At 73.2% G+C, this 110,160-nt stretch carries 112 protein-coding genes and 1 riboswitch (2 of these 113 cut by a window edge); of the genes, 51 read left to right on the forward strand and 61 right to left on the reverse strand.

Annotation, left to right across the window (positions count from 1 at the left end):
* A protein-coding gene (locus ACIGO6_RS07480; RefSeq protein ID WP_399872634.1) for a GlxA family transcriptional regulator crosses the window boundary here: on the reverse strand, positions 1-905 show its 5' portion. The gene continues 64 nt to the left of window position 1, outside the view; the window shows 905 of its 969 coding nt (coding positions 1-905); its start codon is at positions 903-905; its stop codon lies beyond the left edge, outside the window.
* Positions 906-1,111: 206 nt separating this feature from the next.
* Here ACIGO6_RS07480 and ACIGO6_RS07485 point away from each other — a divergent pair, with 206 nt between their 5' ends.
* Together ACIGO6_RS07485 and ACIGO6_RS07490 are read left to right on the forward strand one after the other, a co-directional pair.
* Positions 1,112-1,573 carry a DUF2269 family protein gene (locus ACIGO6_RS07485; RefSeq protein WP_399872637.1) on the forward strand — a complete coding sequence of 154 codons (462 nt, stop codon included), beginning with the start codon at positions 1,112-1,114 and terminating at the stop codon, positions 1,571-1,573.
* 109 nt (positions 1,574-1,682) lie between these two features.
* Complete coding sequence (locus ACIGO6_RS07490; RefSeq protein ID WP_399872640.1) at positions 1,683-1,898, forward strand: hypothetical protein; 216 nt, start codon at positions 1,683-1,685, stop codon at positions 1,896-1,898.
* Positions 1,899-1,917: 19 nt separating this feature from the next.
* Here the strand turns inward: ACIGO6_RS07490 and tgmB are convergent, their stop codons facing one another.
* From tgmB to ACIGO6_RS07505, 3 genes are all read right to left on the reverse strand, one after another.
* On the reverse strand, positions 1,918-2,892 hold the full coding sequence (tgmB, locus tag ACIGO6_RS07495; RefSeq protein ID WP_399872642.1) for an ATP-grasp ribosomal peptide maturase: 975 nt from the start codon (positions 2,890-2,892) through the stop codon (positions 1,918-1,920).
* 16 nt (positions 2,893-2,908) lie between these two features.
* Entirely contained in the window at positions 2,909-3,100 is a 192-nt protein-coding gene (gene tgmA / locus ACIGO6_RS07500) for a putative ATP-grasp-modified RiPP (protein ID WP_003978169.1), read from the reverse strand.
* A gap of 119 nt (positions 3,101-3,219) precedes the next feature.
* Positions 3,220-3,540, reverse strand: coding sequence for a DUF1232 domain-containing protein (locus ACIGO6_RS07505; RefSeq protein WP_399872645.1), 321 nt, complete (start codon positions 3,538-3,540; stop codon positions 3,220-3,222).
* Between the two features lie 200 nt (positions 3,541-3,740).
* Between ACIGO6_RS07505 and ACIGO6_RS07510 the strand changes: the two genes are divergently transcribed.
* On the forward strand, positions 3,741-4,895 hold the full coding sequence (locus ACIGO6_RS07510; RefSeq protein ID WP_399872647.1) for a hypothetical protein: 1,155 nt from the start codon (positions 3,741-3,743) through the stop codon (positions 4,893-4,895).
* A gap of 75 nt (positions 4,896-4,970) precedes the next feature.
* Here ACIGO6_RS07510 and ACIGO6_RS07515 read toward each other — a convergent pair whose 3' ends face one another.
* The 5 genes from ACIGO6_RS07515 to ACIGO6_RS07535 form a co-directional block, all read right to left on the reverse strand.
* Positions 4,971-7,100 carry a xanthine dehydrogenase family protein molybdopterin-binding subunit gene (locus ACIGO6_RS07515; RefSeq protein WP_399872648.1) on the reverse strand — a complete coding sequence of 710 codons (2,130 nt, stop codon included), beginning with the start codon at positions 7,098-7,100 and terminating at the stop codon, positions 4,971-4,973.
* A 32-nt stretch (positions 7,101-7,132) separates the two neighbouring features.
* Positions 7,133-8,125, reverse strand: coding sequence for an FAD binding domain-containing protein (locus tag ACIGO6_RS07520; protein ID WP_399872651.1), 993 nt, complete (start codon positions 8,123-8,125; stop codon positions 7,133-7,135).
* Positions 8,122-8,688, reverse strand: a complete 567-nt coding sequence (locus ACIGO6_RS07525) for a (2Fe-2S)-binding protein (RefSeq protein WP_399872654.1) — start codon at positions 8,686-8,688, stop codon at positions 8,122-8,124. The genes ACIGO6_RS07520 and ACIGO6_RS07525 overlap by 4 nt, the downstream gene beginning before the upstream one ends.
* Before the next feature lie 109 nt (positions 8,689-8,797).
* Complete coding sequence (locus ACIGO6_RS07530) at positions 8,798-9,955, reverse strand: hypothetical protein (protein ID WP_399872657.1); 1,158 nt, start codon at positions 9,953-9,955, stop codon at positions 8,798-8,800.
* Between the two features lie 109 nt (positions 9,956-10,064).
* The gene (locus ACIGO6_RS07535; RefSeq protein WP_399872660.1) at positions 10,065-11,147 is read right to left on the reverse strand and encodes a YihY/virulence factor BrkB family protein; all 1,083 of its coding nucleotides are present in this window, start codon (positions 11,145-11,147) and stop codon (positions 10,065-10,067) included.
* 192 nt (positions 11,148-11,339) lie between these two features.
* Here ACIGO6_RS07535 and ACIGO6_RS07540 point away from each other — a divergent pair, with 192 nt between their 5' ends.
* The 4 genes from ACIGO6_RS07540 to ACIGO6_RS07555 are packed head-to-tail and all read left to right on the forward strand — an operon-like array spanning position 11,340 to position 13,528.
* On the forward strand, positions 11,340-11,765 hold the full coding sequence (locus ACIGO6_RS07540) for a hypothetical protein (RefSeq protein ID WP_399872662.1): 426 nt from the start codon (positions 11,340-11,342) through the stop codon (positions 11,763-11,765).
* On the forward strand, positions 11,762-12,547 hold the full coding sequence (locus tag ACIGO6_RS07545; RefSeq protein ID WP_399872664.1) for a hypothetical protein: 786 nt from the start codon (positions 11,762-11,764) through the stop codon (positions 12,545-12,547). Before ACIGO6_RS07540 ends, ACIGO6_RS07545 begins: the two co-directional genes overlap by 4 nt.
* A gap of 38 nt (positions 12,548-12,585) precedes the next feature.
* Positions 12,586-13,110 carry a roadblock/LC7 domain-containing protein gene (locus ACIGO6_RS07550; protein ID WP_399872666.1) on the forward strand — a complete coding sequence of 175 codons (525 nt, stop codon included), beginning with the start codon at positions 12,586-12,588 and terminating at the stop codon, positions 13,108-13,110.
* Positions 13,111-13,153: 43 nt separating this feature from the next.
* On the forward strand, positions 13,154-13,528 hold the full coding sequence (locus ACIGO6_RS07555) for a hypothetical protein (protein ID WP_399872669.1): 375 nt from the start codon (positions 13,154-13,156) through the stop codon (positions 13,526-13,528).
* Between the two features lie 124 nt (positions 13,529-13,652).
* Here ACIGO6_RS07555 and ACIGO6_RS07560 read toward each other — a convergent pair whose 3' ends face one another.
* Positions 13,653-15,017 (reverse strand): FAD-dependent oxidoreductase, encoded by a 1,365-nt coding sequence (locus ACIGO6_RS07560; protein WP_399872672.1) that lies wholly within the window; start codon positions 15,015-15,017, stop codon positions 13,653-13,655.
* Between the two features lie 245 nt (positions 15,018-15,262).
* Between ACIGO6_RS07560 and ACIGO6_RS07565 the strand changes: the two genes are divergently transcribed.
* The gene (locus tag ACIGO6_RS07565; RefSeq protein WP_399872675.1) at positions 15,263-16,732 is read left to right on the forward strand and encodes an MFS transporter; all 1,470 of its coding nucleotides are present in this window, start codon (positions 15,263-15,265) and stop codon (positions 16,730-16,732) included.
* 36 nt (positions 16,733-16,768) lie between these two features.
* Here ACIGO6_RS07565 and ACIGO6_RS07570 read toward each other — a convergent pair whose 3' ends face one another.
* Entirely contained in the window at positions 16,769-16,915 is a 147-nt protein-coding gene (locus ACIGO6_RS07570; protein ID WP_399872678.1) for a hypothetical protein, read from the reverse strand.
* Positions 16,916-17,089: 174 nt separating this feature from the next.
* Between ACIGO6_RS07570 and ACIGO6_RS07575 the strand changes: the two genes are divergently transcribed.
* Entirely contained in the window at positions 17,090-17,263 is a 174-nt protein-coding gene (locus ACIGO6_RS07575; RefSeq protein WP_399872681.1) for a CsbD family protein, read from the forward strand.
* A gap of 71 nt (positions 17,264-17,334) precedes the next feature.
* On the opposite strand, the gene ACIGO6_RS07580 is transcribed toward ACIGO6_RS07575, so the two are convergent.
* The 3 genes from ACIGO6_RS07580 to ACIGO6_RS07590 form a co-directional block, all read right to left on the reverse strand.
* Positions 17,335-18,114 (reverse strand): chitosanase, encoded by a 780-nt coding sequence (locus ACIGO6_RS07580; RefSeq protein WP_399872684.1) that lies wholly within the window; start codon positions 18,112-18,114, stop codon positions 17,335-17,337.
* A 140-nt stretch (positions 18,115-18,254) separates the two neighbouring features.
* Positions 18,255-21,005, reverse strand: a complete 2,751-nt coding sequence (locus tag ACIGO6_RS07585; RefSeq protein ID WP_399872686.1) for a SpoIIE family protein phosphatase — start codon at positions 21,003-21,005, stop codon at positions 18,255-18,257.
* Between the two features lie 88 nt (positions 21,006-21,093).
* Complete coding sequence (locus ACIGO6_RS07590) at positions 21,094-23,646, reverse strand: SpoIIE family protein phosphatase (RefSeq protein ID WP_399872689.1); 2,553 nt, start codon at positions 23,644-23,646, stop codon at positions 21,094-21,096.
* Between the two features lie 291 nt (positions 23,647-23,937).
* On the opposite strand from ACIGO6_RS07590, the gene ACIGO6_RS07595 reads away from it, so the two are divergent.
* From ACIGO6_RS07595 to ACIGO6_RS07605, 3 genes are all read left to right on the forward strand, one after another.
* Positions 23,938-25,317: an endo-1,4-beta-xylanase gene (locus ACIGO6_RS07595; protein WP_399872692.1), complete on the forward strand. Its 1,380-nt coding sequence runs from the start codon at positions 23,938-23,940 to the stop codon at positions 25,315-25,317.
* A 167-nt stretch (positions 25,318-25,484) separates the two neighbouring features.
* Entirely contained in the window at positions 25,485-25,898 is a 414-nt protein-coding gene (locus tag ACIGO6_RS07600) for an ATP-binding protein (RefSeq protein WP_399872695.1), read from the forward strand.
* Between the two features lie 75 nt (positions 25,899-25,973).
* Positions 25,974-26,252, forward strand: coding sequence for a hypothetical protein (locus ACIGO6_RS07605; RefSeq protein ID WP_399873600.1), 279 nt, complete (start codon positions 25,974-25,976; stop codon positions 26,250-26,252).
* Positions 26,253-26,336: 84 nt separating this feature from the next.
* Here the strand turns inward: ACIGO6_RS07605 and ACIGO6_RS07610 are convergent, their stop codons facing one another.
* Positions 26,337-27,920, reverse strand: a complete 1,584-nt coding sequence (locus ACIGO6_RS07610; RefSeq protein WP_399872697.1) for a glycerol-3-phosphate dehydrogenase/oxidase — start codon at positions 27,918-27,920, stop codon at positions 26,337-26,339.
* Positions 27,917-28,534 carry a TetR/AcrR family transcriptional regulator gene (locus ACIGO6_RS07615; RefSeq protein WP_399872699.1) on the reverse strand — a complete coding sequence of 206 codons (618 nt, stop codon included), beginning with the start codon at positions 28,532-28,534 and terminating at the stop codon, positions 27,917-27,919. The genes ACIGO6_RS07610 and ACIGO6_RS07615 overlap by 4 nt, the downstream gene beginning before the upstream one ends.
* 69 nt (positions 28,535-28,603) lie before the next feature.
* Here ACIGO6_RS07615 and ACIGO6_RS07620 point away from each other — a divergent pair, with 69 nt between their 5' ends.
* Together ACIGO6_RS07620 and ACIGO6_RS07625 are read left to right on the forward strand one after the other, a co-directional pair.
* The gene (locus tag ACIGO6_RS07620) at positions 28,604-30,202 is read left to right on the forward strand and encodes an FAD-binding oxidoreductase (RefSeq protein WP_399872701.1); all 1,599 of its coding nucleotides are present in this window, start codon (positions 28,604-28,606) and stop codon (positions 30,200-30,202) included.
* Positions 30,203-30,279: 77 nt separating this feature from the next.
* Positions 30,280-31,161: a YegS/Rv2252/BmrU family lipid kinase gene (locus ACIGO6_RS07625; RefSeq protein ID WP_399872703.1), complete on the forward strand. Its 882-nt coding sequence runs from the start codon at positions 30,280-30,282 to the stop codon at positions 31,159-31,161.
* A 54-nt stretch (positions 31,162-31,215) separates the two neighbouring features.
* Here ACIGO6_RS07625 and ACIGO6_RS07630 read toward each other — a convergent pair whose 3' ends face one another.
* From ACIGO6_RS07630 to ACIGO6_RS07725, 20 genes are all read right to left on the reverse strand, one after another.
* Positions 31,216-33,495 (reverse strand): catalase, encoded by a 2,280-nt coding sequence (locus ACIGO6_RS07630; protein WP_399872705.1) that lies wholly within the window; start codon positions 33,493-33,495, stop codon positions 31,216-31,218.
* Positions 33,496-33,792: 297 nt separating this feature from the next.
* Positions 33,793-35,688 carry a DUF2264 domain-containing protein gene (locus ACIGO6_RS07635; RefSeq protein ID WP_399872708.1) on the reverse strand — a complete coding sequence of 632 codons (1,896 nt, stop codon included), beginning with the start codon at positions 35,686-35,688 and terminating at the stop codon, positions 33,793-33,795.
* Entirely contained in the window at positions 35,685-36,665 is a 981-nt protein-coding gene (locus ACIGO6_RS07640; RefSeq protein WP_399873603.1) for a hydroxyacid dehydrogenase, read from the reverse strand. Before ACIGO6_RS07640 ends, ACIGO6_RS07635 begins: the two co-directional genes overlap by 4 nt.
* A gap of 59 nt (positions 36,666-36,724) precedes the next feature.
* On the reverse strand, positions 36,725-37,588 hold the full coding sequence (locus ACIGO6_RS07645) for a carbohydrate ABC transporter permease (RefSeq protein ID WP_399872709.1): 864 nt from the start codon (positions 37,586-37,588) through the stop codon (positions 36,725-36,727).
* Positions 37,585-38,571 (reverse strand): carbohydrate ABC transporter permease, encoded by a 987-nt coding sequence (locus ACIGO6_RS07650; protein ID WP_399872711.1) that lies wholly within the window; start codon positions 38,569-38,571, stop codon positions 37,585-37,587. Before ACIGO6_RS07650 ends, ACIGO6_RS07645 begins: the two co-directional genes overlap by 4 nt.
* A 25-nt stretch (positions 38,572-38,596) precedes the next feature.
* Positions 38,597-39,928 carry an ABC transporter substrate-binding protein gene (locus tag ACIGO6_RS07655; protein WP_399872713.1) on the reverse strand — a complete coding sequence of 444 codons (1,332 nt, stop codon included), beginning with the start codon at positions 39,926-39,928 and terminating at the stop codon, positions 38,597-38,599.
* 126 nt (positions 39,929-40,054) lie between these two features.
* Entirely contained in the window at positions 40,055-41,161 is a 1,107-nt protein-coding gene (locus tag ACIGO6_RS07660) for a substrate-binding domain-containing protein (protein WP_399872715.1), read from the reverse strand.
* A gap of 113 nt (positions 41,162-41,274) precedes the next feature.
* The gene (locus tag ACIGO6_RS07665) at positions 41,275-41,568 is read right to left on the reverse strand and encodes a gas vesicle protein K (protein ID WP_399872717.1); all 294 of its coding nucleotides are present in this window, start codon (positions 41,566-41,568) and stop codon (positions 41,275-41,277) included.
* Positions 41,565-41,774 (reverse strand): gas vesicle protein, encoded by a 210-nt coding sequence (locus tag ACIGO6_RS07670; RefSeq protein ID WP_399873606.1) that lies wholly within the window; start codon positions 41,772-41,774, stop codon positions 41,565-41,567. Before ACIGO6_RS07670 ends, ACIGO6_RS07665 begins: the two co-directional genes overlap by 4 nt.
* A 47-nt stretch (positions 41,775-41,821) precedes the next feature.
* Positions 41,822-42,688, reverse strand: a complete 867-nt coding sequence (locus tag ACIGO6_RS07675; RefSeq protein WP_399872719.1) for a GvpL/GvpF family gas vesicle protein — start codon at positions 42,686-42,688, stop codon at positions 41,822-41,824.
* A complete protein-coding gene (locus ACIGO6_RS07680) occupies positions 42,685-43,029 on the reverse strand; it encodes a gas vesicle protein (RefSeq protein ID WP_399872721.1) in 345 nt (114 codons plus the stop codon). Before ACIGO6_RS07680 ends, ACIGO6_RS07675 begins: the two co-directional genes overlap by 4 nt.
* Before the next feature lie 18 nt (positions 43,030-43,047).
* A complete protein-coding gene (locus tag ACIGO6_RS07685; protein ID WP_399872723.1) occupies positions 43,048-43,908 on the reverse strand; it encodes an SRPBCC family protein in 861 nt (286 codons plus the stop codon).
* A complete protein-coding gene (locus ACIGO6_RS07690) occupies positions 43,905-44,480 on the reverse strand; it encodes a hypothetical protein (protein ID WP_399872725.1) in 576 nt (191 codons plus the stop codon). The genes ACIGO6_RS07685 and ACIGO6_RS07690 overlap by 4 nt, the downstream gene beginning before the upstream one ends.
* Positions 44,477-44,755: a gas vesicle protein GvpG gene (locus tag ACIGO6_RS07695; RefSeq protein ID WP_399872728.1), complete on the reverse strand. Its 279-nt coding sequence runs from the start codon at positions 44,753-44,755 to the stop codon at positions 44,477-44,479. Before ACIGO6_RS07695 ends, ACIGO6_RS07690 begins: the two co-directional genes overlap by 4 nt.
* Positions 44,756-44,759: 4 nt before the next feature.
* On the reverse strand, positions 44,760-45,533 hold the full coding sequence (locus ACIGO6_RS07700) for a GvpL/GvpF family gas vesicle protein (RefSeq protein ID WP_399872730.1): 774 nt from the start codon (positions 45,531-45,533) through the stop codon (positions 44,760-44,762).
* Positions 45,530-46,036, reverse strand: coding sequence for a gas vesicle structural protein GvpA (locus ACIGO6_RS07705; RefSeq protein ID WP_399872732.1), 507 nt, complete (start codon positions 46,034-46,036; stop codon positions 45,530-45,532). The genes ACIGO6_RS07700 and ACIGO6_RS07705 overlap by 4 nt, the downstream gene beginning before the upstream one ends.
* 36 nt (positions 46,037-46,072) lie before the next feature.
* Positions 46,073-46,390 carry a gas vesicle protein gene (locus ACIGO6_RS07710; protein ID WP_399872734.1) on the reverse strand — a complete coding sequence of 106 codons (318 nt, stop codon included), beginning with the start codon at positions 46,388-46,390 and terminating at the stop codon, positions 46,073-46,075.
* A 42-nt stretch (positions 46,391-46,432) separates the two neighbouring features.
* Complete coding sequence (locus tag ACIGO6_RS07715; protein WP_399872737.1) at positions 46,433-47,089, reverse strand: class I SAM-dependent methyltransferase; 657 nt, start codon at positions 47,087-47,089, stop codon at positions 46,433-46,435.
* 189 nt (positions 47,090-47,278) lie between these two features.
* Complete coding sequence (locus ACIGO6_RS07720) at positions 47,279-47,728, reverse strand: hypothetical protein (protein ID WP_399872739.1); 450 nt, start codon at positions 47,726-47,728, stop codon at positions 47,279-47,281.
* Positions 47,729-47,887: 159 nt separating this feature from the next.
* The gene (locus tag ACIGO6_RS07725; RefSeq protein ID WP_399872741.1) at positions 47,888-48,478 is read right to left on the reverse strand and encodes a TetR/AcrR family transcriptional regulator; all 591 of its coding nucleotides are present in this window, start codon (positions 48,476-48,478) and stop codon (positions 47,888-47,890) included.
* A gap of 119 nt (positions 48,479-48,597) precedes the next feature.
* Between ACIGO6_RS07725 and ACIGO6_RS07730 the strand changes: the two genes are divergently transcribed.
* The 3 genes from ACIGO6_RS07730 (at position 48,598) to ACIGO6_RS07740 (ending at position 53,502) form a co-directional block, all read left to right on the forward strand.
* Positions 48,598-49,611, forward strand: a complete 1,014-nt coding sequence (locus ACIGO6_RS07730; protein WP_399872743.1) for a zinc-binding dehydrogenase — start codon at positions 48,598-48,600, stop codon at positions 49,609-49,611.
* 76 nt (positions 49,612-49,687) lie between these two features.
* Positions 49,688-51,685, forward strand: a complete 1,998-nt coding sequence (locus ACIGO6_RS07735; RefSeq protein ID WP_399872745.1) for a DUF1996 domain-containing protein — start codon at positions 49,688-49,690, stop codon at positions 51,683-51,685.
* Between the two features lie 125 nt (positions 51,686-51,810).
* The gene (locus ACIGO6_RS07740) at positions 51,811-53,502 is read left to right on the forward strand and encodes a tetratricopeptide repeat protein (protein ID WP_399872748.1); all 1,692 of its coding nucleotides are present in this window, start codon (positions 51,811-51,813) and stop codon (positions 53,500-53,502) included.
* Between the two features lie 30 nt (positions 53,503-53,532).
* Here the strand turns inward: ACIGO6_RS07740 and ACIGO6_RS07745 are convergent, their stop codons facing one another.
* Positions 53,533-54,849, reverse strand: coding sequence for a phytase (locus ACIGO6_RS07745; protein WP_399872749.1), 1,317 nt, complete (start codon positions 54,847-54,849; stop codon positions 53,533-53,535).
* 172 nt (positions 54,850-55,021) lie between these two features.
* Here ACIGO6_RS07745 and ACIGO6_RS07750 point away from each other — a divergent pair, with 172 nt between their 5' ends.
* From ACIGO6_RS07750 to ACIGO6_RS07770, 5 genes are all read left to right on the forward strand, one after another.
* Positions 55,022-55,408: a BlaI/MecI/CopY family transcriptional regulator gene (locus ACIGO6_RS07750; RefSeq protein ID WP_399872750.1), complete on the forward strand. Its 387-nt coding sequence runs from the start codon at positions 55,022-55,024 to the stop codon at positions 55,406-55,408.
* 6 nt (positions 55,409-55,414) lie between these two features.
* A complete protein-coding gene (locus ACIGO6_RS07755) occupies positions 55,415-56,347 on the forward strand; it encodes a M56 family metallopeptidase (RefSeq protein WP_399872752.1) in 933 nt (310 codons plus the stop codon).
* 28 nt (positions 56,348-56,375) lie between these two features.
* Positions 56,376-56,562: riboswitch (cobalamin riboswitch) on the forward strand.
* A gap of 62 nt (positions 56,563-56,624) precedes the next feature.
* Positions 56,625-57,707: an ABC transporter substrate-binding protein gene (locus ACIGO6_RS07760; protein WP_399872755.1), complete on the forward strand. Its 1,083-nt coding sequence runs from the start codon at positions 56,625-56,627 to the stop codon at positions 57,705-57,707.
* Positions 57,704-58,744 carry a FecCD family ABC transporter permease gene (locus ACIGO6_RS07765; RefSeq protein WP_399872758.1) on the forward strand — a complete coding sequence of 347 codons (1,041 nt, stop codon included), beginning with the start codon at positions 57,704-57,706 and terminating at the stop codon, positions 58,742-58,744. The genes ACIGO6_RS07760 and ACIGO6_RS07765 overlap by 4 nt, the downstream gene beginning before the upstream one ends.
* Positions 58,741-59,547, forward strand: a complete 807-nt coding sequence (locus ACIGO6_RS07770) for an ABC transporter ATP-binding protein (protein WP_399872761.1) — start codon at positions 58,741-58,743, stop codon at positions 59,545-59,547. Before ACIGO6_RS07765 ends, ACIGO6_RS07770 begins: the two co-directional genes overlap by 4 nt.
* A gap of 51 nt (positions 59,548-59,598) precedes the next feature.
* Here the strand turns inward: ACIGO6_RS07770 and ACIGO6_RS07775 are convergent, their stop codons facing one another.
* Positions 59,599-60,054: a flavodoxin family protein gene (locus ACIGO6_RS07775; RefSeq protein WP_399872764.1), complete on the reverse strand. Its 456-nt coding sequence runs from the start codon at positions 60,052-60,054 to the stop codon at positions 59,599-59,601.
* A gap of 230 nt (positions 60,055-60,284) precedes the next feature.
* Here ACIGO6_RS07775 and ACIGO6_RS07780 point away from each other — a divergent pair, with 230 nt between their 5' ends.
* Positions 60,285-60,797 (forward strand): GNAT family N-acetyltransferase, encoded by a 513-nt coding sequence (locus ACIGO6_RS07780; RefSeq protein ID WP_399872766.1) that lies wholly within the window; start codon positions 60,285-60,287, stop codon positions 60,795-60,797.
* 67 nt (positions 60,798-60,864) lie between these two features.
* Here ACIGO6_RS07780 and ACIGO6_RS07785 read toward each other — a convergent pair whose 3' ends face one another.
* The 3 genes from ACIGO6_RS07785 to ACIGO6_RS07795 form a co-directional block, all read right to left on the reverse strand.
* Positions 60,865-62,445 carry an MDR family MFS transporter gene (locus ACIGO6_RS07785; RefSeq protein WP_399873609.1) on the reverse strand — a complete coding sequence of 527 codons (1,581 nt, stop codon included), beginning with the start codon at positions 62,443-62,445 and terminating at the stop codon, positions 60,865-60,867.
* Between the two features lie 123 nt (positions 62,446-62,568).
* Positions 62,569-63,192, reverse strand: coding sequence for a TetR/AcrR family transcriptional regulator (locus ACIGO6_RS07790; RefSeq protein WP_399872768.1), 624 nt, complete (start codon positions 63,190-63,192; stop codon positions 62,569-62,571).
* Between the two features lie 85 nt (positions 63,193-63,277).
* Positions 63,278-63,862, reverse strand: coding sequence for a rhodanese-like domain-containing protein (locus ACIGO6_RS07795; protein WP_399872771.1), 585 nt, complete (start codon positions 63,860-63,862; stop codon positions 63,278-63,280).
* A 107-nt stretch (positions 63,863-63,969) separates the two neighbouring features.
* Here ACIGO6_RS07795 and ACIGO6_RS07800 point away from each other — a divergent pair, with 107 nt between their 5' ends.
* Entirely contained in the window at positions 63,970-64,248 is a 279-nt protein-coding gene (locus ACIGO6_RS07800) for a metal-sensitive transcriptional regulator (protein WP_003978241.1), read from the forward strand.
* Positions 64,249-64,270: 22 nt separating this feature from the next.
* On the opposite strand, the gene ACIGO6_RS07805 is transcribed toward ACIGO6_RS07800, so the two are convergent.
* Positions 64,271-65,014 carry a TSUP family transporter gene (locus ACIGO6_RS07805; protein ID WP_399872773.1) on the reverse strand — a complete coding sequence of 248 codons (744 nt, stop codon included), beginning with the start codon at positions 65,012-65,014 and terminating at the stop codon, positions 64,271-64,273.
* Positions 65,011-66,393, reverse strand: a complete 1,383-nt coding sequence (locus tag ACIGO6_RS07810; protein WP_399872776.1) for a rhodanese-like domain-containing protein — start codon at positions 66,391-66,393, stop codon at positions 65,011-65,013. The genes ACIGO6_RS07805 and ACIGO6_RS07810 overlap by 4 nt, the downstream gene beginning before the upstream one ends.
* Positions 66,394-66,628: 235 nt before the next feature.
* Here ACIGO6_RS07810 and ACIGO6_RS07815 point away from each other — a divergent pair, with 235 nt between their 5' ends.
* Together ACIGO6_RS07815 and ACIGO6_RS07820 are read left to right on the forward strand one after the other, a co-directional pair.
* Entirely contained in the window at positions 66,629-69,019 is a 2,391-nt protein-coding gene (locus ACIGO6_RS07815) for a phosphoketolase (protein ID WP_399872778.1), read from the forward strand.
* The gene (locus ACIGO6_RS07820) at positions 69,016-71,400 is read left to right on the forward strand and encodes a glycoside hydrolase family 65 protein (RefSeq protein WP_399872781.1); all 2,385 of its coding nucleotides are present in this window, start codon (positions 69,016-69,018) and stop codon (positions 71,398-71,400) included. Before ACIGO6_RS07815 ends, ACIGO6_RS07820 begins: the two co-directional genes overlap by 4 nt.
* A 27-nt stretch (positions 71,401-71,427) precedes the next feature.
* On the opposite strand, the gene ACIGO6_RS07825 is transcribed toward ACIGO6_RS07820, so the two are convergent.
* Complete coding sequence (locus ACIGO6_RS07825) at positions 71,428-71,868, reverse strand: hypothetical protein (protein WP_399872783.1); 441 nt, start codon at positions 71,866-71,868, stop codon at positions 71,428-71,430.
* Positions 71,869-72,085: 217 nt separating this feature from the next.
* Between ACIGO6_RS07825 and ACIGO6_RS07830 the strand changes: the two genes are divergently transcribed.
* Positions 72,086-72,364 carry a hypothetical protein gene (locus tag ACIGO6_RS07830; protein ID WP_399872785.1) on the forward strand — a complete coding sequence of 93 codons (279 nt, stop codon included), beginning with the start codon at positions 72,086-72,088 and terminating at the stop codon, positions 72,362-72,364.
* A gap of 7 nt (positions 72,365-72,371) precedes the next feature.
* Here ACIGO6_RS07830 and ACIGO6_RS07835 read toward each other — a convergent pair whose 3' ends face one another.
* Complete coding sequence (locus ACIGO6_RS07835) at positions 72,372-73,634, reverse strand: arginine deiminase (protein WP_399872787.1); 1,263 nt, start codon at positions 73,632-73,634, stop codon at positions 72,372-72,374.
* Positions 73,635-73,671: 37 nt separating this feature from the next.
* Entirely contained in the window at positions 73,672-75,126 is a 1,455-nt protein-coding gene (locus ACIGO6_RS07840) for a basic amino acid/polyamine antiporter (RefSeq protein WP_399872788.1), read from the reverse strand.
* Between the two features lie 188 nt (positions 75,127-75,314).
* Here ACIGO6_RS07840 and ACIGO6_RS07845 point away from each other — a divergent pair, with 188 nt between their 5' ends.
* Positions 75,315-75,941, forward strand: coding sequence for an FxLYD domain-containing protein (locus ACIGO6_RS07845; protein WP_399872789.1), 627 nt, complete (start codon positions 75,315-75,317; stop codon positions 75,939-75,941).
* 37 nt (positions 75,942-75,978) lie between these two features.
* Here the strand turns inward: ACIGO6_RS07845 and ACIGO6_RS07850 are convergent, their stop codons facing one another.
* From ACIGO6_RS07850 to ACIGO6_RS07860, 3 genes are all read right to left on the reverse strand, one after another.
* Positions 75,979-76,842, reverse strand: a complete 864-nt coding sequence (locus ACIGO6_RS07850; RefSeq protein WP_399872790.1) for a DMT family transporter — start codon at positions 76,840-76,842, stop codon at positions 75,979-75,981.
* Positions 76,843-76,885: 43 nt separating this feature from the next.
* Entirely contained in the window at positions 76,886-77,671 is a 786-nt protein-coding gene (locus ACIGO6_RS07855) for a hypothetical protein (RefSeq protein WP_399872792.1), read from the reverse strand.
* A 212-nt stretch (positions 77,672-77,883) separates the two neighbouring features.
* On the reverse strand, positions 77,884-78,849 hold the full coding sequence (locus ACIGO6_RS07860) for a hypothetical protein (protein WP_399872794.1): 966 nt from the start codon (positions 78,847-78,849) through the stop codon (positions 77,884-77,886).
* 184 nt (positions 78,850-79,033) lie between these two features.
* Between ACIGO6_RS07860 and ACIGO6_RS07865 the strand changes: the two genes are divergently transcribed.
* On the forward strand, positions 79,034-79,603 hold the full coding sequence (locus tag ACIGO6_RS07865) for a TetR/AcrR family transcriptional regulator (protein ID WP_399872797.1): 570 nt from the start codon (positions 79,034-79,036) through the stop codon (positions 79,601-79,603).
* Positions 79,604-79,694: 91 nt separating this feature from the next.
* A complete protein-coding gene (locus ACIGO6_RS07870; RefSeq protein ID WP_399872798.1) occupies positions 79,695-80,870 on the forward strand; it encodes a GDSL-type esterase/lipase family protein in 1,176 nt (391 codons plus the stop codon).
* 31 nt (positions 80,871-80,901) lie between these two features.
* Here ACIGO6_RS07870 and ACIGO6_RS07875 read toward each other — a convergent pair whose 3' ends face one another.
* A complete protein-coding gene (locus tag ACIGO6_RS07875; protein WP_399872801.1) occupies positions 80,902-81,600 on the reverse strand; it encodes a type 1 glutamine amidotransferase in 699 nt (232 codons plus the stop codon).
* Between the two features lie 109 nt (positions 81,601-81,709).
* Here ACIGO6_RS07875 and ACIGO6_RS07880 point away from each other — a divergent pair, with 109 nt between their 5' ends.
* Positions 81,710-82,450: a class I SAM-dependent DNA methyltransferase gene (locus tag ACIGO6_RS07880; protein WP_399872803.1), complete on the forward strand. Its 741-nt coding sequence runs from the start codon at positions 81,710-81,712 to the stop codon at positions 82,448-82,450.
* Positions 82,451-82,465: 15 nt separating this feature from the next.
* On the opposite strand, the gene ACIGO6_RS07885 is transcribed toward ACIGO6_RS07880, so the two are convergent.
* The gene (locus ACIGO6_RS07885) at positions 82,466-83,587 is read right to left on the reverse strand and encodes a lipid II:glycine glycyltransferase FemX (protein WP_399872805.1); all 1,122 of its coding nucleotides are present in this window, start codon (positions 83,585-83,587) and stop codon (positions 82,466-82,468) included.
* A 213-nt stretch (positions 83,588-83,800) separates the two neighbouring features.
* Between ACIGO6_RS07885 and ACIGO6_RS07890 the strand changes: the two genes are divergently transcribed.
* Entirely contained in the window at positions 83,801-84,760 is a 960-nt protein-coding gene (locus ACIGO6_RS07890) for a Ku protein (RefSeq protein WP_399872808.1), read from the forward strand.
* Positions 84,761-84,766: 6 nt separating this feature from the next.
* On the opposite strand, the gene ACIGO6_RS07895 is transcribed toward ACIGO6_RS07890, so the two are convergent.
* From ACIGO6_RS07895 to ACIGO6_RS07905, 3 genes are all read right to left on the reverse strand, one after another.
* Positions 84,767-85,609 carry an RNA polymerase sigma factor SigF gene (locus ACIGO6_RS07895; RefSeq protein WP_399872810.1) on the reverse strand — a complete coding sequence of 281 codons (843 nt, stop codon included), beginning with the start codon at positions 85,607-85,609 and terminating at the stop codon, positions 84,767-84,769.
* 133 nt (positions 85,610-85,742) lie between these two features.
* Positions 85,743-86,672 carry an anti-sigma factor RsbA family regulatory protein gene (locus tag ACIGO6_RS07900; RefSeq protein WP_399872811.1) on the reverse strand — a complete coding sequence of 310 codons (930 nt, stop codon included), beginning with the start codon at positions 86,670-86,672 and terminating at the stop codon, positions 85,743-85,745.
* Entirely contained in the window at positions 86,669-87,022 is a 354-nt protein-coding gene (locus tag ACIGO6_RS07905) for an STAS domain-containing protein (RefSeq protein ID WP_399872814.1), read from the reverse strand. Before ACIGO6_RS07905 ends, ACIGO6_RS07900 begins: the two co-directional genes overlap by 4 nt.
* A 210-nt stretch (positions 87,023-87,232) precedes the next feature.
* Here ACIGO6_RS07905 and ACIGO6_RS07910 point away from each other — a divergent pair, with 210 nt between their 5' ends.
* Positions 87,233-87,589: a PRC-barrel domain-containing protein gene (locus ACIGO6_RS07910; RefSeq protein ID WP_399872816.1), complete on the forward strand. Its 357-nt coding sequence runs from the start codon at positions 87,233-87,235 to the stop codon at positions 87,587-87,589.
* A gap of 159 nt (positions 87,590-87,748) precedes the next feature.
* Here ACIGO6_RS07910 and ACIGO6_RS07915 read toward each other — a convergent pair whose 3' ends face one another.
* Entirely contained in the window at positions 87,749-88,312 is a 564-nt protein-coding gene (locus ACIGO6_RS07915) for a Dps family protein (protein WP_399872818.1), read from the reverse strand.
* A 211-nt stretch (positions 88,313-88,523) separates the two neighbouring features.
* On the opposite strand from ACIGO6_RS07915, the gene ACIGO6_RS07920 reads away from it, so the two are divergent.
* The gene (locus tag ACIGO6_RS07920) at positions 88,524-89,057 is read left to right on the forward strand and encodes a hypothetical protein (protein ID WP_399872820.1); all 534 of its coding nucleotides are present in this window, start codon (positions 88,524-88,526) and stop codon (positions 89,055-89,057) included.
* Between the two features lie 2 nt (positions 89,058-89,059).
* Here ACIGO6_RS07920 and ACIGO6_RS07925 read toward each other — a convergent pair whose 3' ends face one another.
* Positions 89,060-89,665, reverse strand: a complete 606-nt coding sequence (locus tag ACIGO6_RS07925) for a flavodoxin family protein (RefSeq protein WP_399872823.1) — start codon at positions 89,663-89,665, stop codon at positions 89,060-89,062.
* A 135-nt stretch (positions 89,666-89,800) separates the two neighbouring features.
* Here ACIGO6_RS07925 and ACIGO6_RS07930 point away from each other — a divergent pair, with 135 nt between their 5' ends.
* The 4 genes from ACIGO6_RS07930 to ACIGO6_RS07945 all read left to right on the forward strand — a co-directional run bounded on the left by ACIGO6_RS07930 (position 89,801) and on the right by ACIGO6_RS07945 (position 93,181).
* Positions 89,801-90,547 carry a hypothetical protein gene (locus ACIGO6_RS07930; protein WP_399872826.1) on the forward strand — a complete coding sequence of 249 codons (747 nt, stop codon included), beginning with the start codon at positions 89,801-89,803 and terminating at the stop codon, positions 90,545-90,547.
* Between the two features lie 198 nt (positions 90,548-90,745).
* The gene (locus tag ACIGO6_RS07935; RefSeq protein WP_399872829.1) at positions 90,746-91,363 is read left to right on the forward strand and encodes a sigma-70 family RNA polymerase sigma factor; all 618 of its coding nucleotides are present in this window, start codon (positions 90,746-90,748) and stop codon (positions 91,361-91,363) included.
* Positions 91,364-91,476: 113 nt separating this feature from the next.
* Entirely contained in the window at positions 91,477-92,280 is an 804-nt protein-coding gene (locus ACIGO6_RS07940; protein WP_399872832.1) for an alpha/beta fold hydrolase, read from the forward strand.
* Positions 92,281-92,458: 178 nt separating this feature from the next.
* Positions 92,459-93,181 (forward strand): FAD binding domain-containing protein, encoded by a 723-nt coding sequence (locus ACIGO6_RS07945; protein ID WP_399872834.1) that lies wholly within the window; start codon positions 92,459-92,461, stop codon positions 93,179-93,181.
* Between the two features lie 46 nt (positions 93,182-93,227).
* On the opposite strand, the gene ACIGO6_RS07950 is transcribed toward ACIGO6_RS07945, so the two are convergent.
* The gene (locus ACIGO6_RS07950; RefSeq protein ID WP_399872837.1) at positions 93,228-94,067 is read right to left on the reverse strand and encodes a lysozyme; all 840 of its coding nucleotides are present in this window, start codon (positions 94,065-94,067) and stop codon (positions 93,228-93,230) included.
* Positions 94,068-94,262: 195 nt separating this feature from the next.
* Between ACIGO6_RS07950 and ACIGO6_RS07955 the strand changes: the two genes are divergently transcribed.
* Positions 94,263-95,285 (forward strand): TIGR01777 family oxidoreductase, encoded by a 1,023-nt coding sequence (locus ACIGO6_RS07955; RefSeq protein WP_399872840.1) that lies wholly within the window; start codon positions 94,263-94,265, stop codon positions 95,283-95,285.
* On the opposite strand, the gene ACIGO6_RS07960 is transcribed toward ACIGO6_RS07955, so the two are convergent.
* On the reverse strand, positions 95,254-96,159 hold the full coding sequence (locus tag ACIGO6_RS07960) for a PhzF family phenazine biosynthesis isomerase (RefSeq protein ID WP_399872842.1): 906 nt from the start codon (positions 96,157-96,159) through the stop codon (positions 95,254-95,256). The genes ACIGO6_RS07955 and ACIGO6_RS07960 overlap by 32 nt on opposite strands.
* Before the next feature lie 95 nt (positions 96,160-96,254).
* On the opposite strand from ACIGO6_RS07960, the gene ACIGO6_RS07965 reads away from it, so the two are divergent.
* The gene (locus tag ACIGO6_RS07965; protein WP_399872844.1) at positions 96,255-97,142 is read left to right on the forward strand and encodes a LysR family transcriptional regulator; all 888 of its coding nucleotides are present in this window, start codon (positions 96,255-96,257) and stop codon (positions 97,140-97,142) included.
* Between the two features lie 35 nt (positions 97,143-97,177).
* Here ACIGO6_RS07965 and ACIGO6_RS07970 read toward each other — a convergent pair whose 3' ends face one another.
* Entirely contained in the window at positions 97,178-97,939 is a 762-nt protein-coding gene (locus ACIGO6_RS07970) for a FadR/GntR family transcriptional regulator (protein WP_399872847.1), read from the reverse strand.
* Between the two features lie 235 nt (positions 97,940-98,174).
* Here ACIGO6_RS07970 and ACIGO6_RS07975 point away from each other — a divergent pair, with 235 nt between their 5' ends.
* The 6 genes from ACIGO6_RS07975 to ACIGO6_RS08000 are packed head-to-tail and all read left to right on the forward strand — an operon-like array spanning position 98,175 to position 104,247.
* Positions 98,175-99,542, forward strand: a complete 1,368-nt coding sequence (locus tag ACIGO6_RS07975; protein WP_399872849.1) for an MFS transporter — start codon at positions 98,175-98,177, stop codon at positions 99,540-99,542.
* Positions 99,539-101,290 (forward strand): dihydroxyacetone kinase family protein, encoded by a 1,752-nt coding sequence (locus tag ACIGO6_RS07980; RefSeq protein WP_399872851.1) that lies wholly within the window; start codon positions 99,539-99,541, stop codon positions 101,288-101,290. The genes ACIGO6_RS07975 and ACIGO6_RS07980 overlap by 4 nt, the downstream gene beginning before the upstream one ends.
* Before the next feature lie 11 nt (positions 101,291-101,301).
* Positions 101,302-101,784 (forward strand): ribose-5-phosphate isomerase, encoded by a 483-nt coding sequence (locus tag ACIGO6_RS07985; protein WP_399872853.1) that lies wholly within the window; start codon positions 101,302-101,304, stop codon positions 101,782-101,784.
* Positions 101,784-102,563, forward strand: a complete 780-nt coding sequence (locus ACIGO6_RS07990; RefSeq protein ID WP_399872857.1) for a triose-phosphate isomerase family protein — start codon at positions 101,784-101,786, stop codon at positions 102,561-102,563. Before ACIGO6_RS07985 ends, ACIGO6_RS07990 begins: the two co-directional genes overlap by 1 nt.
* Positions 102,563-103,372 (forward strand): sugar phosphate isomerase/epimerase family protein, encoded by an 810-nt coding sequence (locus tag ACIGO6_RS07995; protein ID WP_399872860.1) that lies wholly within the window; start codon positions 102,563-102,565, stop codon positions 103,370-103,372. The genes ACIGO6_RS07990 and ACIGO6_RS07995 overlap by 1 nt, the downstream gene beginning before the upstream one ends.
* Positions 103,372-104,247, forward strand: coding sequence for a phosphogluconate dehydrogenase C-terminal domain-containing protein (locus ACIGO6_RS08000; protein ID WP_399872863.1), 876 nt, complete (start codon positions 103,372-103,374; stop codon positions 104,245-104,247). Before ACIGO6_RS07995 ends, ACIGO6_RS08000 begins: the two co-directional genes overlap by 1 nt.
* Positions 104,248-104,309: 62 nt before the next feature.
* Here the strand turns inward: ACIGO6_RS08000 and pepE are convergent, their stop codons facing one another.
* Positions 104,310-105,035, reverse strand: coding sequence for a dipeptidase PepE (gene pepE / locus ACIGO6_RS08005; protein ID WP_399872866.1), 726 nt, complete (start codon positions 105,033-105,035; stop codon positions 104,310-104,312).
* Between the two features lie 43 nt (positions 105,036-105,078).
* Positions 105,079-105,912, reverse strand: coding sequence for an IclR family transcriptional regulator (locus ACIGO6_RS08010; protein ID WP_399872868.1), 834 nt, complete (start codon positions 105,910-105,912; stop codon positions 105,079-105,081).
* 151 nt (positions 105,913-106,063) lie between these two features.
* Here ACIGO6_RS08010 and ACIGO6_RS08015 point away from each other — a divergent pair, with 151 nt between their 5' ends.
* The 5 genes from ACIGO6_RS08015 to ykgO all read left to right on the forward strand — a co-directional run.
* Entirely contained in the window at positions 106,064-107,017 is a 954-nt protein-coding gene (locus tag ACIGO6_RS08015) for a DUF1177 domain-containing protein (protein ID WP_399872870.1), read from the forward strand.
* 2 nt (positions 107,018-107,019) lie between these two features.
* Positions 107,020-108,408, forward strand: a complete 1,389-nt coding sequence (locus ACIGO6_RS08020; RefSeq protein WP_399872872.1) for a cytosine permease — start codon at positions 107,020-107,022, stop codon at positions 108,406-108,408.
* Positions 108,408-109,763, forward strand: a complete 1,356-nt coding sequence (locus ACIGO6_RS08025; RefSeq protein WP_399872874.1) for a M20/M25/M40 family metallo-hydrolase — start codon at positions 108,408-108,410, stop codon at positions 109,761-109,763. Before ACIGO6_RS08020 ends, ACIGO6_RS08025 begins: the two co-directional genes overlap by 1 nt.
* 98 nt (positions 109,764-109,861) lie before the next feature.
* Positions 109,862-110,026 (forward strand): 50S ribosomal protein L33, encoded by a 165-nt coding sequence (gene rpmG, locus ACIGO6_RS08030; protein WP_188182870.1) that lies wholly within the window; start codon positions 109,862-109,864, stop codon positions 110,024-110,026.
* 26 nt (positions 110,027-110,052) lie between these two features.
* On the forward strand, positions 110,053-110,160 hold the 5' portion of the coding sequence (gene ykgO / locus ACIGO6_RS08035) for a type B 50S ribosomal protein L36 (protein ID WP_399872876.1). It continues 15 nt past the right edge of the window; 108 of the gene's 123 nt are visible here — the first part of the coding sequence; it begins with the start codon at positions 110,053-110,055; the stop codon falls past the right edge of the window.

Here is a 110,160-nt window from a genome sequence, read left to right on the forward strand (position 1 = left end):
GTACCGACCACCCGGCGGAACCGCTCCCGGAACGCCGTGGGGGAGCCGAACCCCGCCTGCCGCGCGATCCGTTCGACCGAGTGGTCGCCGTTCTCCAGCAGGTACTGGGCGCGCCGCACCCGCGCCCGCAGCAGCCACTGCAGCGGAGTGGTGCCCGTCTGCTCGCGGAACCGGCGGCTGAAGGTGCGCTCGCTCATCCCCGAGCGTGCCGCCATCGCCCCGAGGGTGATCTCGTCGGCCAGGTTGTCCTCGATCCACTCCAGGAGCGGTTCCAGGTCCGAGCCGCGCGGGACCGGAGGGTGCTCGTTCACGATGAACTGGGCCTGCCCGCCCTCCCGTTCCAGCGGGACGACACACATCCGGGCGGCGTGCGCGGCGACGGCCGAACCCAGGTCCCGGCGGATCATGTGCAGGCACATGTCCAGACCGGCGGCGGCGCCCGCCGAGGTGAGGATCTGCCCGTTGTCGACGTAGAGCACGTCCGGCTGCACCTCGATGAGCGGATAGCGGCGGGCCAGTTCCCCGGCGGCGATCCAGTGCGTGGTGGCGCGCAGCCCGTCCAGCAGCCCGGCCTCGGCGAGGACGAAGGCGCCCACGCACACCGATGCGATCCGCGTACCGGCACCGGCCGCCCGCCGCAAGGCCGCCAGGACGCGCTCGGAGGGCGGGCCGGACTCCTCGTTGCGCCCCGGCACGATGATCGTGTCGGCGGTTTCGAGAGCTTCCAGGCCCCGGTCGATACGGAGGGCGAGCCCGTCCGTGCGTACCTCGGGGGTCTCCGCGCACAGCCGGACCCGGTAGGGGCTGCGCCCGTCGGGCAGCCGCGTCCATTCGAACGTCTGCATGGGCGCCGCCATGTCGAACGGCACCACGTCGTCGAGGACCAGGATCGTCACGGAGTGCATGGCCGCCACGATAGGCGGGTTCCCGCCGGATGCAGAAGGGCCCGTACAACGCCGGTCCCGGCCCGCTGGACGCCGGGCAAGGCCTGGTGGGGGCGTTGGCGAGAACCCGTTGGAAGCTGTCGTTTCAGCCTCTGGGCGATCACCCGGCCGCTTCCTAGCGTGGCTCCCACCGCATCGACCGATCCTGCCTTCCGGAGTCCCGACCGATGACCAAGCTCCTGCTGTCCCTCCACGTCCTGGCCGCCATCATCGCCGTCGGGCCCGTCACCGTCGCCGCCAGCATGTTCCCGCCGGCCGCCCGCCGGGTGGGCCTTCCCGACGGGGCCGGGGACGTGGGGACGGTCCGGCTGCTGCACCGCATCTGCCGTGTCTACGCCGGGCTCGGAGTGGCGGTGCCGGTCCTCGGCTTCGCCACGGCGGTCGCGATGGGTGTGCTGTCGGACGCGTGGCTCATCGCGTCCATCGCCCTGACCGCGGCAGCCGCCGGCCTCCTGGTCGCCTTCGTCCTGCCCCGCCAGGAGGAACTCCTCGAGCAGCTGACCGAACGGCAGCCCGTCGCACGGGCCCGGACGGCGCGGCTCGCCATGCTCACCGGCGTGTTCAACCTGCTGTGGGCCACGGTCACCGTGCTCATGATCGTCCGTCCCGGGTCCACGACCGGGGCCTGAGCGGTCGGTCTCCTCCTGGACGGAAGGGAGACGAGGGGGTGGACGGGCGCCTAGACTGCTCAGTCGCGCCTCCGTACGGGGGCGGACGACACGAAAGGCACGTTGACGGGTGTTCCAGGATTCCCCCATCTACGACCGACTCGTCGCCGAATGCGGTGACGTCCCCGCGCAGGTGCGGCGGGAGGCAGAGCGCGTGAGCAGCGAGCTGGAGGTGGTCATGCGCCCGTTGCGTTCCCCCGGTCACCTGCCCGGACCCGAACGCAGGCCGTCCCCCGGCGCCGGCTGGCAGCGCACCGCCCTGCTGCCGGGCCCGCGCCCGCACTAGGCGTACCGACCCGCAGGGTTCACGCGGGTGAAGGGTGAGTGGCCGTCGGCTCCGCGGCGCCGGGCCGGGCCAGCCACTCGGCGATGGTGCGGGCGATCGGCTGGCCGGTGTCCACCTCGACGAAGCCGAACTGCCCCGACTGGTTGCACTCCAGGAACCACCAGGTGCCGTCACCGTCCTCGGCGAAGTCGAGGGCGCCGTAGGCCAGCCCCGCGGCACGGACGTAGGCGAGGACGGCCTCGGCGACGCGCGGCGGGACCTCGGCGGGCCGCCACGGCTCGGGCGACTCGGTGAAGCGGACGTCCACCTCGTCGGGGTCCAGGGCCGCGAGGGTCGTCTTCCGGGCGGCCAGCAACTCGTCGCCGACGACGGTGAGACGGATGTCGGCGCGCTTGGCGACCCTGCGTTGCAGCAGTGTCGGGCCGTGGGCGACGGCGGAGAAGTCCGCCTCCGGCGGGACCCTGCTGGTCGGCACCGCCAGCGGCGGATCCTGGGGATGCGCGCCGGAGACGGGCTTGACCACCAGGTCCGGGTACCGCTCGGCGAACTCGCGCGCCGCCCGGGGGAACGTCGTGATCAGCGTGGCCGGGACGGGCAGCCCGCACTGCTGGGCCAGACGCAGCTGCCAGGGCTTGTACCGGGCGCGGTGTGCCGCGTCGGGCTGGTTCATCCAGCGCGCCCCGCAGTCGCGGAGCATGCCGTAGAGCGCCTGTTCGGACTCCTCGGTCAGCCAACCGGAGGGCTCCGCGGCCCGCGTGGCGGCGCGGCCCGGCCGGCGCAGCCAGACGGAACGCAGCCCGCCGATGCTCACCAGGCGGCCCCCGGACGAGAGATGGCCCCGGAAGGAGCCGTGCACGAACTCGCCGGAGAGCGCGACGGAGTCCGTCAGATCGGCGGGGTCCAGGCGGACCACCGGTACTCCCGACGCGTTCAGGTGCACGACCACCATGTCGGCGGTGACGTCCTCTTCACTGGTCAGGATCAGCACGGTCATGGTCGACGGCCCGTGTTCAGTCGTCGAAGTGAGTCTTCGACCCCGCGGTGGAGGTCGTGGTCCCCAGTTCTCTCAGGAGCGCATGGTCACAGGCGGCCACCCGCCCGTCGAGAAGCACGTTCAACTGCAGTCCGGAGTCGTAGACGTAGGGAGTGGTGGCTTCCAACTCCACTGCGGGCCGTGCGTAGTTGAGCGCGAACGGTTGCATCGTCTCTCCCTGTCGGTGCTGCGCCGATCAGGCGGCGGCCGCTGTGCTGCCCCCACCCGGTCCGCCGACTTCCTTCGGCTTCCAGAGACTTATACGAGTCGAACGCGTGATTGGTTTCCTTACGCTGCGTAGTCACCGGGCGGGTGGGTGCCCTGCCGCCCGTCCGCGGCCCGCCGCGCGCCGCGACCGCCTCGCGCGGAGCGCAGGGCGAGGAGCAGGACACCGATGTCGTCCAGGTAGACCGGATCCGGAATCAGGTCCGCCGGCAGCACCAAGTAGAGGACGGCGCCCCAGAAGACCCACCGCGGGCCGGTGGGGAGCCCGGCGCGCCTCAGGTCCCGTCGAGTGCGGACCAGGCGCACCAGGACGCCGACCGCCGCGGCGAGGACGAGCGCCGCGAGCAGCAGCGCCACCGTGATCACCAGTGTCGTCGTATCCACCCTGTCCCTCCTTCCCGCTCCATGTCCCTTCCCGCTCCATGTCCCTTCCTCTGAGCCTTCCCTCTGAGCCCGGCTTTCTCATCCCTGTGGCCCTCTCGAGTGGCAGGGCGGGTCGGGCGTGCCTAGTAATGGTCAGCACACAGCGCGGGTCGCATGTCGGGGGACGCAGGGCGGCCGCACCCCCAGCACACGGAGAGATGATGACCACCGGCTCTTCAACAACCCGTTCGCCCGAGTACGCCATATCCGCCGTGGACCCGCCGCTCAGGGTGACGCTCACGGCCACCGGCACGCAGACGGTGTGCCCGGCGGGCACGGAGGCGTACGGCGACCCCGTCGGCGACCTGGTCCGTGCCGCCGTGGCCGACCGGCCGCTGGAGGAGGTCGTCGACCTGATCACGATGCTGGAGGAGTCGCCCCGGTTCGCGCAGGCCACGATCGACGCGCTCCGCGCGGTCGGTGTGAACCGGTCCGTGGAGGACGTCACCCGGCTGGTCGCCCTGCTCACCCGGCCGCCGCGCCACGCGGACAGCGCGGACGAGGCGATCCGCGCCGCGGCGGCGTGCCGTTCGGTGGAGGACGTCACCCTGCTGATGGAACTGCTGCACCGGACACCCCTGGAGCCGCACTGCGGGCAGGAGGCCGTGCGGGCCGCCGCCACCGGCCGGCCCGTCGAGGAACTCGTCGAACTCATCGGCCGGCTGGCCGAGGAGGGACGGCTGCGCCAGGACCGGCAGGACGCCCCGCACCAGCGGGCGGCCCTGGACGGGGCCGACCTGGCCGCGGCAGAGCTGGACATGGCGGGCCCGGACCTGGCCGGTCCGGAAGACGAGCCGTCAGCAGCCGGCCGTGAACGCCGCAGGGCTCCGCGCCCGGCCCGTCGGGTACGGGAACGCGCGTCGCGCGACCGTGACCGCGTGTCCGCCCGGGGCCCGGCCTGGCCGACCCGGCTCACCGTCGCCGTCCTCGCCGGGTGCGGTGTGGCGTACTTCCCGCTGCGTCAGGGCGACGCCTCCGCGGACCTCTACGGGATGGTCCTCGGCACCTCGGCGCTCTGCCTCGTACTGGCCCTGCTGCTGACCGTACGGCCCGCCGTACCGCTCCTGGTGGCGGCGGTCATGGGACCCTCGGCGCTCGCCGCGGTCACGCTCTACGGCAGCGCGACCCCCGCGGCGCAGGTGTCCCGGGCCGTGGACCTCACGCTGGCGCCCACCTGGGCCGCCGTCGCCGTCGCCGTACTGGCCTCGCTGGTCGCGCTGACGGCCCTGGGCGCGAGGATGGCGGCGCAGGCGCCCCGCCGGCGCTGGACGGCGACCGCTCCTCCGGTGGCCCGGTCGCGTCGCGTCGCCGACTGACCGCTTCGACGGTTCCCCCGGGCACGACGTGGTCCGCCCCGGACACCCCGGGCGCGGACCACGTGCCGCGTGCGCTCACACCCCCAACATGCCGGCCGGATGCGCGTGTTCGAGCAGGCCGGTGAGCACCCGGTCCGGGGTGAGCGGGAGTTCCCGGAAGCGAATGCCGGTGGCGTGGTGGACGGCGTTGCCGATGGCGGCGGCCGAGCCGACGATGCCGATCTCGCCGATCCCCTTGCTGCCCATGGGGTTGAGATGGTCGTCGTCCTCGTCCAGCCAGTGCGCCTCCACGTCGGCGACGTCGGCGTGCGCGGGCACGTGGTAGGACGCCAGGTCGCGCTCGACGAAGTCGCCGAAGGCCGGATCCATCGTGCTGTCCTCGGTCAGCGCCATGCCCAGACCCATCGTCATGCCCCCGATGAACTGCGAGCGGGCCGTTCGCGCGTTGAGGATGCGCCCGGCGGCGAACACCCCCAGCATCCGCGTCACGCGCACCTCACCGCTGACCGGGTCCACGGTGACCTCGGCGAAGTGCGCGCCGAAGGCGTGGCGCGCGTAGGGGCTCTCGGCGTCGGCCTGTCCGGAGGTGTCGGCGTCCGCCGTGATCCCCTCGTCGGGCAGCGGACCGGAACGGCCGGCCAGCCGTTCCGTCAGCCGGACGCACGCCTCGTGGACGGCCCAGCCCCAGGAGGCGGTGCCGCAGGAGCCGCCCGCCATCGGGGCGAAGCCGATGTCGCTGTCGGCGACCTCGACACGGACCCGGTCCAGCGGGGCGCCGAGGGCGTCGGCCGCGATCTGCGCGAGCACCGTCCGGGCGCCCGTGCCGATGTCGGTGGCGTTGACCCGCACCAGGAAACCGCCGTCGGGCAGGGCCCGCGCCGAAGCGGCACACGGCGCCACCAGGACCGGATACGTGGCCGCGGCCACCCCGCTGCCCACCAGCAGAGGCCCGGCGGTACGGGCCCCGGGCCGCGGATCACGGCCCTCCCACCCGAAGCGGCGGGCTCCCTCGCGCAGACACCCCACCAGGTTCCTGCTGCTGAAGGGCCTGCCGCTGTCGGGCTCGGTCTCCGGCTCGTTGCGGATCCGCAGCTCCACCGGGTCGACGCCGAGTTCGGCGGCCAGCTCGTCCATCGCCGACTCCAGCGCGTACATGCCGGGACACTCGCCCGGCGCGCGCATCCAGGACGGCGTGGGCACGTCCAGCCGGACCACGCGGTGCAGCGTGCGCAGGGCGGGAGTGGCGTACATGACGCGCGCGGGCACCGCCGCCTGCTCCACGAACTCCTTCACCCGGGAGGTCTGGGTGGTCACCTCGTGCACGAGCGAGGTGAGCCGGCCGTCGGCGTCGGCGCCGAGGCGCAGCCGGTGCAGGGTCGGGGCGCGGTGTCCGACCACGGCGGGCAGGTAGCGGCGCGGCAGCGCGACCGTGACGGGCCGTCCGGTCGCACGCGCCGCCATCACCGCCAGCACCACCTCGACGCGGGGCGTGCCCTTCGAACCGAAGCCGCCGCCCACGTGTTCCGCGCGCACCGTGATCCGGTCCTCCGGCAGCTCGAACATCCGGGCGAGTTCGGTGCGGACGGCGGTGCTGCCCTGGCTGGAGGAGTACACGGTCAGCCGGTCGCCGTCCCAGTGCGCGGTGCCGGCGTGCGGCTCCATGGGGTGGTTGTGGAGTGGGGGTATCCCGTACTCGACGTCGAGCCGGGTCGCTGACGCGTCGAACGCGGCGTCGGGATCGCCGTGCTCGGTGACGGCGGGGAACCCGCCGTTGGCCGTCTCGGGCACGTACGCCTCCGGGTGGGAGGCCGCCAGGGTCACGTCGTACCCCTCCGTCTCGTAGGTGACGCGGACGGCGCGGGCGCCGGCGCGGGCCGCCTCCAGCGTCTCGGCCACCACCAGGGCCACGAACCAGCCCCGGTGCGGGACGTGCGGGCTCTGCAGCACGGCGAGCGTGGCATCGTCCGGGGCGGCGAGGCGGGGCGCGTTCTCGTGCGTGAGCACCGCGAGGACGCCGGGCCGGGCGAGCGCGGCGGCGGTGTCGACGCCGGTCACCCGGCCCCGTACCACCGTCGCCGGCACGGGCCAGGCATGGGCGCGGCCGACGGCGTCGTACTCGGCGGCGTACCGGGCGGTGCCGGTGACCTTCTCCCGCCCCTCCCGGCGCTCGACGGGAGCGCCCAGGACGGTCTCGGTGCCGGTCATGGAGTCCTCCGTAAGTCGTGGGGCCGCCGGGTTCAGGTGGTGGCGGGCGGGGCGAGCCGGCCCAGTACGTCCATGGCGAGCCGACGGGCCAGCGGCACCTTGTAGGCGTTCTCCCCCAAGGGCTCGGCGGCGTCCAGCTCCAGGTCGACGGCGTGCTCGAACGCGGCCGTCGTGGGCGCCGCGCCCACCAGCGCGTCCTCGGCCCGCCGCGCCCGCCAGGGCCGGTGCGCCAGCGCGCCGAAGGCGATCCCGGCCCGGTCCACGACTCCGTCGCGCACGTGCAGGACGGCGGCGACGGAGGCCAGCGCGAACGCGTACGACGCCCGGTCGCGGGCCTTGCGGTACGCCGAGGGCAGCCCGGCCGTCGCGGCCGGCAGGACCACGCCGGTGATCAGCTCGCCGGGGTGGATCTCCGTGTCCCGCTCCGGATGCATGCCGGGCAGCCGGTGGAAGTCCGCGGCGGGCACGCTCCGGGTGCCCTCCGGGCCGTGCAGCTCCACGCGCGCGTCGAGGGCGGCGAGCGCCACCGCCATGTCCGAGGGGTTGGTGGCGATGCACTGGTCGGAGTGGCCGAGGACCGCGTGGTCGCGGTGGACGCCCTCCAGGGCGCCGCAGCCGGTGCCGGGCTGCCGTTTGTTGCAGGGCTTGGACACGTCCTGGAAGTACGGGCAGCGGGTGCGTTGCAGCAGGTTGCCGCCCGTGGTGGCGGCGTTGCGCAACTGCCCCGAGGCCCCCGCCAGCACCGCCTGGGACAGCGCGGGATAGCGGTCGCGGACGGCCGGGTGGGCCGCGAGGTCGCTGTTGCGGACCATCGCGCCGACCCGCAGCGCGCCGTCGGGCAGCTCCTCCACCGCGTCCAGCGGGAGCCGGGTGACGTCGACGAGGGCGGCGGGCGTCTCCACACCGAGCTTCATCAGGTCGACGAGGTTGGTGCCGCCGCCGAGATAGCGGGCGCCGGGGTGGGAGGCGAACGCCTCGGTGGCCTCCTCGACGCTGGCGGCCCGTACGTAGGCGAAGGACTTCACGGGATCACGTCCTCGACCGCGTCGGCGATGCGCGGATAGGCACCGCACCGGCACAGGTTGCCGCTCAGGCGCTCCCGGATCTCGTCCCGGTCCAGCGTGACGGGCTCGCCGGAGGGTGCCGCCGGGTCGGTGACGTGCGACGGGTGCCCGGCCGCGGCCTCGGCGAGCGCACCGACGGCGGAGCAGATCTGGCCCGGGGTGCAGTAGCCGCACTGGAAGGCGTCGCGTTCCAGGAACGCCCGCTGCAGCGGATGCAGTTCCTCGCCGTCCCCGCCGAGACCCTCGACGGTGGTGATCTCGCATCCCTCCAGGGCGACGGCGAACAGCAGGCAGCTGTTGACGCGCCGCCCGTCCACCAGGACCGTACAGGCGCCGCACTGTCCGTGGTCGCAGCCCTTTTTGGCGCCCGTCAGCCCCAGATCCTCCCTCAGGAGGTCCAGCAGGACGCGGCGGTGGTCGACGGTGAGGGTGTGCGGTTTGCCGTTGACGCGGAGCGTGGTGTCGGAGCGGGAGGAGTCCGGGGGGCGGGAAGCGGGGCTGGCGCTCTGGTGCTGGCTGTCCATGGCGTCGATGACCTTCCGGGACGGGCCGTGCAGCTGTGCAGTCCGCGTATCCAGGTTGCGGCGGCTGACACGTGCGGGTGCCCTCGGCCGACCGCACGGGGCCCGGTCGTCAGTCGCCGGGGTCGGGTGACGGGTGGGCGGTGTCGCGCCGGACGGCCTCGGGGCGCGGTGCGCGGGCGGTCCTGAAGCGGTCCAGGGTGCGGGTCAGGGCGCGCAGCGGGGTCGGTGCCTCAGTGGTGGACGGCGGCGGTCCGGCCGGGGCGGCCTCGGCGGACTCGCGGTACGCGGCCAGGGCCTCGGTCGCGCGTTCGGCCGCCTCCCGGTACAGGTCGCGGGACTGCGTCATGGCCTCCAGCGCCTCCGCGTACATGGCCACCAGCTTGCGCTCGCGGTCCAGTTCCTCCTCCAGGGTCAGCAGCCGCCAGTCCTCCCGCAGCGCGGTGAGGGCGTCCTCGGCGCCGTCCGGCAGCGGCCGGGGCAGCGCGGCGAAGGCCGTCACCGCCGCGATCAGGTCGGTGGGCACGGAGCCGTCCAGGAAGACGGAGCGGACGGAGTACTCGTCGGCGGCGTAATCGGGCGGTGCCGGTGTGCCGGGCAGGACCACGGCGCCGCCGCGCGGCACCTGGACGCCGAAGTCCTCCAGGGCCCAGTTCACCACCCGCAGTTGCTGCGGCGCGGCGCGGTGCTCGACCACGAGGTGCCGCAGGCCGGGCGGCAGCCGGTCGGCGAGGGGCATCCGGCCGCGGTGGTCGGGGGTCATCGCCTCGTGCACGACGACGTGGATGTTCCACGGGCTGCGGCCGGACTCCTTGAGCAGCCGGCGGACGGCCTTGTCGTCGTCCGGCAGGGTGTTGATGCCCCGCAGCCGCAGTCCCGTGGCGACGTCCCGGTCCCAGGTGACGTCCGGGTCGTCGGGCCAGAACATGGTGGCGGGGGAGGGCCAGGCGGCCTCCCAGGCCTCCTCGGCCTCCGCGAGCAGCGTCCACTCCTGCCCGCCGGCCGAGCCGGGCGCCAGGATCAGCCTGGCCCGGACGGTGACGGCCCCGGGGGCCTTCCAGCGCGCCTCGAAGATCCGGGGGCCGGGGCCGGCGGCCCGGTCGTCCGGGGCCTCCTCCGGCAGCTCCAGGAAGTCGTCGACGGCGTGGCTGTCCTTGAGCCGCTCGAGGGTGTGCCGGACGGTGTCCTCCGCCGCGGATCCGACGTGGCGGCCGCGAGCGGCCCACAGCGTGGGCGGAGTCGTGGGGCGGGCGGTGGAAGAGGTCGGCATGAGTCCATGGGGAAGCAGGGGCACGGGTACAGGCCAGTATCGTCGCCGCAGGTCAGCGGAGAGCACCCGGGGTCCGCCGTCCGCCCGATGGGCTCACCCGTCCGGTGTGTCACTCGTCCGGTGCCGCGCGCCGTCGGTCCGCCTCGTCCCAGGCACGGGTGTCGCGTGGCTCGACGTACGGCTCGTCGTCGGGTGGATGGCCGCCGTCGATGACCCGCTGCCGGGCCAGTTCGGCGTCGAACTCCAGACCGAGCAGAATGGCCAGGTTCGTCACCCACAGCCACACCAGGAAGATGATGACACCGGCCAGGGTGCCGTACGTCTTGTTGTACGAGCCGAAGTTCGCCACGTAGAAGGCGAACCCCGCGGAGGCGACCAGCCAGATCAGCAGGGCGAGGAAGCTGCCCGGTGAGACCCACTTGAAGCCCTTGACCCGGGCGTTCGGGGTGGCCCAGTAGAGGATCGCGATCATGAACGTGACGAGCAGGACCAGCACCGGCCACTTGGCGATCGACCACACCGTCAGCGCGGTGTCGCCGATGCCGAGCGCGGTGCCCGCCTGCCGGGCCAGCGTGCCGGTGAACACGACGATGAGCGCGCTGACCACGGCGAGCACCAGCAGGACCACGGTCAGGGCCACCCGCAGCGGCAGCACCTTCCACACCGGGCGTCCCTCGGGCACGTCGTAGACCGCGTTGGCCGTGCGGATGAACGCGGCCACGTAGCCGGACGCCGACCAGACGGCACCGACCAGGCCGACGACCGCCAGCACGGAGCCCAGACCGGCCTGGGCCTGCAACTGCTCGACCGCGTCGGTGATGACGTCCCGAGCGGCACCGGGAGCGAGCCGCTGGATGTTGTCCAGCACCTCCTGGGTGGCGGACTGCCCGGCGATGCCGAGCAGGGAGACCAGCACCAGCAGGGCCGGGAACAGCGACAGGATCCCGTAGTAGGTCAGGGCGGCGGCGCGGTCGGTGAGCTCGTCGTCCTTGAACTCGGCCATCACGCGCCGCAGCAGCGCGGACCACGAGCGCTTCGGCAGTTCCGTGGGGGAATCGGGGGCGGCACGCTCGGTGGCGTCCTGCGGGCCGTAGTCCTCGGGCGCCGTCCCGTCCGCGGTGCCGATCGCCGTGTCGTCCGCCGTGTCGTCCTTCGGGTGCTTCCCGCGATGGGGGAGGTGCAGTCGGGCCATGGACCCCGGGTTGCCCGTCCCGGCGTGCTCACGCACCCGTACGCGGGATGGGCGACGTGGCCGAAACGACGCAGTATGCCGGAGTGCGGGCACGTTCCTCTGGAAAATGCCAAAGCTCTCACCGGATGCGTGCACCTTCCGTAGTCTCGGCGTCACGTTCGCGGTACAGCCGTGCAGGGAGGGGGATCCGGCGTGCCCGGAATCGACGAGAGTCTGCTGGAGGCCATGCGACTGCCCGGCGCACGGGGCGCGTCGCTGGTCGACTGGATCAGCGGGCTCGCCCTGGGCGTCGTGGGCGACGCGCCGGGCGGGGACTGGGAGGCGACGGCCGCGGAGACCGCGGAACTCGCGCGGCACGTCGCGGAGAGCGGCTCCCTGGCCGCGGCCGGCGCCACGGGAGCCGCCGGCGGCACCGACGCCACCGTCGCACCGGACAAGGAACCGCCCGTCGAGGACGTCATCGCCACGACCCCCGACGCCTACCACCTGCTCAGGTTCGTCAGCACTCCCTTCGACAGCACCGTCTTCCTCCACCTGTGGCTGGGCCGCGACGACGGAAACCTCGCCCTGGCCCGCATCCGACTGGCCGAGACGGCGGATCGTCTGGTGCTCGGATGACGAGGGTCACGACCGCCTGGACCAGGCACGGGACGACCTCCGCGGCCCTCGGCGCCCTCGCGGCCGAAGGGGCGACCGGGGCCCTGTCGGGGGAGCGGGGCATCGTCTACCTCGCGGCGGGCCGGGTCGTGCACGTGGAGTCCGCCTTCACCCCTGATCTCGGCGCACTGCTCACCCGCAGCGGCGCCGTCGCACCGGACGGCTGGTGGGACGCGGTCGACCGGGGCGGGACGCAGCACCGGGTGGGGCACCGGCTGGTGGACAGCGGCCGGCTCGCCGCCGGCGCGCTGGAGCTCTGCCACCTCGGCGCGCTCTTCGACGCCGCGTACTTCGTCCTCGCCCAGGACACGCGCGCGCAGCGCTTCCGGCCCGGCGCCGCGCACTGGCTCGGCGCGGTCCGGTCCGTACCGGTGGACGTCGTTGTCCGCGAGTCCGGACGCCGCCGCGCCCTGCTGGACCGCATATGGCCGGACCCCGAGATCGACACCGTCCCCCTCACCAGGGTCCCCGACGCCGACACCGCCGATCTGCCGGTGCGGCGCAGCCGGACCCTGACACAGGTCGACGGCGTCCGCACCGCGGCGCAGATCGCCTCGGCGCTCGCCTGCCGCACGTACCACACCCTCGTCGAACTGCGCCGCCTGGCCGCCGATGGCCTCGTCACCGCCGCGCCGCCCGCGCCCACGCGCCCCGCGCCGGCCCCGGAGCCGTACGACGTCGTGTGGGACGACCCGGACACGGCCCTGCTGCGACGGCTTCGAGACGCCCTGGAGGCGCTGTGATCCGCGCACGTCGCCAGCGTGCCGAAAGGAGACTGCTGATGGCCGTCGAGAGCGACGTCCTGGAGGAACTGCACCGACTGCGAGGCCGCGTACCCCAGGTGACCGGATCGCTCGCGGCCACCGTCGACGGGCTCGTCCTCGCCCATGACGCGCCGGGCACCGAACCCGAGGGCCTCGCCGCGCTCACCGCCGCCGCACTCGGCGTCGCGCACCGCATGGCCGACGCCACCGCGCGCGGCGGGTTCCGGGAACTCCTGCTGCGCGGGGCCGACGGCTACGTCGCCACGTACGCCGCCGGTCCGGCCGCCGTTCTCACCCTGCTCGCCGACGGCCGGGTCAACGTGGGCCGGCTGCACCTGGAGGGGCGGCGCAGCGGCGCCCGGATCGGAGAGCTGGTCGTCGACCGACTCGGCCAGGAACGCGGCCGTCCCCCGGCCGGCGAACACGCCCCGGCGCCGCTCGCGGACCCGGCCCGCCCCATCGGCACCCTGCCCGTGCGCACCCCGCAGCGGCCCGCACACCAACCGATGACCCAGGCCGGCGGCGACCGCCGGCCGACCTGATCCACCGACAGCGCACTGATCACGTCCGGAAAGGAACCCACGCATGGCCAACCTGGAGACGTCCCTCAAGGAATGCCTGAGCGCCATCGACGGAGCGACCGCCGCCGCGCTGGTCGACTACACCAGCGGCATGGCCCTCGGCACGCTGGGCGGGACCAAGGACTTCAACCTCGAGGTCGCCGCCGCCGGCAACACCGACGTCGTACGGTCCAAGCTGCGCACCATGGAACACCTCGGTCTGAAGGAGGAGATCGAGGACATCCTGATCACCCTCAGCAGCCAGTACCACATGATCCGCCTGCTCAAGGGGCGTGGCGGCAACGGGCTGTTCCTCTACCTGGTGCTCGACGCGAGCCGCGCCAACCTGGCGATGGCCCGCCACCAGCTGCGCCGGATCGAGAGCGAGCTGGAGGTCTGAGCGGGAGCCGACCACCCACGGGGCGTGGGCCCGGGCCGGTCACCTCCCGCCCGGGCCCACGCCCGCGCGGGCCGACCGGCGCCGGCAGGCCTCCGCGAGGTCCGCCGGCGCCGGTCGCCGTGGCTCAGGCGCCGCTCTCCCGGAGCATGTCCTCGCGCTCGACCAGCTTCACGCGCTCGCGGCCCTGCGGCTCACCCAGCGCCTTCTCCGCGGCGTCCAGCTTGTACCAGCCCTCCCAGGTGGTGAAGCGGACGTCCCGCTCGGCGAGGAAGGCGTCCACGGCCTCCGGAGCGGGCGTGGCGGGCGTCTGGAGCCGGCCGTTCGCGAAGTCGTCCAGCAGGTTGGACACCGTCTCGTTGGCGTCGCCCTTGGTGTGGCCGATCAGGCCGACCGGGCCGCGCCGGATCCAGCCGGTGACGTACGTCGACTGCAGGTGCTCGCCGGACTCCTGGACGACCCGGCCGCCCTCGTCCGGGACCGTGCCCGAGTCGATGTCCCAGGGCAGCTTGGGCAGCTGGTCGGACAGGTAGCCGACGGCGCGGTAGACCGCCTGGACGTCCCAGTCCTTGAACTCGCCGGTGCCCTTGACGTTGCCCGTGCCGTCCAGCGCGGTGCGCTCGGTGCGCAGGCCGACGACCTTGCCGTCCTCGCCGAGGATCTCGGTCGGCGACTCGAAGAAGTGCAGGAACAGCTTGTGCGGCCGGTCGCCGACGTCGCGGATCGCCCAGTTCTCCAGGGTCTTGGCGACCATGTCTGCCTGCTTGTTGCCGCGCCGGGTCGCGATCGAACCGTCGTCGTAGTCGATGTCCTCGGGGTCGACGATGACCTCGATGTTGGGGGAGTGGTCCAGCTCCCGCAGCTCCATCGGGCTGAACTTCGCCTGCGCCGGGCCGCGGCGGCCGAAGACGTGGATCTCCAGCGCCTTGTTGGCCTTCAGACCCTCGTAGACGTTCGGCGGGATCTCGGTCGGCAGCAGCTCGTCGGCCGTCTTGGCCAGCACGCGGGCCACGTCGAGTGCGACGTTGCCGACGCCCAGGACGGCGACCTTCTCGGCCTCCAGGGGCCAGGTGCGCGGCACGTCCGGGTGGCCGTCGTACCAGGACACGAAGTCGGCGGCGCCGTAGGAGCCGTCGAGGTCGATCCCGGGAATGGGCAGCGCGCGGTCGGCCGTGGCGCCGGTGGCGAAGATCACACCGTCGTAGAAGGTGCGCAGGTCGTCCAGGCTGATGTCGGTGGGGTAGTCCACGTTGCCGAAGAGGCGGATCTGCGGCTTGTCGAGCACCTGGTGCAGCGCGGTGATGATGCCCTTGATCCGCGGGTGGTCGGGCGCCACGCCGTAACGGATCAGTCCGAACGGGGCGGGCATGCGCTCGAAGATGTCTATGGACACACCGGGGTCGGCGGCCACCTCGGACTTGAGCAGGGCGTCGGCGGCGTAGATCCCGGCCGGGCCGGATCCGACGATGGCTACCCGCAGAGGGCGGGGCATGTTCAGGTTCCCTTCGAGCGGTGACAGATCGACTCTCGGGGAAGCCTAAGCTAAGGCAAGCCTAAGTCGGTACGCGGGTCCGGTCTATGAGGACATAAGGGCGGCTTATGGGTTCTCATGGGATGACTTTGTGGCCCGGCTCCGGGGCCCGGCCGTGGGGCGCGGGTTTGAACCGCCGGTCACGGGTGACGTCGGCATGAGGCGCGACGACCGCGTCCCGCGTCCACCTCACGAGGGGAGTCCGCGTGCACCGTCCGGACGACCGCCCGGATCCCAACCGGTGGCGGGCCCTGTGGGTGACCCTGGTCGCCGGGTTCATGTCCCTGCTGGACGTGACGATCGTCGCCGTCGCCCTGCCGTCCATGCAGCGGGGACTGCACGCCTCGGTGGCGTCCGTGCAGTGGGTCGTGTCCGGCTACGCCCTCGCCTTCGCCCTGACCCTGGTGACGGCCGGCCGGATCGGCGACGCGTTCGGCAGACGCCGCGTCTTCCTCGTCGCGCTGGCCGCCTTCGTGGCCTGCAGCGCCGCGGCGGGGGCCGCGCCCGACATCGAGCTGCTGGTGATCGCCCGGCTCGCCCAGGGCGTCGCCGCGGGCAGCCTCGCGCCGCAGAACTCGGCACTGATCCAGCAGATGTTCCGGGGTGCGGAACGCGGGCGCGCCTTCGGGCTGTTCGGGGCCACCGTCGGGGTCTCCAGCGCCGTGGGACCCGTCGTCGGCGGCCTGATCCTGGCACTGGCCGGCGACGGTGGCTGGCGGTGGATCTTCTACGTCAACGTGCCGATCGGCGCGCTCGCGTTCCTGCTCGGGCTCCGTCTGCTGCCCCGGGTGGCCCCCGGCGGCCGGGGCAAGCTGGATCCGGTGGGGGTGGTGCTCCTCGGTGCCGGAATCCTGGCGCTGATGCTGCCGCTGGTACTCGCCGAGGGCGGCGGGCTCGGCAGGGTGTGGTGGCTGTTCCCGGCGGGGCTGCTCCTGCTGGTCGCCTTCGTACGGTGGGAGCGCCGCGTCGCCCGCCGCGCCGGGCAACCGCTGCTGGACCCCGGGCTGCTCACCGAGACCCGCGGCTACGCCACCGGCGCGGGCCTCGCGGCCCTGTACTTCGTCGGGTTCAGCGGGGTGTGGCTGGTGTTCGCGCTCTTCTTCCAGAACGGCGTGGGCTTCTCACCGCTCATGTCCGGGCTGGCGGTGACCCCGTTCGCCGTGGGCTCCGCCGCCGCGGCGGCCGTGGCGGGCCGGCTGGTCGACCGGCTCGGACGGCTGCTGACCGTCTGCGGACTCGTCGCGGTCATGCTCGGACTGGGGACCACCGCGCTGGTGCTCTGGCTCGTCCCCTCCGACCGTGCCGCCTGGATCGCGGCCCCGGCGCTGCTGGTCGGCGGGCTCGGCAGCGGCTGTGTGATCTCCCCGAACATCACGATGACGCTGCGGGAGGTCCCGGTGCGGATGGCGGGCGCCGCCGGAGGCGCCCTGCAGACGGGACAGCGACTGGGCGCCGCGGTGGGCACCGCGGCGCTGCCCGGGCTGTTCTACCTGACGCTCAACGCCACCCACGACGACTACCACCAGGCCGTGGCCCTGTCGGTCGGCACCGGGGTCGCCGCCATGCTGTGCGCGCTGGCCGTCGCCGTCCTCGACTGGCGACGCGACCGCTCGGGCAGTGCACGACGCTGCCCGCCGGAGACGTCCCACAGCCACACCCATGCGGGTCAGGGCTGAGACGGCGCTCCGGCGACGGCGGACGGCCCGGCAGGCTCAGCGGCGCTTGCCGAACTTCCGCAGCATCTCCTGGGCCTGCGCGCGGCGGCGGGGGTCCGCGGCGGCCCGCCGCACCTGCTCCGCCGCCCGGCGGCCCTGCGGGCTGCGCGCGAAGCTCTTGATGCGGTCCAGCATTCCGGCCATGACGTCCTCCAGGGCGACGACGGATCTCCTTGCCGGTCCTCCTACCCCGGGGTCGCCCGATCACCCCGTGTTCCCGGCGCTCCCCGCGGTGACCGCCTCCGGGTGGTTCGACCTCGCGGCGAGGGGCACCCGCAGGACTGGACAGCGCACGCCAACGCCGAGAGGTGAACCACTGTGGCCGGCAATCAGAAGTCCAAGGCCAAGATGGAACAGGCCAAGGGGAAGGCCAAGGAAACGGTCGGCCGGGCCGTCGGCAACGAGAAGATGACGGCCGAGGGCCGCGCCGAACAGTCGAAGGGCGACGCCCGGCAGGCCAAGGAGAAGGGCAAGGACACGTTCCGGCACTGACACCGCCACCGCCACGACACACAGGGGCCGCGGAACCCGGCACACGACCGGTTCCGCGGCCCGTGTCGCGGTCAGCCGATGCGGTAGCCGTCCCCGTACACCTGCCAGTCCAACGGCGGGTCGAGGTCCAGGTTGCCCTCGCGCAGGAAGACGCGCTGCGCCGTGTCGACCCGGCTGGTGTCGCTGTGCGCCTCCTCCTGCCGCATCGCCCACACCCGCGCGTCGAGGAAGGCGTGCAGGTAGGCCACCTCGTCCCCGCCCTCGGCCGGGGGCCGGGCCCGGCCGAGGGCCCGTGCGCGGATGCTGCCGAAGCTCGCGCGGTCGTCGCCGCCGCCGTGCATCACCAACGCGTCGTAGTACGCGAACTGCCCCAGCGTCCGCAGCCCGTCCGCCTTCGCCCGCCGTACGGCCGGGCCGAAGTAGACGCGGTCGCGCTCGTGGTCCTGCGCCCGCCGGAACTCCCGGTCACCGGTCGCCCGGCGCCAGGCGTCGGGGAAGCCGGGGTCGAGCCCCTCGTGCGAGTCGGAGCCGTCGACCGCGCGCAGTGCCGGCAGATAGGGCGCGAGCGCGTTGCCGGGCCTGCGGCCGGCGTAGAGCTCCACCAGGTCGAGCATGTCGCCGGTGCCGGAGCAGAAGCCGATGATGCCGGCGGTGTAGCCGCGCCCGTCACCGATGTCCTCGATGTACGCGTACTGCGCCTCCCAGTCGAGCGAGGAGTTCTCCGCGCTCGCCACCAGCCGCATGGCCAACTCCTTCTTCGCCGGATCGTCGAGCCCCGTCGCGTCCGCGGGCGCCGCCGCGGCTCGCACGGGGATGAGGCGGCGGACCGCCGCCAGGAATGCGCGTGCCATGGCGAGCACGGTACGGCGCTGGGGCCTGCCGTTCGGATCAGGTCGCAGGAAAAGGGGCGGTAGCGCGTCGACGCCGGTGCCCCCCGCGTCTGCGGCATGATCCAAACGACAGGCCCTGGATGCCCGCGGGGCGCGCCGGGTCAGGGGATGGGCTGCTCCGCCCAGATGACCTTGCCGGCCGGCGTGTAACGGGTGCCCCAGCGTTCGGCGAGCTGCGCGACCAGGAACAGTCCCCGCCCGCCCTCGTCCGTCATCGCCGCGTAGCGCAGATGCGGTGAGGTGCTGCTGCTGTCGAACACCTCGCAGACCAGACTGCGGTCGCGCAGCACCCGGACGTGGACGGTCTCACCGCCGTACCGGATCGCGTTGGTGACCAGCTCGCTCAGGATCAGCTCCGTCGTGAAAGCCAGCTCGTCCAGCCCCCACTCCGCCAGCCGCCGGGTGACCTGGGCGCGCACCTCGCCGACCGCCGCCGGGTCGGACGGCACCTGCCACTCGGCGACCCGGTCGGGACCGAGCGCATGGGTGCGGGCGACGAGCAGCGCGATGTCGTCGCCCGGGCGGTCCGGCAGCCGGGCGTCGAGGACGGACCGGCAGGTCTCCTCGGGCGACTCGCCGGCCGTCTCGAGGGCCCGGCGCAGGTGCTCCAGACCCACGTCGATGTCGTGCTGCCGGTCCTCCACCAGCCCGTCGGTGTACAGGACCAGTCGGCTGCCCTCCGCCAGGTGCAGCTCGGTCGTCTCGAAGGGGAGGCCGCCCAGACCCAGTGGGGGACCGGCGGGCACCTCGGGGAACTCCACACGGCCGTCGGGGTGGATCAGCGCCGGCGGCGGGTGACCGGCCCGGGCGACCACGCAGGTGGTGGAGACCGGGTCGTAGATCGCGTAGAGACAGGTCGCGCCGGTGACCGGGGCGCTGTCGTCGGCCACCTCGTCCTGGTCGATGCGGCCGACCAGCTCGTCCAGCAGGCCCAGCAGTTCGTCGGGCGGCAGGTCGAGGGCGGTGAAGTTGTGCACGGCCGTCCGCAGCCGTCCCATGGTGGCCGCGGCGTGCAGCCCGTGGCCGACGACGTCGCCGACCACGAGGGCGACGCGGGCCCCCGACAGCGGCAGCACGTCGAACCAGTCCCCGCCGACCCCCGCCTGGGCGGGCAGGTACCGGTAGGCGATGTCCAGCGCGTTCTGGTCCGGCATCCTGCGGGGGAGCAGACTGCGCTGGAGGGTCACCGCCATGCTGTGCTCGCGCGTGTAGCGGCGCGCGTTGTCGATGGAGACCGCGGCCCGCGCGACCAGCTCCTCGGCGAGGGCCAGATCGTCCTCGTCGAAGGGCTCCGGCTTCTCCGCACGCCAGAAGCTGACCACCCCGAGGACCAGGGTGCCCGCCCGCAGCGGCACGGTGATCAGCGAGTGGACCCCGTACTCCACCACCTGCGCGGAGCGTTCGAGGTCCTGCGCCTTCCAGCCCGGCGCCTCGCCGAGGCGGGGCTCCAGCACGGGCCGGCCGGTCTCCAGGGATCTGCCCTGCGGGGTGGAGGCCACGAAGCGGATCTGCCGGCCCACCGGGTAGAGCGGGACCTCCTTGCGGATGCCGCTGCGCGCGGTGCGCCGCAGCTGGGTCGCGCCCTCCGGCTGGCCGCCGGCCAGTACGGCGTCGAACAGGTCCACCGTGACGTAGTCCGCGAACCGGGGGACGGCCAGCTCCGCCAGCTCCTCGGCCGTACGCGTGACGTCCAGGCTGGTGCCGATGCCCACACCGGCGTCGTACAGCATGTCCAGGCGTTCCCGGGCGGTCTCGGCCCGTCCCGACAGGGCCCGCAGCTCCGTGGAGTCGCGCAGCGTGGCGACGCTGCCGGCCGGGCCGCCCCGTACGTCCGTCGGACGCTGGTTGACCGCCAGCAGCCGGTCCTTGACCAGGTGCACCTCGTCCGTCGCGACCCGTCCGGAGTCCAGCAGCTCCGCCGTGTCGGCGGGGAGCCCGAGGTCGAGGACGTGCCGGCCCTCGGCGTCGGCGGGCAGGTCGAGCAGGCGCTGCGCCTCGTCGTTGGCGAGCAGCAGCCTGCCCTCGGCGCCGACGATGAGCACGCCCTCCCGGACGGAGTGCAGCACCGCGTCGTGGTGTTCGTACATCCGGGTCATCTCGTGCGGCCCGAGGCCGTGCGTCTGCCGCAACAGCCGGCGGCTGACGAGCGCCGTGCCGCCCGTGGCCAGCGCGAGGCCGACGGCCGCCGCGATCAGCATCAGCGGGAGCTGCCGGTCGGCGGCGCCGCCCACGTTCTCCGTCGTGATGCCGGCCGAGACCAGCCCCACGACCGTGCCGTCGGGCGCCTTGACGGGGACGATCGCCTGGACCAGCGGGCCGATGGTCCCCTCGATCTCCTCGGTCACCGTCTCCCCGGCCAGCGCGGGGGCGATGTCCCCCACGAACTCCTTGCCGATGCGGTCGGGCTTGGGGTGGGTGTAGCGGACCCCGTCGGTGTTCATGACGACGACGAAGTCCACCCCCGTCGCCTCGCGCGTCGCCTCCGCCCGCGGCTGGAGGACCGCGGTGGGATCGGGACTGCGCAGCGCCTCGACGATACCGGGGGAGTTGGCGAAGGTCGCGGCCACGGCGACCGACCGGTTGCGCGCCTCCGTCTCGCTGTCGTGCCGCACCTGGAGCACCAGCGCGACCACCGCCGCCAGCACGAGCAGCAGCACGATGACCACGTTCAGGACGAAGACCTGACCGGCGACACTGCGGCCGGACAGCGCCGAGCGCAGAGCCGCGGCACGCCGCCGCCTTCCCTCGCCCGCACCCCGCCGCGACCGGTCCTCGTCCCGCCGGCGTCGGGCGGGCGTACCGCTGGGACGACGGGGTGACCGCTCTCCCGATCGACCCATCAGTCGGACCATGTGCCCATGTCTACACTGCCGCGCCGCGGGAGGCGAGGGGCACCCCCCGCCGCGGGGCGGCCGGCCGCACCCGGGTCCGGCGCCGCCCTCACCGGGGGCTCCTGGTGAGGGACCGGCGGGTGGCCAGCAGAAGGGCCACGTCGTCGGGGCGGTCCACGTCGTGCCGGGCCGTGACGGTGAGCCGGTCGGCGACGCCCGCCAGCGCATGGCTCCCCGGCCGTGCGGCGGGCGCGCCTGCCCGGGCCAGGGCCACCGCGAGGGCGGTGATGCCGTCGTCGATGTCGGTGCCGGGCCGCTCCACCAGCCCGTCCGTGTACAGGGCGAGGACGGCGCCGGGCTCGACCCGGAACTCCGTCAGCGGGTACGGGGCTCCGGGGTCCACGCCCAGTACCACCCCACCGGGCAGGTCCAGCGCCTCGGTGCGTCCGTCCGGGTGGCGCAGCAGCGGCGGCGGATGCCCGGCGCGGGCCGCGCAGGCCCGTCCGGTGACCGGGTCGAGGCGGATGTAGCAGCAGCTCGCGAACAGACCCGGATCGAGATCGATCAGGAGGTGGTTGGTGCCGCTCATCACCTCGTCCGGCGGCCGGTCGCCGAGGGCGAAGGCGCGTACCGCGCTGCGCAGTTGTCCCATCGTGGCCGCCGCCTGCACGCCGTGCCCCTGCACGTCGCCGATGACCAGGGCCATGCCCCGGCCCGAGGCGACGACGTCGTACCAGTCCCCGCCCACCTCCATGCCCTGGGTCCCCGGCAGATAGCGTCCCGCGGTCTCCAGCAGCGGGTGCGCCGGCAGACGCCGGGGCAGCAGGACCCGCTGCAGGCCGCGGGCGAGCGCGGTCTCGGACTCGTAGCGCCGGGCCTTCTCCATGGCGTGGGCGATCAGCCCGGCGAGGGCGGTGAGCACCGTGCGCTCCTCGGTGCTGAAGCCACGGGCGCGGTCGAAGCCGAGGATGCAGGAGCCGACCGGGCGCCCGGAGGCGATCAGCGGCAGGAAGGCGCGGGCGCCCTCCGTGGCGTCCAGCGGGATGCCCGGGTACGCGGCGGCCAGTTCCTGCATGGAGTCGAAGAAGAGGGGACGTCCGCTGGTCAGCGTCTCGACCCCGGGCAGCCGGGCGTCCAGCGCGACCCCCTCGAAGGGCGCGAGGAAGCCCGGCGGGAAGCCCGTCTCCCACGCCAGGTACAGATGCCGGTCCTGGAGCAGGTAGATGGCGAGCCGGCGCCCGCCGAAGGCCGGCAGCAGTTCCCGTACGACCACGGCGGAGACCTGGCGGGCGGTGACCGCCTCGGTCAGGGCCACGGCCAGGACGATGGGCCGGTACAGGGGCGACGCCGAGGCGACCGGCGGGTCGGCGGCGTCGGCCTCGGGCGCCGCCTCGGGTGTGCCGTGCCGGGACGGGGGACCGGCGGTCGCGTCGGCCACCGGGTTGGCCGGGCGGAGCGTGCCCGTCAGGAGGTCCGGACCGGGATGCACCGACACGGCGAGCCAGTCCCCCTCGTAGGGCTGCGGCGTCGTCCGGCGGCTGCCGTCGGGCGGGCGCCGGACGTGGAAGCGGACCGGCTCGGAGGACAGCAGGGCGGCGCGCAGATGGTCCTCGTACGCAGCCTGGTCGAGCCAGGGCACGGCCTCCCACAGGGAGTGGCCCAGCAGCGCGGCCCTCGGCCGGCCCAGCAACTGGGCGGCGCGCGGATTCACGTAGACGAACACGCCCAGCCGGTCCAGGCAGAACACGCCGTCCGGAAGCAGGTCGGCCGCGGCGTCGGCCACCGTGCCCGCGCCCGGATCGCGGACGACGCCGCGCACCGGGCCGCCGAGGGACGGTCCGGCCTGGGGTCTCCACAGCTCCACCAGGCGCAGCGCGCCGTGCGAGGCGCGCACGTACAGGGGGAGCGGCGGGGGCCGGCCGGCGGTCGTGTCCCGCAGCGCCGCCGCGATCCGGTGCCCGTCGTCGGGGGACAGGGCGCGGGTGAGCGCGTCGAGCGGGGTGGCCGGTCCGCGGGCCTCCCCCGTCATGTCGAGCAGGGTGCGCAGCGGGTCGTCGACGGTGACGGCGCCGGTGGCCGGGTCCCAGGCGAAGGTCCCGGCGCGTTGCGGGTGGCGCCGGGAGGCGGGGGGCCGGATGCACAGCGGCTCGCCCTCCCAGGCGACCGGCGGCGCGGCACGGTCCTCGTCCAGCCGCTCCAGGGCCGCACCGAGCTCCTGCGCCAGCCGTTGCATCCGGTCGATGCCCTCCGCCACCTCGGCGCCGTCGGAAGCGGGGGGACGCAGCACGGTGAGGACGCCGTACGTCCGTTCCGCCCCGACGACCGGCACGTACAGGGACCCGAACGGGAAGGGCAGGCCGGCCGCGAACTGCGGGTACCGGCGCATCGTCTCCGCCGCGTTGGGCAGCACCACCCGGACGCCCAGCCGGTAGGCGTCGGCGACCGGGAAGGGACTGTCGGCGTGCAGCCGCCACCAGGGGCGGAACAGCGGCCCGGGCAGTCCGGCGAGGACGGCGAGGCGCAGCAGGCCGGGCGTGGGGGAGCGCAGGTAGACCCCGCCCGCATGGCCACCGGCCGCGCCGATCGCCTCGGCCGAGGCGTCGATCAGCAGCGCCGTCAGCCGCCCGGGCGTCCGGTCTGCGTCCTCGGCGCCTGCACTCATCGGCCCCACCTCGTCCGTGCGCCGTCACGCGGGCGACACAGCAAGAATGCGCCACGACACCCCGGTCCCGCATGTGCTCGCGCCGCGAAGGGTGACGGGGCGGCATGCGGCGTCGAAAGTTTCGACTCCCCTTCGCTCGCGGAGCGCCTCGGCGAGGGTGCGGTGACGGGCGTTGACCGCAGGGACGGGAGTCCGTAATCTCCTCCGAGCGATTCGGATACTGGTCCGAAACATTCGACGAATCCTGCCCTTCCGTACGGCCCTCGTGTTCCGCTCAACGAAAGGGATGTCATGAGCATGACCCATCTGACCCTGTGTCGCCGTCTGCCGAGAACCATCGCCGTTCTCGTCGCCGCCGCGACGCTGCCCGTCTCGGCGGCGTCCGCCACGGCGCTGACCGCCACGGCCCATGCGGCCGAGGCCGCCGACACGCTCGGGTCCGCCGCTGCCGGAAAGGGCCGCTACTTCGGCACCGCCGTCGCGGCGAACCACCTCGGCGAGTCCGCCTACGCCGCCACCCTGGACCGTGAGTTCACCTCGGTGACGCCCGAGAACGAGATGAAGTGGGACGCCGTCGAAGGCAGCCGCGGCACCTTCACCTTCGGCGCCGCCGACCAGATCGTGAACCACGCCCGGTCCCAGGGCATGGACGTCCGCGGCCACACCCTCGTCTGGCACTCCCAACTGCCCTCCTGGGTGGGCGGCCTGGGCGCCGCCGACCTGCGCACGGCGATGAACAACCACATCAGCCGGGTGATGGACCACTACAAGGGGCAGGTCCACAGCTGGGACGTGGTGAACGAGGCCTTCCAGGACGGCGGCAGCGGCGCGCGCCGCAGCTCCCCCTTCCAGGACAAGCTGGGCAACGGCTTCATCGAGGAGGCGTTCCGCACCGCGCGCGCCGCCGACCCCGCCGCCAAGCTCTGCTACAACGACTACAACACCGACGGCGTCAACGCGAAGAGCAATGCCGTCTACGCCATGGTCAAGGACTTCAAGTCCCGCGGCGTGCCCATCGACTGCGTCGGCTTCCAGTCCCACTTCAACAGCGCCTCCCCGGTCCCCGCCGACTACCGGGCCAACCTCCAGCGCTTCGCCGACCTCGGCGTCGACGTGCAGATCACCGAGCTCGACATCGAGGGCTCGGGCACCGCCCAGGCCGACAGCTACGCCGACGTGGTCGACGCGTGCCTCGCCGTGGACCGCTGCACGGGCATCACCGTCTGGGGCGTCACCGACAAGTACTCGTGGCGCAGCGGCGGCACCCCGCTGCTGTTCGACGGCGACTACAACAAGAAGCCCGCCTACGACGCCGTCCTGACCTCCCTCGGCGGTGACGGCGGCGGCGAGCCGGGAGGCGGCACGGCGAGCTGCACCGCCACGTACACCAGGACCGCGGACTGGAGCGGCGGCTACAACGGCCAGGTCACCATCACCGCGGGCAGCGAGCCGATCAGCTCCTGGACCACGACCGTCACGGTGTCCTCGCCGCAGCGGGTCTCCGCCACCTGGAACACCACGGCCACCTGGGACGGCGGCGGCGACGTCATGACCGCGCGGCCGAGCTGGAACGGCTCCCTGGCGGCCGGCGCGTCGACCAGCTTCGGCTTCACGGTGACGAAGAACGGCAGCGACGCCGCGCCCGCGGTCGGGACCTGCACCGCCTCCTGACCCCGGTCGGCGGGGTTCGTTGCCGATCCGGTCAAAAACGGCGGGTGGGGCGGAAGTTGGGGCAACGGAGCCGTGAGAACCGTCCCGGTGCGTATCGTGAGGGACCGGGAGCCTTCGCTCCCCCCTCGGCCCCGGACCGGACGGTGAGGCTCTGTATGACTCCGGGTATGACTCCGGCGCACGGACCCGATGCCGCGGACGCGCCCGTCGAGTTCCGGGGCGGCTCGGCGATGATCCCCGCCTCCCGGGACATCGTGCGCGGCTTCGTCGCGCGACTCGGCGAGCGGGACGTGGAACTGGCCGACACCTTCCTCGACGCCGCCCGCCTGGTCGCCACTGAGCTGGTGACGAACGCGCTCCGGCACGCACCCGGGCCCTGCCGGCTGGAGCTGACCCTCGTGGACGACGCCGTGGAGATCGCGGTGTCGGACACGGGGGAGGGCTTCCCCACGTTTCTGCCCCGCGATCCCCTGCGGGTCGGCCGGCACGGCCTGGAGATCGTGACGCGCCTGTGCGACGAGGTGATCACCAGGCCCCATGCGACGGGCAAGACGGTGTACGCACGCCTGCCGCTGCGCTAGGGCCTGACCGGCGTCGGGCGGTCGGGGCCCGCTCGACGCGCGCGAGCGCGCCGCGCTGACTACCGTCGAGGTGTGGTGGCTCACACATTCGAGGAGCTCGTGCACAAGCGCCGCGCGGCGGACCTGGCGCAGCACCGGGTCGAGGAGCTGCGCGACTCGTACGGGCCTCCCACGCAGCATCAGTGGACCCGGCGGCAGTCGACCACATACGAGACCGCCGTACGGGCCTGGCGCGACCTGGACCGGGACGCGCAGACCGCGATGACGGAGTACGTCAAGGAAGGGGGCCAGTCCCGACACAAGATCGAGGCGAAGGTCCGCAAGGCCGTCCAGGACGACAGCCGGGGCACCTGACGCCGCCCGCCCCACCGGCCCCGGCAGGGTCCGTCGGTGCCCTGCCGGGAGTGGGGGTCCGGGCGGCCGCTCGTGCCGACGGCGTCAGGGCTGCGCGGCGCTGATCCCGGCGATCAGGGCGCGGGCGGTGTCCAGGGCCGCTGCGCGGTCGGCGGGGACCAGGCCGATGCGGGTGCGCCGGTCGAGGAGGTCGGCCTCGTCGAGGGCTCCCTCGTGGCGCAGGGCCCAGAGCAGTTCCGCCCGGGTGACGGGGTGGTCCGGCAGGACGCGCTCGCCGAGCCGCGGATCCCGGGCGGCGAGGGCGAGGACGGCCGGTGCCTCGGTGCCGTAGCGCCGGACCAGACGGCGCGGAGCCCGCAGCGCGGCCAGGGCGTGCGGTGCGGCGGCGCCGACCAGCGGCAGCGCGGCGGTGGGGGAGGGGCCGGCGGCCAGCCGGCGGGCGGCGACGGCGGCGTCCACCGCGTCCTCGGCCATGCGCCGGTACGTGGTGAGCTTGCCGCCGACCACGGTGATCACCCCCTCCGACGAGGTGAGCACGGCGTGCCGGCGGGAGACGTCCGCCGTACGGGGCCCGCTGCCGGGCCGGCCTGCGGAGGTGGTGTCCAGCAGGGGCCGCAGGCCCGCGAAGGCGCCGACCACGTCCTCGCGGTGGACGGGCGTGTCCAGCACCGAGCCGAGCACGTCGAGCAGGAAGCCGACGTCGGTCTCGGGCACCTCGGGAACGTCCGGGATCTCCCCGTCCACGGGCTCGTCGGTCAGTCCCACGTAGACGCGGCCGTCGCCCTGCGGCAGGACGAGGACGAAGCGGTTGGTCTCCCCGGGGATCGGCACGTGCAGCCCCGCCGGGAGCGGGCCGAGCCGGTCGGAGCGCAGGACCAGGTGGGTGCCCCGGGAGGGCCGGACACGGATGCCGTCCACGAGGTCGCCGGCCCACACACCGGAGGCGTTGATCACCGCGCGGGCGCGGATCACGCCCTCCTCACCGGTGACCTCGTCGCGTATCCGGGCGCCGGACGAGGTCAGCTCCAGGGCCCGGACGCGGGTCAGGACGCGGGCGCCCCGCGCGGCGGCGGTCCGGGCGAGCGCCGTCACCAGCCGGGCGTCGTCGGTGAGCCGGCCGTCCCAGGACAGCAGTCCGCCGCGCAGCCGGTCGGAGCGCAGCGCCGGGGCGAGATGACGGGTCTCCACCGCGGAGAGCCGGCGCGGAGCGGGCAGCGTGGCCCGCGCCGTGCGCGCGGCCAGCCGCAGGGTGTCACCGGCCCGGAAGCCCGCCCACGCGAGGGCCGCCTGACCGCGGGGGACCAGCGGGGTCAGCGGCAGTACGAACGGCTGCGCGCTCACCAGGTGGGGCGCGGTGCGCTCCATCAGCACCCCGCGCTCCACCGCGCTCTCGTGCGCGACGTCCAGCTGCGCGGAGGCGAGGTAGCGCAGTCCGCCGTGGATGAGCTTGGAGCTCCAGCGGGAGGTGCCGAAGGCCAGGTCGTGTGCGTCCACCGCGACGACGCTCAGTCCGCGCGCCGCGGCGTCCAGGGCCGCGCCGGCCCCGGTCGCGCCGAGCCCGACGACCAGGACGTCCACGACGGGGCCGCCGACGGCGTCGGTCAGTTCGCGCGAGCGCCGCGCGGCGGACAGCGAGGTCCCGGCGGCGGGGCCGCTGGTCGGGGTCATGGCGTGAGGGTCCTCTCCAGGATGGTGCGCAGCTCGGCGAGAAAGGCCGCGGGGGTCAGCTCGGCGTCGTCCTCGTCGGTCATGGTCCGCAGCGACAGGGCGAAGGACTGGACGATCAGCAGCACGGACCGGGCCTGCCGCTCGGGGTGCCCCGCGCGCACCGACCCGTCGGCGTGCCCCTCCCGCACGGACTCCGCCAGCAGCTCCAGCAGCGCCTCCTGGCTCGCCCCGCGGCGGTCCAGGACATAGGGGAGGAGCAGTTCGGGATCGACGTCGACGATCTTGCGGAAGAGCGGGTGGTCGCGGAAGGCCGCCACGCCCGCCACGAGCCCCTCGACCAGGCGCGTACGCGTGCCCAGGCCCGCCCGGGGTGCGGGGACGGACCCGGTGGCCACCGCGATCCACTCGCGGGTCATCAGGTCGCCGACCAGCGACCGCACATCGGGCCAGCGCCGGTAGAGCGTCATCCGGGAGACGCCGGCCCGGCGGGCCACGTCGGTCATGGTCGTGCGGCGGACTCCGACGGCCAGGACGCAGTCGCGCACGGCGTCGAGCACCGTGTCGTTGTCCGAGGGGCTCGGCCGGCTCGAGTGGTTGTGACGGTTGGGCGTCATGTGTAACAGTGTAACGCCCGTGGGGCCGCGTCGACGGCATCCCCGAACCGACCGTGAGGACGACAGGTCATGGACATGCTGTGGAACGGCTGGGGCGATCCGGCCAGGGCGACGCCCCTGCCCGACACGGTGACCGGGCTGCTGGGCGAACTGCTCGGCGTGAAGCCCCGCGACGCCGCATCCGTACCGCTGGAGCGGATCGACGTCCCCGACTCGCCGCTGGAGGCCGCCGCCCACCGCGCGCTGGCGGCCGCCGTCGGCGACCGCCCGGACCGCCTGCGCACGGACGCCGAGACCCGTGTCCGGCACACCCGCGGCAAGTCCACCCCCGACCTGCTGCGGATACGGGCCGGCGACACCACCGACACCCCGGCCGCCGTCGTCCTGCCGGACAGCCACGACGAAGTGCTCGCCGTACTGGCCGCCTGCGCCGAACACGGCCTCGCCCTCGTCCCGTTCGGCGGCGGCACCTCCGTCGTCGGCGGCCTCGCCCCCGCCCGCCGCCGGGACTTCGTCGCCCTGGACCTGCGGCACATGAACCGCCTGCTCGACCTCGACGAGGTCTCCCGCACCGCCACCCTGCAACCCGGCCTGCGCGCCCCCGAGGCCGAGGCCCTCCTTGCCGAACAGGGATACACCCTCGGCCACTTCCCCCAGTCCTACGAGTGGGCCACCATCGGCGGCTTCGCCGCGACCCGCTCCAGCGGACAGGCCTCCGCCGGCCACGGCCGCTTCGACGACATGGTGCTCGGCCTCACCCTCGCCACTCCCGCGGGCACCCTCGACACCGGCCGCGCCCCGCGCTCGGCGGCCGGCCCCGACCTGCGCCAGCTCGTGCTGGGCTCGGAGGGCGCCTTCGGCGTCATCACCTCCGTCACCGTACGCATCCGCCCCGTGCCCCGGGTCCGCCGCTACGAGGGGTGGCGCTTCGCCTCCTTCGACCAGGGCGCCGCCGCCCTGCGCCGCCTCGCCCAGGACGGCCCGCGCCCCACGGTGCTGCGCCTGTCCGACGAGACCGAGACCCTGATCGGCCTCGCCCAGCCCGACGCCATCGGCGACTCCCTCGCGCGCCAGGACGCCGGCTGCCTCGCCGTCGTCGGCTTCGAGGGCACCGAGGAGGACACCGCCCACCGCCGCGAGGGCGCCGCCGCCGTGCTGCGCGACAGCGGCGGCACCTTCGCCGGCGAGGAACCGGGGGAGCGCTGGGCCCACGGCCGCTACTCGGCGCCGTACCTGCGCGACTCCCTGCTCGACGCCGGGGCCCTCGCCGAGACCCTGGAGACAGCGGCCTACTGGTCGCGGCTGCCCGCCCTGTACGCCGCCGTCCGCGACGCGCTCACCGGCACCCTCACCGAGGCCGGCACCCCGCCGCTGGTCATGTGCCACATCTCGCACGTCTACGAGAACGGCGCCTCCCTGTACTTCACCGTCGTCTCCGCCCAGGGCGACGACGCCGTGGCGCACTGGACCAGGGCCAAGCACGCCGCCAACGAGGCGATCCTCGCCGCCGGCGGCACCATCACCCACCACCACGGGGTCGGCACCGACCACCGCGACTGGTACGTCCGGGAGGCCGGCCCCCTCGGCGTCGAGGCCCTGCGCGCCGTGAAGCGGAGCCTGGACCCGGCCGGGCTGCTCAACCCGGGCGTCCTGCTGCCCGCGGACTGAACCCACCCCGCCGACCGGCGCCCGCCCACCCCGTGAGACAACAGTCCGGCCCCACCCGTCAGTCCGGAGGCACATCGATGCGACAGTTCACCGCCGTCGTCAACCCCACCGCGGGCGGCGCCACCTCGGCCGCCGCGCTGCTCGGGGTGGCCCGGCTGCTGCGGGAGGCGGGCGCCGGGCTGGAGACCGAGTACAGCCGCAGCCTCGCGCACGCCCGGGAACTCGCCCGGCAGGCCGGACAGCGGGGCCGGGTGGTGCTCGCCGTCGGCGGTGACGGCATGGCCGGCGGCATCGGCGGCGCCCTCAGCGGCACCGGGGCGCTGCTCGGTCTCGTCCCGGCCGGCCGCGGCAACGACTTCGCCCGCGCCCTGGACCTGCCCACCGAGCCCGCCGCACTCGCCCGGGTGCTCCTGCACGGCGCACCCCGCCCGGTCGACACCATCGAGGTCACCTCGGCCGTCCACGACCGCACCGTCGTACTCGGCAGCGTGTACGCCGGTGTCGACGCGCTCGCCAACCACCACGCCAACCGCGCGCGCCTGCTGCGCGGCACCGCCTCCTACTACACGGGCGCGCTGCGCGCCGTCGCGAGCTGGCGTGCGACGCGCTACCGGGTCACCGTCGACGGCGAGGAGCACGCGTTCACCGGCTACACGGTGGTGGCCGCCAACTCCGGCTACTACGGCTCCAACCGGCTCATCGCCCCCTCCGCCCGCGTGGACGACGGCCTGCTGGAGGTCGTGATGATCCACGAGGCGCCGCGGCGGCTGTTCTTCGCCCTGATGAACGAGCTGGGGTCGGGCGCCCACGTCCACCGGCCCCAGGTCCGCGTCCTGCGCGGGCAGGAGATCCGCATCGAGGCGGACCGGGCCATACCGTACGGCGCCGACGGCGAGGTCGAGGCGGCCGTCCCCGTCACCGCCAGGGTGCTGCCCGGGGCCCTGCGCGTCCTGTGCTGAACACGCCGCCGGGCCGGTCACCGGGGGCGGTGACCGGCCCGGCGGGTGCGGCGCTCAGCCCCGGGGCGTGGTGAACCGTTCCCACACCCGGTGGGAGCCCAGCAGCTCCGTGACCCGCTCCAGCGCCGCCGTACCGGAGTCGGCGACCACCACACCGGGCGCGTCGACGGGCACCCCGGACGCCTCCAGCGCGACCTCGCCGCCCGCCCAGACGCCGATCGCCTTGCCGTGCCGGAACGCCTCCGACACCAGCAGGCTCACCCGCGGATCGGTCGTCCCCGGCCGCGCGGGCGCCGGGCCCGACTTGTAGTCGCGCGGCGTGTACGCGTCGCTGCCCATGTCCGGCGCCCCGGCGAGCAGCACGGCGTCGAACTCGACGGACCGCGCGGTGACATAGCTGCGCTGGACGGTCAGCGCCGCGTCGCCCGAGCCGAGGGTGCCGCCGGTCGGCGCCACGACCAACGGCACCATCCCGGCGTTCAGCACCGCCTCCCGCACGGCGTTCACGCCCTCCAGGTCGGCCCCGCCGGTCACGATGCCGACGACGCGCCCGTCGGTCGGCCAGGTCCGGCCGACCTGGGACAGCGCCGGGCTGGGCTCGACGTCGGCCAGCGGCACGGTCGGTTTCGGCGCGGGCAGGCCGAGGCCCTCGGCGACGCCGGCGCACAGCTCCGGGTCGATGTTGGCCAGGACCTGGAGCGTCCGCTCCCTGATGGCCTGTTCGTAGCACTTGCCCAGCTCGAAGGTGTAGGCGCCGATGATGTGCTCGCGCTCCACCGGGCTCATGCTCAGCCAGAACCGGCGCGGCTGGCTGAAGTGGTCCGCGAACGACTCCGGCGCGTCCCTCACCTTGGTCGACTCCGGGACCCGGGCCGGCGTCTCGACGTACGCCCCCTCGGCCGCTCCCGCCACGAACGGGCAGCCGCCGTCGAGGGAGTTGGGCCGGTACGGCGCCACCCCCCGGTGTACGGCCGTCTGGTGCATGCCGTCGCGCAGCATGTCGTTGACCGGGGCGTGCGGCCGGTTGATCGGCAGCTGCGGGAAGTTGGGACCGCCCAGCCGCGTGATCTGGGTGTCCAGGTACGAGAACAACCGCCCCGCCAGCAGCGGGTCGTCCGTGACGTCGATACCCGGCACGAGGTGGCCGACGTGGAAGGCGACCTGCTCGGTCTCGGCGAAGAAGTTGGACGGGTTGCGGTTGAGGGTCAGCAGCCCGACCGGCTGCACCGGGGCGAGCTCCTCGGGAACGAGGTTGGTCGGGTCGAGCAGGTCGATGCCCTCGAAGGTCTGCTCCGGGTTGTCCGGGAAGGTCTGGATGCCCAGCTCCCACTGCGGGTACGCGCCCGCCTCGATGGCGTCGGCGAGGTCCCGGCGGTGGAAGTCCGGGTCGACGCCGTTGATCAGCTGCGCCTCGTCCCAGACCAGGGAGTGCACGCCCAGCTTGGGCTTCCAGTGGAACTTCGCCAGCGTCGTGGCGCCCTCGGCGTTCACCAGCCGGAAGGTGTGGACGCCGAAGCCCTCCATCATCCGGAAGGAGCGCGGGATGCCCCGGTCGCCCATGAAGAAGATCGTGTGGTGGGTCGCCTCGGTGTGCAGGGAGACGAAGTCCCAGAAGGTGTCGTGCGCGCTCTGCGCCTGCGGGATCTCCCGGTCGGGGTGCGGCTTCGCGGCGTGCACGACGTCCGGGAACTTGATCGCGTCCTGGATGAAGAAGACCGGGATGTTGTTGCCGACCAGGTCGAAGACGCCCTCACTGGTGTAGAACTTCGTCGCGAAACCGCGGGTGTCGCGCACGGTGTCCGACGACCCCCGCGAGCCGACCACCGTGGAGAACCGCGTGAACACCGGCGTCTCCACGTCCGCGGCGAGGAACCCGGCCTTGGTCACGGAGGCCGCCGTGCCGTAGCTCTGGAAGACCCCGTGCGCACCGGCGCCGCGGGCGTGCACCACGCGCTCCGGGATGCGCTCGTGGTCGAAGTGCATGACCTTCTCGCGCAGGTGATGGTCCTGCAGCAGCACGGGCCCGCGCGGCCCGGCCTTGAGCGAGTGATCGGTGTCGTACAGCCGGGTGCCCTGAGCGTTCGTCAGATAGCTCCCCGACTGCGCCACCCGGGCCTGTTCCGCCCCGGTCGGCTGGCCGGTCGGCGACACGGTGTCCGGACCGCTCTGGTCCGGCTTCGCGTGCAACGGCTCCCTCGGCTCGGTGGGTTCGTCGACGGGGGGCGACTCGACACCCGGCTTGCCGGGAATCCCGTCGGCCGGCCCGCCACCGTCGCCCTGCAGGCTCTCGGTGACCTTGTGGGCTACCCGCTTGAGGGGGTTGGCCTCGCTCATCAGCCTTCTCTCCGTTCTGGGCGGGCCGCTGCACGCGGCCGGGCCGGTTCGAGTAACCCAGCGATCGGGACTCAAGGCATGGGCACGCGAAAACGCATCGGGGAGCTCCTTCACACCGGTGCCGTACCAGCGTCACCGGCGTGGCCGCGGCGCGCCACCGGAGGCGCGCGCACGAGGGAGGGCCCCGACCGGACCTGCCGACCGGAGCCCTCGAACCCCCGACTCGCGCCGGAGAGACCCGGCTTTCGTGCGACCTGATCCCGCGGTTCTCCTGCGACCCGATCCGCCGGACAGGCCCTAACCCTCCGTGTGCGTCACCCCCACCGGTTCGAAGGAGACCCGGGTGCGCGCGCCGTCGAGCGCCCAGACCACCTCGACGCCGGTGTCGTCGGCCACGACCTCCGTGACGGCCCGTGCCGGGGCGACGGGCCCCGGCTCACCGGTGAGCGCCGCCAGGCAGACGTGCAGGGAGGTGCCGCCCGCCTCGCCGGACAGCCGGGGCAGCTCGGCCCACGGCGTGTAGGCGGTGCCCTGAGGGGCGCGCACGGTCTCGGGCTCGGACGGCCAGCCGTGCAGACCGTGCAGCGTCGAGACCAGGGGCTCCTCAGGGCCGGTGGCCCACCCGGTGTGGGTGAGGCGTGCCCCGGCCGGGGCGCCGACCACCCGGTGCACCCGCAGCTCGTACGGCCCCCGCGCCACCGTCACGCTCTCCACCCGCAGCCCCGGCACCATCGGGGGCCCGCCGGCGAACACCGGCCGGTGCCAGGACGCCGCCCAGCCCCAGCCGTCGCCGTGTCCCGCGCCGAGCGGATGGATGCGGCGCCGCACGCTGCGCCGGCCGTTCACCTCCACCGACAGGTGGTTGTCGGCGACGTTGTCCGCCGCCGTGGGGCCGGTCCGGGTCGAGTAGGCCTGCCGCCCGTAGTGCGGGTCGTCCTCGGCGGCGGACTCGCCCTCGTGCGGCCGCACGTGGTCGCTGCCGTGGTTGTGCAGCCGTACGATCCCGTCGCCGCGCGTCGCCTGCACCAGCAGCCCCGGCGCGGTGAGCGCCACCACGCGGTCGGCCTCCTCCACCGGCGCGGGCTCCTCCGTGGCCGTCCACAGCGGGTGGCCGGCCGGTGCGAGGAGCGACACGAACGCCTTCGACGCCCAGTACGGCGAGGCGGGGCCGGAGTACGACTGCAGCGACGCCTCGTGCGGTCCGTGCCAGCCCAGGCTCAGCAGCCCCTCGTCGGTGAGCGAGCCGCGGTCGAGGAAGTACCGCAGACTGCCGCTCGCCAGCCGGCGCGAGACACCCGGCGTCAGCGGCGTGTGCCCGGTCACCGCGCCCAGGCTCACCGCCGAGGAGGCCGCGAAGCGGTACGCCAGCGACCGGCCGAAGTGCAGCGGCGCACCGTCGCCGCCGAACATCAGCGAGAAGCCCTCCAGGTGCGTGCGCAGCCGGTCGCCGTACCGGGCGCCCTGCTCGGCGTCACCGGACAGATGGGCGTCCAGCACCGGGTACAGGTGCAGGGCCCAGCCGTTGTAGTGGTCGAAGGCGCGGCCGTCGCCGTCGGCGTACCAGCCCTCGCCCCGGTACCAGCCCTCCATCAGCTCCAGCGCCCGCTCGCGGGCCGCGGCCGTCTCGGCGTCGCCGCGGCCGACCGACTCCAGGAAACCGGCGACCGTGTACGGGAACAGGTACCAGTTGTTCGGCGCCGGCACATGCCGCAGCGCCCCGCGCAGCCACTCCTCCACCCGGTCCTGCACCCCGGCGTCGAGGTTCTTCCACAGCCACGGCGCGGTCAGCCGGAGCCCGAGCGCGACCGACGCCGACTCGACCATCGGCTGGCCCTGGACGTCGTGGTCGAGGATCAGCGGCCAGGACTCGGTGTCCTCGCGGCCGGGGGTGAGGGTGCCCGCGGCGAGGCCCCGCGCGTACCGGTCCAGCCAGCCGTGCGGATCGTCGCCGTCGGCGCCCGCGACCCGGAAGGCCGCCGCGAGGAACGTCCGGGCGAAGCCCTCCAGCCCGTCGGAGCGCACGCCCGACCGCGAGGGCCGCCCCGGCAGGTCGAGCAGGGCGCAGCCAGGGGTGCTCCAGCGCCACGCCGCCCACAGCAGACCGTCCGCGACGGCCTCCCAGTGGGCCCGGGTGCAGCCGGTGTACGGGCTCAGCGCCCGGTCCTCGGTGGGCAGTTCGAACGGGATGCTCATGCCAGGAACGCCAGCCTTTCGCGTCGTACGGGGTGGAGGAAGCCGGCACCGGACGCCCAGCGGGCGCACTCGGCGAGGGCGAGGTCCGCGAGGCGGCGCCACTCGTTGCCCTCGGAGCCGGCGAGGTGCGGGGTGATCAGGGCGTTCTCGCAGTCCCACAGCGGGTGGTCGGCGGGCAGCACCTCGGGGTCGGTGACGTCGAGGACGGCCCGGATCCGGCCCGCGAGCACGGCGTCGGTGAGCGCCTCCTGGTCGACGACCGCCCCCCGGGAGGTGTTGATCAGTACGCCCTGTTCCGGCATCGAGTCGATCAGGGCGCGGGTGACCAGGCCCCGGGTGGTGGGCAGCAGCGGGGTGTGCACGCTGACGGTGTCGCAGCGCGCGAAGAGCTCGGGCAGCTCGACGCGTTCGACACCGAGTGCGGCGGCGTCCGCGGCACTGACGTAGGGGTCGTGCAGCAGGACGTCGACGTCGTGCGGGCGCAGCAGCTCGACGACCCGGCGGCCGATCAGCGAGGCCGACAGGATGCCGACCGTGCGGCGGTAGTTGCCGACGCTGCGCGGGGTGCGCAGCCAGTTGCCGCGGGACCGGGACACCCGGAAGTCGCGGGCCCGCTCCAGCACCCGCTTGCCGGTGAGCAGGATCATGCCGAGGGTGTACTCGGCCACCGGCACGGCGTTCGCCGCGGCGGCGGAGGAGACCTCGACGCCCCGCTCCCAGCACGCGTCGGTGACATGGCCGCGGACGCTGCCCGCCGTGTGCACCACCGCCCGCAGCCGCGGCGCCGCCCGCAGTACCTCGGCGTCCAGCGGCGGACACCCCCAGCCGGTGATCAGCAGCTCGGCGTCGGCCAGTACGGACCGGGCCCGCGGTGTCGTCAGGTCGTCCAGCACCGGGAGCGGCGCGAGGTCGCACACCCGGCGGAAGGCGTCGAGGGACTGCGGGTCGAGGACGGCCGCGGCGGCGTCCGGGGACATGGCCACGGCGGCCCGGGGCCGGTACCCGCCGTCGGGTGAGTCGGGGGCGTGCGGGTCGGTCACTTGACGGCTCCGGCGGTCAGGCCGCTGCGCCAGAAACGCTGGAGCAGCACGAAGGCGAGGATGAGCGGCAGTACGGCGAGCAGCGAACCCATGATCACCACGGGGTAGTACTCCGGCGAGACGGACGCCGAGCTGTTCCACTGGTACAGGCCGAGGCTGACGGGATACAGGTCCTGGTCGGACAGCATCACCATGGGCAGGAAGAAGTTGTTCCAGATCGCGGTCAGCTGGAAGAGGAAGACGGTGACCAGTCCGGGCCCGAGCATCCTGAGCGCCACCCGGGCGTACGTGGTCAGCTCGCCCGCCCCGTCCACCCGCGCCGCCTCCAGCACCTCGTCGGGCACATAACCCCGCGCGAAGATACGGCCGAGATAGACGCCGAACGGGTTGAACAGCACCGGGATGAACACGGCCCAGAAGGTGTTGACCAGGCCGGCCTCCGACGCCATCAGGTACAGCGGCAGCGCGAGGACGGTCTGCGGCACCATGACCGCTGCCAGCACCAGGCCGAACAGCTTCTCCTTGTGCCGGAAGCGGTACTTGTCGAAGGCGTAGCCGCAGGCGACGCTCACCAGCGCGCCGACTGCCGCGCCCAGCACCGCGTAGAGCAGGCTGTTGACGTACCAGCGGCTGTACAGCCCGCCGTCCATGGCGAACAGGTCCTCGAGGTTCTGCACGAAGGAGAAGTCGCTCAGGGACAGCAGGTCGCTGCTGAACAGCGCGTCCCGGGTCTTGGTGGAGGCGAGCACCAGCCACAGCACGGGCAGCAGCGTGTAGAGGACGGAGATCGCCACGACCACGTTGACCGTGGCCCGGCCCAGCAGCCTGGGGCGCAGCAGCGAGCTGTCGGTGGCGCTCATCGGGCCTCCTCGGTGTCGGCGCGGCTGGTGAAGCGGGTGACGCCGTAGGACAGGGCGATGGTGCAGACGAGCAGGACGACCGAGGCGGCCGCAGCCAGGCTGTAGTTGTTGCGGGTGAAGGCCGCGTCGTAGATGTACATGCTCGGCGAGAAACGGGAGTTGATCATCGGGGAGGACTGGCTGAGCAGCATCGGCTCGGTGAAGAGCTGCAGCGCCCAGATCAGGGTGAAGATGGCCACCATGACGATGGAGGGCCGCACCAGGGGCGTCTTGACCTGGAGTGCCGTGCGCACCGGTCCGGCACCGTCCACCACGGACGCCTCGATCACCTCGCGGGGCACGGCCTGGAGGGCGGCGTAGAAGACCACCATGTTGTAGCCGAGGTTGCTCCACAGTGCGATGTTCACGATGGACGGGATCACCGTGTGGATGCCGAGGAAGTCGATGGTGATGTCGCCCTGGGCGAAGAGTTCGATGACCGGGCTGATGCCCGGCGTGTACAGGTACAGCCAGATCAGCGCGGCGATGATGCCGGGCACCGCGTGCGGCAGGAACAGTCCGAGCTGGGCGAAGGCGCGCAGCCGCACCACCCCGGAGTCCAGCAGCAGGGCGAGGGCGAGCGCGCCGACGACCATCAGCGGGATGTAGATGAGGCAGTAGAGCGCGACCGTGCCGAGCCCGCCGAGGAAGGTCGGGTCGGTGAGCACGGCCGCGTAGGAGCGCAGTCCGACGAAGATCGTGCGCTCGGGGCCGAAGCCGAGGCCGGGCTGGTCGTCGCTGTAGAAGCTGAGGTAGACGGCGGTGCCGACGGGGATCAGGAAGACGGTGACCAGCAGGGCGAAGAAGGGCGTCATGAGGACGCCTGCGGCGGTCAGTTGGCGGCGCTTCGCCGCTCTGCGGGCGCGCAGCCCTGAGGCGGAGGGCGCCGGGGCTGTGGCGCGGGACGCACCGGTCGGCACCCGTGTGTGGGCGGTCGTGGTCATGGGGTGTCACCTGCCTTTCGTCGGCTCAGGTGCTGTGCTGGGTGGTGGACAGGCCGAGGGCCTTGAGGTCGGGCATGGTGCCCTCCTGCGCGGTGCGCAGCGACTCGACGAGGGAGCCCTGGCCGGCGCCGACACGGGCGAAGGAGTCCTGCATGACCTTCTGGGTGGCGCTCATCCGCGGACCCCACAGCCAGCCCTCGCCGATCCGCTCGGCCTCCTGTTCGAACAGGCCGTAGATGTCCTGCCCGCCGTAGTACGACCGGTCGAACGCCTCGCGGCCCACGGAGACGAGGCCGGGGGCGGCCGGGTACTGGCTGCTGGTGCCGCTGGAGAGGCGGGCGCGCAGGGCGTCGGGGTGCGAGACCTGCCACTCGATGAACTCCATGGCGGCCTCGGGACGGCGGCTGTCCTTGGTGATCGCGAAGGTCGAGCCGCCGTGCGTGCCGGCGGAGGGGTTGCCGGTGTCCCACTGCGGCAGCGGGGCGATCCGCCACTGGTTCTTCTGTCCCGGCCGTGCGTTCATCTGGGCGCCCGCGTCCCAGGCGCCGCTGAGCCGGGTGAGGACCAGGCCGTTGCCGATCTGGGCGTCCGCCTGCCTGCTCTCGACGGCGTTCATGAAGACGTCGTCCCGGTCGATGAGCCCCTGCCAGTAGTCCGCGACCCGCCGGGAGGGCGCGTCGGCGAGGGAGACGTTCCAGGCGCCCTTCGCGGTGTCGAACCACTGGGCGCCCGCCTGCCAGGCGTAGGCCGCGAACTGGGTCATGCCGTCGGTGGGGAACAGCACCAGCCGGCGGTCCGGGGCCTTGCGGCGCACGGTCGCGGCCTGCTCGGCGAACTCGTCCCAGGTGCGGGCGACCCTGAGGCCGTACTGCTCGAACAGGTCGGCCCGGTAGTGCATGACCATGGGCTCGACGTCCAGCGGCACGCTGAACACCCGGCCCTCGAAGGTGGTCAGCCCGAGCGCCTGGGGCAGCAGTTTGCGGCGCAGCCCGTCGCTGACGAGGTCGGTGATGTCACGGGCGACGCCGTCGATGGCGTACCCCGGCACCTGCGGATACTCGATGGTGGCGACGTCGGGCGCGTTGCCCGCCCGGGCGGCGTTGCTGAGCTTGGCGTAGCCGCCCTGCCCGCCGGAGGGGATCTGCTGGAACTCCACCTGGATGTTCCGGTGGGTGCGGTTGAACGCGTCGACCACCTCCTGGCTGCCGCGCAGGGCGGACCAGAAGGTGATGCGTGTGGTGGTGCTCGTGCGGGCCGACGAGGCGCCGTTCCCCCCGCTGCAGGCGCTCACGGCTCCTGTCAGGGGTACGGCGGCCATCGCGGCGAGCACGGAGCGACGGCTGGGTCGTCCGGGCATGGCGCCTCCCGCGGCTCCTGCGGGTCCGCGTCGGTGCGGGCCCGACTGTTCGGGACACGGGAATCCTGAAGGCTCCAGCACAAACGGTCAATAGATCGATCAGAAGAAAATGAAACGCTCAAACGCTCAAATGGCCGGACGGTCCAGCGAAGGGCGGTCCGTCGAACCCCGCACCGTCAGCCGCGGCAGCAGCTCCACGCGCCGGCCCGGCAGGCCGCCGGACGCGTCGGACAGCCGCTGGAGCAGCAGCTCCGCGGCCACGCGCCCGACCTCGGTCTTCGGCGGCGACACGGCCGTCAGCGGCGGCGAGCCGAGACCGGCCACGACATCGTCGTACGCCACGACCGAGCAGTCCTCCGGCACGCGCACCGCCTCCTCCGCCAGCCGCTGCACGATCATCAGCGCGTCCACGTCGCCGTGCAGCACCACGGCGGTCGCCTCCACCTTGCGCATCAGTGCCGGCAACTCGGCCGTCTCGTCCGCCGAGTACGGCCCGTCGGCCCCGGCCTCCGGCGCGACGAGCGCCCACGCCCACTGCTCCACCAGCGGATGCGCCTCGGCGATCTCGGCGAAGGCGGCACGCAGCGAACGCGCGGTGGGGCTGTCGTGGCGCGTGGCGAACACGATGCGCCGGTGACCGAGCCCCACCAGGTGCTCCACGGCCAGATGAGCGCCGTACCAGTGGTCCGAGCACACCGAGTCCAGGGCGTGCAGCGCGCTGCCGCGCCACGGGCGCCGCTCCATCAGCACCGTCGGCACCCCGAGCGCGGCCAGCCACTCGTGGTCGGCCTCCTCCTCGGCCCGGGCGCGCCAGCGGGGCGCGATCAGCAGCCCGTGCGCCCCGTCCGCCAGCGCCCGCTCCACCAGCGGACGTTCCGTACCGGGGGCCTGCGGCGCGAGGTGCAGGGCCAGCCGCAGCCCGGCCTCCTCCAGGACCGTACGGGCGCCGTGCAGGGCCTCGTTCAGATACGAGTGCCGCACGGGGACCACCACGGCCACCCGGTCCCCGGCCGCCGCGGCGGCATCGGGGGCCGCGTCCGGGACGGGCAGCGTCGACCGGACGACGCCGTGCCCGCGCCGCAGTCTGCCCTCCCGCGTCAGCTCCTCCACGTCCCGGCGCACCGTGACCACGGAGACCTGCAACTCGTCGGCCAGATCGCGCACCCGCGCGGTACCGCGCGCCTGGACCGCCGCCAGAATCCGCTGGCGCCTGAGATCGACCGGCTCCCGCATCAGGCCTCCTCACCCGGCAATGTTCGTTTGAGCGATTCGCGGTCATCATAGCGATCGCTCGTCCCGGCGCGGGAGGGCCCTGGAAGACCGGGCGCAGGAGGTCCGTGGGGCGACTACGGTTCGGGGTCAGCAAGGAGCGGGCCCAGAGGACCCAGGTCGAGGTTGAGATCGGCGCGGGTCAGCCCGTGCTGCGCGCACAGGTCGTCCATGCGCGCGTCGAGCAGCATGAGCGCCGTGCCGAGCCGGTCCTCCTGCTCCGCGCTCAGGGTGCCCTCGTCGAAACGGCGCACGGCCTGGCGCTCCATGAGCTGGCGCAACAGCTCCACGACGGTGAGGACCAGCGCGGCCAGGTCGTTCGTGACCCGCTCGGGGTCCAGGTCGAGGGCGTGGCTGCGGGGCGCGGTCACAACGGCCCGCTGTCCGGCCAGGGCGCGGGCATCCGCTCGTTCACCGACGACAGCAGGGCGTGCAGCGAGATCCGTACGAGCGGTACGTCCGCGATGGCCAGGACCAGGTCGCCGCTGACGACGACACCGGTGGCGAGCACCCGGTCCAGCAGGTCGACCAGGGGCACTCCGATGGGCGCGTACGGCTCCGGGCCGTCCCAGGGCACGGGCGCGGGGCCCGGCGTGCGGGGGTCCGAGGCGGTCACGGGAGAGGTCACGAGGGGGCCTCCTGCTCCGTGCGGTCGTGTCGGGTGCCCGCGTGTTCCGTGATGTCCGGGTCCTCGTCCCAGCGGGCGAAGGAGTAAGGGATCCACGGCCCCGACACGCAGACCTCCACGGCCGCGAGCCGCCCGTCGGCGGTGAGCCCGGCCAGCGCGCGGGTGAACGCGGGGGACGCGGCGTCCTCCACCAGATAGGCGGCGTTGAGCAGTTGGAGAGTACGCCGGCCCGTGAGCCGCTCGCTCTGCGGGCGGTGCCGCGTGGCGGCGACGGCGTACCGTCGCAGCTCCGTGTCGACGGCCTCCGCCTCGGCCAGCGCCCGCCCGTGCGTCTCCTGCCGGTCGCGGCGCCGCGCGCTGGCCCGGCTGAGGTAGGCACGCCCACCGGTGGCGGCGGGGGCGCCGACGGTGGTGGTGTCGGCGTCGGTCGCGCGCGCGGCGGCGTGCACCTTCACCGCCCATTCCCTGCGGCCCCGCAGGCGGTCGAGCAGCGTGCCCAGCACCGCCGCCCGCGCCGCGACGGCCTCCCGCGCCCTGTCGTCACCGCGGTACAGCGTCGCCATCGGCAGCGGAACGACCGGGCCCTGCCCGCTCGCGGCCTCGACACCCCGGTGGTGGGCACGGGCGCAGCGCTCCAGATCGTCGGGCCGGTTGAGCCGCCGGGCCAGTGCCTCCTCGTCGAACAAGGCGGCGGGGACGTCCTGGACGACCAGGCTCAGGCCTCCCGCGTGCAGCACGCGCAGCGGACCGCCCTCCTCGTGACCGGTCGCCGCGGCCAGGGCGTCGACGTCCGGCGGGGTACGGGTGACGGCGAACGCGCAGACGAACGCGGGGGCCGACGGGCCGCCCGTGGCCGCGCTCACCGGACGGCTCCGACCGGGTCCCCGGCGGCCTCCTCCAGGGCGTCGAGCCGGGCCCGCAGGTGCGCGTTCTCCTCGGCGAGCGCATCCCGCGCGGCCCGGGAGGACAAGGCCGGGTCGGTCTCCCACCAGTCGATGCCCGCCTTGCGCGCGGTGTCCACGGAGGCGATGAACAGACGCAGCCGGATGGTGAGCAGTTCGATGTCGAGGAGGTCGATCTTGATGTCGCCGGCGATGACGATGCCCTTGTCGAGGACCCGTTCGAGGAGGTCGGCGAGGTTGCCGGTGACGGGCGCGTAGGGCTGCGCCTCCGGGCTCGCGAAGCGGTGGTCGACGTCCGTCATCGGGTGCTCCGCGCGACGTCAGCGGTACGGGCGGGCACGTTCGTCGTCCTCGTACTCGTCGTCGTCCTCATGGTCCTCGTCCTCGGCTTCGTCTTCGTCGTCGTACTCACCTTCCTCGTCGTCGTCCTCCTCGTACTCGTCCTCGTCCTCCTCGTGGTCGGCGTTCTCCTCCTCCAGGGCCTCCTCGTGGCTGCGGACGACCTCGCCGTCGCGGATCTCCCCGCGCCAGCCCTCCACCTCCTCGTCGCCCATGAGGGTCACGTGCCGTGCGAAGTGCTTCAGGTCCAGCCGCAGCCGGCGTCCCTGGGCACGCCAGAGGTTGCCGGTCTTCTCGAAGAAGCCCGCCGGGTAGTACTCGACGACGACCACGACCCGGGTCAGCCGGGGCGCCAGCTCGTGGAAGGTGACCGCACCGCGCGTACTGCCCTTGGCGCCCTCGGAGGTCCAGACGATCCGTGAGTCCGGGACCTGTTCCTGGACGGTCGCCTTCCAACTACGGCTCGACGGACCGACCTTGACGTTCCAGTCGGAGGTGATCTCGTCGTTGGGGGAGACGCTGCGGACGCCCTTGGTGAAGCCGCTGAAGTCCTGGAGCCGGGTCCACTGGTCGTAGACGGTGCGCAGGGGGACGCCGATGTCGACGACCTCCATGATGTGCGTCGCCTTGATGCTGCCGCCGCGGGCCCCGCCTTTCGATCCGCCGCCGCCTTTGGCGCTTCGGCCGTCGGCGGACGAGGTGAGTCGGTCGGTCAGCCCACCGATCCGCTGCCCCGCCTTGCCCACGAGGCTGTGACCGGAGGCGGAGAGGTATCCGCCGAGGGCGTCCTTCACGTCGCCGAGGGGGGACGTACCCTCTTTCTCCTGCTGGTCGGGGGTCATCCGCGGTCACCTCCGCGCCGGTGGCCCGAGCCCGCGGTCCGCTTCGCCGGCACGGCCTTCTTGGCGGTCTTCTTGGCGGTCCTCTTCGCGGGAGGCACGGCCTTGTGCGGCGGTGACTTGTGCGGCGGGGCCTTCTTGGCCGTCTTCCGGGGCGGCGCCGGCCGCCGGTCCTCCTCGTCGAAGTAGGCGTCCTCGTCCGGGGCTTCCTCCTCCGGACTGCCGTGGTCGTCGTGGTCGTCGTGGTCGTCGTCCCGTCGGCCCGCGCCGGTGAGTGCGTCGGTACGGTCGCGGAGGGTGTCCGCGAGGCCGGTGAGCCTGCGGTTCGCCGCGGCGGTGACGGCCGCGCGTCCGGCGGTCAGCAGCTCACCGCGTACCTGGTCGGACAACTCCTGCAACTGCGGCGCCTGCTGGAGTCTGCCCAGCCCCTGGGACAGCACCTGGCCCGGGGCCAGGCCGAGCCGCCGGCCCGCGAGATAGGAGCCGACCACGAAGGCCAGTTTCGCCTTCTTCGTGCGGCCCAGGAGATATCCGCTCGCCACGGCCGCAGCCAGGGCCGCCCTGTTGTCACTCATAGGTGTCTTCTCCGCGCTCGATCCGTGGTTGTCGTGCGGCCGGTGGGCCGCGTCGGGCGTTCGAGGAGGGCGAGCAGGCGCTCCTCCTCCCGTTCGAATGCCGCCTCGTCGATGGCGCCCTCGTCCAGCGCCCGGTTCAGCGCGGCCAGCCGCGCCTGGACGGCGCGCGGGTCGTGGAACTGGCGCCGGGCCTCCTGGAGCAGGTGGTCGGCGATCCACGCCGTGCCCCTCACGGGAGCGAGGGGCAGCAGCAGGAGGCCGCTCACGATGCCCACCGCGTCACCGCCCGGCCGGCGCGGGGGACGGGTCGACGAAGCTGTAGCAGGGCAGGGGCCCGGTCACGCTGAGGGCCAGCCGGTTCCCGCACGCGCGGGCCCGCGCGTCCACCGCCTGCCGGAACCGTGCCTCGTCGGCGCTGCGCAGCAGGAACGAGGCGCTCAGCACCTGGTCGTCGTCGGTCGGCCCCCGCACCGTGCGCACGGCGAGCGGGGACAGGTGGTCGAGGACCTCCCGCGCCGCGCGCCGCGCCTCGCGCCGGACACCGAGGGCGATCGCCTCGCCCAGCCGGACGTTGGCCTCGTAGTCGGGCCGGCGCCGCGTCCGCAGGGCCAGCGTCCGCAGCTTCTCGTCCCGCCGCACCAGGTCGGCGAAGTGGCCGGGGACGACCGTGCCCTTGACGTTGAGTTCGACGCACCCCCGGACGCCGTCGAGCTGCTGCGCCAAGTGCGCGCGGTCGGCGCGCAGTTGGGTGTGCAGTGCGTCCGGCGTGGGGCTGAGGACCGCGAACCGCATGGGCAGCAGCGGTCCCTGCGCCGCCAGTTCGTCCAGTACGGCCTGATGGGCCAGCAGGTCACGGCGCCGGGGCCGGATCCGAAGCGGCGCGGAGGAGACCGCCGCGCACAGTCCGGACTCGGTCAGCAGTCGTACCGGGGCACCACAGACCCCGGGGGAGCGAGGGGTGCGGGCTCCGGCGGGGGTGATGCCGTAGACGTACAGGGCCTCCCGTACGGAGGCGGCGGCGGTGGTCGTGGTGGCGGTGGTGGGCGCGGTCATTCGTCCTCCGTCTCCGTGCGCCGGCGGGGGCGGCTGCGCGGGCGGTCGTCCTCGTCACGGGGGTGTGTGGCAGGCCGGCGGCTCCGGGGCCGCTGCGGGGGCCGATCCCGTTCCTCGCGTTCACGGGCGCGGGGCAGGGCCTCCTCCGCCTCCTCCTCTTCGGGCGTGAGGATGTCCCGCACCTTGTCGGTCAGGGAGCGCGCGGTCCGCTTGGCACCCGCCTTGCCCATGGTCTTGGCCACCGGGCTGCCGAACATCTCGGGAACGGTCTTGGAGCGCACGTCGTGTTCCAGGTCCAGGCGGTTGCAGGCCTCGGCGAACCGCAGGTAGGTGTCGACGCTCGCGACCACGATGCGGGCGTCCACCTTCAGGATCTCGATGCCGACCAGGGAGACGCGCACGAAGACGTCGATCACCATGCCGCGGTCGAGGATGAGTTCGAGGACGTCGTAGAGGGTGCCGGCGCGCGGCGCGCACACGAGCTCGTCGTCGTAGGTGATCATGCGGTGGTCCTTCCGGGGGCGGGCCTCGGGGCCCGGTCACTGGTCCTGGGCACCGCGCCGGTAGCGGGCGATCCTGCGGTACTGGAGCAGGTCGCCCGCCGGGTCCAGTTCGACCTCGTAGGTGGCGAGCAGGCTGGTGGTGTCGGGGATGCGGGCCACCTCGAGCACGTCGACGTTGACGATCCAGCCGTCGCCCTCGCTCCGGCACACCGCGGAGACCCCCTCCAGGCGGTGCCGGATCAGCTCGGACAAGGCGTCCGCGGCGCGCTGTGCGGCGTCCCGGGCGCCCCGCACCGCACGCTCGCGCGTGGCCGTGGAAGTCGTGCCGCGCCGTCGCTCGCCAGGTTCTGTCATGCTGCCCACTCTGGCCGCGGGCCCCGGTCCGCGCGTGCGCAGTTACCCCATCCGGGGCTGGGTGGTCCGGCGACGGCAGTGCAGGAAGAGATGCGGCTCCGGCCGGGCGTCCGGGTGCGCCGGAGTGAACAGCGACGCCTCCTGCGCCAGCACCTCCAGACCGGCGTCCTCGGCCACGGCGGCGAGGCCCTGCGCCGTGAAGCTGCTCACGCGCACGGGCTGCCCCATGAAGACGGCGTCGACGCCCTCCACGTCCAGCGGCACGGTGGCCAGGACCATGCAGCCCCCCGGCCGCAGCGCCCGCACCAGGAGCCGGACGAGGTCCGCCTGCTCCCGCCGGTCCAGCTGGAGCAGAGAGAAGTACACGCAGACCGCGTCGAACGAGCCGTCCTCCAGCGGTACGTCACGGATGTCGGCGCACCGGAACGAGGCGGCCGGCACCTGCCGCGTCGCCAGGTCCACCATGACGGGGGAGACGTCGACGCCCAGCACGTCGTGCCCGGCGTTCGCGAGCGTCTGTGCGGTGGGCCGGCCCGTGCCGCTGCCCACGTCCAGCACCCGGCTGCCCGGCGCGAGCCGCCCGAGCAGCCACTCCAGGGAGCGCCGGTGCGTCTTCGACGCGGCGAAGGCCTTCTCGTACTCGGCGCCCAGCGCGTCGAACACGGCCGCGGCCTGCCGCCGTTGCTGCTCGTCGGTCACGACGCCGCTCCCTTCCGTGGGGATGACCGGGTGCCGTGGGCATCGTTCCACCGGGAGCGAGCCGCCGATAAGAGAGTCCCACCGCCGGGCGACCCGCCGGCCCGGACGCGAGGTACCGCCCCACCGGCCGTCACCGGACCTCACCGGCCGTCCCTGACCATGGTCGTCCGGCGCCGTCCCCGGCTCCGGTCACCGCAGCGCCTGGTAGACCGATGCCGTGGTGAAGCCGTACACCAGATGCGGCACGATGTCCGACACCCACGAGATCCGGTCCCACGCGGTCGGGTCGGTCACCCCGAGCACCGTGGCCGGCAGATCGCTGCTCGCCATGGCGGCCGCGCCGAGCAGCGGACCGGCCACCCAGTCCGGCAGCGCGCCCCGCCGCCGCAACAGCAGCCCGTAGGCCGCGCCGACCCCGAGGCCGGTGACGTGGCCGAGGAGCGCCCCGACGGCCTGCTCGCGGTGGGACGTGGTCTCCTCGTCGCCCAGGTCGAGCCCGGCCCGCTCGACGAACCGGTCCGCGACCTGGGCCGGCATGTCGCTGGATCCCCGGCCGCGCAGCAGCATGTCGCCGTACGTGGTGAGGTTCAGCGCGACGGTCCCGGCCGCTCCGGCGACCAGCCCTTTGGTCACTGACATCCGGAAACTCCCTCGGTGTGGGCGCCGGGCCCGGGTGGGCACGGCGCGCCCCGGGTTCCCCGAACGGGGACGCCCAACAGAGCCGGCTGCCGGTCGCCGTGCCCCGTGAGGGCCGGGACCCGCAGCGGGCGGTCGCGGCACGGGGGTGATGCCGGACGCTCACTCCGGGCGCGGCCGGGTCCCTTCCAGGGCCAGGTCGACCAGCCCCCGTACCAGCGCGTCGTCCAGCGGCGCCCCGCTGAGCAGCACCCGCACGAACAGCGGGCCGCTGACGGCCTCGACGACCAGCCCGGGGTCGGTGTCCGCGGCCAGTTCGCCCCGCTCGACGCCGCGCCGGACCATCACCACGGCACGGTCGAGGCGCTCGCTCCAGTAGGGGCCGCGGCGGTCCTCCAGGGTGTCGTCCTGCTCGACGCTCAGCCGCAGCAGCGCCCGGCCCTGCGGGGTGGCCAGCAGCCGGGCCAGGGTGCCGAAGAAGCCCAGCAGGTCCTCACGGACGTACCCGGTGTCCGGGATCGGCAGCGCGGCGTCCAGCTCCGTGGACAGCGCGTCCAGGATCAGGTTCTCGCGCGTGCCCCAGCGGCGGTAGACGGACGTCTCGTGCACCCCGGCGGCCCGGGCGACGGCGCCGACGGTCGCGCCCGCCAGCCCCTGGCTCGACAGCAGCTCCACCGCGGCGGCGAGCACGGCCCGCCGCATCCGCTCCCCACGGCGGCGCAGGGGCGGGACGACGGGTTCCGGAGAGGTCATACGGCCAGCCTAAAGCAAGTCTGCTTGCGTTGGGTGTACGGTCAATGCAAGTCGACCTGCGATGGATCGGATGAGCCGTGGGGGCCCGTCCGGGGCCGCCGCACCGAGGAGGTCCTGTCATGGCGCGGATGCTCGCCGCCCGCCTGCACGTCCCGAGCCGCACCCTGCGACTGGAAGAGGTGCCCCGTCCGCAGCCGGGCCCGGGCGAGGTGCTGGTCAAGGTCGAGGCGGCCGGAGTCTGCCTGTCCGACGTGCACCTCATCGACGGCACACTCACCCCGCTGCTGCTCCGGGGCGACACGGTCACCCTCGGCCACGAGGTCTCCGGCACCATCGCCGAGGTCGGCGAGGGCGTCACCGGCTGGACGCCCGGACAGCGGGTCGTGCTGTACGCCGGCGAGGTGCGCGACGGCGTGACCTACACCCGGGGCGTCGACTACGACGGCGGCTGGGCGGAGTACGCCCTGTCCGCCGCGACCGCGCTGACGCCGCTCCCCGACGCCATCCCCTTCGACCAGGGCGCGATCATCCCGGACGCCGTGTCCACCCCGTGGGGCGCGATCACCGAGACCGGCGCCGTGCGCCCCGCCGAGGCGGTCGGCGTCTGGGGCGTCGGCGGGCTCGGTGTGCACGCCGTGCAGCTGCTGCGGGCCGTCGGCGCCTGCCCCGTCGTGGCCGTCGACCCCAGCCCCGTCGCCCGCGAGCGCGCCCTGGCCGCGGGGGCCGACCTGGCCCTGGACTCCGCCGACCCGAAGCTGCGCGAGGCCGTCCGCGAGGCGACCGGCGGGGCGGGGCTCGCCGCCGCCTTCGACTTCGCGGGCGTGCCGCCCGTGCGCGAGCAGGCGGTCTCCGTCCTCGCACCCAAGGGGCGGCTGGTCCTGGTCGGCCTGACCGACAAGCCGCTCACCGTCACGGACGGGACCCGCTTCAGCTACCTCCAGCAGCAGATCCTCGGCCACTACGGCTCCGACATGCCGGTGGCGCTGCCCCAGCTCCTGCGGCTGATCGAGGGCGGACGCGTGGACTTCTCCGGTTCCGTCAGCGGCGTGCTGCCGCTGGCGGAGGCCGCCGAGGCCGTCGCACGGCTGGAGAAGAAGGAGGGCGACCCGATCCGGCTGATCCTGCGCCCGTGAGGTGAGGGATCGCTGAGAATGCGCTCGGCGGTTGAACGCTCCGGCCCCCGACTCCGTATGGAGCCGGGGGCATTTCATGTCCGAGTCCGCCACGACACAGGAGCACGCCTTGGGACACAACAGGCGCAGACGCCCGACCGGGGCGCGCCGCGCGACCTTCGGAGCATGCGCGCTGATACTGGGGGGCGGCGGCCTGGTGGCCGTGAACGTGTTCGCCTCCGCGACCGAAGCAGGCAACGCCGCGGTTCCCCTGGGCACGTCCGGAGTGGCGGCCACCGTCGACTGCCCCGACCCGAGCGAGCGGCTGACGACGGTGCCGGAGCAGGCGCGACCGGAGGTCGACACCGAACTCGCCCGGCTCGACCAGCAGATCGCCACCGCCTACCGGCAACTCCAGGAAGCGGCCCGCACCGCGGACGACGGCAGACTCGACGAGGGCGCCGTCCTCGACCCGTTGAACAAGGAACGGGCCACGACGATCGAGCGCATCGCCGCCGCCGTCGACAAGGCAGGGGAGCGCCCCGAAGGCCTGGACGCCCTGGTGCAGTGCACGCTGCGGCGCACCGAGGTCGCGCCGGCGGACGCGCCGAGCGGCAGCCCGGACCAGCAGACACAGGACGGGGACGGCGAGGACGAAGAGCAGCAGGGCAACGGCGGACAGGCCGGCAACGGCCCCGTGGCAGCGGACTACGTCGACATCACGTCCGTCCAGCCCAACGTCGTGAAGACGCCCCGGCAGAAGGACGCCTCGCGCGGCTCCTTCACCACCCGCTGCGGCGTCAACGCCGAGGGCCTGTTCAACTCGGACAACCTGATCGCCGCCCCCGGCGTCAGCAACGGCGCCCACCACTTCCACGACTACGTCGGCAACCAGGCCAACGACGCCTTCGCCGGCGACGAGGACCTGGCCGCCGCCGGCACCAGCTGCGCGGACCAGGGCGACAAGTCCTCGTACTACTGGCCCGTGCTGCGGCTGCAGAACGGCACCGTCGAGCAGGACGCCGAGTCACCCGGCGGCGGCATCGAGGGCAACGCCGGCGAGATCGTCACGCCGGCCGAGGTGACGCTGACGTTCGAGGGCAACGAGCAGGGCAAGGTCACGGAGATGCCGCGGCTGCTGCGCATCATCACCGGTGACGCGAAGGCGTTCGTCAACGGCGACACCAACGCGAACGCCTCCTGGAGCTGCACCGGTTTCGAGGACCGGCAGCTGAAGGACAAGTACCCGCTCTGTCCCTCCGGCAGCGACGTGGTGCGCACCTTCACCTTCCAGAGCTGCTGGGACGGCCGCAACATCGACAGCGCCAACCACCGCACCCATGTCGCCTTCGCCGCCGCCGACGGCAGTTGCCCGGACGGCTTCGAGGCCGTCCCGCGCCTGGTGCAGCGCATCGTGTACGACGTCGAGGCGCCCAGTCTCCAGGACGGGGGCCGGACCGTTCCGCTGTTCGCCGTGGACTCCTTCCCCGAGCAGCTGCACAAGCCGGTCACGGACCACAGCGACTTCATCAACGTCTTCGACGAGGACCTGATGCGGGAGATGACCGACTGCATCAACAGCGGCCGCACGTGCGGTCCGGAACAGGGTGCGGAGGACCCGCAGGAGCAGCCGACCGAGAGTCCGGAGGAACAGCCGACCGGGAACCCGCAGGAACAGCAGACCGAGAACCCGCAGGAGCAGCCGACCAAGAGTCCGGAGGAGCAGCCGACCGAAAGCCCCGCCGAGCAGACCGCCGAACCCCCGGCCGAGCAGACCGCCACCGCCTCGGCACCCGTGGCGGGTCAGGACGGGAAGACCGACGCCTCCGCGAGCGCCGAGCCCCGGTCCGCCACGACCCCGGCCGACACCCCTGCCGCCACTCCGGCCGACGCCGGCAGCGCCGCACCCGGGACGACCAGGGCGGCAAGCACCGGCGACGAGGCCGCGGCCGGCCCGTCGACCGCACCGCAGGCCACACAGGGCGGCCTCGCCGAGACCGGCTCCGGCCTCGGCCTGTGGCCCGCGGCGCTCGGCGGCGTCCTCTTCGCCGGCGGCTGTGTGCTGCTGATCCGCTCCAGGCGGCGTGCGCCGTGACGCCGGCCCCGTGAGCCCGTGACCCCACCCCCCGCCGGACGCACCGCGTCCGGCGGGGACACCGGTCGGTGTGACCGACCCGCGACCTCCCTCATGGCCGCCCCGGCGTGCGGTATACGTCGCCCATGGACTACTACGACCTCGGCACCCACGGTCGCCCCGTGACGACCTCGTCCCCCGAGGCCCAGCGGTGGTTCGACCGCGGGCTCGTGTGGACGTACGCCTTCCACCACGAGGAGGCCGTCTCCTGCTTCGAGGCCGCCGCCGCGGCCGACCCGGACTGCGCCATGGCCGACTGGGGCATCGCCTACGCCCTCGGCCCGAACTACAACAAGCCCTGGGAGGCCTTCGACGCCCAGGAGCTGGCACGGACCGTCGAGCGCACCCACGCCGCCGTCGAACGCGCCCACGAGAAGGCGGACCGGGCCACCCCGGTCGAACGCGCCCTGATCGGCGCCCTGCGCGCCCGCTACCCGCAGGCACGCGCCGTCGAGGACTGCTCGGTGTGGAACGCGCCGTACGCCGAGAGCATGCGGACCGTATACGAACTCGCCCCCGACGACCTGGACGTGAGCACCCTCTACGCCGACGCGCTCATGAACCTGACGCCCTGGCAGCTGTGGGACCTGCGCACGGGCCGGCCCGCCGAGGGGGCCCGCACCCTGGAGGCGAAGGACGTCCTCGACCGGGCGCTGGCCACCGCGGCCGGACGCGACCACCCGGGCGTCGTGCACCTGTACGTCCACCTGATGGAGATGTCCGCCACCCCCGAGGTGGCCCTCACCGTCGCGGACCGGCTGCGCGGCCTGGTCCCCGACGCCGGGCACCTCCTCCACATGCCCTCGCACCTCGAAGTCCTGTGCGGCGACTACCGGCGCGTGGTCTCGGACAACACCGCCGCGATCGCCGCCGACGAGAAGTACCACGCGCGGGCCGGCGCGATGAACTTCTACACCCTCTACCGTTCGCACAACTACCACTTCAGGATCTACGGCGCGATGTTCCTCGGCCAGTACGAGGTGGCCCTCGACACCGCCGCGCAACTGGAGGCGTCCGTCCCCGAGGAACTGCTGCGCGTCGAGAGCCCGCCGATGGCCGACTGGCTGGAGGGCTTCCTGGCCATGCGGGTGCACGTCCTGATCCGGTTCGGCCGCTGGACGGACATCCTCCGGCTGCCGCTGCCCACCGACCAGCGCCTGTACTGCGTGACGACCGCGATGCTCCACTACGCCCGGGGCGTCGCCCTCTCGGCCACCGGCAAGATCGCCGAGGCGGAGACCGAACGCACCCTGTTCCGCGAGGCGGTGGCCCGGGTGCCGGAGACACGCATGCTGTTCAACAACACCTGCGCCGACATCCTCGCCATCGCCTCCGCCATGCTCGACGGCGAACTGGAGTACCGCAAGGGCGACCACGCCGCCGCCTTCGCCGCTCTGGAACACTCCATCGAACTGGACGACAACCTCCCCTACGACGAGCCGTGGGGCTGGATGCAGCCCACCCGGCACGCCTACGGCGCCCTGCTCCTGGAACAGGGCCGTGTCGCGGAGGCCGAGGCGGTCTACCGGGCCGACCTGGGCCTGGACGACAGCCTGCCCCGCGCCCTGCAGCACCCCGGCAACGTGTGGTCCCTGCACGGCCTCCACGAGTGCCTGGTGCGCCTCGGCAGGACGGGGGAGGCGCGCATCGTGGCGCAGCAGCTGACGCTCGCCGCCGCGCTGGCGGACGTTCCGGTCGAGGCCTCCTGCTTCTGCCGCCTCGGCACCGGACCGGTCACGGGTGGACCGGACGGCGGCTGCTGCGCCACGGACCGCTGAACCGGTGAACCGGCCCGGTGCCGACGGACGTCAGTCGTCGAGCGCGTCCTTGACGTCACCCAGGTCGACGAACTTGAAGTTGGTGGCGGCCCGGTCGCCGTCACCGGGCGCGTCGTGGCCGTCCTGCACGACGAGCAGGCCGTCGGGGTAGCGGCTGCCCAGCGGCTGGTTGAGCACCGCGGCACCGTCGCACTCCTCGGAGCCGTCGGGGCCGCCCGCGGCTCCCGCGCCGGACGAGGCGGCCGTGACGCGGAACCCGCCCTCGTACTCGTTGCGGTCGCCGATCTCGCGGTCGTAGGCGACGAAGGTGTTGTCGCCCTGGCTGGAGGCCAGCAGGTGGCCGTCCCCGTCCGACTCCTCGAGGAGCGTCAGACCCTCGACGTCGGCGGACAGCCGGGTGCCGCCGTATCCGGGGTCGGCACCGGCGACGCACTCGTCGGTGGCCTCGTCGTAGGTGGCCGGGACCCCGTACTCCCGGACCTTGTCGACGAGCCGGGGCGTGCCGGTCAGGTCGGCGCGCAGGCGCCAGACGCCGACGTCCTCCTGGCCGGCGTAGAGCGTGCCGTTCGCCGGGTCGACGACCATGCCCTCGACCTGGGGCAGCTCGCCGGGCTCCGCGCAGGGGGACCAGTCGGTGCCGTTCGGCAGCCGGAAGGACGCGGGCAGGTCCAGGGTGCGGACCTGGCGGTAGCCGACGTGCCCGGAGGCGGTCGGGGTCAGTTCCAGGAGGGCGAGCCTGGTGCGCTCGCGCCGGCTGACCAGGGCGTACGAGCGGCCGGTCGTCCGGTCGGTCCAGGTGGCCAGGCCGTACGCGGTGCGCTCCTCGTTGATCTCGGCCTGGTCGGCGGAGAAGACCGGCGCGGCGGCCGGATCGGTGACGTCCTCGAGGGGCCGGTCCGGGTCGGCCGGGTCGACGCGGTAGACACGCAGCCGGTCGTTGCCGCGGTCGGTGGTGACCGCGAGGTCGGCGCGGCCGGTGGTCAGCTTCATGCCGTGCACGAGGTCGACGTTGTTGAAGCGGCCGGGTGCGTCGTCGGGGCCGGGCCCGGGGGGAGCGGAGACCGACTGCACGAGCTGTGCGTCGAGGTCGTAGACGCGCAGCCCGCCCTCCTTGGCGGTGGCGACGACGAGGCTGCGGTCGGGGTCGGCCGGGTTGCGCCAGATCGCGGGGTCGTCCGCGTCGGCGTTGCCGCCGGCCTCGTCGTCGTACAGGGTGGCCGTCTCGGACCGTGGCTGGACGGTCGGCAGCGCGTCGTCGGCGCCGGCCGCGGCCGGCGCCGACGGGAGCAGCGCGACGGCCGCGGCGAGGGCGCAGGCGACCGGCAGACTGAGGTGGTGTCTGGTCACTCCGGTACTCCTCAAGTCGGAAACATGACAACAGGGTTCACCGGGCGATCTTGGTGGTGGAGCGGGTCGCCGCGGGGTCCCGGTGGTGAAGGCAGAGCGTCCGGCGGGGGAACACGCGGGCTTCTATACGATGTGACCTCACCACACGCACAGCGGCGGAAGGAGGCGGGCCGTGACGGACCACCGGCGTCCGCGGCGGCGGGGGCAGGGCGAGCTGGAGGCGCTGGTGCTGTCGGCGCTGCGCGAGGCGGACGGCCCCGCGACGGCCGGCTGGGTGCAGGAGCGCCTGGGCGGCGACCTCGCCTACACCACGGTGATCACGATCCTCACCCGGCTGCTGGAGAAGGGCGCGGTCGCCCGCGAGCGCGCGGGCCGGTCCTTCGCCTGGACACCCGCCTCGGACCAGGCGGGCCTGGCCGCGCGCAAGATGCGCAAGGTCCTGGACGCCGAGAGCGACCGGGAAGCGGTGCTGGCCAGCTTCGTCACCGGCCTCGAGCCGGACGACGAGCGGCTGCTGCGCGAACTGCTGGGGCACGCGCGTGACGCGGGGGAAGACTGACGCCTCATGGGGGTCTTCGTCTTCCTGCCCCTGGTCCTGCCGCTGACGGCATGGCCGATCGCCCGGCTGGCCGAACAGCATCTGCACCCGCGGACCGCGACCAGGCTGCTCACCGCCGTCGCCGCGGTGATGGCCCTGTGCAGCACGGTGTGCCTGGCCCTGGTGATGGTGGTGGGCACCGCTCAGCTGCCGGGCAACCCCCTGCCCGACGGCTGGTCGGACCCCGAGGTCCGGGCGGCGGTGCCGTACGACGAGGTCGTCGGCAAGGCCGCGATCCCCGCACTGTGCGCCGTGGTGGTGGCCTCGGCGCGGGCCCTGTGGCGGCACGGCCGGGTGCGCCGCCGTGCCCACCGCGCGCTGGCCGGACTGCCGGGCACCGGCGTGGCCGTGCTTCCGGACGACGTGCCGTACGCGTACGCGCTGCCCGGCGGACGCCGGGACCGTGTGGTGGTGAGCACGGCCCTGCTCGACTGCCTCGAACCGGCCGAGCGGCGCGCGCTGTTCGCCCACGAGCGGGCCCATCTCGCCGCCCGGCACCACCGCTTCCTGCTCGCCGTCCGGCTCGCCGCGCTGGCCAACCCGTTCCTGCGGCCCCTGCGGAGCGCCGTGGCCTATACGGCGGAGCGGTGGGCGGACGAGGCCGCCGCGCGGACCGTCGGAGACCGCCGTGCGGTGGCGACCGCGATCGGCAAGGCGGCCCTCGTCTCCCGGGGCACTCCGGTCGCCACCCTCGCCGGCCTCGCGGCGCCCGGCCCGGTGCCGCGCCGGGTGGCCGCCCTGCTGGGCCCCGCGCCGACGGTCCGCACCTGGCCCTCGGTGTTCACCTCGGTGGGCCTCGCGGCATGGGCGGCGGCCGCCGGAACCGCCGTCTCCGCGATGTCGTCCGCGAACGCCGCCGTCACCATGTTCCTCATCCTCCGCGCCGCGACGCCCCTGTGACCGACCTGATCAACGGCAGGTGACCCTGTGGTAGCTTGCGGGAGCCAGTCGAACCCACCTGGTGGGTCAGGGAATCCGGTGAGAATCCGGAGCTGACGCGCAGCGGTGAGGGGGACGGGCGGGACACGGGCCACTGGGCGGCACACGCCGTCCGGGAAGGCGTCCCGACCGGTCGATCCCGAGTCCGAAGACCTGCTGGCACCCGCGCGCGGTACGGCGCGGGCCGCACCGTACGAACGGGCTTCGCGCATGAGCCCTCGACGCCAGAGGATCTTCCTTGCCCGCACGCCCCGTCGGCTCCCGCCGCATCGCCCGCTTCCCCCGTTCCCGCCGTTCGCTCCGTGGTCCCGTCCTGTTGCTGTCCGGCGCCCTGCTGGCGTCCGCCTGCGGCTCCGGAGCGCCCGCCACCGACTCCGCCGCGGCGGCCGGGGCCGCCGGCTATCCACGCACCGTCACCGACTGCGGGCAGGAGGTGAAGATCACCGCGCCGCCCCGGCGGGCGGTCTCCCTCAACCAGGGCACCACGGAGATCCTGCTCTCACTCGGCCTCGCCGACCGCCTGGCGGGCACCGCCACCTGGACCGACCCGGTCATGAAGGGCCTGGAGAAGGCGAACGCCGGTGTGCCCCGGCTCGCCGACGACATGCCGTCCTTCGAGACGGTCCTGGACGCCGAACCCGACTTCGTCGCCGCCTCCTTCGCCTCCACCCTCGGCACCGGCGGCGTCGCCACCCGCGAGCAGTTCACCGAACTGGGCGTGCCGGCCTACCTGTCCCCGTCCGACTGCGTCGGCAAGGACAACAGCGGCGACGGCGACGGCAGCCGCAGCGAGCCACTGACCATGGAGACCGTGTACGGCGAAGTCCGCGACCTCGCCCGGGTCTTCGACGTCGAGGAGCGCGGCGAGAGGCTGGTCGCCGACCTCAGGGCCCGCGTCGACAGGGCGACCGCGGGCATCGACGCCTCCGGCGTCACCGTCATGTACTGGTTCGCCAACTCCACCTCGCCCTACCTGGCGGGCTGCTGCGGCGCCCCCGGCATCATGACCCGCGCGGTCGGCGCGAAGAACGTCATGGACGACACCCGCGAGGAATGGCCGCAGATCGGCTGGGAGACCGTCGCCGACCGCGACCCCGACGTCCTGGTCCTCGGCGACCTCACCCGCAGGTCCCAGACCGCCGAAACGGCAGCGAAGAAGATCGAGTTCCTGGAGTCCCACCCCGTCACCAGGAACATGACCGCCGTCCGGAAGAAGCGGTACGTGCTGCTCAGCGGACAGGCCATGAACCCCACCGTCCGCACCGTCGAGGGCGTGGAGAAGCTGGCGGCGGCGCTGCGCTCCCACGGGCTCACCAAGTGACCTCCGCCCTACGCCCGACCGGCCGCCGGTACCCCGTGTGGACGGCCGCCGGGATCGCCGCCCTGTGCGCCTCCGTGGCCGTCGCCGTCACCATCGGCCCGGCGGACGTCGGCGTCACGGAGGTGTGGTCCGTGGTCGTCGCCCACCTCGGCGGCAGCCCCGGCGCCGCGGACGTCACGCCGATCCGCGACGGCATCGTCTGGGATCTGCGGCTGCCCCGCACCCTCCTCGCCGCGGTGTGCGGCGCCGGACTCGCCGTGTGCGGGGCCGTACTCCAGTCCCTGCTGCGCAACCCGCTCGCCGACCCCTTCGTTTTGGGCGTCTCCTCCGGCGCCTCGACCGGGGCCGTCCTGGTCGTCGTCCTCGGCGTGGGCGGTGGCGCGCTGTCCGTCTCGGGCGGCGCCTTCCTCGGGGCGGTGTGCTCGTTCGCGCTGGTGATGCTGCTGAGCCACAGCCTGGGCGGCTCCACGGACCGTGTGGTGCTCGCGGGCGTGGCGGCGATGCAGCTGTTCTCGGCGCTCACCTCCTTCGTGGTGATGACCGCGGCCGACGCCGAGACCACCCGCGGCGTGCTGTTCTGGCTGCTCGGCTCGCTCGGCGGCGCGGACTGGACGGATGTATGGACCGGCACCGCGGTCCTGCTGCCGGTCCTGGCCGTGTGCCTCGGGTACGCCCGGACGCTGGACGCCTTCGCCTTCGGCCAGGACGCCGCGGCCACGCTCGGCGTCCACGTCGCCCGCACCCGGCTGGTGCTGCTGTGCGCCACCGCACTGCTCACCGCGGCCCTGGTCGCCTCGGCCGGCGCCATCGGCTTCGTCGGCCTGGTACTGCCGCACGCCGTACGGGCGCTGACCGGCCCCGGCCACGCCCGGATGTTGCCGGTCTGCGCGCTCGCCGGTGCGGTGTTCCTGGTCTGGGTCGACACCCTGGCCCGTACCGTCCTCGAACCCCAGGAGGTCCCGGTGGGCGTGGTGACCTCGCTGATCGGTGTGCCCGTCTTCGTGCTCGTACTCCATCGCACCCGGAGGGCACGGTGACGCTGAGCGCCGAGCGGGTCTCCCGCGCCGCCGGCGGGCGGCTGATCCTGGACGGCGTCAGCCTGAGCCCCCGGGCCGGCGCGACGACCGGTCTGCTCGGCCCCAACGGCTCGGGCAAGTCCACCCTGCTGCGGCTGCTCTCCGGCGTCCTCGCCCCGGCCGGCGGCGTCGTCACCCTCGACGGCCGCCCGCTGGACCGGGTGGGCCGCCGGGACGTCGCCCGGCGGGTGGCCGTGGTCGAGCAGCAGGCGGACACCCAGGTCGAGCTGACCGTGCGGGACGTGGTCCGGCTCGGCCGGATCCCGCACCGCCGCGCCTGGGTCCCGGCCTCGGCGGCCGACGAGGAGGCGGTCACGGACGCCCTGGAGCGCACCGGTCTGACCGGGCAGGCCGACCGGCTCTGGCACACCCTCTCCGGCGGCGAACGGCAACGCGTCCAGATCGCCCGCGCCCTCGCCCAGCAGCCGCGCGAACTCCTGCTGGACGAACCGACCAACCACCTCGACATCCAGCACCAGCTGGACGTGCTGGCCCTCGTCGCCGCCCTGCCCGTCACCACCGTCGTCGCGCTGCACGACCTCAACCTCGCGGCGATGTACTGCGACCATCTCGTGGTGCTGTCCGAGGGACGGGTGGTGGCGGCGGGCGACCCCGGGGAGATCCTCACGGCGGACCTGGTCGCGGACGTGTACCGGGTACGCGCCGAGGTCACCGGTACCGGACCGGGCGGCCGTCCGCACGTCCGGTTCCTCGGCACGCTGGCGCAACGGCCACCGAGCCCGGCACCGACCGCCCCGCGGTGAGCGGCGCGGGCGACGGCTGACCCGGCGCGCACGCCCCGTCCGTCGTCGGCGTCAGCCGTCCATCAGCCCGGCGGCGAGTGTCGCCCCCAACTCCCAGCAGGCCTCCAGGTCGGCCTTGGCGGGCTCACCGGCCACGCTCACCGCCGCCGCCGCGCGCTGCCAGCCGAGGCCCGTGGTGACCGCCTCGATGCCGCGCACCGCGCCCGTGGTGTCGCTGCCGCCGTGCACGTAGTAGCCGAAGGGCCGGCCGCGCGTCTCGTCCAGGCACGGGTAGTAGACCTGGTCGAAGAAGTGTTTCAGGGCCCCGGACATGTACCCCAGGTTCGCCGGTGTGCCCAACAGGTATCCGTCGGCCTCCAGCACGTCCAGCGCCGTGGCCGTCAGCGCCGCCCGCCGGACCACCCGCACCCCCTCGATCTCGGGGGCGGTCGCCCCGGACACGACGGACTCCAGCATCGCCTGGCAGTTCGGCGACGGCGTGTGATGCACGATCAGCAAGGTGGCCACCCCCGAAGCCTGCCGCCCGGCACCCGCCGACCGCAAGGACCCGCCGTGGCCGCGCGTACACTGGCTCCCGTTCGTGTTCGACACAGGCCGAGAAGGACCGGCACACCCAGGAGGTGGGGTTGATGACCGCGCTCGAAGCCGCTCTTCGCGGCGCCCGGGCCGCCCTCGCGACCCGGGCCACCGTCCGACCCTGACGAACCGCACACCTGGAAAGGGATCCTCGTCCCGTCATGTCCCACACCTGGATCACGCGCGCCGAGACCGGCGCCGACATCCCCGCCGTCCGTGACATCGTCCGCGCCGCCTTCCCCACCCCGGAAGAGGCCGCTCTCGTCGACGCGCTGCGCGCCGACCCCGACGCGTGGATCGACGGACTGTCCGTCGTCGCGGTCGACGACCACGACCGTCCCGTCGGCCACGCCCTGCTGACCCGCTGCCACATCGGGGACAGCCCGGCGCTGTGCCTGGCACCCGTCGCCGTACGGCCCGAGCGTCAGCACAGCGGCGCCGGGTCCGCGGCCGTCCGGGCGGCGCTCACCGCGGCCGGGCGGAAGGGCGAGCGTCACGTCGTCGTCCTCGGCCACCCGGACTACTACCCCCGGTTCGGCTTCACCCGGGCCTCGGCCCACGGCATCGGCCTGACCATCGACGTCCCGGACGAGGCCCTCATGGCCCTCACCCTGGACGCCGGCCACCCGCTTCCCGCGGGCACCGTCCGCTACGCGGCACCGTTCGGCATCTGACCGGCGGCACACGACAGCGGGGCCGCCTGCCCGGATCGGACAGGCGGCCCCGCTGGTGCCGGGTGCCTCAGGCGACGGGCGCCGCCGGACCCTTCCCGGTCGGCACGGCGGCGGCCTCACCGGCCTCCTCGGCCAGGCGCTCCATGCCGCTCGTGGTCTTCAGCGGCTTCTCCTTGATGAAGACCACGGCCACCAGCGCGAGCAGCGCGAACGGCGTGGCGACGAGGAACAGGTCCGCGGTGGCGACGCCGTAGGCGTGCTCCACGATCTCCCGCATCGGGGCGGGCAGCGTGCTCATGTCCGGGACGGCCCCGTGACCGCCGCCCGAGCCGCCCTCGGCGGCACCGGCGGCGCCCGCCTTCTCCAGCCCCTTGGTCATCTCGTCGGCGACCCGGTTGGCGAGGATCGCGCCCAGGACGCTGGTACCGATCGTGCCGCCCATGCTGCGGAAGAAGGACAGCACGGAGGTCGCGGCGCCCAGCTCGGCCGCCGGGACGTCGTTCTGCGCGGCGAGCACCAGGTTCTGCATCAGCATGCCGACGCCGACACCGAGCACGGCCATGTAGATGCTGAGCAGCCCGAAGTGGGTCTCGGCGTCGATCAGGGAGAGCAGGGCGAGTCCGGCGGTCATGATGACCGCGCCCGCCACCAGGTAGCTCTTCCACTTGCCGGTCCGGCTGATCAGCTGGCCGGCGACGGTGGACGACACCAGCAGACCGAGGATCATCGGCAGGCTCATCAGACCGGCGATCGTCGGCGACTTGCCCAGGGAGACCTGGAAGTACTGCGAGAGGAAGACGGTCCCGCCGAACATGGCGACACCGACCAGGAGGCTGGCGATCGTGGTCAGGGTGACCGTGCGGTTCTTGAAGATGTCGAGCGGGATCACCGGCTCGTCGGTGCGGGCCTCGACGAGGACCGCGAGACCCAGCAGCAGCACACCGCCGATGACGAGCGCGGCGGTCTGCCAGGACGCCCAGTCGAACTGGTTGCCCGCCAGGGAGACCCAGATGAGGAGCGCGCAGACACCGGCGACGATCAGGAAGGCGCCGAACCAGTCGATCTTCACCTGGCGCTTGACGGTGGGCAGCTTCAGTGTGCGCTGGAGCAGGAAGATGGCCAGCAGGGCGAACGGCACGCCGATGAAGAAGCACCAGCGCCAGCCCAGCCAGTCGGTGTCCACCAGCACACCGCCGATCAGCGGCCCGGCCACGGTGCCGACGGCGAACACGGCACCGAAGATGCCGGAGTACTTGCCCAGCTCCCGGGGCGGGATGATGGCGGCCATGACGACCTGCGCGAGCGCGGTCAGACCGCCCGCGCCGATGCCCTGCACGACCCGGCTGAAGATCAGCAGCGTCGTGTCGTGCGAGAAGCCCGCCAGCAGCGAGCCGATCACGAACATCAGCAGCGACAGCTGGAGCAGCAGCTTCTTGTTGAACAGGTCGGACAGCTTGCCCCACAGGGGCACGGTCGCGGTCATCGCCAGCAGTTCGGCGGTGACGACCCAGGTGTAGGAGGACTGGCTGGCACCCAGGTCGGCGATGATCGTCGGCAGCGCGTTGGACACGACGGTGCCCGCCAGGATGGCGACGAACATGCCGGCCATCAGGCCGGACATGGCCTGGAGTATCTGCCGTTGGTTCATGGCGGTGGGAGGCGCGTCGGCGGGCGCCTGGGCTGCGGTCACGGCATCTCTTTCGGTGGTGGACTGACGATTCGCGCCGGCGCCCGGCGCGGGGGAGGTGGTGCTGAGGTGGTGCGGAGGCGGTTACGCGGGAGGGGCCGGGAGACCGGCGGCGAGGAGGGAGAACACCTCGTGGAAGACGTCGAGGAACGCGGCTTCCTCCTGGTGGGCCGACCAGTGGTCCACGCTGGTGCGCACCGCGGTGCCGGCCACCGCGGCCAGCAGCCGCGGGTAGAGGCCGACGCCCGCGTCGCCGAGGCGCTCGGCGATGGCCTGGGCCAGCTCCGCCTCGGCCGCCATGTGTGCCCCGACGCCGCGCGCCAGCAGGTGCGGTGAGGCGTGCAGCACCTCGGCGTGCAGCCGCCACAGCTCGTGCTGCTGCTCCGCCTCGGCGAGCTCCGCGGCCATGGCCCCGCGCAGGACTTCCAGCGGGGAGAGACCGGCCGGCGCGTCGAGCACGGCGCGCCGCATGCGGGCGCCCGCGTCCGCGTCGATGACGACGAAGGCGTCGTCACGCGTGTCGAAGTAGTTGAAGAAGGTGCGCACCGACACCCCGGCCGCGGCGCTGATCGCCTCCACGGTGACCTTCTCCGCCCCGTGCTCGGCGGCGAGCCGTACCGCGGCCTCGGCGAGCGCGGCACGCGTGGCCCGCTTCTTCCGCTCTCGCAGGCCGCCCCCCGCGGCTCCCCTCTCCGACATAAGTTGCATGGTATGCAAAGATGCACGCCATGCAAAATTGACGGCGAGCGCCACCCTCATGGGGTCGGCGCCCGCCGTCGCGAGGTGTTCCGGGTCAGCCCGCCAGGCGCGTCAGCGTCTCCTCGAACGGCGTCGCGTTCCCGGCGCTCCGGTTGTGCGGCAGCCGGGCCAGCACCGTGGCCATGCCGCAGGTGTTGGTCACGCCGGAGAAGACCAGGCCCGCGCCGACGGCGCCGGACAGCCAGTGCGCGGGGCGCCAGGCGCGGCCCGCCAGGAAGCCCAGGGCGACGAGCGATCCGGCGGCGAGGCGCACCTGCCGGTCCATCGGCCACGGTGTACGGGCGCCGGCCGGACGCTCGACCGGACGGCCCGCTGCCGCCCAGGCGCCGGTGCCGCCGTCCAGGGTCGACGCCTCGATGCCGTGCGCCGCCAGTCGGGCGCAGCCCTGCGCGGACCGGTTGCCGGAGGCGCACACGAGCACCAGCGGCCCGCGCGTGGCGGCCGCCGTCAGTGCGCCGACGGCCTCGTCCAGCCGGTCGAGCGGAACGTTGTGCGCGCCGGGCAGGTGGCCGCCGGCGTACTCGCCGGGGGAGCGGACGTCGACGACGGTGAGCTCGTCGAACCGTTCGGCGGCCTGCGTGGGGGTCAGGGTGGCGGTGGGTGCGGTGCGGGTGGGCATGGAAGTGGACCTTTCTCGTTGCTGTACGTCCCCGTTGTCGTGCGCCCCCGCGCGGTAGGATACCCGCGGGGGTATGTGGGGCCCGGTGGAGGAGTGGAGGAGGAAACGTGGAACTCGACATGTCGGCCGACGAGCTGAAGTCGGCGCTCAACCGGCTGCGGCGCGCTCAGGGGCAGCTCGCGGGAGTCATCCGGATGATCGAGGAGGGGCGCGACTGCGAGGACGTGGTCACCCAGCTCGCCGCCGTCTCCCGGGCCCTGGACCGGGCCGGTTTCTCGATCATCGCGACGGGGCTGCAGCAGTGCATGACCAGTGACGACCCCGAGGTGCGGGACTCGGCCCAGATGCGGGCCCGCCTGGAGAAGCTGTTCCTCTCGCTGGCCTGAGCGGCCCGGCCCTCGGTGTTGCTCACAGCACCACCGTGGCGCCCATCGCCACGGCCACGGCGAGCAGCACGGCGCCGAACACGCGCCGCAGCGTTCCGGCGGACACCTTGGCGGCCAGCCGTCTGCCGTCCCACGCGCCCAGGACGGCGGTCGCCAGGAACGGCAGCAGCAGCGTGAGGTCCAGGTGTACGGCGGTGTGCGCCCGGGCCGCGAGGGCCACCAGCGCGTTGGCCGTCACGACCAGCAGACTCGTGCCCACCGCCGCGCCCATCGGCACGGCCACCACCGTCACCAGCGCGGGCACCGCCAGGAAACCGCCGCCCACCCCGAGGAACCCGGTCACCGCGCCCAGCCCGGCTCCGGCGCCCGCCGCCCGGACACCCGAGACGGGGCCGCCCTCGCGGGGTGCGCGGCTGCGCAGCATGCGCAGTCCGGCGAGCGCGGCCAGCGCCGCGAACACCAGCGTCAGTACCGCCCCGGGGATCCGCGCGGACAGGGCGCCGGCCGCGGCGGCGGGCAGCAGGCCCGCCGCCGCGAACAGCAGTCCGGCCCGCAGGCGCACCGCTCCAGCCCGCGCATGGGCGACCAGGGCGGCGACCGACGAGACGATCACGACGACCAGGCTCGCGGTGGTCGCCGCGGCCGGGGTGAAACCCAGCAGGTAGATCAGCGCGGGGACGGTGAGGATGCTGCCGCCCGCCCCCAGCGCGCCCAGGGCCAGACCGGACACGGCACCGGCGGCCAGGGCGAGGACCAGCGCGGTCATACGGCACGGCCGCCCGACGGTGCGACCAGCGGGAGACCGGCCTCCTCCGCCGCCGCGAAGCCGTCGTCGACCGCGACCACCTCACGGCCGGCGGCGTCGAGCACGGAAGCGGCGACGGCCGCACGCATGCCGCCCGCGCAGTGCACCCACACCGTGCCCGGCGGCACCTCGTCCAGGCGCCGGTGGACCTCGTGGACGGGGATGTGCACGCTGCCCTCGATCCAGCCGTCCGCGCGCTCGCTGTCCCGGCGCACGTCGACCACCACCACGTCCTCGCCGGCGTGCCGGGCCGCGGCCAGCTCGGCGAACGCGGCCCGCCGGAACGAGGCCGGCCGGGCCCCGTCCACGACCCAGTCGGCCGGGGAGCCCACCGCGGCCGCGGCCGGCCGGTCGATGCCCACCCGGGCCAGCTCGCGCTGGGCGCGGGCCAGGTCCTCGGCGCCGTGCGCCAGCAGCGTCACCGGCTTGCCCCACGGGATCATCCACGCCAGATAGGTCGCGAGCTGCCCGTCGACCTCGAAGTTGAACGACCCGGCCACGTGCCCGGCGGCGAAGGCCACCCGACTGCGCAGGTCCACGACCCACTCACCGGCGGCCAGCCGCCGGGCGATCTCGTCGGCGTCGGCACGCCGGGGCTCGGTCAGGTCCACGGGGGCGGGCCCCTCCGCGTTCACCGGAGCCATGTGGGCGTAGTAGGCGGGCACGTCGTCCAGCCCCGCCAGCAACCCCGCGACGAAAGTGTCCACGTCCTGGACGAGCGCCGGATTGGCCGCCTTCTCGGCGCCCACGGTGCTGTGCTCGCCGCCGGCCTGCGTGGAGGAGCAGAAACTGCCGAATCCGTGCGTCGGCAGCACGGCCACCTCGTCGTCCAGCCGGCCGGCGAGGCGGTGGGCGGAGGCGTGCTGCGCGCGGGCCAGCTCCTCGGTCAGCCGCGGCTCCACCAGGTCGGGCCGGCCCACGCTGCCGATCAGCAGCGAGCCGCCGGTGAAGGCGGCCACCGCCCGGCCCGACTCCTCGAGGACGTACGAGGTGTGGTGCGGGGTGTGGCCGGGCGTGGCCAGCGCGCGCAGTTCCAGGTCCTCGTCGACCGGCTCCACGTCCCCGTCGGCCACCGCGACGCGTGCGTACGCCACCTCGGCCCCGGCCGGCACCAGATAGCGCGCGCCGGTGAGGCGGGCGAGCTCCAGGCCGCCGGTGACGTAGTCGTTGTGGACGTGGGTCTCGGCGACGGCCGCGATCCGCACCCCGCGCCGCGCCGCCTCGGCGATGACCCGGTCGATGTCCCGCGGCGGGTCCACGACCACGGCCGCGCGGGCACCGCCCGCCAGATAGCTGCGGTTGCCCAGTCCCTCGGTCTCCAGGACGTCGACAAAGAACACGGCACACTCTCCTTCCTGATTACCCCCCGGGGTATCTTGCAGCCACCGTAACAGAGATACCCAGGGGGGTATCCAAGTCGGGTCGGCCCGGTACGTGTGACCCGAACGGCTCTGTCGGGTACCCGACCGGTCCGCGCAGGGTGGGGGAGGCGCACCGGCACCATCCGCGCCCACGCCCGGCCGAACACCCGCGGCCACCCCGGCCGACCGCTGTCCCGACACGGAAAGGACCCCGATGTCCGCCGACCCGCAGCAGACGCCTCCCGGGCTCACGGACGAGGAACTCGCCACGCTGGACGCCCACTGGCGCGCCGCGAACTACCTCGCCGTCGGCCAGATCTACCTGATGGCCAACCCCCTGCTGACCGAGCCGCTGCGCCCCGAGCACGTCAAGCCCCGCCTCCTCGGCCACTGGGGCACCTCACCGGGCCTCAACCTCGTCCACACCCACCTCAACCGGGTGATCAAGGCCCGCGACCTCGACGCCCTGTGCGTCTGGGGCCCCGGCCACGGTGGGCCCGCCGTCCTGGCCAACGCGTGGCTGGAGGGCTCGTACACCGAGACCTACCCGGACATCACCCGGGACGCGGCCGGAATGGCCCGCCTCTTCAAGCAGTTCTCCTTCCCCGGCGGCGTGCCCAGCCACGTCGCGCCCGAGACGCCGGGTTCGATCCACGAGGGCGGCGAGCTCGGCTACGCCCTCGCGCACGCCTACGGGGCCGCCTTCGACCACCCCGGCCTCGTGGTCGCCTGCGTGATCGGTGACGGCGAGGCGGAGACCGGCCCGCTGGCGACGTCCTGGCACTCCAACAAGTTCCTCGACCCGGTGAACGACGGCGCGGTCCTGCCGATCCTGCACCTCAACGGCTACAAGATCGCCAACCCCACGGTGCTCGCCCGCCTCCCCGAGGCCGAACTCGACGAACTCCTGCGCGGCTACGGCCACGACCCCCTCCACGTCACCGGCGACGACCCGGCCGCCGTCCACCGCGCGATGGCCCACGCCATGGACACCGCCCTGGACCGCATCGCCGCCGTCCAGCGCGCCGCCCGCGAGGAGGGCGCCACGGACCGTCCCCGCTGGCCGGTGATCGTGCTGCGCACCCCCAAGGGCTGGACCGGCCCCGCCGAGGTCGACGGCCTGCCCGTGGAGAACACCTGGCGCGCCCACCAGGTCCCCCTGTCCGCCGTGCGCACCAACCCCGAACACCTCGCACAGCTGGAGCAGTGGCTGCGCTCCTACCGGCCCGAGGAACTCTTCGACGCCACCGGAGCGCCCCACCCTGCCGTCCTCGCCGCCGTCCCCGAGGGCCCGCGCCGCCTGGGCGCCACCCCCTTCGCCAACGGCGGCCTCCTCCTGCGCGAGCTGCCGATGCCCCCGCTGGAGGAGTACGCCGTCGCCGTCGACAAACCCGGCGCGAGCACGCACGAACCCACCCGGGTCCTCGGCGACCTGCTCCGGGACGTCATGGACGCCACCACCGACCGGCGCGACTTCCGCCTCGTCGGCCCCGACGAAACCGCCTCCAACCGGCTCCAGGCCGTCTACACCGCCAGCGGGAAGGCCTGGCAGGAACGGACGATGCCCGTCGACGAGAACCTCGACCGGCACGGCCGGGTGATGGAGATCCTGTCCGAACACACCTGCCAGGGCTGGCTGGAGGGCTACCTCCTCACCGGCCGGCACGGACTGTTCTCCTGCTACGAGGCCTTCGTCCACATCGTCGACTCGATGGTCAACCAGCACGTCAAATGGCTGCGCGTGACCCGCCGCCTGCCCTGGCGCGCCCCCATCGCCTCCCTCAACTACCTGCTGACGTCCCATGTGTGGCGGCAGGACCACAACGGCTTCTCCCACCAGGACCCCGGCTTCGTCGACCACATCCTCAACAAGAGCCCCGAGGCCGTACGGGTCTACCTCCCGCCGGACGCCAACACCCTGCTCTCCGTCGCCGACCACGCCCTGCGCAGCCGCGACTACGTCAACGTGATCGTCGCCGGCAAGCAGCCCTGCTTCGACTGGCTGTCCCTGGAACAGGCGCGGGTGCACTGCGCGCGCGGCGCCGGCATCTGGGACTGGGCCGGCACCGAGGACGGCACCCGCGAACCCGACGTGGTGCTCGCCTGCGCGGGCGACGTGCCCACCCAGGAGGTACTGGCCGCCGCCCAGCTCCTCCGCCGCCACCTGCCCTCACTCGCCGTACGCGTCGTCAACGTCGTGGACATCGCCCGGCTGCTGCCCAGCGGGGAACACCCGCACGGAATGAGCGACTTCGAGTACGACGGCCTGTTCACCGCCGACCGGCCGGTCGTCTTCGCGTACCACGGGTACCCCTGGCTGATCCACCGGCTCGCCTACCGGCGCACCGGCCACGCACATCTGCACGTGCGCGGCTACAAGGAGATCGGGACCACCACCACACCCTTCGACATGGTGGTCGGCAACGACATGGACCGCTACCGCCTCGTCATGGACGTCATCGACCGCGTCCCGGGCCTCGCGGTGCGCGCGGCGGCCGTACGGCAGCGGATGGAGGACGCACGGCTGCGGCACCACGACTGGATCCGCGCACACGGCGTGGACCTGCCCGAGGTCGCCGACTGGTCCTGGGAGGGCTCGCGGTGACCGCAACGCCCTCGACCTGGGACTACGACCACTACGACCCGGCCCAGGAGCGGCTGCGCGAGTCGCTGTGCACGCTCGGCAACGGCTACTTCGCCACGCGTGGCGCCCTGCCCGAGTGCGTCGCGGACGACGTGCACTACCCGGGCACCTATGTGGCCGGCTGCTACAACCGGCTCACCTCCACGGTCGCGGGGCGCGAAGTGCAGCACGTGGAGAACGAGGACATGGTCAACCTCCCGAACTGGCTGCCCCTGCGCTTCAGGGCCGACGGAGGGGACTGGCTGACACCGGACACCGCCGAGGTGCTCGACCACCGGCAGACGGTGCACCTGGACACCGGCACGCTGGAGCGCCGCACCCACTTCCGGCTCGGGCGCGGGCGCGTGCTGACCGTGCGCCAGCTGCGGCTGGTGCACATGGCCGACCCGCACCTGGCCGCCCTGCGCACCGAGTTCACGGTGGACGCCGGCACGGTGGAACTCGACGTTGAGGCCGCCCTCGACGGCGACGTCACCAACTCCGGGGTGCCGCGCTACCGGGACCTGGACGGCCGCCACCTGACCCACGTGCACACCGGCAGCGCCGACGCAGGCACGGTGTGGCTGCGCTGCCGCACCCGTACCTCGGACATCCGGGTCGGCATGGCGGCCCGCACGACGGCCGGCGCGCCGGTCACCGCGGCACGGGAACACCTGCGGGTCGCCCAGCGCGCGACGCTGCGCGCGGAGGCGGGCCGCACCGTCACCGTCGACAAGGTCGTGGCCCTGCACACCTCGCGCGACCCGGCGATCAGCGATCCGCTGCAGGCCGCCGTGGACCGGGTGGCCGACGCCCCCGGCTTCGACGGACTGCTGGCGACGCACCGGACGGCCTGGGCCCAGTTGTGGCGGCGCGCCGAACTCGACGTCCCCGGCGAGGCGGGCAGCATCCTGCGCCTGCACCTCTTCCACGTGCTGCAGACCCTCTCCCCGCACACCGCCGACCTGGACGTGGGTGTACCGGCGCGCGGACTGCACGGGGAGGCCTACCGCGGCCATGTCTTCTGGGACGAGCTGTTCGTCCTGCCCTACCTCAACCTGCACTTCCCCGAGGTGTCCCGGGCCCTGCTGCACTACCGGCACCGCCGGCTGGACCGGGCCCGCGCCGCGGCCCGCGCGATCGGCAGGCGGGGAGCGCTGTACCCGTGGCAGAGCGGCAGCGACGGACGCGAGGAGACCCAGCGACTCCACCTGAACCCCCACTCGGGCCGCTGGCTGCCGGACCACTCGCACCTCCAGCACCATGTGGGGTCGGCGATCGCGTACAACGTGTGGCAGTACTGCGAGGCCTCCGGCGACGCCGAGTTCCTGCACACCAAGGGCGCCGAGATGCTGCTCCAGATCGCGCGTTTCTGGGCGGACTCCGCCACCTGGGACGCGCACCTGGGGCGCCACCGCATCCGGGGCGTCGTCGGTCCCGACGAGTACCACGAGGCCTATCCCGGCGCGCGGCGTCCCGGCCTCGACGACAACGCCTACACCAATGTCACCGCCGCCTGGGTCCTCACCCGCACCCTGGAGGTGCTGCGCACGCTCCCCGAGGCCCGCCGGCGCGAACTCGCCGAGCGCACCGAACTGGACGGCGGCGAACTCGAACAGTGGGAGGACATCTCCCGCACCCTCCACGTGCCCTTCCACGCCGGCGTGGTCAGCCAGTTCGAGGGCTACGGCGAGCTCGCCGAACTGGACTGGGCGGGATACGGCAGACGTTACGGCGACATCCGGCGGCTGGACCGCGTCCTGGAGGCGGAGGGCGACAGCGTCAACAACTACCAGGCGTCCAAACAGGCCGACGTACTGATGCTGGGCTACCTCTTCTCCCCGGCCGAACTGCGGGAACTCTTCGCCCGGCTGGGCTACGAGTTGAACGACGCCACCTGGCACCGCACCGTCGACCACTACCTGGCCCGCACCAGCCACGGCTCCACCCTCAGCGGGCTCGTCCACGGCTGGCTCCTGGCCCGGGCCCGCCGTGCCGAGGCCTGGGCGTTCTGCCAGGAGGCCCTCAAGGGCGACGTCGCCGACCTCCAGGGCGGCACCACCGGCGAGGGCATCCACCTCGGCGCCATGGCGGGCACCCTCGACCTCGTCCAGCGCTGCCTGACCGGACTGGAGACCCGGGAGGGCGCCCTGTGGCTGGACCCGGTGCCGCTGCCGGAGCTGTCCTCGTACGGGTTCGCCATCCGCTACCAGGGCCACTGGGGCGTACGGCTCCGGCTGGAGCACGGCCACCTGGAGATCACCGTGCCGCCGTCCGACCTCCCGCCGATCGACGTCCGGCTGCCGGACCGCACCGTACTGCTCCAACCGGGCGACAGCTGCAGACTGGCGCTCCAGGAGTGACCGGCCCGCGGCGGGCCGCGAGGGCGCTCAGTCCCAGAGGGGATAGGTCACCACGCGCGGGAACCCCTCCGGCCTGCCGTCGGTGTAGGTCAGGGTCATCCGGGTGTACTGCCGTTCCGAGGGGTCCTTCTCCCAGGTCCGCGGCCGGTCGAGCCGCACGGTCACGGGATACGAGTGGAACGCGCCCACGGCGCAGTACGGGTCGCAGTCGTTGACGGCGTTGGTGCCCCGGCCCACCGCGGAGTGCGCGTCCCAGTGGAACCAACGCAGTGCGACGAGGCGGCTGTTGCCGTCCCCGCAGGCGAGCAGGAAGTCATCGGGTCGTACTTTCGGCTGCCAGAGGCAGTCGACCAGTACCGGGTCCTGTGTCTGCCGGGGCCCCGACTCCTGCGCCGACGGTGCGGCGGAGGCCGTGCCCAGGGGTGTCGCGAGCGCGGCGGCGGCACAGAGCGTGACCGCTGCCCTCATCGGATTCCTGCCCATGTCTGCTCCCGGCCGTCTCGGTGTCGCTCGGCTCCGCTCTCAGCTCTCCGCTTCCGTCTGCGTCTTCGTGTCCGTTCCGTACTGACCGTACGACCGTGTTCCGAAATGCACCACTCGTACGGAGTAGTGCCCGCAACCGCCGTCGCCGCACCGGTGTCTCAAGCCCTCGAGAACGGCGACCCATCAAGTGGAGGACCGCGGTATGCACACGATGACTGCCCCGACTGCCGCCGACCTGACGCGCTCCCGCGACGGACAGGGCGACTTCCTGCTCCCGCCGCCCAACCCCGACGAACGCGTCCCCTGCCGCATCGACCCGGTCGACCTGCGCCGCCTGGACCTGCTCGCCCTCCTCACCGCGGCGGGCATCGCGCCCTCCGCCGGGGACCGTGCCGCCATCGACCGGCTCAGCGAGCTCCCCGGCAGCGTGCACGCGGCACTGCACCGGTGGCTGGAGCAGGCGTACGGTTTCTGCCGGTGAGGCGGGCTCAGAAGTCGACGGGGTCCCGGATCAGCGGGCAGGTCATGCAGTGCCCCCCGCCGCGACCCCGGCCCAGCTCCGCGCCCACGATGGTGACGACCTCGATGCGGGCCTCGCGCAGCAGCGCGTTGGTCAGGGTGTTGCGGTCATAGGTGAACACCACCCCGGGTTCCACCGCGACGGCGTTGTTGCCGCTGTCCCACTGCTGGCGTTCGGAGGCGTAGGCGTCGCCGCCCGTCTCCACCACCCGCAGCGAGGACAGCCCGAGTGCCTTGGCGACGACGTCGACGAAGGGGGTCGTACCCTCGTCGACGATGTCGAAGCCGGGCGCCCGGTCGCCGGGGCGCAGGGAGAAGGTGTGCACCCCGTCCATGATCCGGGGATAGAGCGTGACCACGTCGCGGTCGGCGAAGGTGAAGACCGTGTCCAGGTGCATGGCGGACCGCAGCTTCGGCATCCCGGCGACGACGACGTGCTGCGCGGCGCCGCTGCGGAACAATGCGGCGGCGACCTGGGTGACGGCCTGCCGGGAGGTGCGCTCGCTCATGCCCATGAGGACCACACCGTTGCCCACCGGCATGATGTCGCCGCCCTCGAAGGTGGCCTGCCCCCAGTCGAGTTCGGGGTCGCCCCACCACACCGTCGACCCCTTGAAGTCGGGGTGGAAGGTGTAGATCGCCTTCATCAGCAGCGTCTCGTCGTGCCGCGCGGGCCAGTACAGCGGGTTGAGGGTGAGCCCGCCGTAGAGCCAGCAGGTGGTGTCACGGGTGTACAGGGTGTTGGGCAACGGCGGCATCAGGTACTCGCGGGCGCCGGTGGACTCGCGGGCGAGCGCGAGATGGGGGGAGCGGAAGTCCTCGGGGAGATCACTCGTGGCGAGACCGCCGACGAGGTACTCGGATAGCTCGCGGGGCGACAGGGTCTCCAGGTAGGAGCGGGTCGCGTCGATGAGACCGATGCCGACCTGGTTGGCGGTGATCTTCCGGTCCAGCAGCCATGCCTTCGCCTCCGGGATCGCCATGATCTGCGCCAGCAGGTCGTGCAGCTCCACCACCTCCACCCCGCGCCGGCGCAGTTCGCCGACGAACGCGGCGTGGTCCCGCTGGGCGTTCTCCACCCACATCACGTCGTCGAAGAGCAGGTCGTCGGAGTTGGTGGGGGTGAGCCGCCGGTGCGCGAGACCCGGGGAACACACCAGGACCTTGCGCAGCCTGCCGACCTCGGAGTGGACGCCGAGCACGGGCTTCACGGTGCTTTCGTTACTGGTCACACGGCCTCCCTGAAGGATGCGGGACGAGGGGTGCTGTTCACAGGCTGATCCAGCCGGCCGCCAGGGCCACGAGGCCGAGGACCGCTCCGGCCACGGAGACGGCCAGGAGGACCAGTTCCCCGGGGGAGAACAGCCGTCTGCCCTGCTCGCGGCGGGCCATCACGAACAGGACGGTGGCAGGGGCGTAGAGGATGAAGGAGACCAGGACGAACTTGAGGCCGGCCGCGTACAGCAGGAAGGCGGTGTAGAGCGTGGCCACGACCGCGACGGCCAGCTCGCGCCGGGAGGTGCGGCCGCCCGCGGTGCGCGGGTCGTCCCGGCTGCCGATCCTGACCGCGAAGGCCGCCGCCAGCAGGTACGGGATCAGCGACAGGGCGCTGGTCAGGTCGAGCGCGAAGTTGAAGGCGTCGTCCGAGAAGCTGGTGACGATCAGCACCACCTGGGTGAGCAGCGAGGTCATCAGCAGGGCCGGCACGGGCACGTCGACGGCGTTGGCACGGCGCAGGAAGCGCGGCATGTCGTCGTCCTTGGCCGCGACGAAGAGCACCTCCGCCGCCATCAGCGTCCAGGCCAGATAGGCGCCCAGCACCGACACGATCAGGCCGACGCCGATGAACACCCTGCCCCAGGTCCCGACGGCCGACTCCAGCACGCCCGCCATCGACGGCTGCCGCAGCTCCGCGATCTCGGCCATCGGCATGATGCCGTACGACACGATGGTGACCGACGCGAAGACGGCGAAGACGCTGAGGAAGCCGAGCACGGTCGCCCGGCCCACGTCGGACCGGCGCCTCGCGTGCCGGGAGTAGACGCTGGCGCCCTCGACGCCGAGGAAGACGAACACGGTGGCCAGCATGGTGCCGCGCACCTGCGAGAACAGGGAGCCGGCGTAGTCCGCGCCGCGGAAGTTGTCCGCGAACACGTCCGGCCGGAAGTACACCAGGGCCAGGATGACGAAAATGAGGATGGGGACGAGCTTGGCGACCGTGACGATCTTGTTGATGGCGGTCGCTTCCTTCACGCCGCGCCGGATCATCCAGAAGAACGCCCACAGCCCGATCGAGGACAGGACGACCGCCAGTGCGGTGTCCCCGTCGCCGAGGCTCGGCCAGACCGAGCCGATGGTCGACATGATCAGGACCCAGTACGTCACGTTGCCCACGCAGGTGCTGGCCCAGTAGCCGAAGGCGGCGAAGAAGCCCAGGTACTCACCGAAACCCGCCTTGGCGTACGCGTACACACCGGCGTCGAGGTCCGGTCTGCGCACGGCGAGGGACTGGAAGACGAAGGCCAGCATCAGCATGCCCGTACCGGCGATCGCCCAGGCGACGAGCGCCCCCGCCACACCCGTCTCCGCGGCGAAACGCCCCGGCAGCGAGAACACCCCGGCGCCCACCATCGACCCGACGACCATGGCCGTCAGGGTGAAAAGCGGCAGCTTGGCGGTGGGCGGGGACTCCCCGTGCGTGTCGGAAGCAGCGGCCTGCGACATGCCGTCCCTCCGGGTCGCCGATCGATTGCGACCACTGTGCATCATGGGGCGGCTTCGGGCACCTTGCGCACGTTCATGGCCTACCGCCCTACAGATCCGCTTGCTCCGGATGCGTTCGCCTGTGCGGTGCGGGATGGTGCACGAGTCGGACACCTCACGAGTCGGACACATGAGGAAGGAACGGATCGATGAGGACAGGGATGTCGCAGGCCGGTACGCGCTCGCGTCGCCGTGCGGCCGTGCTCGCCGTGTGTGCCGTACTCGCCGGTGGGGCCCTGGTGTCCTGCGGTGACGACGGAGACGGCTCCGCCGAGTCGAGTCCCACCCCGACCGCTCCCGACACCTCACGCTTCTCCGGTTCGCCGCCGTCGGCCCTGGCCTCCGAGGCGGAGTCCAGAAAGGCCGAGGCGCGGGCCTCCGTCTCCGCGGCCGAGTCGTCGGCCTCCGCCGCGGCCTCGTCGTTCGAGGCGTCCGTCTCCGCCGAGACCGAGCGCGCCCGCGCAGAGGCCGAGAAACGGCTGAAGCAGGTGGACGGGCGGGGCAACGCGATCGACGACGTCTCCCTGACCGGCCTGCCGCTCTCCGAGACGAGCAACGTCCGCGCCCTCACCGTCAACATCACCAACAGCACCGACGAGACGGCCTCCTATGCCGTGCAGGTCGACTTCAGCGACTCCGACGGCAAGGTGGTGGAGACCCGGTTCGTCGGCGCCCAGGACCTGGCCCCCGGCGAGAAGGCGCACCCCCTCGCCATCAGCAGGAAGCCCCCGGAGCCCCGGCTGACCGCGAAGGTGGCCAAGGCCGAGCGGTACTGACCATGGGCGTAGGGGCCACTGACGTACCGACGGGCGCTCACTGACCGGTGCGCAGGTCGAAGCCACGCCGGGCGAGGGTGAGCACGCCCACGACGATCAGCGCCACGCCGAGCAGCTGCGGCACCACCCACCAGCCGGCACGTACGTCCTCGCGGTAGAGGACCACGCCGAGCAGGAGGCTCACCGCCGCGTCCCCCAGGGTGAGAGCGGGCTGGGAGGCGACGAGGGGGCCGCCCTGCATGGCGTGCTCCAGCAGGAGCACGGCGGCCACACCGGCCGCGGCGAACGCGTACGTCTGCCAGGTGGTCAGGAAGCCGGTCACTCCGTCCGTGTCCAGGACCCGCATGGAGTCCTTCATCAGACCGGCCGTCAGCGCGTAGCACACGGCGGTGGCCGCACCGAGACAACCGGCGCGGGCCTTGCCGACGGGGCGCCTGAGCCCGGCCGCGGCCAGCAGCACGGCCGCTCCCGCGCAGGCCACCAGCGCGAACACCCACCGATCCAAGGGCACGTCGGGCTCGCCGGCGTCCGGTGCGGCGGCCGCCAGCGCGACACCGAGTCCGACGACCACCGCGCCCACGGCGAGCCATAGGGCCCCGGGCAGACCCCGGCCGGTCATCAACGAGGCGAGCAGCAGGGCCAGGGGAAGCTCCAGCACGAACAGCGGCTGGACGAGCGACATCGGCCCCGTCGCCAGCGCCACCGCCTGGCCCACCCCGGCGACGACGACGGCCAGCATGCCGCCGATCCACACCGGCCGCCGCAGCAGGTCGAGGACGAGCCCCGGGCGGAAGCCCTGGGACTGCGGCACCGTCAACGCGGCACGCCGCTGGAGCACCGTGGCCAGCGCGTTGCTGAACGCGGCGAGGAGTGCGAAGAGCACCGGCAGCACAACACCCATCCACCGATCCTCACCCGGTTTCGCCCCGCCCGCGCGCCGTTCGTCAGCTGTCGCTCGGCGCGGCCGCCGGCGCCTGCGGCGCGGTGTCCTGCTTCCGCTCCGCCGTGTCGGAGGCGGTGTAGTAGACCGAGGTGCCCTGCTTGGAGCGCTGGGCCTGGTTCTTGGCGACCAGCCCTTCGAGCGTGGTGCGGACGACCGTGGGCTTGATGGTGCGTCCGGAGTGGGCCGCACCGAGGGCCGTGGCGACCTCGGCGGCGGAGCGCGGCTCACTCTGTCCGGCGAGGTGGTTGCGGACGAGCTCGACCAGCGTGGGCTGGGCGGCCTGCTTCCCCGATGCCTTCGCGGCCGGCTTGGCGGGTGACTTGGTGCTCGGCTTGGCGGGCGATTCGGCAGCCGGCTTGGTGGTCGGCCCGGCAGGCGACTTGGCAGGTGACTTGGCTGCGGACTTCGAGGCGGGCTTCGTGCTCGACTTCGTGGCCGCGGCGCGCTTGGACGTGGTGGCGGACTTCCTGCCGCGCGTCCGTCCGGCGGACGCCGGCTTCGTGGCGGTGGCACCCTCACGGGGGGCGGGCACGGTGGCCGTCCCACCCACGGCGGCGGGCTCCGGCGCGCTCGTCGGCCGGTCCGGCGCGGAGGCGATGCCGAGCGCCTGCTGCATGTTCACCAGCAGGGCGTGGTCGTGCTGCAACGCGGCCAGTTGCTGCTGCAGTGCGGTGATCTCCGCGCTGACACGTTCCTGCTCCTTGACGTTGCGCTCCAGGTCGTCGGTGACCTGGACGCTGTACTGCGACGCGAGTTCGGTGGCGGCCTGCATCGTGTTCTCGGACATGGTGGTGACTCTCCTCGATTCGCGGGCCGTGAAGGCACGGGAGGAATGGCGGGACATGGTCTGTTTCCGTGTTGGCTGCCGGGCCGGTATACCACGTTCGGCCGTCAGCGTGGTATGCGCCGCCCGTTCCTCGTGCGGGTGTTCGGAGTACGGATGCGCCGTGCTCACTCGCCCTCGGGCACCCCGACGATCTCGCGCATGGTCGTCCTCCCTCAGCGGGACGGGCCCGACTGCCTGCCACGCGGGGCCAGTCGGTCCACCTCTCGCGCGGCCTTGCGTGCCTGTCGCTCGGCCCGGGCCAGCGCGTCCGCGGCCGCCCTCCCGCCTTCCTCGGCCTCCCGCCGTGCCCGCTCGGCCCGACCGAGCTCCTCACGTGCCTGCCGCAGCCGCTGCTCGGCGGCGGACGCTTCCTCACGTGCTCGCTGATGTTCCTCGTACGCCTGCCGCAGTGACGCCTCGGCGTCCGCGTGCTCGGCGCGTCTGTCGTTCACCTGCCGCGCGGCCTCGTCCGCCACCTGCTCGGCCCGGGCGAGCTCCTCCTGACGTCTGCGGCGTCGCTCGGCGAGTTCGTCCTGAGGCCTGGTCCCCGCCGTGGGACCGGGGGAGTCCGGCCGGGGTGTGCGCTTGCGCGGCGCGGACTCGGCCGGGGCGGTGCCCGGAGGGAACTCCGACGGCGGGGTGAGCGAGTTCGTCAGACGTCCGCCGGCCCACTGGTCGGCCGCGTCGGGGTCCGCGAGGACCGCGCGCAAGGTGGACTCGACCTCCCGCTGCGCCGCTTCGGACAGCGGGTGCCCGGCCTCGCGGGCGAGTTGGGCGGCCTGTCCGGACAGGGCGGAGACGATGCGCCGGCGCTGCGCGGAGAGCTCCTTGAGTCCGGCGGCGTCCAGGGTGCGGTGGGCCTCGCGCAGCGCCTGGCCCAGCTCCAGGAAGCGTCGGCTCTCCTCCGGCCTCGAGTGCGTCAGCAGGTTGGCCGCCCAGGCGGCGAGCGTCGGCCGGCGCGCGGCGTGGATGCGGCGGGCGTCCTCCTTGCGCCCGGCCGTTCTGGTGGCCGCGGCGTGTTCCTCACGGCGGGAGACGAAGTCGGCGGGCGGCGCCGTGTAGAGCTCGTCGAGGACCGACTCGACCGGTCCCGCCTGGGCGCCGCCGGTCTCCCGGCGGTGCCCGCCCCTGCGCTGCATGGTCCCTCCGCCTCCACCTCCACCTCGCCCCGGGCCTGAGCCCACGCCTCCTGTCTACGGTCGCACCGGCCGCCCCGCGACCCGAGCGCGGCGCCACCTCCGCCGCGCAGGGCCCATTTGCCTAAAAGCTTTAGGCAAATGCATAATCGCTTCAGGTAACGGGAGGAAGAACGGGAGGACGGTCATGGTGCGCGTGGGACTGACCACGGAACGCCTGGTCCGGGCGGGCGCGGAACTGGCCGACGAGGTCGGCTTCGACCAGGTGACGGTCTCCGCGCTGGCCAGACGCTTCGACGTCAAGGTCGCGAGCCTGTACTCGCACGTACGCAACTCTCAGGACCTCAAGACCCGGATCGCCCTGCTCGCCCTCGCCGAGCTCGCCGACCGGGCCGCCGCGGCGCTGGCCGGACGGGCCGGCAAGGACGCCCTCGCCGCCTTCGCGGACGTCTACCGCGACTACGCCCGGGAACACCCCGGCCGCTACGCCGCGGCCCAGCTGCGGCTCGACCCGGAAACGGCGGCCGCGAGCGCGGGCGTCCGGCACGCGCAGATGACGCGGGCCGTCCTGCGCGGCTACGACCTGACCGAACCCGACCAGACCCACGCGGTCCGGCTGCTGGGCAGCGTCTTCCACGGCTACGTCAGCCTGGAGATGGGCGGCGGCTTCAGCCACAGCGCCCCCGACAGCCAGGAGACCTGGACGCGGATCGTGGACGCCCTCGACGCCCTGCTGCGCAACTGGCCCGCACGCTGACCCCCGCCCCGCGGACGCGGGCGCCGACAGCACCGGACAGACCGACACCACGGGACCAGCGGACCGCCGGAGAAGAACAACCGGAGAAGACATGCCCACCACGCACGACTGGATCACCACGCCGATCACCCGCGACCTCCTGCGGGGCGCCCTCGAGCTGGAGCGCACCGAGCACGGTGTGCTCCCGCACCGGCTGCCCGCCCGGGCCCGCGCCCAGTGCGCCGACGGACAGCTGGCCATGGTCGAGTCCCAGCCCTCCGGCGTCCGCCTGGCCCTCCGCACCCGGGCCACCGCCCTCGAACTGGACACCCTTCCCACCAAACGGGTCTACGTCGGCGCCCCGCCGCGCCCCGACGGCGTGTACGACCTGCTCGTCGACGGCCGCCCGGCGGGCCGGGGCAGTGTCGCGGGCGGCAAGACCCTGACCGTTGACATGACCACCGGCACGGCGGCCGTCGAGCCCGGACCGGTCGGCACCCTCCGCTTCGACGGGCTGCCCGAGGGCACCAAGAACATCGAGATCTGGCTGCCGCACAACGAGATCACCGAACTCGTCGCCCTGCGCACCGACGCCCCCGTCGAACCCGCCCCGGACCCGGGCCGCAGGATCTGGCTCCACCACGGCAGCTCGATCAGCCACGGCTCCGACGCCGCGAGCCCCACCACCACCTGGCCCGCGCTCGCGGCCTCCCTCGGCGGCGTCGAACTCGTCAACCTCGGCCTGGGCGGCAGTGCCCTGCTCGACCCGTTCACCGCGCGGGCCATGCGCGACACCCCCGCCGACCTGATCAGCGTCAAGGTCGGTATCAACGTGGTCAACGCCGACCTCATGCGCCTGCGCGCCTTCGGCCCCGCCGTGCACGGCTTCCTCGACACCATCCGCGACGGCCACCCCGACACCCCGCTGCTGGTCGTCTCGCCCATCCTGTGCCCCATCCACGAGGACACGCCCGGACCGAGCGCCCCCGACTTCTCCCGCCTCGCCGAGGGGCGGCTGGGCTTCCGGGCCCTGGGCGACCCGGCGGAACGCGCGAGCGGGAAACTGACCCTGAACGTCATCCGGGACGAGCTGGCCCGGATCGTCGCCCGGCGCGCGGCCGACGACCCCCACCTGCACCACCTCGACGGCCGTGACCTCTACGGCGAGGACGACTTCGCCGAGCTTCCCCTGCCCGACGACCTCCACCCGGACGCGGCCACCCACCGCCGCATGGGCGAACGCTTCGCCAAGCTCGCCTTCGCCGATCACGGCGCCTTCGCGGGCTGACGCCGCAGGGGCGGCACGGCGTACGCCGCCGTCAGGCCACGACGACCGCGGCGAAGCGCCGGGCGACCTCGCGCCAGACCGCACCGGCCGCGGGCTCGTCGCGGTCGGCGCGGCGACGGAGCTCCGCGGGGTCCAGCCCGAGCGCGCGCATCCGCTCCGGGTCCCACGACCGGACCCGGTCCGCGTCCGCCTCGGGGTGGAACTGCACCCCCCAGGCCCTCTCACCCACCCGGAACGCCTGGTACGGGCACCCCGCGCTCTCCATCAGCCAGGCGGCGCCCGGTGGCAGGGCGGTGACGGCGTCCACGTGGTGCTCCACCGCCGTCACCCGCTCGGGCAGCCCCCGGAAGAGCGGATCACCCCCGGCCTCGGGCCGCAGACTCAGCGGCGTACTGCCGAACTCGGGTGTGCCGTGGTCGGCCTGGACCGTACCGCCCGCGACCCGGGCGAGGAGCTGCCCGCCGAGACAGATCCCGAACACGGGGACCTCCCGCTCCAGCGCCTCGGCGACCAGCGCGCGGGTGGGCGCGAGCCAGGGCGCGCGGACGTCGTCGTCGGGCAGGTAGCCACCGCCCAGCACCATCACGCCCCGATGGGTCAGGCGCCGGGGGAGCGGTGCACCGGCGTACGCGTGCACCACGTCCAGCGACAGCCCGTCCGCGGCCAGCCAGTCACCGAACCGGCCCGGCCCGCCGCCCGGATGGTTCTGCACCACCAGCAGCCGCGACATCCGCCCACCCCCTGCTCCACACCGCCACTCGACGGACAACACCTCACTGCCCAGGAGGACGGGGAAAAACGCAGGCGCCGCCGGGCCGAGCAGGAGTACGGTCCCTCGCATGCCTGACGAAGACGGTTACTTCGGAGAAAGCGTCGCCGCGCACTACGACGACTCGACGGCGGACATGTTCGCGCCCGACGCGGTCGACCCCGCCGTCGACCTGCTGGCCGAACTGGCGGGCGGGGGACGGGCACTCGAGTTCGGTGTCGGCACCGGACGGATCGCGCTGCCGCTGACGGGCCGCGGAGTCCCGGTGCACGGCATCGACATGTCCCGGGCGATGACCTCCCGGCTGAGCGCCAAGCCGGGCGGCGAAGCCGTCGAGGTGACCATCGGCGACTTCGCGACGACCCGGGTGCCGGGCACGTTCACGGTGGCCTATCTCGTCTTCAACACCATCAACAACCTGACGACCCAGGACGCCCAGGTCGACTGCTTCCGCAACGCCGCCGCCCATCTGGAGCCCGGCGGCTGCTTCGTCATCGAGGTGGGCGTCCCGGAGCTGCGCCGCCTGCCCCCGGGGCAGAACGCCGTGCCGTTCCGCATCGGCCCGGACGGGTGGGCGTTCGACACCTACGACACCGTCACCCAGGCGATGAGCTCCAACTACGTCACCCTCGTGGACGGACGCGCCGAGTACGAGTACTACCCCTTCCGGTATGTGTGGCCCTCCGAGCTCGACCTGATGGCCCGGCTCGCCGGGATGCGGCTGCGCGACCGGTGGGAGGGGTGGACCCGGGAGCCGTTCACCCACGAGAGCCGCAGCCATGTCTCGGTCTGGGAGAAGCCCGCCGGCTGACCGGACCGGCCCGCTTCAGCGCCGCGCCATGTACAGGTCCAGAGCCTTGTGCAGCACCTTGTTGAGCGGATAGTCCCACTCACCGAGGTACTCGACGGCCTCGCCGCCCGCGCCGACCTTGAACCGGAGCAGGCCCAGCAGGTGGTTGTCCTCGTCCAGGGTGTCGGTGATTCCCCGGAAGTCGTAGACGGCCGCGCCGAGTTCATGGGCGTCGCACAGCATCCGCCACTGCAGGGCGTTGTTGGGCTGTACCTCGCGCCGGCGGCCGGTGGAGGCGCCGTAGGAGTACCAGACGTGCTCGCCGACGGTCAGCATCGTGGCCGCGGCGAGCACCTCGCCGTCGTGATGGGCGAGGTAGAGACGCATGCGGTCCGGGTCCTCGGCCGTCAGCGCGGTCCACATGCGCCGGAAGTACGCCAGTGGCCGCGGCACGAACCCGTCCCGTTCGGCGGTCTCGACGTAGAGCTCGTAGAACGCCGGCAGGTCCTCCTGGTCGCCCCGCACGACCTTGACGCCCGCCCTCTCGGCCTTCTTGATGTTGCGGCGCCACTGCTGGTTGAATCCGCCCTGGACGTCCTCCAGGGACCGTCCGGCGAGCGGGACCTGGCACACGTAGCGCGGCTGGCCGGCGGCGAAGCCGTCCTCGCCCCCGGGCTCGGTCCGCCGCCAGCCCATCCGGCGCAGCCGCTCGGCGACGCCGTCCGCCCCGGGCTCGCGCACCGTGGCCTCCACGTCCCCCAGGCGCCGGGCCGCCGGGTCGGCGATCGCCGCCTTGACCGTGTCGGCACTCCAGCGCCGCGCCACCACCGGCGGCCCCATCTTCACCGAGAACGCGCCCCGCTCCTTGAGGTGCGCGAGCATCGGCTCCAGCCACCGCTCCAGATCAGGGGCCGCCCAGTCGATGACGGGGCCCTCGGGCAGATAGGCCAGACACCGTTTCAGCTTCGGCCACGGCCGCAGCAGCACCAGGCCCGCCCCCACGAGGTCGCCGCCCTCGTCGAACCAGCCCAGGCTCTCGGCCCGCCAGTCCGGCTTCACGTCACCCCACGCGGGCGTCTGCAGATGGCTCACGGAGGGCCGGGCCGCGACGAAGCGCAGATGTTCCTCGCGGGTGATCGCCTTCAGGTGACAGGTCATGGGCGGTGCCCCTTTTGCTCGACTTTTGCTCGACTCCGTTCCTCACAGGGAATACCGACCGCGGTCGATCCGCGCGCTGTCGCCCCGTCCTTGCCCCGTGTGCTCCGCCCGGCGCGCGGGGCCGCGCGAGGAGTGCCAGCGTGGACGGAACGGGCGGGGCGCGCAGGACGGACGGAGTCGGCGGAGCAGACGGAGCGGACGGAGCGGAGCGCCATGGCACGGGCGATCTGGACAGGCGTGATCACGTTCGGGCTGGTCTCCGTGCCCGTGGGTCTGTTCACGGCGACGGAGGACCACACGGTCCACTTCCACCAGTTGCAGCGCGGCACCTCCGACCGCATCCGCAACCGGCGGGTCAACGAGCGCACCGGCGAGGAGGTCGACGCCGGTGACATCGTCAAGGGCTACGAGGTGGACGAGGGCGAGTACGTCGTCGTCGAGCCCGAGGAACTGGACGAGATCGCGCCGGGCCGCTCCCGCACCCTGGAGATCACCGACTTCGTCGACCTGGACCGGATCGCCCCCGTCTACTTCGGCCGCAGCTACTACGTCGCCCCGCGCGGCAAGGAGTACCTCAAGGTCTACGCACTGCTGCGCACCGCCCTCGCCGAGACGGGCAAGGTCGGCGTCGCCACCTTCGTGATGCGCAACAGGCAGTACCTGACCGCGCTGCGGGCCGAGGACCGGGTCCTGGTGCTCCAGACGCTGCACTGGGCCGACGAGGTCCGGGACCCGGTCGAGGAGCTGCCCGAACTGCCCTCGGCCCGTACGGGGCGCGGCAAGGAACTGGACATGGCCCTGCGTCTCGTCGACGCGCTCAGCGGCCCCTGGGAGCCCGACCGCTATCGCGACACCTACCAGGAGAAGGTCCGCGACCTGGTGCGGGCCAAGGCCGAGGGCGAGGAGATCGCCCTCGCCGAGGAGGCGCCCCGGGCCACCGACGTGGTCGACCTGATGGACGTGCTGCAGGGCAGCCTGGACCGGGCGAAGGCCGCCGCGCCCTCCCGCGACGCGCCGTCGACCCGTGCCGAGCTGCGGGAGCTGAGCAAGGCGGAACTGTACGAACGGGCCACCGAGCGGGACATCGCCGGACGCTCGAGGATGAGCCGCGACGAGCTCGTCGACGCCCTCGCCGGTGCCGACGAGCGCCGGAAGAAGTCGACGGCCGCCTGACGCGGCTCAGTGGGTGGCGAGCATGCCTTCCCGCAGACGGGCCAGCAGACGTGAGATCAGCCGGGACACATGCATCTGCGAGACACCGAGACGCTCACCGATGTCCTTCTGGGTGAGCTCCTCCACGAACCGCCAGTGGATGATCTGCCGGTCGCGTTCGTCGAGTTCGGCGATCATCGGGGCGAGCGAGTGGAAGTCGTCCACGAGCGCGAGGGTCGCGTCGTCGGCACCGATGAAGTCCGCCAGGGCCGACTCCCCGTCCTCGCTGCCGCCGATGGCGGCGTCCAGCGAGGCGGAGTTGTAGCCGTTGGCCGCCAGCCGCGCCTCGACGACCTCGTCCTCCGGCAGGCTCATCAGCTCGGACAGTTCCTTGGTGGTGGGGTTGCGGCCCAGCCGGCTGCGCAGTTCCTCGGTGGCCCGGGCCAGCTGGACACGGGCCTCCTGCAGACGCCGGGGCACGTGCACGGCCCAGGAGGTGTCACGGAAGAACCGCTTGATCTCGCCGACGATGTACGGCACGGCGAACGAGGTGAACTCGACCTCACGACTCAGCTCGAACCGGTCGATGGCCTTGATCAGGCCGATCATCCCGACCTGGACGATGTCCTCCATCTCCTCCGGGCCCCGGCTGCGGAACCGGCCGGCCGCGAAGCGGACCAGGGACATGTTCATCTCGATCAGGGTGTTGCGCGCGTACTGGTACTCGGCCGTACCCTCCTCCAGCACGGTCAGCTGCTCGAAGAACAGCTTCGACAACTCCCGCGCGTCCTTGGGAGCCACCTTGGAGGGGTCCGCAATCTCCGGCATGTCGGTGGCCTGCTCGGTGGTCTGCACGGTCGTCGTCGCCATGATGATGCCCTCCCTGTCGATCGCCCCCGTTGTCCGGCCGCCTGCCGGCCGACGACAGTCCGCCTACCCCGGTCCTGTCCTCGCATGCACGGCGATGCGGCCGGTACTGCCGACAGCAGTTTCCGACGCGGTGTCAGAGACCGAGGTAGAGGCGGATGCTGGTGCCCTCTTCGGCCGTGTGCACCCGCACCAGATCGGCCACGTAATGGACGAGCAGCAGGCCGCGCCCGCCGATCTGACCGCGCTCGGGGGGCCGGCGGCCGGCCAGCGGATCGCCGAGCCGGCCCGCGTCGCGGACCTCGCACACCACCTGCCCCGCCTCGGCCCAGACCGCCAGTGTCCCGTGACCGCCGCCGTGGACCACGCTGTTGGTGGTCAGTTCCGCCACCGCCAGTTCCAGGTCCTGCACCCGCCGTTCGGCCAGCCCGAGCGACACGGCCCGGCCGACTGCGAAGCGGCGCGCGTCCGGCAGTTCGGCGGCCCCGAAGGGGAGGACGTCGGCGTCCGGCGCGGGGCGCAGCGGCTCGTTGTAGCGGTCGACGACGGCCCGCCAGTCATAGGCGTCGCTGGCCCGCTCCTGGCCCCGGGCGATGACCGTCGGGTGGGTGACCAGGGCGTCGGCCAGGACGTCGGCGTCCAGCCGGGTCTCGTCGTACGGGCACAGGATGGTCGCGGACCGGCCCGCGAAGGCCGCGTTGATCAACGCCTCGTGCTGGGCGCAGGCCGGGTACTCCGTCGCGCTGCGCCCGGCCCAGATCGGCTCGCCGATGATGCGCACCCGTTCCTGCGCGTGCGCGTCGGCGAACGCCCGCAGGACGCCGGGGATGATCCGCCCCGGGTTGCGACCCGCCTCGGTCATGTCCAGGAAGAGGACGTCCTGCGCGTCCGCCGCCAGGCCCGCCCGGATCAGCTCCAGGTTGGGGGCGGGGACGGCCACCGCCACCGGCTCGCCGGCTGCCAGGCCCTCCCGCACGAACGTCACCGTCCGCGCGGCGTACTCCTGCTCCGAGGCGTAGAACAGCGCCGGATGGGCGAAGGCGCCCTCGGTGGTCACCGTGCTCATCGTGGCGTCACCTCGATCCGGCGCAGGGACGGCCAGAACAGCTCCAGCACCCGGGGCAACTGCGGCGGCGGCTGTTCCACCACCACCCGCCCCCCGGACAGGTTCATGGCCGTGACGGCGAGCGCCGTCACCCCGGCCACGTCGACGAACCGCACGCCGGACAGTTCCACGTAGGACACGTCCGTGTGCTGCCGGGACAGCTCGGTGAGGGCGTGCTCCCAGGACCTGCGGGTGGTCACGCCGATCTCTCCGCTGGCACGGATGCCGGGGCGGCCGGACAGCGGACCCACCTCCAGCACGGCACCGCTGCGCAGCCGGCCCGGGACGCCCCCGGGGCCTGTGGCATCCACACTCGGTCTCCTTCGGGAATCGGCCGGACGTCCGCACCACGGCCCGGCGCCGGGGCAGGGCCGCCTCTTCCGACCAGGCAGCCTATCGCGGCGCCCGGGGCCCCGCCGAGCCGATCCGGGGGCCGGTGGGGGGACAAACCGTGCGAGGCGGGCGCGAAGTGGGGAACACGACAGGGGAGTGCGTCCTGTCCTCGGAAAGGAAGACCGGTCATGTTTGAAGCAGAAAACATTCGTGAGTGGCGTGGCCATGACGTCGTCGACAACGAAGGCCGCAAGATCGGGACGCTGGAATCCGTCTACTTCGACACCGCCACCGACCGGCCCGCGTTCGCCACGGTGACGGTCGGTCTGCCGACCCGACGGCGTCTGGTGTTCGTACCGGTGGACAAGGCCACCGTGGGACCGGGCTATCTGAAGGTGACCTACGACCGGGGGCTGGTCAAGGACGCCCCCGGGATCGACCCCGACGGCGAACTCGCGGCCGAGGACGAAGGCGCGGTCTTCGCCCACTACCACCTGCCGTACGAGCAGGGCAGCCGCGGCGAACGCCGGCTCGGCCGCCGCTGAACCCGAACCGTCCCGCAAGATCACGGGGTCCGGCGCGAGGGTCGGCGTGCTCATCGGACGCCGAGGACGCCCCGCACGCCGACCGCACGGGCCCTCCGCGCCGTCCCCGACACGCGCGGCCTCCACGGCAGCGCCGACGGGGCCGGTCACGTCCTGCTCCTAGGCGAGCTCCGCGCCGCGCTCCGCGGCCTCCGTCTCGGAGGTGGCGCTGCCCGTCGCCAGCGTGCCTCCCGAGCTCTCCAGATGAGCCCGGACGAACCACTGGAACTGCTCCAGGTCCCTGAGCTGACCGATCAGGAGGTCCTCCGTCGCGGGGTCGATCTTGCCGGCCTCCTCGATGGCCGCGCGAAAGCCCTCGACGACGCCGGTGTACACGACGTCGAGCGCGCCCAGATGGGCGATGGCGTTGGCCCGGCCGATGGAGTAGTCGTTCCAGGGCCGCTCGGCCACCAGGGCACCGGGCGTGCCCTGCGCCACCCCGCCGAGGGCGGCGATGCGCTCGGCGACGTCGTCGGCCATCTCGCGCACCTGGTCGACCTGGGGGTCGATCATCTCGTGCACGGCGATGAAGTGCGGTCCCACGACGTTCCAGTGCACGTGCTTGAGCGTCAGATGCAGGTCGTTGAGGGCGTGCAGGCGCAGTCGCAGCACGCCGATCAGCTGTCCGGCGGCCTCGCGCTCGATGCCGGGGACCGTGTAGTTCGGGGTCAGGTCGTGCGTCATGGCGGCCTCAGCTCCTGATGTCTCGCGTACGTCCTTGCACGTGCTCGCATGCCCCGCTTCCGCGGCGGCAGACGTGCACGGCGTTGTGCCTGAGGAGGACGGGTCTCCGCCGAAGGGGTGAGTCAATCGTCCGGATGTCCTTCCGGCGCCGCTTTCCGGACCCTCCCCGGGAGCGACGCCGGTGCGGCGGCCCGCCGACAGCATGATGTGCATGACCACGACACCACTGCACCCGGTACCACGGCACCCCGCCCCCGCCCGCTGGGCGGTGCTGGCCGCGCACACCACCGCGCTCCTCACCCTGCCGACCGGGCTGTGGCGCGTCCTGCTGGCGGCCGGGCAGCCCGCCGGTTACACCGACGCGGGTTACGAGGCGATGGGCGTCACCGGCTGGACCGCGGTGTACGTGGTCGGCCTGAGCGTCGCGAGCGAGGCCCTCGCCCTGCTCACCCTCGGCCTGGTCCGGCCGTGGGGCGAGGTGGTCCCCCGGTGGATGCCGTGGATCGGCGGGCGCACGGTCCCGGTGATGGCGGCGGTCGTCCCGGCGGGCCTGGGCGCCGTGGCGCTGACCGCGCTGTGGACCCCGTTCGCCTGGTGGTGGAGCGTCCCCCACCCCGACATGACCCCGCTCGGCGACGCGCTCGTCGGCCTCGCCTACCTGCCCCTGGTCGCCTGGGGCCCGCTGCTGGGCGCCGTCACCTTCTCCTACCACCGCCGGCGCCGGCTCGCGGTGGCCGCCCGGTGAGGTCAGGAGGGCGGGGCCGGCAGCGGCGTCGCGCCGAGCGCACGCGCCGCGTGGACCAGGTTCGACGCCATGGCGCGGCCGGTCGAGGTCGACCAGTCGTGGCCGCGGTCGTCGTCGAGGAAGTCGGGGCCGGGTCCGGGGCCGAGGTGCCAGTACGTCCAGGCCTGGCCGGGAATGGTGTAGCCGATGTCCGCGAGCGCGCCGCTGATCTCGCTGATCACGTGGTGGGCGCCGTCCTCGTTCCCGGTGACCAGGACACCGGCGACCCGGTTGTAGGCGACCGGGCGGCCCTCGTCGTCGGTCTCGCCGAGCATGGCGTCCATGCGTTCCAGCACCCGCTGGGCGACCGAGGAGGGGCGGCCGAGCCAGGTGGGGGAGGCGATGATCAGGATCTGCGACGCCAACAGCATCTCGTGCACGCCCGGCCAGTCGTCGCCGTCGCCCATGTCGGTCTCCACCCCGGGTCTGAGGTTCAGGTCGACGGCCCGTACGACGTCCACCTCCGCCCCGTGGCCTTTCAGCGCCGCGATCACCGTGGCGGCGAGGGCCTCGGTGTTCGACGGCTGGGGGTAGGGCTTGAGGGTGCAGTTGACGACGAGTGCGCGCATGCCTACCGGTCTTCCCCGGACGACGGCTCGTGCCCGTCGGACCGGGACGCCGTTCACCCGCCCGGACGCGGGACGCGGGCGGGGATCCGCAACCAACGGTGATCACGCGAGCCCGGATGCGAGGATGAGGCCGCCATGACTGCAGGGTGGTGTACTCGCACGGTACGGGCCGCGGTGTTCGCGGCCCTCTGCGTGCTGCTCGCCGCCCTGGGCCACGTCCTGATGTCGGGAACCGCGGTGCCCTGGTGGGCCGTTGCGGCGGGCACGGTGGCGACGGGCACCGCCGCCTGGTGGCTCGCCGACCGCGAGCGCGGCCCCCTCGCCGTCGTCGGTGGCGCGGTCGCCGCGCAGACCGCACTGCACGTGACCTTCTCGCTCGCCCAGGCGACCCGACGGCCGCGGTCCGGCGCGGAGTCCTCGCTCGCCGGCCGATGGCTGGACGTCCTGCTGTGCCGGATGCCGTCGGGCGCGGGCGCCCCGACCGGGGCGGAGCAGGGCACGATGCCGATGCCCATGAGCACCGGCGACCACGGCGCCCACGCCCTGCACGCCCTGCACTCGCTGCGGGGCATGAACGGCATGGAACCCGTGGACCATGCCATGGGCGGCATGTCCTCGGCCGGCATGCTCACCGCTCACCTGGTGGCGGCGCTGGTGTGCGGACTCTGGCTCGCCCACGGCGAACGCGCCGCGTTCCGCATCGTGCGGGCCCTCGCCGCCCGGCTCGTCGCGCCGCTGCGCCTGCTGCTCAGGCTCCCCGTGCCGCCGCACCGGCCGCGCGTCCGGACCCGCCGAGCGGCCTCGGAGCGGGCCCCGCGCCGCCTGCTCCTCGCCCATGCGATCACTTCTCGGGGCCCGCCCGCGGGGGTCGCTGTCGCCTGACGACAGCAGGCTCCCCGAGGCCGCCGACGAACCCGCCGAGCTGTCCAGCCGCGCCGGGCGTCGCGCCTCGGGCAACGGTCGCGCGCTCCCGCGCCGGCCGCCCTCCCCGTCGCCGGTCCCCCTGTGCCGCCGGCCCGTCCCGCACGGGCTCGGACGACCCGGAGACCGGAACTCTGATTCCGAGAAGGACAGACACAGGTGATCACTCCTGCCCTGCCCCCGTCACGCCGACAGCCGGACAAGGACGCGAAGGAGGCGTCGATCACGGCCTGGGCGCTCGCCGCACGCACCGGCGACCCCGACGCCGTCGACCACTTCGTACGCGCCCTGCACCGGGACGTCCGCCATTACGTGATGTTCCTGGGCGTCGATCCGCAGAGCGCCGACGACCTGACCCAGGAGACCTTCCTGCGGGCCCTCGGCAGCCTGCACCGCTTCGAAGGACGCTCGTCGGCCCGCACGTGGCTGCTCGCCATCGCCCGCCGCGCGGTGGTCGACAGCATCCGCTACCACTCCTCCCGGCCGCGCGTGGCGGCCACGGACGACTGGGAGTCCGCCGCCGAGCGCACCCAGCCGCGCGGTCTGCCCGGCTTCGACGACGGCATCGCCCTCGCCGAACTGCTCGCCACGCTCCCCGACGAACGCCGCGAGGCGTTCGTCCTCACCCAACTGCTGGGGCTGCCCTACGCGGAGGCGGCCGACGTCAGCGCGTGCCCGATAGGGACGGTGCGTTCACGGGTGGCCCGCGCCCGCACGTCCCTGATCGAGTGGCTGAACGACGCCGAACGCCCCGTACCGGTGGCCGCCGCGGCGTGACGACGTGACCCGGTGAGCGCGGGGCCGGGGCCTTCACCGAGGGCCTCGGCCACCGCCGGCCGCATGACGGACGGATGCGTCGGTGCCGGGCAACTCCCGTTAGCCTCCCCGGAATGAACTCGACAACCGTGCGCGGCGCCACGATCGACTACGACGACTCCGGCCCCTCTACGGGGCTCCCGGTCCTCCTGCTCCACGGGCACCCCTTCAACCGCACCCTGTGGGCCCCGCAGGTGGCGGCACTGACGGCGGCCGGCCACCGGGTCGTCACCCCCGACCTGCGGGGCTACGGCCGCAGCACCGTCACCCCCGGCAAGGTCCTGCTCGCCGACTTCGCCGACGACCTCGCCGCCCTCCTGGACCACCTGGACATCGAGCGCGCGGTGGTCGGCGGCGTCTCCATGGGCGGGCAGATCGCCATGGAGGTCCAGCTGCGTCATCCCGGACGGGTACGGGCCCTCGTCCTGTCGGACACCTCGGCACCCGCCGAGACCGCCGAGGGCAAGGAGTTCCGCAACCGCCTGGCCGACCGGCTCCTCGCCGAGGGCATGGACGGTTACGCCCACGAGGTCATCGACAAGATGCTCGCCGCCTACAACGTCGCCGCGATGCCGGACGTGGCCGCCCGCGTCCTGGAGATGATGTGCGCCACCGACCCCCGCGGCGCCGCGGCGGCCCTGCGCGGCCGGGCCGAACGCCCCGACTACCGCGACGTCCTGGCCGCCGTCGGGGCACCCGTCCTGGTCGTCGTCGGCGCGGACGACGTCTACACCCCCGTGGCCCAGGCCGAGTCCCTTCACCGCCTCGTCCCGCACTCCACCCTGGCCGTCATCGAGAAGGCCGGTCATCTCCCCGGCGTCGAGCAACCGGAACGCTTCAACGCCGTGCTGCTGGAATTCCTTGCCGCGGGGGTGTGACGCAGGCGCGGGTCGCGCATGAACGTCGTACTCCGGCGTGCGGAGGGCGCACATGGTCATTGCATGAGCCCTGTACGCGCCCCCTCGGCAGTACGGACAATGCGCAGTGGCCGTGATCACGCGGCGGGAGACGCGGCGTCGTCCGACCGCCGCTTCCGGGGAAAGCAGGTCGATCGCCATGTTGTTGCGTCTGCCCACCACCGTGTCCGAAGCGCAGGAGTGCATGGCCGAGGGAGCCGTGCCCATCGGCGGGGCCACCCTGGTGTGGGCCACCTGGCAACGGGACGGCTTCCCCGAACTGGCCATGTCGCTGCGCAACCTGCCGGAGGCGAACGCGGTCGAGCCCGAGGCACTCGGCTCCGCCGTGGTGCTGCACCGGATAGACGACCGCGTCCCGGAGGTGCTGCGCCGGGCGGCGGGCTCGGTCGGAACCGGCGCCGTACGCCGGACCGCCACGGTCGGCGGCAACCTCGTCGGCAGCAGCCTGCGCTGCCTGCTGCCCGCGGCCCTCGTCCTGGACGCCCGGGCCACCGTGCTGGGGCCGGACCGGGCCTACGAGACCGACCTGGGCGAGGTCGTGGCGAAGCGTCATCTGCTGCTCGGTCTGAGCTGGCGCACCCCGGCGGCCAGCGGCTACCACAAGCAGCCCGCCGAGGCCGGCGGACCGCCGCCCCTGGTCGTGGCCACCGCCGTGCACGCGGACGACGAGGGCCGGCACCACCTGCGGGTCGCCGTCCGCGACGGCTACGAGGTGCTCGGCGAGACCACGGCGTGCGACATGGACACCGGCGAGGTGCTCGACGCGCTGGAGCGTACGGATGTCGGCGCGCTGCCTCCCGCGGCGCGGGACGTGGTGCGGCGGCGGGTCACCGACATCCTCGGTTCGGTCACCGGACGCTGACGCTCCGACCGCCGACTGCCGCCCGTCGGCCGCCGCGCGGCTCGGGTCAGCCGGTGGCGAGCGCCTTGACCCGGTCCAGTGTTCCGTTGAACCGGTCGTGGTCCCCGACGGTCGGCCCGGTCGACGTGTACTGCCACATCGTGTGGAAGTCCCACCCGGCCGGCAGGGGCCCGACCGTCGAGGCGTACCGGGCGATCCACAACGGGTTGGTGGCACCGAAACCGCTGTAGTTCCCGGTGCACTGGATCCACCAGTTGGTGGAGGTGTAGATGGCGGCGTGGCGGCCGGTGCGGGCCTTGTACTGGTCCAGGAAGTCGCGGATCCAGCCGACCATCTGACTCGCCGTCTTGCCGTAGCAGGTCTCCCCGTACGGGTTGTACTCGATGTCGAGCACGCCCGGCAGCGTCCTGCCGTCCTTCGACCAGGCCCCGCCGTGGTCGACGAAGTAGTCCGCCTGGGCGGCGCCGCCGGCGCCGTCCGGGATGGCGAAGTGGTAGGCGCCGCGGATCATGCCGATGTCGTACGAACCGTTGTACTGCTGGGTGTAGTTCGGATTGCGGTAGGACGTGCCCTCGGTGGCCTTCACATAGGCCCACTTGACGCCGCTGTTCCAGAGGGTCGACCACGTGACGTCGCCCTGATGGCTCGAAACGTCCACCCCCTCCGTCTGGGTGGTGGCCCGGCTGTCGGCGGGCTGTCCCTGGATGCCCTCGTGGGCCAGGACACCCATGCCCATGTGGGCGGAACCGCGGGCCGGAGCGCGGCCCGCGTCGTCGGCCGACGCGGGGACCGCGGCCAGGGTCAGCACGAGTGACTGGGCGGCGAGGAGGACGCCCGACGCGAGCAGGCGTGAGTGGCTCGAAGCCACGGCTATGGGTTTGCGCATGTCACCCATAGCATCCGCTGTCACGCCCCACCGCATCCCAGCGGCCCCCAGACGGTGTGGCCACATCTGCCACCCGTGGCGCGGCGCGCCCCGCCTCCCGCTTTTTTTGAACGCGTTCAAACTTGGGATAGGCTCGCGCCCAAGAGGGGCCAAGTGGCGGGGTGCAGGGCGGGGAAGAGCGGAGTGGAAGAGCCGATGAAGATCGTGATCCCGGGGGGAACCGGGCAGGTGGGTACGGTCCTGAAGCGCGCGTGGACCGCTGCCGGCCATGACGTCGTGGTGCTCACCCGGCGGCCGGTGCGGCACGGCGAGGTCCACTGGGACGGCGCGACGCCGGGGGAGTGGGTCGAGGAGATCGACGGCAGCGACGTGATCGTCAACCTGGCCGGCCGCAGCGTGAACTGCCGCTACACGCCCACCAATCTGCGGGCCATGATGGACTCGCGCGTGCACTCCGCCCGCGCCGTCGGCGAGGCGATCGCGGCAGCCGCCCAACCACCCCGGGTCTGGCTGCAGATGAGCACCGCCACCCTCTACGCCCACCGCTTCGACGCGCCCCACGACGAGGCCACCGGCGTGATCGGCGGAACCGAACCCGACGTGCCGGCCTACTGGTCGTACAGCATCGACATCGCCAAGGCCTGGGAGCGCGAGCAGGAGCGGGCCGACACTCCGCACACCCGCAAGGTGGCCCTGCGCTCCGCCATGGTGATGAGCCCGGACCGCGGAGGTGTCCTCGACGTCCTGCTGTGGATGGCACGACTGGGGCTCGGCGGCCCGGTCGGGGGCGGTGCGCAGTACGTCTCCTGGATCCACGACCTGGACTTCGTCCGCGCGGTCGACTTCCTCGTCGCGCACGACGACATGACCGGTCCCGTCAACCTTGCCGCGCCGGCACCGCTTCCCCAGCGCGCCTTCATGCGCGCCCTGCGCAAGGCGTACGGCATGCCGGTCGGCCTGCCCGCGACGCGGTGGATGGCCGAACTCGGCGCCGTCGTCCTGCGCTCCGACACCGAACTGCTCCTCAAGAGCCGCCGCGTCGTCCCCGGCCGGCTGCTCGAAGCGGGGTTCGTCTTCGACCGTCCCGAGTGGCCGGGGGCCGCCGCCGACCTCGTACGGCGAGTGCGCGAGGGCCGGCGAGCCGGGCGGCGCGGCGCCCGCACCGGCCCCCGGAGCCGGCGCGCGGTCACCGAGGGATCGGCACCGCCTGTCCCGTGACCCGCGTGCGCGGGTCGTCCGGTGACACGTCGATCAGCAGGTCGCTGGGGCGGCCCATGTCCTCGCCCTGGCGGATCGCGATGGTGGCGGGGCGGGTGACCAGGCCCAGCTCGCGGAGGTACCCGCCGAACGCCGCGGCCGCCGCCCCGGTGGCCGGGTCCTCGACGACGCCGCCGACGGGGAACGGGTTGCGGGCGTGGAAGCGCTCCGGCGACTCGCGCCACACCAGGTCCACCGTCGTCCAGTCGTGGCGCCGCATCACCTCGGCCAGTGCGTCGAAGTCGTAGTCGAGATCGGCCAGTCGGGCCCGGGACGCCGCGGCGAGCACCAGGTGGTCGTTGCCGCCGAACGCCACGTGCGGAGGCAGGGCGGGGTCCAGGTCGGCGGCGGTCCAGCCGAGCGCCCTCAGCGTCGCGTCGAGTTCCGCGGCGCGTGCCGGGCGGGAACGCGCCGGCACGCTGGTGAGGGTGGCCCGTACGGCACCGGCGTCGTCGGCCGTGGTGGACACGGGGATCTCGCCGGCGGGCGTGTCCAGGACGATCTCGCCGGGCCCCAGTCGCTCGGCGAGGGCCACGGCCAGCGCGACCGTGGCGTGCCCGCAGAACGCGACCTCGGCCAGCGGGCTGAAGTAGCGGACCCGAAACCGCCGCGAGGCCGCGTCGCCACCGGTGACGAAGGCGGTCTCGGAGTACCCCACCTCGGCGGCGATCGCCCGCATCGCCGCGCCGTCGAGCCCGGAGGCGTCGAGGACCACGCCGGCCGGATTGCCGCCCGCGGGGTCGTGGGTGAAGGCGGAGTAGCGCAGGATCCTGGACTCGGGCAGCGTCTCGGAACGGTCTTCCACGTCGCTCGTTCCCGTCACGTCGATGGTCATGGGCTCCACGCTGCCATCCGGCACCGATCGTGTCCAACGATGGACAGCGATCCCTACCATCGGAAAACAGCATGGCAACCGCATAGCCTGGCCCGGTGGACACCCGACTGCTGACGACCTTCACCACGCTCGCCCGCACGGGCGGCTTCACCGCTGCCGCCGCCGAACTGCACCTGGCCCAATCCACGGTCACCGTGCACATCCGCACCCTGGAACGCGACCTCGGCGTCCGGCTCTTCGACCGCCTGCCCACCGGCGCGCTGCTCACCGACACCGGCCGTCGGCTCCTGGAGCGGGCCGAGGAGGTGCTCGACGCCGAGGCCCGGCTGCGGGCCGGGTGCGACGCCACCGGTGCCGTGGCGGGGCGGGTGGTGGTCGGCAGCCCGGAGTCACTGTGCGCGAGCCGCCTGCCCGGTGTGATCGCCGCCCTGCGCACCAGCCACCCCGAGGTGGACGTCCACCTGTACGCGGCGGGGACCGCGGCCTGCGTGGAGGGACTGCGCTCCGGACGCCTCGACCTGGCGCTGCTGCTGGAGGAGGAGACGGAGTTCCCCGACGTGACGGTCGAACCGGTCGCCCGCGAGCCGCTCGCCCTCGTCGCCGCGCCCCAGCACCCCCTCGCCGCGCGCAGCCGCGCCGCCACCTGGGCGGAGCTGGCCGAGGAGAGCTTCTTCCTGCTGGAGGAGGGCTGCTCCTACAGCGACGCGCTGGCGCGGCGGTTGCTCGACGTGCCGGGCGGGCGGCCGCGGCTGACCCGGTTCGGCAGCGTGGACGCGGCGCGCAACTGCGTGGCGGCCGGACTGGGGCTGACCCTGCTGCCGCTGACCACGGTGAGGGAGGAGCTGGACCGGGGACGGCTGGCCCGGGTCGGTGGGCCGCGCTTCCCCGACGTGGCGGTACGGCTGGCCCGGCACCGGCGACGGTGGGCGGCACCCGCTGCGCGCGAGGTCGCGCAGGCACTTGTCCGGTACCTGGGGAACTGAGCGGCAGGGCAGCGGGCGGCGGGCGCCCGCGGGGGTCAGGCGTCGCCCTCCACGGAGGCGCGCAGCCGGGCGCTGGCCATGCGCATGTGCTCGGCCATCGCCCGGTCCGCGGCCTCCGGGTCGCGGTCCCGGATCGCCTGGAGCACCGCGTCGTGCTCGCACAGCGTGCCGCCGACCGTGCCCTCGATGTCGCTCACGCGCTCCATCCAGACCTGGAGCAGCGCCCGAATGCTGTGGAGGATGTCGCTGAGCACGGTGTTGCGCGCGATGCGGGCCGTCTCCAGGTGGAAGGCGATGTCGGCGTCGATGAACGCCGTGACGTCGCCGCCCGCGTCGCGCATGTGCTGAAGGTGCTCCTCCAGCCGTGCCACGTCCGCGTCGGTCGCGCGCTCCGCCGCGAGCCGGGCCGAGACGCCTTCCATGTAGGTGCGCACCTCGACGAGGTCCTGGGTGCGCCGCTGGCCCAGCATCAGCCCCCAGTTGATCGCCCGGGGCAGGAACTCCGAGGTGCCCTCGCGCACGTAGGAGCCGGAGCCCGGGCGGATCTCGATGATCCCGAGGACGTCCAGCGCGGAGAGCGCGCCGCGCACACTGGACCGGGCGACACCGAGGGCCTCGGCCAGCTGGCGCTCGGCGGGCAGCCGCGTGCCGGGCCGGATGTCGCCGGCCGAGAGGTGGTCGAGAAGCCGCTTGGCGACCTCGCTGACGGACGACTCGCGCACCACCGGGCGCAGCAGCTGCGCGAGGTCGGGCGCGGCGGCGGGGCTCTGCTGATCAGGCTGACTGGTCACGGTCACCAGTCAACCAGACACCGTACTCAGGTGACTGACCAGGCAGTTCACCTTTTCCAGGGGCGCGGTTTGTCAAGAGTGCGGCCGCGAGCGAATCTATGAGCCTCGCCACACTGGTAAATTGGTGACCAATTTGCGTCCGAGGCATAGCGTGAAGGCGAACCGGTCGGCCGCCCCGTTGCGGACCGTCCGGCGTGACCCACCCCGGACGGAGCTGTCCGGGCGAGCCGAGGAGTCGCCCATGGGTGCCCAAGCGCCATCCGCGGCAGTCGAGAGAACTGCCATCAAGAAGGTCTCAGTCCGCCTCGTGCCGTTCGTGGCGCTGATGTTCTTCGTGAACTACCTGGACCGAACCGCCGTCTCGTTCGCCGAACCCAACGGGATGGGGCAGGACCTGGCGCTGACAGCCGCGCAGTTCGGCTTCGCGTCCGGGATCTTCTTCCTCGGCTACATCGTGCTCGAGGTCCCCAGCAACATGGCCCTGCACCGCTTCGGGGCCCGCCGCTGGCTGGCCCGGATCATGGTGACCTGGGGCATCGTCTCCCTGCTGTTCACCTGGGTCAGCACCAGCGAACAGCTCTACGCCCTGCGCTTCCTGCTCGGTGTCGCCGAGGCCGGCTTCTTCCCCGGCGCGATCCTGTTCCTCAGCCAGTGGGTGCCGTCCCGCCACCGCACCAAGATCCTCGGCCTGTTCTACCTCGCCCAGCCGCTGACCACCGTGTTCGGCGCCCCGCTGGCAGGCTGGCTGATCGGCCGCCACGGCCTGTTCGGCCTCGAGGGCTGGCGCGTGATGTTCCTGTTCGTGTCGCTGCCCGCGATCATCCTGGGCGTCGTCGCCTGGTTCTACCTGATCGACAAGCCCGCCGACGCCAAGTGGCTCACCCCGGCCGAGCGCGACTGGCTGACCACCGAGCTCGCCGCCGAGAACGCCCAGAAGACCGGGCACGAGGGCAAGCACGCCAAGGGTGACCTGAAGACCGCCTTCAGCAGCGGCCGGGTCTGGACCCTCGCCGTCGTCTACTTCGGCTTCGTCTACGGCCTGTACGCCCTCGCCTTCTTCCTGCCGACGATCATCAACGGCTTCCAGGAGCAGTACGACACCACGTTCAGCGTGATGGACAAGGCCTGGATCACCGCGATCCCGTACCTGCCCGCCGCCGTCGTGCTGTTCTTCTGGACCCGGCACGCCACCCGGCACGGCACCCGCACCTGGCACGTGGCCGGCCCGGCCGTCGTGGGCGGTGTGTCCATCCCCCTCGCCCTCTACATGGGCTCCCCGACCGCCACGGTCGCCGTGATCACCGTGACCGCCTGCGCCATCTTCGCCGCCCTGCCCGTCTTCTGGTCCGTGCCCTCCCGCTTCCTGACGGGCGCCGCCGCCGCGGCGGGCATCGCCCTGATCAACACGGCGGGCAACGTCGCGGGCTTCGCCTCCAGCTACATCACCGGCTGGCTCAAGGACTGGACCGGCGACTACTACGTACCGCTCTTCCTGGTCGGCTTCTTCATGCTGCTGTCGGCCGCCCTGATGATCTGGCTCTCCGCCCGCCACCGCACCGACGAACCGGCCCCCGAGCCCGAGCACCAGTCCATGGAGGCCCTTCGATGACCCGCCTGTTCAACGACCCCGCCGCCTTCGCCGACGAGGCGCTGGAAGGCTTCACCGCCGCCCACCGGCGCTGGGTCCGGCCCGTCACCGGCGGCGTCGTACGGGCCGGCGCCACCCCCGCCGGGCAGGTAGCCGTGGTCATCGGCGGCGGCTCCGGCCACTACCCCGCCTTCTCCGGACTGGTCGGCCGGGGCCTGGCGCACGGCGCCGCGGTCGGCAACGTCTTCGCCTCGCCCTCCGCCCAGCAGATCGGCTCCGTGGCCAGGGCCGCGCACGGCGGTGCCGGGGTACTGCTGATGTACGGCAACTACGCGGGCGACGTCCTGCACTTCGGCCAGGCCGCCGAACGGCTCGCCGCCGACGGCATCGACGCCCGGACGTTCGCCGTCGCCGACGACATCTCCAGCGCGAGCCCGGACGAGTCCGCCAAGCGCCGCGGCATCGCCGGTGACCTCCCGGTCTTCAAGGCGGCGGCCGCCGCGGCCGAGCAGGGCCTGTCCCTGGACGAGGTGGTGCGCGTCGTCGAACGGGCGGGCGCCCGCACCCGCTCCTTCGGCATCGCCTTCTCCGGCTGCACCCTCCCCGGCGCCGACCACCCCCTGTTCACCGTCCCCGAGGCCCGCATGGCCGTCGGCCTCGGCATCCACGGCGAGCCCGGCATCGGCGAGGAGCCCCTGCCCACCGCCGACGAGGCGGCACGGCTCCTGGTCGACACCCTGCTGAAGGAACTCCCCGCAGACGTCGAGGGGCCCGCGGGACAGCGCGCCGCCGTGATCCTCAACGGCCTCGGCTCGGTCAAGTACGAGGAGCTGTTCGTCGTCTACCGCAAGGTCGCGGCCCTCCTCGACGCGGCCGGCGTGGAGATCGTCGACCCCGAGGTCGGCGAGCTCGTCACCAGCTTCGACATGGCCGGCGTCTCCCTCACCCTGACGTGGCTGGACGACCGCCTGGAGGAGCTGTGGCGGGCCCCGGCCGACACCCCCGCCTACCGCAAGGGCGCCCTCGACGCGCCCGAGGCGGACGACGCGGACGACCGGGCCCCGGTCGCCGAGGACGTCCCGGACCTCGCCGTGGCCCCGGCCTCGGAGGCCTCCCGGCACGCCGCCGGCACCGTCCTGGCCGCGCTGGACGCGGTGGCCGCCACCGTCGACACCCACGTCGACGAGCTCGGCCGCATCGACGCCGTGGCCGGTGACGGCGACCACGGCATCGGCATGCAGCGCGGCTCCACCGCCGCCCGCCGGGCCGCCACCGACGCCCACGAGCTCGGCGCGGGCGCCGGCACCGTCCTGAACCGTGCCGCCGACGCCTGGGCCGACAAGGCGGGCGGCACCTCCGGCGCCCTGTGGGGCACGATCCTGCGCTCCCTCGGCACCGCCGTCGGCGACCAGGACGCCCCGGACGCCGCCCGGGTCGCCGCCGGCGTCACGGAGGCCTCCGCCGCCGTACGCCGCCTCGGCGGGGCCGAGGTCGGCGACAAGACGATGGTCGACGTCCTCGTGCCCTTCGCCGACACCCTCGCCGACGCCGTGGCCGGTGGCCTGGCGCTCACCGAGGCCTGGGCCCGCGCGGCCACCGCCGCCGACGAGGCCGCCGCCGCGACCGCCGGCCTGCTGCCCCGCAAGGGCCGGGCCCGCCCGCACGCCGAGAAGTCCCTCGGCACCCCCGACGCGGGCGCCCACTCACTCGCCCTGATCACCCGCGCCGTCCACGGCGTCCTGCTCGACCACCCCCACGACCACCACTGAGGAAAGCCGACATGACCGACAAGCTCCGCATCGTCGTCGGATCCGACGACGCCGGCCACCAGTACAAGGAAGCCCTCAAGCAGGACCTGCAGAACAGCGCCCTGGTCGCCGAGGTCACCGACGTCGGCGTCGACGCCGACGGCCACACCGCCTACCCCAAGGTCGCCATCGCCGCCGCCGAGATGGTCGCCCGCGGCGAGGCCGACCGCGCCCTGCTGGTGTGCGGCACCGGGCTCGGCGTCGCCATCGCCGCCAACAAGGTCAGGGGCATCCGGGCCGTCACCGCCCACGACTCCTTCTCCGTCGAGCGGGCGATCCTCTCCAACAACGCGCAGATCCTCACCTTCGGCCAGCGCGTCGTCGGCCTGGAACTCGCCCGCCGCCTGGCCGCCGAATGGCTCACCTACCGCTTCGACGAGAGCTCGGCGTCCGCCGCCAAGGTCCAGCTGATGTGCGACTACGAGAGCGCCGCGGGCGACGGGGCAGCCGCCTGATGTCCACACCCGCACCGTCCCCCGTCCTGCTGGGGGTGAGCCTGAAGATGTACTTCGGCCACCACCAGACCCTCAACTGGGCGCGCAAGGTCGCCGCCCTGGCCGACCGGCACCCGGCCGTCACCTCCGGCGCCGCCCGCCTCTTCGTCCTCCCCGCCTTCCCGGCCCTCGTCCCGGCCGCCGGCATCCTCGCCCCGTACGGCGTGGCCCTCGGCGCCCAGGACCTCGCCACCGAGGACACCGGCCCGTACACCGGCGAGGTCGGCGGCCCGGTCCTCAAGGAGATCGGCTGCCGGTACGCCGAGGTCGGCCACGCCGAGCGCCGCCGCCTGTACGGCGAGGGCGACACCGTCGTCGCCGCCAAGACCGCCGCCGCCCTGCGCAACGGCCTCACCCCCGTCCTGTGCGTCGGCGAACGCGACGAGGCCGACCCGGCCGACGCCGCGGCCCGCACGGTCGCCGAGGCGGAGCGCCTGCTGCACGGCCTGACGGGCGCGGTCGTCCTCGCCTACGAACCGCAGTGGGCCATCGGCGCCCCCGAGCCGGCCTCCGCCGACCACATCGCGACCGTGTGCACAGCGCTGCGCGGCTGGCTCGACACCCGTCCGCAGCACGCCGGCTCCACCGTGATCTACGGCGGCAGCGCGGGCCCGGGCCTGCTGACCCGCCTGGCCGGCACCGCCGAGGGCCTGTTCCTCGGCCGGTTCGCCCACGACCCGGCGAACGTCGAGGCCATCCTCGACGAGATCCGCTCCCCGGCCCCGGCGGCGGTGGCGTAATGGCGTACGGCATCAGCACCTACGCCTACTTCTGGCGCATCTCGGCCCGCGCCCCCCGGCCGATGACCCTGTCCGCGATGCTCCACGACACGGCGGAACTCGGCGGCGAGGTCTTCCAGATCTGCGACTACGCCCCGATCGAGTCCTACGACGCCGCGCAGCTCGCCGACGTCCGCGCCACCGCCGACGACCTGGGCCTGACCCTCGAACTCGGCACCCGCGGCATCCGCCCCGAGCACCTGCGGAAGTACCTCGACATGGCCGGTCAACTGGGTGTCACCCTGGTCCGCTCCATGCTCAACACGGCCGACCACCGGCCGGACACCACCGAGGCCGAGGCCCTGCTGAAGGAAGCGGTGCCGCGCTACGCCGACGCCGGCGTGACCCTCGGCCTGGAGACCTACGAGCAGGTCGCCACCGACGACCTCATGACCGTCGTACGCGCCGTCGACGACCCGCACCTCGGCGTCGTCCTGGACCCCGGCAACAGCGTCGCCCGGCTGGAACGCCCCGCCGACGTCGTCGCCGCCACCGCGTCCCACGTGGTCAACATCCACGTCAAGGACTTCGCCTTCACCCGCCGCGACGGCTGGGTCGGCTTCACCTACGCCGGCTGCCTGCTCGGCGAGGGCCTCCTCGACCACGACGGCATGATCGCCGCCGTACGCGCGGCCCGGCCGGAGGACCGCGGCATCAACCAGATCGTGGAGCACTGGCTCCCGTGGCAGGACGACGGCTACGACGCCACCGCCCGGCTCGAACACCAGTGGACGCAGCACAGCATCAACACCCTCCTGAGGAGCAAGTAATGGCCACCGAGATCCAGACCAGGGCCGACGTCACGACCGTCGCCGTCATCGGGGCCGCCGGCAAGATGGGCCAGCGCGTCTCCAACAACCTGGTGAAGAGCGACTTCCGGGTCCTGTTCAGCGAGGCGTCGCCCAAGGGCCAGGAGCTCGTCCGCGACCTGGGCCGCGAACTGACCGAGTCCGCGTCCGCCGCCGCCGAGGCCGACGTCGTCATCCTCGCCGTGCCCGACGTGGTCCTCGGCAAGGTCTCCGAGGAGCTCGTGCCGCTGATGAAGCCGGGCACGATCGTCCTCACCCTCGACCCGGCCGCCGCCTACGCCGGCCTGCTCTTCGCCCGCGAGGACATCCACTACGCCTGCGCCCACCCCTGCCACCCGTCGGTCTTCCTGGAGCGCACCACCAAGGAGGAGTGGCAGGACACCTTCGGCGGCATCGCCGCCCCGCAGGAGGTCGTCGCCGCCTACGAGGGTGGGGACGCCGCCAAGCAGGAGCTGGCCGACGCCGTCATCCGCGTCATGTACGCCCCGGTCGTCGACGTCCACTGGGTCACCGTCAAGCAGCTCGCCGTGCTCGAGCCCACCCTCGTCGAGACCATCGCCTGCATGGTCGGCGCCCTGCTGACCGAGGCGCTCCACGAGACGGTGCACACCGTCGGCGTCCCGGAGAAGGCCGCCCGCGCGATGCTGCTCGGCCACACCCAGGTCGCCCTGGCCAACACCCTCAAGGGCTCCAACCCCTTCTCGGACGCCTGCCTGATCGCCATGGACTACGGCCGCGAGTCCATCGTGCGCGACGACTGGAAGAAGGTCTTCGACGACGAGGAGCTGGACAAGGTCATCACGCGCATGCTGAAGATCAAGGAGATCAAGCGCTGACGCGCCGACCCGCCGGCCGTCCGACGCCGGAGGCCCGTTGGGTGCCTCCGGCGTCGTCATGCCTACGCCCGCGTGTCGAACGCGGCCGTCACCCGCAGCAGCTCGGACACGTCCGATCCCACCGGCAGCTCGCGGGGAGCGGTGCCCCGCCGAAACAGCCGGGCGTCCCGTTCGCCCCCGAGCACCGCCCTGTCGCCCTCGACCCGCAGCCAGGAGCCCTCCCGCAGGCCGAGCACGGGTACGTCGTTCTCCTCCAGGAACTCCGTCAGCCGCTCCTCGCGGGTCTCGCCCTTGTGCGTCGACGCCGGGTCCGGGTCGAGGTAGTGCGGATTGATCTGGAACGGGACGAGCCCGAGCGCCTCGAAGGACGGCGGCTGGACGATCGGCATGTCGTTGGTGGTGCGCAGCGAGGGCGCCGCCATGTTGGTGCCGGCGCTGGCACCCATGTAGGGCAGCCCGGCACCGACGGCCTTGATCAGCGCCTCCCGCAGCCCCGTCCGGTACAACGCGCTGAGCAGCCGGAAGGAGTTGCCGCCGCCGACGAACACGGCGTCGGCCGCACCGAGCCGCGCGAGCGGGTCGCCGCCCTCGTGCACGCCCCGCACGTCGATCCCCGCCCCGGCGAGCGCGTCGCGCACCTTGGCGGTGTAGGCGTCGTGGTCGGCGAGCGCGTACGGCACGAAGGCCAGCCGCGCCCCGGCGGGCAGGAAGCCGGTCACGGTGTCGAGGGCGTGTTCCAGGTAGCCGCGGCCGTGCTGGGTGGAGTTGGACAGGAGCAGCAGATTCACGGAGTGGTCCTCATCGGGGTGGACGTGCGGGCGGATCGGCGGGTCAGGTCGTGCCGGGCGAACGCGGGCGCCGGTGGTGCTGCGGTGGATGCGTCAGGCGCTGTTCCAGCAGCCGGGCGGCGCGGCGCAGCACCTCCAGCCGGTCCTCGGGCCCGTCGGGGAAGCGCTCCTTGGCGGCGCCGAGACTGAGGCTGCCGTAGGGCTCCGAGCCGAGGAACACCGGCATGGCGACGGTGCCGATACCGGCGTCGTACTCGCCGACCGTCCAGGCGTATCCCTGGGCGCGCACCTGGCGGAACTCGCGCTCCAGCTGGTCGGGGTCGGTGACCGTGCGCTCGGTGAAGCGTGCCATGGGGCGCCCGCGGAAGAGCCGGTGGCGCTGGTCGTCGGGCAGGAACGCGTAGTACGACTTGCTGGTGGCGCCCGCGTGTGCCGGGTACAGCTCGCCCACGAGCGGGTAGTAGCGCAGGGGTCCCTCCTCGCCCTCGACGGCCGCGACACAGCGCATGTGGAAACTGTCGGGCAGGCAGAAGAGCACCGTGTCGCCGGTCACCGCCCGCAGGTCCTGAAGGACCGGTTCCGCGAGCAGTTCCAGGGAGCCCGATCGCTCCCACAGACGACCCAGGCGCAGGGCGGCCGGGCCGATGCGGTAGCGGCGGGTCGCCGGGTCGGAGACCAGGAAGCCACGACCGGCGAGCGTGGACAGCAGCCGCTGGGCGACCGAGGTGTCCCAGCCGAACTCGGCGGCGATCTCCGTCACCCCCCAGTCGGGCCGGGAGCGCTCGAACGCCAACAGCACCAGCAGGGCACGGTCGACGGTCTGCAGCGCCCCGGCGGGGGTCTTCCGGTCCGCGGGCCGTACGTCCCGACCGCTCACGGCGGCTCCTCTCACTCGGTGCGCCAGTGTCCCCCGTCCATCTCACCATTCAGACCGGAATTGCAGATAACGGGAAACAGTTGCGGAGAACGTTAATCGATCCCGAACCTGCTGTCAGCACCGCCCCAGGTGCGGATCAGGAGAACTGCCCATGTTGAAGTACGTCCTGGACCTCGTGGATCTGCTGGACGATCCCGGCGTCGACGGCAAGCGCGTCGCCGCCCACCTCGACTCCGTGGCGGGCCCCGAGGGCTCCGGCGCCGAGGTCACCACCGTCACGGGCGAGCGCGGCTCGACGGACTTCGTGCTCGTGCGGGTGCCCGGCCGCAACGGCCGGATCCGCGGCGGCTCGGCGCGCACCCTCGGCGTGGTGGGACGGCTGGGCGGCATCGGGGCGCGCCCGGAGATGACCGGCCTGGTCTCCGACGCCGACGGCGCGATCGCCGCGCTCGCCACCGCCGCCAAGCTCCTCGACATGCGCCGCCGGGGCGACGTGCTCGACGGCGACGTGGTCGTCGCCACGCACATCTGCCCCGACGCCCCCACCGCGCCGCACGACCCGGTGCCGTTCATGGACTCGCCCGTCGACATCGCGACCATGAACCGGCACGAGGTCACCGGCGAGATGGAGGCAGTGCTCTCCGTCGACACCACCAAGGGCAACCGGATCATCAACCACAAGGGCCTCGCCCTGTCGCCCACCGTCAAGGCGGGCTGGGTGCTCAAGGTCAGCGAGCAGCTCGGGGAGCTGCTGGCCGTGGTGACCGGTGAGCCGTTGGTCACGTACCCGGTGACCACCCAGGACATCACCCCGTACGGTAACGGTGTACACCACATCAATTCGATCCTGCAGCCGGCCACGGCGACGGCCGCGCCCGTCGTCGGCCTGGCGATCACCTCCGCGGCGGCCGTGCCCGGCTGCCAGACGGGCGCGAGCCACGAGACCGACATCGCGGCCGCCGCCCGGTTCGCCGTCGAGACCGCGAAGGCCTACGGTGGCGGACGCCTCGACTTCCACGACGACCAGGAGTTCGACGCGCTCGTGTCCCGTTACGGCTCCCTGACCCACCTGCAGACCTTCGGCCGCGAACCCGGGGAGTCGTGATCATGGCCGCGCACGAGAAGACCGCCCAGCAGTCGGGCGGCGCCAAGGCCGTGGGCAGCGACGACTACGCCCTGTCCCGCGTCCCGCGCGACAAGCGGCTCGGCTTCTGGACCATGCTGCTCCAGTGGCTCGCGCAGTCGGGCTCCATCTCGCAGTTCACCCTCGGCGCCACCATCGGTGTCGGGATGACCTTCGGGGACGCGTTCCTCGCGTTCACCCTCGGCGCCGTGATCCTCGAAGTCGTGATCTTCGCGATCGGCCTGGCCGGTATGCGCGAAGGCCTGGCAACGCCGCTGCTCACCCGCTGGGCCGGCTTCGGCCGCAACGGCTCGGCCCTGGTCAGCCTGGTCATCTCCGTCAGCCTCGTCGGCTGGTTCGGCGTGCAGAACACGATCTTCGGCGACAGCGTGTCCGCGCTCGTCGGCGGTCCCTCGTGGCTGTGGTGCACGGCCGCCGGTTTCGCCATCACCGTGCTGGTGATCTTCGGCTTCCGGTACATGGCCGTCTTCGCGAAGATCGTCACCCCGCTGTTCTTCGCGATGGTCGCCTGGTCGGTCACCGACGCGCTGAGCGACCACTCCCTCTCCGAGCTGATCAACTCCCCGGCGCCCGGCGAGACCATCCCCCTCGCGGTCGCCGCGACCGCCATCGCGGGCGGATTCATGACCGGCGCGATCGTCTCCCCGGAGATGACCCGCTACAACCGCAAGGGCAGCCACGTCTTCCTGCAGAGCGCCTCGTCGATGATCCTCTCCGAGTACATCGTCGGCATGACCGGTGTCCTCCTCGGCCACATGGTCGGCAGCGGCCAGGTCTCCCAGATCGTGCTCTCCACCTCCGGCGTCTTCGGCGTGCTGGTCGTCCTGATGTCCACCGCGAAGATCAACGACTGGAACCTGTACGGCTCCTCGCTCGGCGTCGTCAACTTCTTCCAGGTCGTCTTCGGCAAGCGCCTGCACCGGGGCGCGGTCACCATCGTCCTCGGCATCGCCGGCACCGTGCTGTCGGCCGTGGGCATGATGACCCACTTCACCGACTTCCTGTCCGTGCTGGGCGTCGCCATCCCGCCGGTGGGCGGCATCATCGTCGCCGAGTACTGGGTGGTGCGCCGCATGCGCGCGCCCCTGGACGCCACCCGCGAGGCCGGGACCCTGCCCGCCACCTCGCCCACCTGGGTGCCGATGTCCCTGGTCATCTGGGCCCTCGCCTTCTGCGTCGGCAAGTTCTACGACGGTGGCATCCCCGCCCTCAACTCCCTGCTGACCGCGTTCGTCCTCTACTGCGTCCTCGGCCTCGCCGGCTGGATCAGGACGTACGGCACCACAGCCCTCGACGACGCCGAGACCGCACCGTCCCGGGCCGCCTCCGGCACGGCCTCCGTAGGAGCATGATGAGCACCTCCACCTCCACCCCCGCCTCCCTCGTTCAGGCCTCCCCCCTCGTCCCCGCCTCCGAGGAGGCACAGCGGGAGGTCGTCGACCTGTGCGCGGAGCTGATCCGCTTCGACACCTCCAACCCCACCAGTGACGAGCGTGCCTGCGCCGACCGGGTCGTGGCCCGCCTCGCCGAGGCGGGCATCGCCTCGGAGCTGGTGGAGAGCGCCCCGGGCCGGGCCAACGTCGTCGCCCGCATCCCCGGCACCGACCCGGCGCGCGGCGCCCTGCTGGTCCACGGCCACCTGGACGTCGTCCCGGCAGACCCGGCCGAGTGGCAGGTGCCGCCGTTCTCCGGCGAGATCCGCGACGGCTACCTGTGGGGCCGGGGCGCCATCGACATGAAGGACACGGTGGCCGTCATGCTGGCCACCGCCCGGCACTTCGCCCGCACCGGCACCCGACCCGCCCGCGAGATCGTCCTCGCCTTCCTCGCCGACGAGGAGGCCGGCGGCAAGTACGGCGCCCACTGGCTGGTCGAGCACCGGCCCGAGCTGTTCGCCGGCGTCACCGAGGCGATCGGCGAGGGCGGCGGCTTCAGCTACGCCCTGGACGAGACCCGGCGTCTCTACCCGATCGAGAACGCCCAGCGCGGCATGGCATGGATGGAGCTGACGGCCACCGGCCGCGCCGGGCACGGGTCGTCCCCGAACGACGAGAACGCCGTCACCGACCTCGCCGAGTCCCTCACCCGCATCGGCCGGCACACCTTCCCGGTCCGGCTGATCGAGCCGGTGCGCGCCCTGCTCGCCGAGGCCGCCCGCCTCCAGGGCGTCGACATCGACTTCGACGCCGAGGACCTGGACGCCGAACTGGCCAAGCTGGGGCACGTGGCCGACTTCATGCAGGTCGTGCTGCGCAACTCGGCCAACCCCACCATGTTCACGGCCGGCTACCAGACGAACGTCATCCCGGGCCGGGCCACGGCCCGCGTCGACGGTCGCTTCCTGCCGGGCCACGAACAGGAGCTGATCGACGCGGTCGACGCCCTGCTCCTGCCGTCGGTGTCCCGCGAGTGGGTCAACCACGACATCGCGATGGAGACCACCTTCGACGGCCCCCTCGTCGACGCCATGTGCGCCGCCGTGCGCGCCGAGGACCCCGACGGCCACCCGGTGCCGTACTGCAACCCGGGCGGCACCGACGCGAAGGCCTTCACCAAGCTGGACATCCGCTGCTTCGGCTTCAAGGGCCTGAAGCTGCCCCACGACCTCGACTACGGCCGCCTCTTCCACGGCGTCGACGAGCGGGTGCCGCTGGAGGGCCTGCGCTTCGGCGTGCGGGTGATGACCCGGCTGTGGCAGGGCTGCTGAAACGGCCCGGGAATGCGCCGACGGAGGCCGGTGTTGAGGGGAGCGACTGACATGCGCGGGTCAGAACCGCAACCGCGCGGCGGTCGAAAGGAGCACCCATGGCACGCAGCACCGCACGCCCGGTCGTCCGGCTGAAGTCGACCGCCGGGACCGGCGTCACCTACGTGACGCGCAAGAACCGGCTCAACGACCCCGACCGGCTCGTCCTGCGCAAGTACGACCCGGTGGCGGGGCAGCACGTCCCCTTCCGCGAGGAACGCTGAACAGCAGGCCGGAGCGAGGACAACTCATGAAGGTTTGCAATTCCCTGCGCTCACTGAAGGCCAGGCCCGGCGCACAGGTGGTGCGCCGCCGGGGCGTGACCTACGTGATCAACAAGAAGGACCCGCGTTTCAAG

It is taken from the genome of Streptomyces sp. NPDC053750 (genome assembly GCF_044544295.1).
GTDB lineage: Bacteria > Actinomycetota > Actinomycetes > Streptomycetales > Streptomycetaceae > Streptomyces.

Coding starts and splice junctions, on each gene's coding strand:
- ACIGO6_RS07940 (WP_399872832.1), top strand. CDS start 91,477: ATGAACTCGACAACCGTGCGCGGCGCCACGATCGACTACGACGACTCC.
- ACIGO6_RS07620 (WP_399872701.1), top strand. CDS start 28,604: ATGGACATGCTGTGGAACGGCTGGGGCGATCCGGCCAGGGCGACGCCC.
- ACIGO6_RS07690 (WP_399872725.1), bottom strand. CDS start 44,480: ATGAGTGACAACAGGGCGGCCCTGGCTGCGGCCGTGGCGAGCGGATAT.
- ACIGO6_RS07650 (WP_399872711.1), bottom strand. CDS start 38,571: ATGACCACGACCGCCCACACACGGGTGCCGACCGGTGCGTCCCGCGCC.
- ACIGO6_RS07880 (WP_399872803.1), top strand. CDS start 81,710: ATGCCTGACGAAGACGGTTACTTCGGAGAAAGCGTCGCCGCGCACTAC.
- ACIGO6_RS07945 (WP_399872834.1), top strand. CDS start 92,459: ATGTTGTTGCGTCTGCCCACCACCGTGTCCGAAGCGCAGGAGTGCATG.
- ACIGO6_RS07655 (WP_399872713.1), bottom strand. CDS start 39,928: ATGCCCGGACGACCCAGCCGTCGCTCCGTGCTCGCCGCGATGGCCGCC.
- ACIGO6_RS07850 (WP_399872790.1), bottom strand. CDS start 76,842: ATGGGTGTTGTGCTGCCGGTGCTCTTCGCACTCCTCGCCGCGTTCAGC.
- ACIGO6_RS07925 (WP_399872823.1), bottom strand. CDS start 89,665: ATGCGCGCACTCGTCGTCAACTGCACCCTCAAGCCCTACCCCCAGCCG.
- ACIGO6_RS07870 (WP_399872798.1), top strand. CDS start 79,695: ATGCCCACCACGCACGACTGGATCACCACGCCGATCACCCGCGACCTC.
- ACIGO6_RS07515 (WP_399872648.1), bottom strand. CDS start 7,100: ATGACCGGCACCGAGACCGTCCTGGGCGCTCCCGTCGAGCGCCGGGAG.
- ACIGO6_RS07645 (WP_399872709.1), bottom strand. CDS start 37,588: ATGAGCGCCACCGACAGCTCGCTGCTGCGCCCCAGGCTGCTGGGCCGG.
- ACIGO6_RS07805 (WP_399872773.1), bottom strand. CDS start 65,014: ATGACCGCGCTGGTCCTCGCCCTGGCCGCCGGTGCCGTGTCCGGTCTG.
- ACIGO6_RS07990 (WP_399872857.1), top strand. CDS start 101,784: ATGTCCACACCCGCACCGTCCCCCGTCCTGCTGGGGGTGAGCCTGAAG.
- ACIGO6_RS07840 (WP_399872788.1), bottom strand. CDS start 75,126: ATGTCGCAGGCCGCTGCTTCCGACACGCACGGGGAGTCCCCGCCCACC.
- ACIGO6_RS07685 (WP_399872723.1), bottom strand. CDS start 43,908: ATGACCCCCGACCAGCAGGAGAAAGAGGGTACGTCCCCCCTCGGCGAC.
- ACIGO6_RS07910 (WP_399872816.1), top strand. CDS start 87,233: ATGTTTGAAGCAGAAAACATTCGTGAGTGGCGTGGCCATGACGTCGTC.
- ACIGO6_RS07710 (WP_399872734.1), bottom strand. CDS start 46,390: ATGACAGAACCTGGCGAGCGACGGCGCGGCACGACTTCCACGGCCACG.
- ACIGO6_RS07560 (WP_399872672.1), bottom strand. CDS start 15,017: ATGCCCCGCCCTCTGCGGGTAGCCATCGTCGGATCCGGCCCGGCCGGG.
- ACIGO6_RS07995 (WP_399872860.1), top strand. CDS start 102,563: ATGGCGTACGGCATCAGCACCTACGCCTACTTCTGGCGCATCTCGGCC.
- ACIGO6_RS07535 (WP_399872660.1), bottom strand. CDS start 11,147: ATGGCCCGACTGCACCTCCCCCATCGCGGGAAGCACCCGAAGGACGAC.
- ACIGO6_RS07875 (WP_399872801.1), bottom strand. CDS start 81,600: ATGTCGCGGCTGCTGGTGGTGCAGAACCATCCGGGCGGCGGGCCGGGC.
- ACIGO6_RS07725 (WP_399872741.1), bottom strand. CDS start 48,478: ATGACCTCTCCGGAACCCGTCGTCCCGCCCCTGCGCCGCCGTGGGGAG.
- ACIGO6_RS07730 (WP_399872743.1), top strand. CDS start 48,598: ATGGCGCGGATGCTCGCCGCCCGCCTGCACGTCCCGAGCCGCACCCTG.
- ACIGO6_RS07580 (WP_399872684.1), bottom strand. CDS start 18,114: ATGGCACGCGCATTCCTGGCGGCGGTCCGCCGCCTCATCCCCGTGCGA.
- ACIGO6_RS07530 (WP_399872657.1), bottom strand. CDS start 9,955: ATGCCGACCTCTTCCACCGCCCGCCCCACGACTCCGCCCACGCTGTGG.
- ACIGO6_RS08015 (WP_399872870.1), top strand. CDS start 106,064: ATGTTGAAGTACGTCCTGGACCTCGTGGATCTGCTGGACGATCCCGGC.
- ACIGO6_RS07680 (WP_399872721.1), bottom strand. CDS start 43,029: ATGACGGACGTCGACCACCGCTTCGCGAGCCCGGAGGCGCAGCCCTAC.
- ACIGO6_RS07980 (WP_399872851.1), top strand. CDS start 99,539: ATGACCCGCCTGTTCAACGACCCCGCCGCCTTCGCCGACGAGGCGCTG.
- ACIGO6_RS07735 (WP_399872745.1), top strand. CDS start 49,688: ATGTCCGAGTCCGCCACGACACAGGAGCACGCCTTGGGACACAACAGG.
- ACIGO6_RS07590 (WP_399872689.1), bottom strand. CDS start 23,646: ATGAGTGCAGGCGCCGAGGACGCAGACCGGACGCCCGGGCGGCTGACG.
- ACIGO6_RS07570 (WP_399872678.1), bottom strand. CDS start 16,915: ATGGCCGGAATGCTGGACCGCATCAAGAGCTTCGCGCGCAGCCCGCAG.
- ACIGO6_RS07585 (WP_399872686.1), bottom strand. CDS start 21,005: ATGGTCCGACTGATGGGTCGATCGGGAGAGCGGTCACCCCGTCGTCCC.
- ACIGO6_RS07975 (WP_399872849.1), top strand. CDS start 98,175: ATGGGTGCCCAAGCGCCATCCGCGGCAGTCGAGAGAACTGCCATCAAG.
- ACIGO6_RS07700 (WP_399872730.1), bottom strand. CDS start 45,533: ATGACCGCGCCCACCACCGCCACCACGACCACCGCCGCCGCCTCCGTA.
- ACIGO6_RS07615 (WP_399872699.1), bottom strand. CDS start 28,534: ATGACGCCCAACCGTCACAACCACTCGAGCCGGCCGAGCCCCTCGGAC.
- ACIGO6_RS07510 (WP_399872647.1), top strand. CDS start 3,741: ATGACCACCGGCTCTTCAACAACCCGTTCGCCCGAGTACGCCATATCC.
- ACIGO6_RS07895 (WP_399872810.1), bottom strand. CDS start 85,609: ATGGCGACGACGACCGTGCAGACCACCGAGCAGGCCACCGACATGCCG.
- ACIGO6_RS07845 (WP_399872789.1), top strand. CDS start 75,315: ATGAGGACAGGGATGTCGCAGGCCGGTACGCGCTCGCGTCGCCGTGCG.
- ACIGO6_RS07630 (WP_399872705.1), bottom strand. CDS start 33,495: ATGAGCGAGGCCAACCCCCTCAAGCGGGTAGCCCACAAGGTCACCGAG.
- ACIGO6_RS08000 (WP_399872863.1), top strand. CDS start 103,372: ATGGCCACCGAGATCCAGACCAGGGCCGACGTCACGACCGTCGCCGTC.
- ACIGO6_RS07825 (WP_399872783.1), bottom strand. CDS start 71,868: ATGAGGGCAGCGGTCACGCTCTGTGCCGCCGCCGCGCTCGCGACACCC.
- ACIGO6_RS07855 (WP_399872792.1), bottom strand. CDS start 77,671: ATGTCCGAGAACACGATGCAGGCCGCCACCGAACTCGCGTCGCAGTAC.
- ACIGO6_RS07790 (WP_399872768.1), bottom strand. CDS start 63,192: ATGCAACTTATGTCGGAGAGGGGAGCCGCGGGGGGCGGCCTGCGAGAG.
- ACIGO6_RS07785 (WP_399873609.1), bottom strand. CDS start 62,445: ATGAACCAACGGCAGATACTCCAGGCCATGTCCGGCCTGATGGCCGGC.
- ACIGO6_RS07555 (WP_399872669.1), top strand. CDS start 13,154: ATGGCCAACCTGGAGACGTCCCTCAAGGAATGCCTGAGCGCCATCGAC.
- ACIGO6_RS07915 (WP_399872818.1), bottom strand. CDS start 88,312: ATGACGCACGACCTGACCCCGAACTACACGGTCCCCGGCATCGAGCGC.
- ACIGO6_RS07610 (WP_399872697.1), bottom strand. CDS start 27,920: ATGACCCCGACCAGCGGCCCCGCCGCCGGGACCTCGCTGTCCGCCGCG.
- ACIGO6_RS07890 (WP_399872808.1), top strand. CDS start 83,801: ATGGCACGGGCGATCTGGACAGGCGTGATCACGTTCGGGCTGGTCTCC.
- tgmA (WP_003978169.1), bottom strand. CDS start 3,100: ATGCAACCGTTCGCGCTCAACTACGCACGGCCCGCAGTGGAGTTGGAA.
- ACIGO6_RS07830 (WP_399872785.1), top strand. CDS start 72,086: ATGCACACGATGACTGCCCCGACTGCCGCCGACCTGACGCGCTCCCGC.
- ACIGO6_RS07950 (WP_399872837.1), bottom strand. CDS start 94,067: ATGCGCAAACCCATAGCCGTGGCTTCGAGCCACTCACGCCTGCTCGCG.
- ACIGO6_RS07545 (WP_399872664.1), top strand. CDS start 11,762: ATGACGAGGGTCACGACCGCCTGGACCAGGCACGGGACGACCTCCGCG.
- ACIGO6_RS07900 (WP_399872811.1), bottom strand. CDS start 86,672: ATGAGCACGGTGACCACCGAGGGCGCCTTCGCCCATCCGGCGCTGTTC.
- ACIGO6_RS07985 (WP_399872853.1), top strand. CDS start 101,302: ATGACCGACAAGCTCCGCATCGTCGTCGGATCCGACGACGCCGGCCAC.
- ACIGO6_RS07740 (WP_399872748.1), top strand. CDS start 51,811: ATGGACTACTACGACCTCGGCACCCACGGTCGCCCCGTGACGACCTCG.
- ACIGO6_RS07635 (WP_399872708.1), bottom strand. CDS start 35,688: ATGAGCATCCCGTTCGAACTGCCCACCGAGGACCGGGCGCTGAGCCCG.
- ACIGO6_RS07930 (WP_399872826.1), top strand. CDS start 89,801: ATGACTGCAGGGTGGTGTACTCGCACGGTACGGGCCGCGGTGTTCGCG.
- ACIGO6_RS07860 (WP_399872794.1), bottom strand. CDS start 78,849: ATGCAGCGCAGGGGCGGGCACCGCCGGGAGACCGGCGGCGCCCAGGCG.
- ACIGO6_RS08020 (WP_399872872.1), top strand. CDS start 107,020: ATGGCCGCGCACGAGAAGACCGCCCAGCAGTCGGGCGGCGCCAAGGCC.
- ACIGO6_RS07720 (WP_399872739.1), bottom strand. CDS start 47,728: ATGTCAGTGACCAAAGGGCTGGTCGCCGGAGCGGCCGGGACCGTCGCG.
- ACIGO6_RS07885 (WP_399872805.1), bottom strand. CDS start 83,587: ATGACCTGTCACCTGAAGGCGATCACCCGCGAGGAACATCTGCGCTTC.
- ACIGO6_RS08025 (WP_399872874.1), top strand. CDS start 108,408: ATGAGCACCTCCACCTCCACCCCCGCCTCCCTCGTTCAGGCCTCCCCC.
- ACIGO6_RS07815 (WP_399872778.1), top strand. CDS start 66,629: ATGTCCGCCGACCCGCAGCAGACGCCTCCCGGGCTCACGGACGAGGAA.
- ACIGO6_RS07485 (WP_399872637.1), top strand. CDS start 1,112: ATGACCAAGCTCCTGCTGTCCCTCCACGTCCTGGCCGCCATCATCGCC.
- ACIGO6_RS07780 (WP_399872766.1), top strand. CDS start 60,285: ATGTCCCACACCTGGATCACGCGCGCCGAGACCGGCGCCGACATCCCC.
- ACIGO6_RS07755 (WP_399872752.1), top strand. CDS start 55,415: ATGGGGGTCTTCGTCTTCCTGCCCCTGGTCCTGCCGCTGACGGCATGG.
- rpmG (WP_188182870.1), top strand. CDS start 109,862: ATGGCACGCAGCACCGCACGCCCGGTCGTCCGGCTGAAGTCGACCGCC.
- ACIGO6_RS07705 (WP_399872732.1), bottom strand. CDS start 46,036: ATGATCACCTACGACGACGAGCTCGTGTGCGCGCCGCGCGCCGGCACC.
- ACIGO6_RS07550 (WP_399872666.1), top strand. CDS start 12,586: ATGGCCGTCGAGAGCGACGTCCTGGAGGAACTGCACCGACTGCGAGGC.
- ACIGO6_RS07595 (WP_399872692.1), top strand. CDS start 23,938: ATGAGCATGACCCATCTGACCCTGTGTCGCCGTCTGCCGAGAACCATC.
- ACIGO6_RS07525 (WP_399872654.1), bottom strand. CDS start 8,688: ATGGACAGCCAGCACCAGAGCGCCAGCCCCGCTTCCCGCCCCCCGGAC.
- tgmB (WP_399872642.1), bottom strand. CDS start 2,892: ATGACCGTGCTGATCCTGACCAGTGAAGAGGACGTCACCGCCGACATG.
- ACIGO6_RS07955 (WP_399872840.1), top strand. CDS start 94,263: ATGAAGATCGTGATCCCGGGGGGAACCGGGCAGGTGGGTACGGTCCTG.
- ACIGO6_RS07920 (WP_399872820.1), top strand. CDS start 88,524: ATGACCACGACACCACTGCACCCGGTACCACGGCACCCCGCCCCCGCC.
- ACIGO6_RS07600 (WP_399872695.1), top strand. CDS start 25,485: ATGACTCCGGCGCACGGACCCGATGCCGCGGACGCGCCCGTCGAGTTC.
- ACIGO6_RS07795 (WP_399872771.1), bottom strand. CDS start 63,862: ATGCCCACCCGCACCGCACCCACCGCCACCCTGACCCCCACGCAGGCC.
- ACIGO6_RS07640 (WP_399873603.1), bottom strand. CDS start 36,665: ATGTCCCCGGACGCCGCCGCGGCCGTCCTCGACCCGCAGTCCCTCGAC.
- ACIGO6_RS07960 (WP_399872842.1), bottom strand. CDS start 96,159: ATGACCATCGACGTGACGGGAACGAGCGACGTGGAAGACCGTTCCGAG.
- ACIGO6_RS07625 (WP_399872703.1), top strand. CDS start 30,280: ATGCGACAGTTCACCGCCGTCGTCAACCCCACCGCGGGCGGCGCCACC.
- ACIGO6_RS07865 (WP_399872797.1), top strand. CDS start 79,034: ATGGTGCGCGTGGGACTGACCACGGAACGCCTGGTCCGGGCGGGCGCG.
- ACIGO6_RS07660 (WP_399872715.1), bottom strand. CDS start 41,161: ATGCGGGAGCCGGTCGATCTCAGGCGCCAGCGGATTCTGGCGGCGGTC.